Origin of the sequence: Myroides albus, assembly GCF_024722315.1 — a bacterium.
GTDB classification, from domain to species: Bacteria; Bacteroidota; Bacteroidia; order Flavobacteriales; family Flavobacteriaceae; genus Flavobacterium; species Flavobacterium album_A.
This window is the reverse complement of the sequence record NZ_CP102754.1, coordinates 1324282-1439624: the sequence shown is the minus strand read 5'-3', so window position 1 is coordinate 1439624 and position 115343 is coordinate 1324282. Positions and strand designations below refer to the sequence as shown.

Here is a 115343-nt window from a genome sequence, read left to right as displayed (position 1 = left end):
TGGCTAAGTTCCCTGAATTTGATGCGAATGTAGTAGATGCAGGTTTAGAAAGTAGAATGCACAAAGCCCAGACTATTTCTTCGCTTGTGTTATCACTTCGTAAGAAGGAGATGATTAAAGTTCGTCAACCATTACAAAGAGTGATGATTCCTGTTTTAGATCAGAATCAAAGAAAAGAGATAGAAGCTGTAGCTGATTTGATTAAAGCTGAAGTAAATGTAAAGGAAATAGAGTTGTTAGATGATGCTTCAGGTATCTTAGTGAAACAGATCAAACCAAACTTTAAAGTATTGGGACCTCGTTTCGGAAAAGATATGGGATTGATTTCTAAGGAAATACAAAATTTTAATGCTGATCAAATCAATGAGATTGAAAAAAACGGAGAGATTTCATTAAAATTAACAGAAAAAAGTATTATCTTAACATTGGAAGACGTGGAAATCACTTCACAGGATATCGAAGGTTGGTTAGTTGCTAATGAAGGTGGTATAACAGTAGCATTAGATATTCAAATAAGTGATGATTTGCGCAAAGAAGGTATTGCACGTGAGATTGTAAATAGAATCCAGAATATTAGAAAAGATTCTGGTTTTGAAGTAACAGATAAGATTGCAATAACCTTAGAAGAACAAAAAGAAATAAAAGAGGCGGTTTTAGCAAATGAAGATTATATAAAATCGGAAACATTAACTTCGACATTAAGTTTTGTACCTGAATTGGCGGAAGGTGTAGAATTAGAATTTGATGGGCTAAGTACGCGAGTGTTGGTTATAAAATAAGTTTTAATTATGAAAGAAGCAGGTGAATTAGTACGCTACTCTGATGCAGATTTAGCGGAGTTCAAAGAGCTTATTCAGGCAAAGATTGTGAAAGCACAAGCTGATTTAGAATTGATCAAGAGCGCTTACATGAATGACTTAAACAACGGAACAGATGATACATCTCCTACGTTTAAAGCATTTGAGGAAGGTAGTGAAACGATGTCTAAGGAAGCAAATTCACAATTGGCAATTCGTCAGGAAAAGTTTATTCGTGATTTGAAGAATGCCTTAATACGCATTGAAAACAAGACGTATGGTGTTTGTAAAGTGACAGGGAAATTAATAGACAAAGAACGATTGAAATTGGTTCCTCATGCCACAATGAGTATTGAAGCAAAGAACATGCAACGTTAATCTTTAATAAATTTAAAACGCTCAGTATTGAGCGTTTTTTTTATATCCTAATTTAAATTACATTTGTCAGGATAAAAAAGAAAAAATGTCATTAAAGAAAGCAAGTCTACTTATATTGGTTGTATTGGTCTTGGATCAATGGTTAAAGATTTATATCAAAACTAATTTTCTATATGATGACTACTACCTCGTATTTGATTGGTTTAGAATTCATTTTATTGAGAATGAGGGAATGGCCTGGGGAGTAGCTTTACCCGGAATGTATGGAAAATTAGCCTTAACTACTTTTCGCATTGTCACTGTTTGTGGTATTTTTTGGTGGTTAAATGATTCAATAAAAAAGAGACAGTCAAATTATTTGATAGTGGCGATTGCTTTGATATTAGCTGGGGCTTTAGGAAATATAATTGATTCTGTTTTTTATGGTGTAATATTCAATGAGAGTACGCCTTCACAAATAGCGACATTGTTTTCGGATGATCCTTATGGTACTTGGTTTCACGGAAAGGTGGTAGATATGTTTTATTTCCCTATTTGGAGAGGTACATTGCCAGAGTGGTTACCTATATGGGGAGGTAAGTATTTTACCTTTTTTAATGCTATATTTAATTTAGCTGATGTGGCAATATCTGTCGGAGTAGGTATCCTAATCGTATTTAATAAAAAGATTTTTAAAAATTCATAAAAAAATGAGCTTCCATTTGGAAGCTCATTTTTGTTATAGGGCTATTTGATTTCTTTTAAAATTTCTTGTACAGCTCTTTCAAGTTGAGGATCATTGTTGTTTAATCTATCTACGAAAGTGTTTTTAACGTAAATATCTGGTGCAACACCTGTTTTTTCTAAGTTTTGCCCGTCTAAAGTATATGTACCCCACGAAGGTAGTCTATACGAAGAACCGTCAACTAAGCTCTTGCCAGAGGTAAAGATAATCCATCTATAAGTCTCTTGACCGATAATTTTACCAAGCTTTAACGCTTTAAATCCTGCAGCAGTCATCTCGGCATCACTCAGAGATGATTCATTGATAAGCAGTACTATTGGTTTGCCACTTGGAGTGAAGTTACTCTGTACTGTTAACTTCCCTTCTCTGTATTTCCATTGTAAATATGGTCTTTGAGATAAGAAGTTTAATACCTTGTCATGTACGTTGCCCCCAGTATTGTAACGCAAGTCTAAGATAACCCCTTCCTTGTTAGCTTCTTGTTCTACCATATCAAGTAAGAATCTGTCTAACTCAGTCGACGTCATATTTTTCATATACGAATAGGCAATGCGATTGTTGCTAAGGTCATTTACGCGTTGTTTGTTTGTATATATCCATTCGTCATACAGAAGTGATTTCATTTCTATGAAGGAAATAGGATGTAGTTTAGAGGTAATTTCTTTACCTGCTCTATTGAAAGTTAAGCTTATTTCTTCTTGTGTATTTGCGAAGGTAAAATAAGTATCTCTATTCACTTTGTCTGCTACGTCTTGGCCATTCACTTTGGTTAATACATCCCCTGGTTTAATGTTTATATCCGTGGCATAAGCTGGAGATTTACGCACAATGTGCTCTACTTCATATGGCTTGTCCGTACTAAATACAATACCTGTATCGTATGTTCTATAGTTCAGTTTGGTTTTCTCCTCCGTTCCCGTAGTATTGAATCCCAAGTGAGAAGATCCCAATTCTCCCAACATATCGTTCAGTAAGATACGGAGGTCACCTCTACTGTTCACATGAGGTAAATACTGAGCGAAATGGTCTTTCATTTTATTCCAATCTATGCCGTGAAACGTCTCATCGTAGAAGTTTTCCTCTACACCAGCCCATGTTTCATAATACATTTGGTTAAACTCATCTGCTAAGTTTTTTGTAAAGTTGTGCTTGATTTTAATCTGCTCAGGTTTTCCTTTACTTAACTCGAAGCTATAGATATTACCTCCGATTAAAGCGTACACATTCTTATTTCGTTTCAGCAATTGATCAGCGCGTTTGTCAAATACTTTTTCGCTTTTGTTATCTTCAAAGTCCTCGTAAACTGTCTTGTATAAATTGCTTTTTCCGTTTTCTTGATTTGTGTTATAGAATACCACTTCTTTCGTATCATCTGCAAATACGATCGGATTATATTGATTGCCAAAGCGATCACTTACTAATTCTATTCGGTCAAGTAATCCATCCGTATTTACTTTGATAGAAGTGACGATCTTGCCGTCTATCTTTGTTGAATTTGCCTTTTTATCTTGTGTTTTTTTATCCTTCTTTGTTATTTCACTTTTGATTTCCTCTTTCTTATTGACAAATAACTTGTCAAATTGATCAGATTTAAAGGCTTCTGTTTGCCAATCAACAGCGAAACGGTAGATACTCGGATTCTGCATTCCCAATGGATAAGAAGGATTAAGTCGATCACTCATAAAGTAGATATACTTGCCATTAGGAGACCAGTATGGCGCAGACTCGGCTACTCCAGTATTCGTTAAGTTTATTGTCTCGTTCTTTGTGATGTGGTGAATAAAGATGTCCTCTTCAAAATTGCGCTTAGCAGTGAATAGTACATATTCCCCATTAGGAGAGAAAGAAGGAGTTGAGTTTTGGAATGCCCATATTTCGTCTTTGACAATTACTTTAGAAGTATTGTCCTTTAGGTTTAATAGTCTCACTTCATCTCGTCCACTAAGATAGACCGCCTTAGTCATTTCTTTGTTTAAAGTAATATCTCTGTTGTTGCGATTATCATTAGTTATTTGAGTGGGATTTCCCTTGCCATTAGCGGATCTTTTAAACCAGTTTTGATATCCATTAAAAGTCTGACTATACAACAAAGTCTCGTTGTCTTTTAGCCACTTTACTTCCATAACGCGTTCTTTGCCATCCGTTACTGCTTGAATGAATTTTCCTTCGATGTCAGATACGAATAATATCCCACGACTAACGAATGCAATCTTCTTTGTATCGGGTGAAACATCGAAGTAGCTGATATTATCTTCAACTACATAGGACTGTTCCTTTTCAATAGCCTTATTTGTATTTACAGTAGTAGTTAACGGAGTGACAGATTTCGTAGCTGTGTCAAATACGTAAATCATATAGTCTTTTTCAAAGACAACTTTGCTACCATCAGCAGATACATAAGGCTTTTTGATAGAAGTATCGAAATTAGTCAAGGCTACTTTTTTCCCGTTGTCGAAGGTGTATAAGTTATAGTTACCATTGTTCTCATCTGAAATAAAGTATATTTTACCTTGCTTATCAACGGTAGGATTAAAATCCTTTCCTTCATAATCTGTGTAGGATTTGAATTCTTTCGTAGTTGGATTATAGCCAAGTATGTCTGGGTTGTTCTCTCCTTTATAGCGCTTACGAGTCGTCTGACTTGCGCTTTCCATAGAGCTTGTAAAAAGGTATTCACCAGATGGAGTAACGACTAATCCATTTGTGTTGTTAAAGTAGTTGGTAAATAAGGGTTTTGGAGTACCGCCATTTAGGTCAATCACATAGGAGCCAAAGTTGTTATTGGCATTTGAGGTAATGTATATTTGTTTGCTGTCCCAGCTCCAGCTTTCTACTTCGTCAGAGGCCTGGTGGTAAGTTAGCTGTGTGATTTGTCCGCCAGTTAGGGGCATCAAGAAAACATCTTTATTGCCGTATTGCCCTGAGGTGAATGCTAACCACTTGCCATCAGGTGACACGCGGGGATTAGTTTCATTGCCTTCTAATGCTGTTATTCTTAAGGCTTCTCCTCCAGCAGTTGGAGCTTGCCATATATCGCCGTTATAGCTAAAGTAAGTAGTTTTGCCATCGGGACTTAGCGATGGAGTTGAAGCAAATTTTGGCGAATGCTGTCCCCATGCTACACTTAGAAGAGAAAGTGTTAGTAAAGTGATTGTATTTTTAATCATTGGTTAATATTTTTATTAAACATAAAAATATTTTCGGTAATGGACTAATATAGAATGCCTTTTATGTAATCATATTATGCTAAGTGTAACGTTGTCTGATGAAATGAACTTAAAAAAAGAACGAGACAATAATTTAATAATGTCCCGTTTTATAATGATTTAAAATCGATATACTTCTGTTGGTGTGATGCAATAGTCAAGGGGGATATCTCCTTCTCTTACATCGATGACAAGGTCTTCTGGAGGGAAGAAACTTAATCCTACTTTAATTACATCAGGCTTGCATTTTGCTAAGAATCTATCATAGAACCCCTTGCCATAACCGATTCTATTTCCCTTCTTGTCATAGGCTAATAGAGGAACGAAGATTACATCAAGTTGTTGTTCGCTTACTTGGATGCCGTCTATAGGTTCTGGAATCCCATAACTATTGACTTTTATTGTAGTGTTATCCGTCAAGAGGTAGTGTGATAATGTTCCCTCTTTAAAATTAGATTTAGATAAGACTACATTCTTATCCTTGCCCGCTAATATCTGCAGTAGGTATTCTGTATCTATTTCTTTCTTGTTGCGAATACTTAGAAATAGATGGTAGTTCACTTTATCCCAAATGGGTAATTGTAATACTTGATTGGCAATCTCTAAACTGAGGTCATCTATTCTATTGAGTTCTAAGTTATCGCGTAAGGTTTTATATTTTAATCTTAATTCTTCTTTATTCATTTTTTTAATGTTTTTGAGATGTGAAATACAGCATCTCCTTGATAGACAATAGGGGCATCATTAACATTGATGATATAGCCTGCATTAGGTGCTTTAATTGCAGTATTTTCCTTTCCATAAGGATCTGAAATTTCAGCTAATACAGCTCCTTTTTCTACATACGAACCTATTTTAACCTGATCGTGTAGTAAGCCTGATCGCTTTGCTCTAACCCAAATAGAGTTGGTGATAATAGTCATTTTCTCTTTAGGCAGACAGGTACTAAATTCGTCTTTCAACATATCAAAAGAATGCAAGAATCGCTTAGTTCCTTCAACTCCCATTTCTGATACCTCAGAATTGATATCCAAGGACTTTCCTCCTTCGAATAACAACATCTTGATTCCTTTCTTGGCACAAGCATTTCTAAAAGATCCCGCAATCTGTGCTGAGTACAATAAGAAGGGAGGGTGGAAGATGGTTGCTAATTCCTCTAACTCCAAGTTTTCTGGAGCGATTCTAATCTGCGGAGCATTAAATCTGCTCGCACCTCCAGCGTGAAAGTCAATTGCGTAATCCACATGTGGTAAGATATAGTTCACGAGATAATGAGCAAAACGCCCTGCAAGTGACCCCGTTTTACTACCAGGGAACACCCTATTCATGTCTCTACCGTCAGGAAATTCTCTTGACTGGTTGATGAATCCGAATATATTAATAACTGGGATACAGATAATAGTTCCTCTTTTAGGAACATTCATTCCGCGATGTACAATCTGACGTACGATATCTACTCCATTTAATTCATCTCCATGTAGTCCAGCAGAGAGCAATACTGTAGGGCCTTCTATTCTTGCCCTTGATACTATAACAGGTATTTTAAGTTTCGTCGCTGTATGTAGTCGTGCGATTTCGAGGTTCAGTGTTTTAGTTTCTCCCGGTTGTATCGTTTCTTCAAGTATCTTCATAGTACTCTTGCTTTTCAAAATGTGAAGATATTAAAAGTTTCGGATTTGCGTTTTAATCGACCCAGACAAATCATGAATAATGGTGTTTTTAGCTTTTATTTAAAGGGTGGTCGGCTTGTGGTCGGCTATTGATAGGCTTGTGGTCGGCTAAAAAGTACCATAATAAGCCTATCACTATGCTATCATCTGCCGAACATATAGGGATGATAGGGAGTAGAGTATCATGGATTTTAAATCTGTGATATCGGGAACTCGACAGTAGAGATATAATATATTGCGTCTAACAGTTCTCGTAGATTTGTAATCCGTATGGAGTATAAATAGTTTTAGTATTTTTGTGAGTATAATATTTACTTATGCAAGTTTCCCCTTCTTTAGCGATTCAGATACAGACATTACCTGATCAACCAGGCGTTTATCAATACTATGATAAGGACGATAAGATATTGTATGTCGGTAAGGCAAAGAATCTAAAAAAGAGAGTTAGTTCTTATTTTAACAAGGTTCACGATAACGCGAAGACGAACGTATTAGTGAAGAAAATTGTGACCATAAAGCATATCGTCGTACCCACAGAGACGGATGCCTTATTGTTGGAGAATAATTTGATTAAAAGACTTCAACCGCGCTATAATGTATTGCTTAAAGATGACAAGAGTTATCCTTGGATTTGCATAAAAAGAGAGCCCTTTCCCCGTGTTTTTATGACCAGGAGAATGGTTAAGGATGGATCTGAGTATTTTGGACCATATACAAATATTAAGACCGTACACACTTTGATTGATTTAATCAAAGAGTTGTATCCTTTGCGTACTTGTACTTTAGATTTGACATCGAGTAATATTCGTTCTGGTAAGTTTAAAGTTTGTTTAGAATATCATATTGGAAATTGTATGGGACCCTGTGAGGGCTATGAAACGGAGCAACAGTATGAAAAGAAAATTTTAGAAATCCGCGATATTTTAAAGGGTAATTTCAAAGAGAGTTTAAAAGGGTTCAAATCCTATATGCTTGAATTAGCTTCGGATTTAAGGTTCGAGGAAGCTCAAAAGGTGAAAGATAAAATAGACTTGTTGGAAAATTATCAATCCAAATCGACTATTGTCAATCCTAAAATTAGCAATGTTGATGTTTTTAGCATCATTTCTGACGAATCTGCAGCCTATGTCAATTTTTTGCAAGTGTCTTATGGGGCTATTATTCGATCACATACTATGGAGTTGAAGAAGAAGTTAGACGAGACCGATGTAGAGTTGCTTGAACTGGCTATTACGGAGATGAGAACGCGTTTTAATTTGAATTCAAAAGAGATTATCGTTCCGTTTGAGGTTGAGGTGGCAGATAGTATAAAAGTGACTGTACCCAAATTAGGTGATAAGAAACAGCTGTTAGATTTGTCTGAACGCAATGCTAAATATTACCGTGTTGACTTGATGAAGCAGATTAAAATTGTCGATCCAGAACGCCATGTAAATCGAATAATGCAACAAATGCAAAAGGATTTGCGCTTGAATCGCGAACCAAGGCATATTGAATGTTTTGATAACTCGAATATTCAAGGGACAAATCCCGTTTCTGCTTGTGTTGTATTTAAAGATGGAAAGCCAAGCAAAAAGGATTACAGACACTTTAATGTGAAGACTGTAGTTGGGCCAAATGACTATGACACAATGGAGGAAATCGTTTATCGCCGTTATAAAAGGGTGATTGAAGAAGGCGAGGCATTACCGGATTTGATTGTCATAGATGGAGGTAAGGGACAATTAGGTGTCGCATTAAAAAGTCTTGAGAAGCTCGGAATTAGAGGAAAAGTTCCTATTATTAGTTTGGCAGAGCGATTAGAGGAGATTTTTTATCCTGGAGACAGCATTCCGATGTATTTAGACAAGCGTTCTGAAACGATGAAAGTAATAATTCACCTTCGAGATGAAGCGCATCGATTTGGGCTTACCTTTCACCGCAATCAACGCAGTAAAAATGCGATCACGAGTATATTGGATAATATACCAGGAATAGGTGAAAAGACAAAAGTAACATTGATGAATCATTTTAAATCTACCAAAAAGATTAAAGAAGCTTCAGAAGAAGAGTTAGAAAAGGTGGTAGGAAAATCAAAAACTAAACTATTAATTGAATATTTTAAAGTAAATTAGCGCTCAAAATGAGCAATATATGAAAAAAATATACCTATTTGTTTTACTTTTTCTGTTGGGTTCCGCAGGAGTTAAAGCCCAGAATGATACGTTGACAAATCACAAGCCTAAAATAGGACTTGTTTTAAGTGGAGGAGGTGCGAAAGGGTTAGCACATATTGGGGTGTTGAAAGTTTTGGAAAGAGAAGGGATAAAGGTAGACTATGTTGCAGGTACGAGTATGGGTGCAATTGTTGGAGGACTTTATGCTGCAGGGTATACTTCTTCGGAGCTGGATTCCATTTTTAACTCAATTGATGTGTCGGCTCTTATAAAGGATTATATTCCTCGTATTTCCAAGTCATTCTATGAAAAGAAGAATGACGAAATATACGCTTTGACGCTGCCATTTAACAATTTTAAAATAGGTTTTCCAAAAGCTTTATCACGTGGGATGTACAATTATAACTTGATGAATAAGTTGTTGGCACATGTCCGTCATATAAGAGATTTTAGCGAATTAAAGACCCCGTTTTTATGTATTGCTACAGATGCTGAGACAGGGGAGGCGGTTGTATTAGATAAAGGGTATCTGCCCCAAGCTATTTTGGCCAGTGGTGCTTTTCCTTCATTATTTGCGCCAGTAGAGATCGACGGTCGATTTTTAATTGACGGAGGAGTTGTTAATAACTACCCACTTCACGAGCTTAAGAAGATGGGGGCTGAGGTTATTATCGGGGTTGATGTGCAAGATGGTTTGAAAACGAGTGAAGAGATGGAAGGCGCTCCAGATTTGTTATTGCAGATTTCAAATTTCTCGACAATCAACCAAATGAACGCTAAAAAGCCTTTTACGAATATTTATATTAAACCTGATATTGTAGGGTATTCTGTGGTATCTTTTGACTCCGGTGAGGTGATTATTAAAAGAGGAGAGGAAGCGACAGAAAAGGTGATAGATGAACTTAGAGCGATAGGTGGTACTCCAAAAGTAAAGGAGAATCACTATGTTGAGAAATACACTGACTCTCTGAATATAAAAGATATTAATATTGATGGTTTAAGCAAGTACACTCAGCGTTATGTTCACGGTAAGCTTGGTTTTAAGCCATTTAGCAAAGTTTCTTTTGATCAGTTAGACAAGGGGATTACACAATTGAACGGAACAGAAAACTTCAGTAGCATTTCCTATAAGTTTAATCGCAGTACTACTGGAGAAGGAGATGACTTAGATATGGATCTTGTAGAGAATCCGGTGAATCGCTATTTAAAATTAGGGGTGCATTATGACGCTTTGTATAAAGCAGCTGCATTAGTAAATGTTACACAGAAGAAGCTATTCTTGAAAAGTGACGTTGCCTCGATTGATTTAGCTCTTGGCGATAATGTGCGATATAATTTTAATTATTTTGTCGATAACGGTTTTTATTGGAGTGTTGGAATCAATTCAAAGTACAATAAGTTTAGTCGAGATTTACCTTATAGCATGATGGTAGAAGCAACAGGCGGGGATCTTGATATAGATGGTGCTCCAAGTAAGTTCAATGTCGATTATGCAGATCTTGAAAACAGGTTGTACTTTCAGACTTTTTATCAACAAAAGTATTTGTTAAGCGTTGGATTTGAGCATAGATATTTAGATATAAAGAGTAAGACCTTAAGGCAAGAAGATGCGCGTTTTGACGCGAGTCATTATTTGGGAGGTTTTGTAAATGTCTTAGTTGATACCTATGACAATATGTATTTTCCTCGCAGCGGTTTTCTGTTGAAGGGAGAGTATAGGAATTTCTTCCTTTCCAGTGATTTTAGAGATAATTTTAAGAACTTTTCTACTATAACTGGTCAAGTAGGGTATGCAACGCGCATAACGGACAAATTAGCGATTGATTTAAAATCAAGATTAGGTGCAGTAATCGGAAATCTACCGAGCTTTGGATTTGGATATGCTTTGGGAGGCTATGGTTTTGCAGATCGCGATAATTTGATTCCATTCTATGGATATGATTTGTTGGGGATTGGAGGAGATTCATTTATTGCTGGTACCATACAGTTAGATTATGAAATTTTTAAAAAGCACCACATCAATTTCTCAGCAAACTACGCTAATGCAGGAGAAGATATTTTTTCAACTTCGAATTGGTTTTCGAAGATTAAATACTCTGGATATGCTGTAGGATATGGTATGCAAACCGTTTTGGGACCAATCGAAGCAAAATTTACGTATTCGCCTGATACGGGTCGAACTTACACAGTATTTGCCGTTGGTTTTTGGTTTTAGAAGAAGATTCAATGATGAAATTATAATTTTCGGGGCATTTGGTTTTACCAAGTGCCCCTTTTTTGTGATATAGTTAATGTTGAGGTATTAAAATTGTGGTATGTGAAATAATATTTGGATAAAAATTTGCATAAGATAAAATTATTTCGATATTTGTGATATTATGAAAATACAATGGGACGGTTTATTGGCTTATTTAAAGTTCCTCATCAAGAGAAATCCTGAATGAGGTAACATTACTTTTATATTATCTATTACCAACCAAAAAATATAAATAAGTATGCCTTTATATCATCAATTAGGGAAAGTTCCCCCTAAACGTCACACCATTTTCCGAAAAGAGAATGGGGACTTGTACTACGAACAATTATTCGGTACCATTGGATTTGACGGAATGTCTACCAATATGTACCATGTACACCGACCTACACAGGTAAAGAAGATTTTGGGGCAGTATAGTGTTGCGCCAAAAGTAGCCAAATCAAATAATATTCAATCTTATCGTTTTAGAGGGTTTGAAGTTCGACCGGAGGATGATTTTTTAGAAAGCCGTAAAGCTGTCTTGACCAATAGCGACTGTACCATTGTTTTGGCTGCTCCTAAGAAATCAACTGAGGATTACTTTTATAAAAATACGGATTCAGATGAGTTAATCTTTGTTCATCGTGGCACGGGAACGTTGCGCACCATGTTGGGTAACTTAAAATTTGAATACGGAGATTACCTATTAATTCCCCGTGGAATAATTTATAAAATGGACTTTGATACGCAGGACAATAGATTGTTTATTGTCGAGTCGCGTAGGCCTATTTACACACCGAAAAGATACCGCAATTGGTTTGGACAACTACTTGAACATTCACCTTTTTGTGAACGCGATATTCGCAGACCAGATAAACTTGAAACACACGATGAAAAAGGTGATTTCTTGATTAAGGTACGCAAACAAGATGAGATATTTGATATGATCTATGCTACACATCCATTTGATGTCGTGGGATATGATGGTTATAATTATCCATATGCTTTTTCTATTCACGATTTTGAACCTATTACAGGGAGGATTCACCAACCACCTCCTGTGCATCAAACATTCGAAACCGATGCCTTTGTAATTTGTTCATTTGTGCCAAGACTATATGACTATCATCCAGAAGCGATACCTGCACCATATAATCATTCAAACATAGATAGTGATGAAGTTCTCTATTATGTAGATGGTGATTTTATGAGTAGAAATGATATTGCTGCGGGACATATTTCACTTCATCCTGCCGGAATCCCTCATGGACCACACCCTGGTGCGGCAGAGCGATCTATTGGTAAAGTTAGCACGGAAGAGTTAGCCGTGATGGTTGATACATTTAAGCCATTGATGGTAACAGAAGAAGCGATGAAGATTGCTGATGAGCAATATTACCAGTCTTGGTTAGATCCAGAAAATTAAGAAAAACAACAACTTAAAAAACTATAAATTATGAGTAAAGAAGTCAAGTCTGTAGAATTTGGCTTGGAAAAAATATTTGAGGGAGCTCAAGATTTTTTGCCATTGTTAGGAACAGATTACGTTGAATTTATTGTTGGGAATGCGAAACAAGCAGCCCATTTTTATAAAACCGCTTTTGGTTTTCAGTCTTTAGCTTATGCAGGATTGGAAACGGGAGTGAGAGATAGAGCATCTTATGTATTAGTACAGGATAAAATACGCATTGTTTTGACTACTCCGTTGACTGCAGAATCTGAATTGAATAATCATATTGTACAACATGGAGATGGTGTAAAAGTCGTGGCTTTGTGGGTTGAAGATGCGCGTAAAGCTTATGAGGAAACAACAAGCCGTGGTGCGAAATCTTATTTGGAGCCAATCGTAGAGAAGGATGAATTTGGTGAAACCGTTAGAGCGGGTATATATACATACGGAGAAACGGTTCATATGTTTGTAGAACGCAAGAACTACAATGGTGTATTTTTGCCTGGTTTTGTAAAGTGGGAAACAGATTATAACCCTGAACCAGTAGGATTAAAATATGTCGATCACATGGTGGGAAATGTTGGTTGGAACCAAATGAATACTTGGGTAAAGTGGTATGAGGATGTCATGGGGTTTGTAAACTTCTTGTCTTTTGATGACAAACAAATTAATACTGAGTACTCTGCACTGATGAGTAAAGTAATGTCGAATGGAAATGGAAGGATTAAGTTTCCAATTAATGAACCTGCAGAGGGAATGAAAAAATCTCAAGTCGAGGAGTATCTTGACTTCTATAATGGGGCGGGGGTACAACATATTGCTGTAGCTACAGATGATATTATCAAGACAGTTGCTGCTATGAAGCGTAGAGGTGTTGAATTTTTATCAGCTCCACCGCAATCTTACTACGATATGATTCCCAATCGCTTAGGTGTTCACATGGACATGATGAAAGAAGATATTAAAGAATTGCAGAAGTTAGGCATAATGATTGATGCTGATGAGGAAGGTTATCTATTGCAAATATTTACAAAACCTGTAGAAGATAGACCGACATTGTTTTTTGAAATAATCCAAAGAATGGGTGCCCGCGGTTTTGGTGCTGGTAACTTTAAGGCGTTATTTGAATCAATTGAAAGGGAGCAAGAAAAGCGAGGAACCCTTTAAAATTCAGTTAATTAAAACTTAAAAAACCAACATTTGAGAACTATTAAGTTAAATGTAAGTTAAAGCTAATTATGAGTTGACTTGCTAATGAAAAAGTTATACATTTGCACTCGCAAAAATAAGGTCGTCATAAGCTTTATTTGAGTGTAATAAATTTTTCATAATTTATAGTTTTTTGGTTGGTTAATAGCATAAAAACTCAGTCATTTATTTGGCTGGGTTTTTTTGTTTGCTATTTTTGAATAAAATTAGAATCAACTATGAAAAAACTATTTCTTCTTCTTGTAATCTTCTTCCAAATTGGAAGTGTTGCAGCTCAGAAAAATGTAAAGGCATTTGACGCCGGTGAGTTTTTGAAGTTTCGTATCAGCTATGGAATTTTGAATGCGGGTATTGCAACATTGAAATTAACAGAGACCGTTCAGAATGGTGTTCCTGTATTTCATGCACAAGGAATTGGCTATACTACTGGAGTGCCAAAGATGTTTTTTAAAGTATATGATGATTATCAAAGTTATTTTGAACGCGATAAAGTGATCCCACATCGCTTTGTTCGAAAAATTGACGAAGGAGGATATACGAAGGATCAAGAAGGTTTTTTTGATTACAAATCCAATAAAGTTTTAGTGAAAGACTACGAAAAGTCTAAGGAGAATACTTATCCTATCGTGAAAAACGTACAGGATATTGTTTCTGCATTTTACTATTTGAGAAAATATCCCAAGTTGAATGAACTGAAAAAGAATGAATCAGTAGAAATTGATATGTTCTTTGATGGGGAGGTATTTCGATTTAAGTTGAAATATTTAGGAGAGGAGACTTTAAAGACTAATTTTGGAAAAATAAAAACACTAAAGTTTAGACCTTACGTTATGGCAGGTCGCGTTTTTAAGGAAAAGGAAAGTTTGACAGTATGGGTTTCGGCTGACAATAATAAAGTGCCTTTGCGAATTAAAGCCAGTTTAGCAGTAGGGTCTTTGAAAGCAGATTTGGAAGAGTTTAGTGGTTTAGTGTCGAAGTTGGAAGTTATAGGTAAATAGTTTATGGAACACGATAAAATGTTAGATGCGCTAAAGGATAAGTTTGGTGCTATTAATCAGAATTTAGATACGCATTTAGAAGGTCTGGTATATGCTAAGCCGCTTACCTATTGGGACTATATTCAAGTTGATTCTCTGTTGTCCCTGCAAACACAACGAACTACTGTGAAAGACGAAATGGTCTTTATCCTGTATCATCAAATAAATGAACTTTTGTTCAAAATGATTTTATGGGAGATTGATCAAGTGGGGAGTCAAGAAAACATAACAGCTGATTTTTTTGTCGAGCGTTTACAGCGTATCACACGTTATTTTGATATGCTTACTTCCTCTTTTGATATCATGGGGGATGGTATGGATCGAAATCAGTATATGCAATTTCGAACGACACTAACTCCAGCAAGTGGATTTCAGAGTGCTCAGTACCGTTTAATAGAGTTTGGCTCTACGGATTGGAGAAATTTGATTGATTTTCGCTTTAAAAGTACACTAAGTCAAAATATTTCAGAGGAGGATGCGTTAGAATTGATGTATTGGCAGGCAGCCGGTAAAGACTATAAGACAGGTAAAAAGTCATATTTGTTAGCTGAGTTTGAAAATAAGTACAAAAAAGTTTTCATTAATGCCATGAAAGATTATGAAAAAACAAATTTATGGCAGAAATTTGTTGAATTGCCTCAAGAAGTAAGAGATACCCCTTCTTTGATTGAGGCGATGAGGTATTATGATAGGACAGTTAATATTACTTGGGTAATGGGTCATTATAATGCTGCTTTAAAGTATTTGGAAGGACCAGAAGGTACCTCTGAAGCAACGGGAGGAAGCGATTGGAAGAAGTATATGTTGCCTCAATACCAAAAGCGAATTTTCTTTCCAGAACTTTGGTCTTCTGAGGAAATTGAGAATTGGGGAAAGTAAGTAAAAGTTAAGTTGAAAAAAAGATAGGGTTTGAAGCGAGTTTTTTGTGGTTTTTTGATGGTTTTATCTCTTTATGCTTGTAAAGAGAATAATAATAATGATGTTATAATTGAGGAGAGTGATAATTCGGAACATATTGATGAAGTAGTCGCTGAATTATATGGATTTAGTTTAAAGGATTTTGAAGTTGTCGATGATACGATTCGCAGTGGAGATAACCTTGGAAAGATATTTGGAGAGAATAATATTGGAGCTACTGAAGTTCACAATATCGTAACTAAAGTAAAAGATACGATTAATGTGCGTGGTATGCGTGTAGGACAGCCTTATTCTTTAGTGAAGTATAAAAATGATCCAGAGAAGTTAGCTGCATTTATATACCATCCGAGTATTGCTGGATATCAAGTGATAGATTTGCGCGATTCTATTACTGCATATACAATCACTTATCCTGTTACGATAAAACGAAGAACTATAGCGTCAACTATTGAAGGGTCTCTATCAATGAGTCTTCAGAAGGAGGGTGTGGATCAATCTTTGGCAACGCGAATGTCGCAGATTTTTGCATGGTCGATTGACTTTTTTAAGTTGCAACCAGATGATCGATTTGCTGTTACGATTGAGGAAAAGTATATCAATGATACTGTGTATGTTGGTATTTCAAAAATTGATGCTGCGTACTTTAATTACAGAGGTAAGGATTTATATTCATTCCCATATAAACGATCTGGTGCTAAGAGTACTGATTATTACGATGAAGAAGGTCGTCCAATGAAGAGTATGTTCTTGAAAGCTCCTTTGAAATTCTTTAGAATAACATCGCGATATACTAAGAATCGTTTTCACCCCGTACAAAAAAGATGGAAATCTCACAATGGTACTGATTATGCGGCTCCTACAGGAACACCTATTATGTCAACTGCTTCAGGAGTAGTTGAAAGAGCTGGTTATACTGCTGGGAATGGAAATTATGTAAAAGTTAGACATAACGGAACATATTCAACACAGTATCTACACATGTCAAAGATTTTAGTGAAAGTTGGTCAGTATGTTGACCAAGGGCAAACAATTGGTTTAGTTGGTAGTACTGGTTTAGCAACAGGCCCTCACGTTTGTTATAGATTTTGGAAAAATGGCGTGCAAGTAGATCCACTTTCACAAGTTTTACCTAATTCTGAACCAATGGATAAAAAAGATATACCGTCATTTAAAGAACATATCGTACCTTTGAAAGCAGAATTAGATAAGGTTATACAAACAAAATTTTTACAAGAGTAGTTACATGTTGAAAAGTGTTAATCCATCAAGAACAGATGCTTGGAAGAAGTTAAGTGAGCATTTTAAATCGATGGAATTTGTACAGATGCAGCATTTGTTTGCTGAAAATGCTGATAGAGTTAATGACTTTCATGTAAAATGGAATTCATTGTTGTTAGATTATTCAAAGAATAAGGTGACTGCAGAAACAATGAAGTTGCTGCTGGATTTAGCTAATGAAGTAGATTTAAAACAGTCTATAGAGGCTCTGTTTACGGGTGATAAGATTAATGTAACTGAAGATAGGGCGGTTCTTCATACTGTATCAAGAGATTTTTCTCAGCAACCTATTTTTGTCGACGGAGAGGATGTTTCAAAAGAGGTTTACAAGACAAGAGAAAAGATAAAGTTATTTTCGAATGATGTCATTTCAGGCAGGTATCTTGGAGCTACAGGTAAGGCAATAACAGATGTTATAAATATCGGTATAGGTGGATCTGATTTGGGGCCAAAGATGGTTGTCGAGGCATTGGATAATTATAGTAATCAGCTCAACGTTCACTTTGTATCGAATATAGATGATGATTATTTGTTTCCTCTATTGGCAAAACTAAATGCTGAAACTACTTTGGTTTTGGTTGTATCTAAAACATTTACTACGCAAGAAACAATTGAAAATGCTAAGCATGTCAAAGCTTGGTTAGATTCAAATATTATAGGGAGTGTTGAACAGCACTTTGTTGCTGTAACTTCTGCCAATCAAGAAGCGATTGCTTTTGGTATTAAAGAAACTAATATTTTCCCTATGTGGGATTTTATTGGGGGAAGATTTTCTTTATGGAGCTCAGTAGGTATTTCTATTTCTTTGGCTTTAGGGTATGACAATTATGAGCGATTGTTGAAGGGGGCTTATCAAATGGATACGCACTTTAGACAGTCTGATTTTGATCAAAATATTCCTGTTATTCTGGCATTGCTTAGTGTATGGTATAATAATTTCTATCAATACGAGACTGAAGCTATTGTGCCTTATAGCAGTTTACTACGCAGTCTGCCTGCTCACTTACAGCAGATGATCATGGAGAGCAATGGCAAGGATAAAACCAGAGAAGGTCAGCCTGTAAATTATCAAACAGGTACTTTGATATGGGGAGAAGTTGGAGCTACAGCCCAACACGCATTTTTCCAATTATTTCATCAGGGTACGAAGGTTGTTCCTATTGACTTTATTGGATTTATAAAACCATTTCACGACAAGGACAAGACAAACCACGATATATTGATGTCTAATTTTTTTGGACAAACTGAAGCTTTGTTAAAAGGGAAGCGCGGTCGAAAAAGGCAAGAAGGCGAATTAGAAATGTTGAGGAATTTCAGAGATTTTGAAGGAAATAAGCCAACAAATACCTTTTTGTTTGAACAGTTGACCCCTGAAACTTTAGGTCAGATTATTGCAATGTATGAACACAAGACTTTTGTTCAGGGAATTATTTGGAACATTTTTAGCTTTGATCAATTTGGCGTGGAGTATGGAAAAGTTTTAGCAAAGAATATTCAGGAGGAGATAAAGTCAAAAAAAGTCAGTGAGCACGACTGTTCTACAAGCTTCTTAATCAACTATTATTTATCGAATTAGGATTTAGAATTTTTCTAAATAGAAGTAAAAAGTTAAAATTAATGTCTACATAACATTAAGGTTATATGTTTTTGTACATTTGTTGCGAAAAAAATAATTTATCACTTACACTTTTACAATGAAAAATTTGAAGAACTGGATGCTATCTTGCGTAGTTGTACTCGCATCAGCATCTGCACTTTCACAAAACAAAGTAACAGGTATTGTAGTAGACCATGAGTTTAAACAAGGTTTACCAGGTTCTACAGTATTAGTTAAAGGTAGTCAAAATGGTACATCGACAGGAATGGATGGAGATTTTGAACTAAATGTTTCAAAAGACAGTGGTGAGATTACGATCTCTTTCATTGGATTTAAAACAAAAACAGTACCTTTTAAAGTTGGGGCTGACAATAAAATTAACTTGGGAACAATTGTTCTAAACGCAGATGAAAATATGCTTGAGGACATTGTTATTATGGGAGTTGCTGACGTAGCAAAAGACCGTAAGACACCAGTAGCTGTTTCTACAATTAAAGCTTCTGTTATTCAAGAAAAACTTGGTTCTCAAGAGTTTCCTGAAATTTTAAACACTACTCCATCAGTGTATGCTTCTCAAGGAGGAGGAGGATTTGGAGATTCTAAAATTAATATCCGTGGATTTGACCAAAAGAACGTTGCTGTATTAGTTAATGGTATGCCTGTTAACGATATGGAAGGTGGTTCTGTGTATTGGTCTAACTGGGCTGGTGCTCAAGATGTGGCTTCAGCAGTACAAGTACAACGTGGATTAGGATCTTCTAAAATTGCTATTTCTTCTGTAGGAGGTACAATGAATATCTTGACAAAAACGTCTGATATGAAAGAAGGAGGTTCATTATCTGCTGGTATCGGTAATGATAACTATTTCAAAGGATCAGCTTCGTATAATACAGGAATTTTAGATAACGGATTGTCTGCTTCTATCTTGATGTCTTATACAAGAGGTGATGGTTATGTTCAAGGGACAGATTTCGAAAGTGTTGCTTATTTCTTAGGTTTAGGGTATAGATCAAAAGATAGTAAACACAATGTACAGTTTACTTTTACAGGTGCAAATCAATGGCACAATCAAAGAAGTACTAACCCAACAATTGAAGATTACTTAAAGTATAGTGGAGACGGTAAGCCAAATAGAAGATATAATCCTGATTATGGAACGTATAATGGAGAAGGTTATTCTTGGGCTCGTAACTTCTATAACAAACCAGTAGCTTCATTAAACTGGGATTATAAAATTAATGATATTTTTACTTTGAATACTGTTGCTTATGGTTCTTGGGGCCGTGGAGGAGGAAATGGTTCAATTGGTAAAATCAACGGTAAAAGCCAAAGAGATGCAATGTTTAAGGACATGTACGGTAATATTCGTTTCGATGATATCGCTGCTTGGAACTCAGGAAAGCATGTAGCAGATTTTGGAGCTGATAAAAAGCGTATCAACGGAGAGTATTATTCTGATAAAAACAATGGTTTTGTTCGTCGTACAAGTGTAAATTCACATGACTGGTATGGAACTGTGATGAACTTAAACGCTAAAGTTAACGAGAATTGGAATTTTGATATTGGAGTTGATGCTCGTACTTATGTTGGATACCACTTCCAAGTTTTAGATGATTTATTAGGTGCACAAGGGTATGTGGATGTTGAACACAAAACTGATGGACAAAGAGTTATTTCTTCTACTTATAACAGTAAAGCTCCTGCTAATCCTTGGGTTGATTGGAGTAAAAGAGATAAAGTTGCTTATGACAATGACGGTAACGTTAAATGGTTAGGTGGATTTGGTCAAGTAGAGTACAGCAAAGACAATTTAACTGTGTTTGTTCAAGGGTCTATCTCAAATCAGTGGTTCAGAAGAATTGACTATATGAGATATAATAGAAATGAAGCTGAAGGTGCTGATACATATAAAACTTCTTGGAAAAGTCTTTCAGGAGGTAGTGTAAAAGGAGGTTTTAACTACAATATTAACGAGAACCACAATGTGTTCGTTAACTCTGGGTACTTCTCTCGTCAGCCATTTATGAACAATGGTGTTTATATCAATAATAGCAATGATATTAACCCAAGTTTGAAAAATGAAAAGATTTTTGGATTAGAGTTAGGGTATGGTTTGCGTCTTGATAACTTCAGAGCTAACCTTAACTTATACCGCACATCTTGGAAAGATAGAATTCAACGTGTATTTGAAAGAGATATCTTTGGTGTAGGAAAAGATGGTGTACAGACTCCAGGTTATGCTAACCTTTATGGAATTGAACAAGTACACGTGGGAATGGAACTTGACTTTATTTATAATCCAATTGATCGTTTAGATATTACAGGATCTTTATCTTGGGGAGATTGGCAATATAAAGGTAATGTTTCTGCAGATTTCTTAGATGAGGGAACTAATCAACCAATTCTTGATCCAAATACAAATGCTCCAATGAACAAGACTTTATACTTAGATGGTGTTAAAGTTGGTGATGCACCACAGTTTATCTTCAATTTAGGAGCAGCTTATGAAATTTTACCAGGATTAAAAGTAGATGGTAACTTCCGTTACAATGATAAATTCTATGCAGCTATTAATCCAAATGACTTTGGTACTTCAAAACATAAAGGATCTATTAAGTTACCTGCATTCAATTTATTTGATGCTGGATTATCTTATAAAATGGAAGTAGGAAAAGAAAAACAAAATAGCGTTACTATGCGTGTAAACGTAAACAACGTATTTGATACTACTTATATTTCTTATTCAAGAACTAATATTCACGAAGGTGATTCAAAAGCAACAGGTAACAACTGGAAAGGTGTTGACACTGCTAACGAAGTTTTCTTCGGAAACGGTAGAGCTTGGAACTTTACATTGCGTTATAACTTCTAAGAGTTATACAAAATATATCATAAAAAAGGAGGTCAGTAATGATCTCCTTTTTTTATTGTGTAATTTAGAGAGGTAAATGATAAGTAAATTATGAGTAAATATAGATTAGGTAAATCGGACTTAATGGTTCCAAGGTTGTCGTTTGGGGGCAATGTATTTGGTTGGACATTAGATGAAAGGGAATCATTTCGGATGTTAGATCAGCTTTTTGATAATGACTTGGTATTCATAGATACGGCAAATAATTATTCTCATTGGGTAACAGGAAATTCAGGAGGCGAATCAGAAACTATAATAGGTAAGTGGTTAAAGCAAAATAAATGTCGTCACGACATTGTGCTATCTACTAAAGTAGGAGGAAGTATGAAAGGCGTTGAACGTGGTTTATCAACAAAACAGATCATAGAGGGTGTTGATGCTTCCCTAAAGAGATTAAACACAGACTATATCGATTTGTATTTCTCTCATCACGATGATTTGGGTACAAGTGTTGAAGAGACGATGAATGCTTTTAATGACTTAGTAAGAGCAGGTAAAGTTAGATATCTTGGTGCATCTAACTTGGAGGTTGACCGCATACAAAGTAGTAACTCTATTGCCAGAGATAAAGGCTGGTCTGAGTATATTGCGCTCCAGCCATTGTATAACCTTTATGACCGCCAGAAGTATGAGCAAGAGTATATTGACTTTGTTACACAAGATAAGCTGGCTGTAATGCCTTATTTTGCCTTAGCGAGTGGCTTCTTAAGTGGGAAGTACCAATCATTAAAAGATATTGAAGGTAGTTCGAGAGGAGAAATGGTTAAGGGATATATCAATGAAAGGGGACTTCGCATAATCGCTCAATGCGAGGATGTAGCAAAGCAGCATAATGCAACAATTGCAGAAATAGCGATTGCGTGGCAATTACATCAACCAACAATAAGTACTCCCATAGTGAGTGCTACTTCTGATAAACAATTGAACAGTTTGTTTAAGGCATTAGAAATTGCGCTAACAAGTGATGAATTAGTGTTGTTAGATAAAGCAAGTGAATATTAGGTGATTTCGAATAATACCATATTGGATAGCAAAATAATAAAGGGATGCGTACTGTGTCCCTTTGTTGTTTATTATTCTCTTAAAAACTAATATTCTACTGAAGTGAATTAATTATTCTTTTATTTTTAGTTTTCGTATAGTAGTACAAAAGTATGATCATATCATATAAATAGATTATCAAAGCGATACCAGATAAGATATGTATAACGATACTCAAGGGATAATCTATGGATTCTTCAGTTACAGACTGATAAAGGGTTATATTAGTATAGATGATAAGTGCAGCTAAAGGAGTGTAAAATAGTGGTTTAAATAAGTAGATATACAATAGATAAATAAACTTAAACTTCGTACTTAATAGCTTTCTGAGTTTAGACATTAAGAAAAAAACAACTAACAATCCAAAACCTATCTGAATTATCAGGTATATTTGGGTTTCCAAATCAAAGACATAAGTTTCTTGACTGAAAGGATTTTGGTAATAAGTTATCTGTTTGCCTGTTTTGTAGAAATCGTATTCGTTAGAATCTACTTTGTGTTTTATGTATTCCCCTTTCTCATTGAGTAGACCTATATGTTTCTCAATCTCTCTCCTATTTTGTTTTATATCTTGTACTGTTCCTTTTAATTTGTCATAAGAGGTAATTGCTATGATATGCTTACCTAATGGCATTTCTGAAGAAGAAATCATATTGACAAATGCCATCGGAAAGTGACGATAGGGATATAGTACAAAGATTAAGAATAAAACTAACGCAATAAGTGGAATCTTCTTGATAATATATTTTTTCATATTTAGGAAATGAGCTTATTTGTCTTTTTTAGCTTCTGAGATATAGAGATAAAGCTTAATAATAAAGACTATGTATAGGATACTTCCAAAGAATGTAACTAAATATATTGGTATCCTATCTCCATTTTCTACCCTATTGGCCAGATCGATATTGAGATATATTAACAAAAGCATTAGACAAGTAAATGTAGGAAGTCTAAGTATATATTGAACACCTACAATTATAAGACTTCCATAGCGTCCTTTTAACGAGGTGGACATTTTACCAATAGAGTAAAGAACTAATTGAATAACTGCGAGTTGTATTAGTATGTCAGTTTGCTGATCATAATCGAATATATATTGCTTACTTGTTTTGGTATCGCGATATAAGTTTACTTGATCTCCTAATTGATAGTAATTTATACCGTCTCTAACTGTTACATATTCGAAAACCTCTTGATCAGCTGTTTGCAGTTTTAAAGTAACCTGTTCTGGTTGATACGAAAATACAGTTATATCAGATTCTATTCTCCCTTTTGCAATAATTGTCGTTTCATACTTTTTGTAAGTAACCATTTTCTTTATAGCTGTTGGTATAGCTGATTCTGTTGAAAAGAACTCCTTGTATACTTTATACATAAAAGGTGCAGTATCCTTTAATAAATAGTAAAGAAATACACCTACAGCAAGAAGGAAAATATATTTAAAAAACTTCAATGTTAAATTTGTATATATAGTTTATTTAATTGAAGTTAAAAGTAGTTATTATAATTTAATTTATAAAAAAAAACGAACAACTTAAATTGTTGTTCGTTTTATATTTAGAAATAAATTCTTTTAATTGATTGTTGCTCCGTTTTGAACCTTGTCTTCGTCAGGATTAACGAATACTAATTTACCATCTTGGTCTTCTGTCATTAGTATCATACCTTCACTTTCAACGCCTCTTAAAGCTCGTGGAGCAAGGTTTGCTAATACAGTGACTCTTTTGCCAATGATATCTTCAGGTTTAAAGTGTTCTGCAATTCCTGATACGATTGTACGAACATCCATACCAGTATCTACTTTTAATACTAAAAGCTTATTTGCTTTAGGCATTTTTTCTGCTTCTACAATGGTACCAACTCTCAAGTCTAATTTAGCAAAGTCTTCATAGACAGCTATGTCTTTTTGAGGCTCTACTGTTTTTGCAGCAGCGGCATTTGCTTTTTTAGAAGCTTCTAATCGGTCTAACTGTTTTTGTACTTCTTCATCTTCTATCTTAGCGAACAGTAATTCTGCCTGTCCAATAGTATGTCCTGCAGGAATTAATACCTTGTCTTCAGTAATAGTCTCCCATTTAATAGGAGTATCTATTTTTAGAATAGATTTCAGTTTATTAGCAGTGAATGGTAAGAACGGTTCAGCTAAAGTACTTAGTGCAGCAGCTATTTGTAAAGCTACATACATTTGAGTTTTTACTCTTTCTGGGTTCTCTTTGATTAGTTTCCATGGTTCTTCATCTGCTAAGTACTTATTACCAAGACGAGCTACATTCATCATCTCTGACAATGCCTCTCTGAATCTATAGCGTTCTACAGAACTTTCGATAACATTTGGATAAGCTCTTAATTCTGTCAATGTAGCAATATCTACATCAGAGAACTCATTCGGTTGAGGAATTACTCCTTCATAGTACTTGTTTGTTAATACTACCACACGGTTAATAAAGTTACCGAAGATAGCTACTAACTCATTGTTATTTCTTGCTTGGAAGTCTTTCCAAGTAAAGTCGTTGTCTTTTGTCTCAGGAGCATTAGATGTCAAGGCATAACGCAATACATCTTGTTTACCTGGGAAGTCTTCTAAGTACTCGTGTAGCCATACTGCCCAGTTTTTAGACGTAGATAGTTTGTTTCCTTCTAAGTTTAAGAACTCATTTGCAGGTACGTTATCTGGTAAGATATAGCTTCCTTCTGCTTTCAACATCGCAGGGAATATCACACAGTGGAATACAATATTATCTTTACCGATGAAGTGTACTAACTTCGTATCTTCAGATTTCCAATACGGTTCCCAATCTTTGCCTTCTCTTGCAGCCCATTCTTTAGTCGAAGAGATGTATCCGATAGGAGCGTCAAACCACACATAAAGAACTTTTCCTTCCGCACCTTCTACAGGTACAGGGATACCCCAATCCAAATCACGAGTTACAGCACGAGGCTTTAATCCATCTTCTAACCATGATTTTACTTGTCCGTATACATTAGGTTTCCAGTCATTTTTATGACCTTCTAATATCCACTCACGTAAGAATGTATCGTATTGGTCTAATGGTAAGAACCAGTGTTTTGTTGACTTTAAGACTGGTTTGGTTCCTGTGATTGTCGATTTAGGATTGATTAAATCTGTCGCATTTAATGAAGTACCACATTTTTCACATTGATCTCCATAAGCCTCTTCATTAGCACATTTAGGACAAGTACCTGTTACGAAACGGTCAGCTAAGAACTGATCAGCTTTCTCATCATATAATTGTTCTGTAACTTCTTCTATGAATTTACCTTCATTGTATAACTTCTTGAAGAACTCAGAAGCTGTTTGATGGTGGATCGAAGATGAAGTACGAGAGTAATTGTCTAATGAAATACCAAAATCGATAAAAGACTGCTTGATAATACCATTGTATTTATCAATTACTTGTTGAGGAGTAATTCCTTCTTTTTTCGCTTTCATAGAAATAGCTACTCCATGTTCATCACTTCCACATATAAAAGCGACATCTTTTCCTTGCAGTCGCAAAAATCTCGCATAAATATCAGCAGGTACATATACACCAGCTAAGTGCCCAATATGGATAGGACCATTTGTATAGGGTAATGCTGCTGTAATCGTATATCTTTTAGGATCTTGTATCATATATCATTACTGTTAATCTCAAACGAATTAAATAAGAATGCAAAAATAAGCATTCAGAATGGAATTAATGAATTTTATTTAGCTTTAAACACGTCATTTGCAAATAAAAAAGATCTTCTGTAAGGAAGATCTTTTGTGTTATTTATTCTTTTCTTGCTGGATCATTTGTTTCATATCATTGCTTACTTCAAATCGTTTATTTGACGAAGAAGAGCTGTTTTCATTTGTTCCATGCATTGGTATTTCAACTTTTTTATCATCTTGCTTAACAGAATGCTCTTTAGTTTGAGTTGTATCTCCACTCTCTTGTTTTTTGTCATTGCACGAAAGAGTCACAAGAGATACTGAGGCAATAAAAAGTAATTTTTTGTATGACATCATGTATTGTAATTTGAGTTTGTTGCAATATAGCTAAATTAGTTAGTAGGATTTTCTTCTTGTTCTTCTTTTCGCTCTTCGTTAACAATATCGAGCTGATGCAAAGGCAGTTTCTTTTTGCGTAAAAACATGAAGAATAAACATGTTATCGTCCAACTACCCCAAAATAAATAACTCCCAATGCGAAACATTGTCCCCATTGTTTTGTGAGATGTTGTTGTAAGATCTAAGAATGTATAATAAGCCCCAGCAAAACCAGCTAATAAAGCAAAGACTATAACAGTGATACTAATATATCTCGCCGTGAAAAACTTAAACATGGCAAGAATCAGAATCAATATTAATTGAATAGAAAAAATAATTAAAGCGGTTTTCCAAGGAGTTTTAAGTACGGTATATTGGGTATAAACAAAGTTAATGCCTTGCCTGCCAATGAACGACATCCTACCCATGAGTTCAGCTGAAACATAGGACAGTATGAGTTGTACCAAAGCGAGAATTGTAATATTCTTTCCCATTTTATATTAGTTTACAGACCAACCAGTAGTCTCGCTATAGCGTAGTTTAAATTTTTTGGTAATGAATTTAGTGTTAGGATTCTTATCTTTAGCTAAGGCTATAAATGGCGTATACTCCTTATTCAACATAACAGAAGCTGTTGCAGATTTTTTACTGTTATTGTTTAATTGTAAGTTACTGCTATCCCCAAGTGTGTAAAGTATTGTCTTTACTGTTACCTTATCATTTTTTTGATCAATGACATAAGGATGAGCTTTTTCTGCCAATTTTATGGTTACATTCCAAATACTATCTTTAGATAACCATTTCTTTTTTGAGTTCTCATCTTCGAATTCTAAATACCCACCTTTTTCAAGCGTTTTATATTGTTCGATTTGAAGGCTGTCTTTTCTCATTCTTAGTTTTTTTTTGCCAAGCGTTAATGTAGTGCTTTCAAATTCTGGCTTTTCATTTAGGTAGGCCCCGATAGTATCAAAGGCTCTCGATGAGCTAATGTCTTTATTGTTACATGCAGTAAGCGTAAATAGCGTAACTAAGGTAAATACAGTTAGTAAAGATTTTATTTTCATATCTTAAATTTTAATCAAAATTACAAAAAAACTAATATGAGTGTTAAAAACTTTGTGTTATTTAAGTTCTTGGTTCTTTTAGCTTTAGGTGTTGAAGAATGACTGTATCCAACTTTATTACTGCTATTCTTAGGAGTGTATACGTTTGAGGTTAATTGCTAACGGAACGGATGATCCACACCGTTTAAGTATCTGATCTTTTCTGTCTATTTGTAGCTTGTATTTCCGCCTTAGGTTATCCGTTATTGAAAAAGCTTGTGTAATTGAAATTGTGTTTCACTTTTTCCATCTTTATCGGGGAATTGTTAAACTTGTTTAACCCAAAAAGAAAAGAGCACTGAATGAAATAGTCATTCAGTGCTCTCATTATGATACTTTAGCAAGATTTAAATTATTCTCTAACCCAAACCTCAATGTCTTTTTTAGCAACTTTACCATTCGAAAGGGCTTCTAAGGTAAAATGTGCTTTTCCTATCTTAGTATTAGTTGTGAAAACCAAGCTTTCTTTGGTAACTGTTTTGCCATTTTCCGTAAATTCTCTGTTTTCAATACGCACTGTTCCCAAGTCATTACTTAGGTTACTCGCTGTTTTCTCGATTAGTTCCCAAGGAGAATCTTGATCAATTAGGAACTGATCCAAGGCGATAGCAAATTCTTTGTTGGATTTTAAAATCACTTGATTTGTAAAAATCTGAGGAGCATTGTTATCTTCAAATAAAACTTGTGAAGGAAACCAAAAATAGCCACCATCCGGATTGTAAGAAGATGATTCCTCAGTACCTCCTCTTAGGAAGATGTCTTGTATGATACCTCCCTGTTGATTTATGATACGCACCCAGTTATACGATCCTGCTGAGCCGAATTTCTCTCTTTTGATTGTCAAAACAAGGTTGTCAGTATGTGGGTCAATTCGCATTGAAGAGCCATAAAAAGCTAATTTTACTTCCGTTGAATCATGGCCTAAGTCATAGAACTCTGGGTTAACTACTCCCGTAGAAGTGTTTAATTGCGCTATCTTATTTCCACCATTCCACGAGCCACCGTTTGAATTCCAATAAACAAATTCACCGTCATTTGAAACAGTCATAGAACCAGCATTCCACGCACCCCACTGTCCCTTAATGGAAGAAATGCCTAAGTCATAACTTGTCATGTTTATATTACCCAAGTCATTCTTATCAATGGTTTTTGTGTCTAATCTTTTGATTTCTTTATCGTGTCCTAACCACAGTATTCCGTTGTTATCCAGTGTTAGTTGAGTATAATTATCTTGTAGGGAAATTAATAGTTTGTCTGTTTCTACATCAATGATATGTAATTCTTTTTTGTTAGTTACGGCAAAAAGTAATCCATTAGCAACAGCCATATTTCCAGTTTCTGTTGCTATCCCAGCAATTGATCCTTCGACTTCAAGGGTATTGATGTTAAAAATACTTATTCCGCCTGAAGTTGAGATATAGCCTTTACTGGCAGTAGCTCCTACAAAGGCTCTACCATCGCCTCCTATATCTGTTAAGGATTTTACTTCTTTGAGATCTTTGTCAGTTACTACAAGTCTATTGCCCTGTTTAGACACAAAGTAGTAGTAGTCTCCATAAGTAGTGGCAGATTGTGTTGTCACTCCAAATCTTTTACCAGGATTCGCCTCTCTAAAAACGCGATAGAAAGGTTTGTAATTCTTGTCAATGAAGTTTAATGTTCCGTTACTACCGTCATGCCCAAACCAATCTTCGTTAGCAATATAAAATCCTGAAGGTTGTATTAATGGCACAATTTCGTCTTGAGGAATTAGTTTAAAGCCGTCTTCATTTTTCGTTGCTGTGTCATCACTTGAACAAGCAAAAGAAAGGGTTAATAAACCCAACGAAAAAGCTTTTAAATAGGGGATTTTAATCATTTGGTGTGGTTTTAGTTATTTAGTTTTGGTGACAAATGTAGCTTCAACAAGTAAGAATTGCAAAAAAAAAGGAGAAAACACTCATTGTACTGTTCAATCCTATAAATATGTGTATTTTTAAGCAACATTAAACAACTATACTATAATGAAATATATTGGATTGATTGGTCTTGTATGTCTTGGATTGATTGGCTGTGATTCAAAGGAAGGGAAACAGAAAAAAGTGGAAATAACTGATATCAAGTCAACGAAGTTAGGGGTAGAAGAAGCACAGAAAATAATAGAATTGCCTTTGCACTGTATTGAGTTAGAATACCCTAACAGATTGGGGCAGACTTTGGGTAGTGATAGCGATTTAAAAACTCCTAAAACGTTAAGACCTATCTTCTATGGTTGTTACGACTGGCACTCCTCTGTACATGGATTTTGGTCTATTGTTGTTCTGATGCAAAAGTTTCCCGAATTGGATAAGGATGGGGAAATTCGAAATAGACTGAATCGATTAATTACCAAAGAAAACTTAGCTGTAGAGCTTGCTTTTTTCGATGATGTAAACAATAAGAGCTTTGAGCGTACTTACGGGTGGGCTTGGTTTTTCGAACTTCACTCTGCACTCCTACAGTGGGAAGATGAAGATGCACAAAGATGGGCAAGAGTACTACAACCTTTGGCGGATAAATTAGTAGATCGCTATGAAGAATACTTACCTAAATTGTTGTATCCAATTCGTACAGGGACACATAATAATTCTGCCTTTGGACTTTCATTAGCTTTAGAGTACGCGAGGAATACAAACAACTCTACGTTTGAACAAGTCATCATAGAGAGCTCAAAGCGTCTCTATGAAAAAGATATAGACTGTAGCCTTAGTTATGAGCCAAGTGGCAGTGATTTTTTATCTCCTTGTTTTGAAGAAGCAAGACTGATGAGTAAAGTGTTGACTATTTCAGAGTTTGAGCATTGGTTAAAAGCATTTTTGCCCTCAATCTTCGAAAGTAATTTTTCTTTAGATGTGGCTCAAGTATCAGACCGTACAGATGGACAACTGGTACACTTAGATGGTCTAAATTTTAGTAGAGCTACTTGTTTGTACGATATAGCTAAACAGGTACCCTCTCTGACAGAAGTGTTATTGCCTATAGCTGATAAACACTTTGACTCAGCATTTAAAAATATATCAGGTGACGATTATATGGGGAGCCATTGGTTAGGGTCCTTTGCACTGTATACTTTGTTGCACAAATAAGATTGAATGATGGTACTAAAGGATTTGTTTGGCAATCAAAGAGAAGAAAGCTTATTATCAGTACAAACACTGTTGGAAATCTACAATCTGCCAATAGTGGCTGATATTTACCATAATCAACTTTTAGATTTAAAAAGTGATGATCGCGTGGCAGATATTACAAATTCATTTAGTGAATTGTATGACAATGAGCTGGATAGTTTAGAGTTACAAAACTTTTTGTTTTACTTTCATCAAGAAGGTTCTATCTTGAATCTCACTATTTCTTATTGTCATTTATTAGCTGTGAACGAAGCAGTATTTGAGCAGATTCACTTTTACTTTGATGTGTCTTCCAAAGCTTTTGATGAGGTCCTTGTCGGTTATCAAGAAAATAGCAATATTAACAAGGCGCCTGATTATCTCGATAAGAAATCCCAGATCTATCAAGAAAAAGCATTCCCTTGGTTTGTATTTATGTATGACTATCTTTTGTTGCTCAATGACTATGTCAACTTTGACGATAGCGTGTCTGCTTTAGTCAATAACAATAGGGAAGAAGCTTCGCTTGATCTCGATAGGGAATATCATATAAAAAGTGTTTTTCATCAGGGAATATGGTTTAAAGTTGTCAGTCCAAGAGAGGGACTTGCTTTGTTGAAAGAGATAAACAGTGTTAAGATAGGCGATGGCCTCTTGTTTGATGAAGATAGTTTTAATTTTGAAAATGAAGATGGATTTTTCTTAGTAGCTGAAGACGATGTTACTGTTGATTACTTAGACATACAATATGCTGTCGAAGGTTTTAATATAATAGCACTCGGGTATATTTTCTTGGGTAATTTAAGAGTTAAAACGTCTCTATTCAGTCGAGAGGTAGATGCTGCTCCAAGTTTGATCGTGATGAAGGAGCTATATGCCCAAAATACTTTTCTATGTGGTAATACACATTATATTGGCGGAGATGTACGAGGAGAGATGTTATATGCCAAAGGCAAATATGGAAGTTTGTATGTTAAAGGAACACTATTGGTTACTTGTATTGTAACTAATGATATGGCTTGTTATATCAATAAGGTTAATGCAGGGGTTATTATTAGTGATAATAATGTGTATGGTATTGATTTATTGAGAGATGAACATGGTTTTCCTTTGTTTCATTTGAATTTGTATCCTACTACGCATCGCGCTAAAGAGGTTTTTATTGATGAAATTCAAATTGAAGAACGCTGTGGGCAAGGCTTTCCCAATGAAGAAAACTTGATTGACTGTTTTATCGAAGGAAGAAGTGTACTAAAAAGCCCTGTACATAACAATTATGATACTTTTGAAGGCTCTATTGACAAGAGGTTTGACGATATATTTAATCTCATAAGAACCGACAGTTTAAAGATTGATGATGGTCATTTCAATGAGTATTTTTATACTATTTTTGAGTATGGTGATAAACACTATCGAGAGGTCGGAAGACTGGATAAACTGGGACACTATCAGGTCCGGATTCTCCATTGTTTAGAGGATTACGCTTATGAGGCGATGGTAGAATTTTATCAAGATGACAATAAGACTTTTATCAGTGCCTTCAAATCAAGAATGTCTGATAACTTTACGTCAACAAATACAGCCAAGTGTACATTTAATATTGCCGAAGAACTTATTTTTAAAAAGTTTAAGGGATAAGATAATAAAAGAATAAGTATCACTTTTTCTTTTATTATCTCGTTTGATGTAGGGGATATATCCTGTATGGAAATTATCCATCTATCCTATTCTCAGTCCATTCTTTGTAGGCTTATCCATTGTCATTAAAGTAACTTCTTTGCCTTCTACTGCTCCCATAACTAAACATTCACTCATTAAGTTAGCAATTTGTTTTGGTGGAAAGTTAACTACTGCTACGACTTGTTTGCCAATTAGTTCTTCAGTTGTATAAAGCTTGGTAATTTGTGCAGATGATTTGCGTTTACCTATTTCTTCCCCAAAGTCTACAATTAGCTTATAGGCAGGGTTTCTCACTTCAGTGAATACTTCTGCTTCTACAATAGTTCCCACTCTCATCTCTACTTTCGAAAACTCGTCCCAAGTCAATGTATTGTTGTTATTCTCCATTTTTTTTGATTGTGATTAAATTCAAAAGTAATGAAATAATTGTTTTTTTGCTATCCAGTTGCATGATAATTCAAGGTGAGTAAGTACTTACTTATACGCTTTTTCGGAATGTTTTCAGGGGTGTTTTTGTTTGTAAAACAATGACATTTAGCGCTTTGTGTTATTCGCTAATAATGGATAAGAATGCGATTATCTGATCTATTTGAAAAATTAAAATAGGGATAACTGCTCTGGTTCACTTGATGGTAAGTTCAAGAAAGGGAAGATACTGATGATATCGTACTGTCCACGTTCAGGGTTGAATTGACGAAGGGCAACTTGTTCACATATGAAAGAAATGGCTGGTTGGTCAAAAGTAGATTGAGCGATAGATAGCTTTTCAGTGTTTAATTTCCGAGCGATTGACAAGTGAGGTTCACTATTTTTGTAGGAATTAGGGACTGTTATTCTTGCTTGAATATTTTTGGCATAGTCCTGTAATATTGGTTTCGAAAAGGGATCTACTCCCAAGAAGAAAGCGCCATTGGGATATTGACCAAAGTGATCTAAGGTAACTTTTACTGGTTGGTAAGTAGCACATAATTGTTCGACTAAGGCAGCCATCTTATTGATTCCCGTACTATCGGATTTGAATTCAACAATAGTTATGTGAGCTAAAGCATTTTTACTATTGTACCATCCTATTGCCTCAGCGAGTTTTAACTTCATTTGTTTGACTACGTCAATAGTTGTTTCGTCAGGTTGAAAACAGAGGGAATACTTATTAATCATACGTCGCTTATTCGATACTTAGAAAGACAAAAATAGATAAATTGTCCAGGCATTGCTAAATTGTCTGCAATTATACACTAGTCAGATGGCTTTTTATAAGGATTCGAAATTGTGGATAGGTTGGTATTGACTCAACAGCAGTAACAGGTTCTACTGTATTACTGCTGTTGAGTAATCTTAGTGGGTTTTACACTATTTATATTTTTTCGGTTTTGTTCTATAAGATAACCATTCGCCCATGGAAAGGTTCTTTAACGGAAATATTAATATTGTGGGCTTTGGAAATGTATATTTTACAAGGCTCTACCTGGTAAACGAATTCATCTATTAGGCGTGATACCTGCACAATTGGATTTTCAATTTGGTGATTTTTAAAATCAATATTTAATGCATTACTGTCAAAGTCTAAGGCAGAAAATTCTACAACGTATTTCATAATTAATGGGTTTTTAGATTTAACAGTAAGATACGAAATTTTAGTTGGAGAACTTAGTCATTTAGATTATTTAACGTGAATTCGATTCAAATCTGCAGTTTATGACTTCCTCCTATCTATTCCCAACCAGCCTATAAGTTTATACCGATATGCTTCGGTGTTGCGTGATATTTTCTTGCACCTTTCTTGCACCTTTCTTCGACAAAAGTGCCCTCTGGGCAAGAAAACCCCTAGAAAAGTGCAAGGAATCCCTAAGGAAGTGCAAGAAAACGCCCCTAATAAAGCATGCTAATCTACTTTGCAAACTACGTTTGACTTATCTTTAACTTCGGTTATTCTGTTACTATATAAGATAGGATTAATCTTTTAAGAAAGATAAGTTCCTATAAATCATTGTTTTAAATAATATTGGCTTTTTTAATCTCTTATATTAAACTCACGTTATTTATATTTTTTCGGAGTTTTATTCGACAAGAGAATGCTTTTTGAAAGTTTCACGTTTGTGCTGATACTGTTTGTTCTTGAGATTATACCATTTCTGTTTGAGGTTAGTATTTAAAAATGGATTTACAAAGGGATTATCTTTAAGGTAAGTAAGGCTATTTTATTGCAATATATTTGGTGGTGGGTTTAAAATATTTATTAATGAAATAGGTGTTTTGTTGTTTATTCATTTGATTTATTGCTTGTTAATAAATAATAATTTCGTTAATTTGTGTGAAATAGTTTTTTACATTTTTGTTTTTTGAAAAATCACGAAATCAAGGATGTGAAATAGAAATGTTATCAGAAAAAATCATGCAACTAAAAGAACAACATCTTAAGAAGGGTGTAAATACAGTACAAATCGTTGTGGCTGTTATTGTTTTGTATTTTATATTCCCATGGCTTATTTCTTTTGGAGAATCGCCGTACAAAGGTTTTATTGCGTTAAGTAAGGGTGTGGAGTATACAGGAGTTCTTGAAACAAGACCCAGTGATTTTGGAAGTGATTTAACGGGAATTGAAGTGACTTATCCAAATGGGAAAACTGATTTTATTATGTCTGATTTAATAACGGACCTTTCTCAAGAGGTATTTTTGGGTAAAGAACACACTGTTTTTATAGATGAAAACGGCAATCAGTTTTGGTTTATATATGAAAGTTTAGTGATTATTTTCTTTAGTCTTTTTGTGTTCTTCTTTTTCCTGAGAATAGTTTTGTCATTGCTTGCTGTTATTATAAGTAAATTGAAAGTAGGGCAAGATAATAGGATAATTGAGAGAACGAATCAAATTACTTTGCTTTTTAAACCATTAACACTCTTATTCTTTGGATTTTTTCTGTATGCATTCTCTCAGTATCGCATTTTTGGTTTTGAAGATGAGAAAGAGTTCTTTTTTATCGCCTTGTATATATATGCTGCTTTCACAGTATTCGTATTCATACGTCGACTAATGCGTTTGAAAAATGACGTTGTTGTCAAAAAAGAGCAAGGTAGTTATGCTAGTTCAAGGAGTACTGAAGAAGTAGACGTAATTACTCCTATCAATAACGATTTGATCAAAAGAGACAAGGTAAAGTACAAACATCAAACATCTCGTTTTGATAGATAAAACGACTGTATGAGCTATTTACCATTAATATTCACTTTATATAGTGGGGCAAGGATATTGACTCTTTTGTTTAGCTTGTGGTTGACTTTTAAGATGACTACTGTCATTGGTAAAAGAAATGTCATCGAAGGTAGAGGTAGGATAAATCGCTTCAGGGTTGTCTATGTTTTTATTGTTGTATATTTTTTATTAGAATTAGCTTTAGGATTAATTCTGGCTTTGAGTTCGAAGATATACGCTGATGCGACTTTTTTTGTTCAAGGGGATTACTACGATGCAAAGATTGTGTCTTTTGATTCTCATAGAAGTAGGGGCTCTGGTTCAAGTCAGACGATGTATACGCCAATAGTAGAATTTCAAACTCGGGCGGGTGAAAATGTACTACACAAGTTATCTTATTCTACCAGTACTAAGCCTCAATTAGGAGATCGTATTTCTCTTTTTTACAAAGAAAAGACCAATGAAGCAGTTAGTTTTGGATTTATAACCACCTTACTTTTTTTGGGTTCATGTTTACTATTGTTTTTTCTTTTGTATTTGCTATGGGGGGCTCTGTTGTATGCTACCGATGCCGAAATGCAGAGATACAATCGTGTTATCAAATTTGTAGGGCTTTGCATCATCATTCCTGCTATAATGATATTTTTTGAAGGGCTTTTAATTATGGCATTATTTTATGGAAACAAAGTGCCTTGGTATGTATCACTTATATTGGTCTTGTTTATTTTGATATTAATGTTTGGTATTTGGGGATACATCAAAATGATACAGTCCAACGATATTAAATGGGTAAGAACAGGGGGCGGAAGTTGGTCTGGAGTGGCAGTTCCTAAGGAGAGTAATGCAAAGAGAAAAGAAAACCCCCTAATTAAGAGAAAGTAAATAGTGGAGATCACTACAAATTGAAAGTCAAATGGCAGTGTGGTAAGACTATCTTCTTATAGCGTTTTTTCAAAACAAATACTACTTTCAATTTCTTGGTATTGACCATAGTTCGGAATTAGTGTATAATTGTTTTTTCGGTAGAGTATTTCAGCTTGTGTTTGACGTTTACCCATTTCGAGAATACAACGCGAATAGCCCAGCGCTTTACTCCATTTTTCTAATTCGGTTAGTATAGTAGAGGCAACACCTTTTCCTCGTGCGTTTGGTTTGGTATACATTCTTTTTATTTCTATAGTATGCTGGTCATAGGGCTTTATAGCTCCACAACCTATTGCAATATTGTCGAAATAGATAATAATGACATGATTAATCTGATCCAATTTGTTGTATTGATCAAAGAAGTCGTGTTCATCTCCATCAGTTGTCTTTAAGTAGTCGTCTAACTCTTTGGTTAGATTGATGAAATCTTCGTTTGTTGCATCTGTTCGGATAATATTTAGCATAGTTGTAGCGATAAATTTATTGGTGTAAAGTTACAGGTTTTTGAAAGTAAGGTAGAGCGCCTGCTGATTGTGTTGCAGTAGATGATGTAAACTACAGTTGACGATAACTTTGATTGTAGAATGATTTTATTGTAATTGTTTGATTATCTTATTGTTGTTGTTTTTTTGTTGAGGTAATTTTATCAGAATAACTTTAAAAACAATTGCGATGAAGTATGTAGTTTACACACTGATTACCTCAATGGTATTTTACGGTTTTTATAAGTTCTATTTCCTAAGTAGTACTGTTTGCATTAGAGATTATGCATGTTATCTTAAAGACCCTATATTTTATGGCGCGTTATGTATCACTGTATTAGTTGATATTCTAATTCTTCACCTTATCACTAAGACACATCAAGAGTTTTAAATTGTTTAATTGATATATTGAGGGAGCCCCATAGAGCTCCCTTATTTTTATTCTTTAGTGACAATCTGCATTGTTTCTCTATTTACTTGTTTGAGTAATAGTGTTTTTCCTGTTAGGATTCGCTCGGCAGAGTTATTGTCAAAGTGTCTTACGGTATACAAAGATACATTCTCGTTATAGCTTACTTTGTAATCATTGACTAATCGAAGTCTTAAATCCTCAAAGTGATTAAACTTATCCTCTACGCATACCGAGAAGCTAATTGCGGAGTTTTGAATTACATTCACCTTGATATTGTATTCACAAAAGAGTTTGAATATATCACTGATATTCTGTTCCATGATGAAAGAGAAGTCCTTAGATGAAAGCGAGATTAACAATTGATTTTTCTTGACAATAAAACAAGGAACTTGCGGAGTTAAAGGTGCCCCTTTCGAGACATTAGTTCCCGCCAAAGTCGGGTTCAGAAAAGACTTGACATATAATGGAATCTCTTTTTGTCGAAGAGGTTGTAACGTTTTTGGATGAATCACTGATGCACCATAGAAGGCTAACTCTATAGCTTCTTGGTAAGAAATATGCTGTAATAATGTGGTATCTTCAAAATAGCGAGGATCAGCATTTAATACACCAGGAACATCTTTCCAAATGGTCACACTTTGCGCTTCTAACGCATAAGCAAAAATAGCTGCAGAATAATCAGATCCTTCTCGACCAAGAGTAGTCGAGAATCCATTGTAATCCGATCCTATAAAACCTTGTGTGATACACAAGTCATCAGTGTTTATTTCTCGTTTAATATTTTCTACTGTTATGTCCCAATTCACATTGGCATCTCGATAAACAGTGTCCGTTTTTAGTGCGTTACGGGCATCAATCCACTTGTTTGTTATGCCGCATTCTTGTAGATAAAAGTGGAGTATTGTGGTGGAGATTATTTCACCGTAGCTTACAATTTGATCGTAAACGAAATTGTAGTTTGGTGATTTGTTGTTTAACAAGAAATAAGTAATCGAATCGAAAAGCTCTTTCAATCGCACAAATACTTGGTGTTCTTTGTCCGTAAATAGTTCGTTTACTATGTCGAAGTGATATTTTTTTACTACTTCTACTGATTCAGCTAAGTCAAAGCGATTTTGGAAATAATTGTGAACCACTACTTCCAGTGCATTTGTTGTTTTCCCCATTGCTGAGGCAACGATAAGGCTATCTTTGTAGCCTACTGTCTGTAATACACGACAAACGTTTTTTACATTTTCTGCATCGCGTACTGAGGCTCCCCCAAATTTGAATACCCTCATGGATTACTGTTTGATAATATTATTTATTCCGTTCTCATTCATTTGTACAGTGTACCAATCTTCTAATACGGTAGCACCTGATTTTTCATAAAATTCAATAGCAGGTGTATTCCAATTTAGAACGACCCATTCCACTCTTCTTACCCCTTGCACTTTAGCGATTTTCATTACCTCATTATAAAGTGCTTTGCCTGCACCAGTTCCCCTGTGGTCTTTGCTGACAATTAAATCCTCTAAGTGGATTGTCTTTCCCTTCCACGTGGAATATCGATTATAATAAAGTGCTATGCCGATTATTTCGTCATTCACTTCAGCGACAATAGCTTCGAAAAGCGGACGTTCACCAAAACCATCTCTGACTAAATCATCCACTGTCAATACTACTGCTTCAGGTTCTTTCTCATAAAAGGCAAGTTCTTGTATTAGTTCTAATACACGAGGCATATCTGTAGCGATAGCTTTTCTAATGTTCATGGTTTTATTTGATTTTAGTTTGGTTATTAGTTCTGTAGAATAACAAAATTAACGATATTTGCAGAATTAAAGACACAACTAAGAATCATTTTTAAAATGACAACAGAAAGAAACCAGACTTTAGGAGAGTTCATTATTGATAAACAAGAAGATTTTAAATATTCTTCGGGTGAGTTTACAAGATTAATTAATTCTCTACGATTAGCTGCCAAGGTCGTAAGTCACCAAGTAAATCAAGCAGGTTTAGTTGACATCGTAGGTGCTTTTGGAAAACAAAATGTACAAGGTGAGCAACAACAGAAATTAGATGTTTATGCAAACGAGGTTTTTATTAAAACTTTGATAAACAGAGAAATTGTATGTGGAATTGCCTCGGAAGAAGAAGATGATTTCATTGCAATTAAAGGGAAAAATGGAGGAAACGACAATAAGTATGTTGTACTTATGGATCCTCTTGACGGTTCTTCAAATATTGATGTAAACGTTTCTGTGGGTACAATATTTTCAATTTATAGACGTGTTACACCAATTGGTACGCCTGTTACGCAAGAAGATTTCTTACAAAAAGGATCAAATCAAGTTGCTGCAGGTTATATTGTTTACGGTTCATCTACTATGTTAGTGTATACAACAGGAAACGGGGTAAATGGCTTTACACTGAACCCTGCAATCGGTACATTCTATTTGTCACATCCTAATATGAGCATCAGTCAAGATGGTCACATTTATTCTATTAACGAAGGAAACTACGTACACTTCCCTCAAGGAGTAAAGGATTATATTAAGTACTGCCAAGCAGAAGAAAACGATAGACCTTATACATCTCGTTATATCGGTAGTTTAGTATCAGATATTCACCGTAACATTCTCAAAGGAGGTATTTATATTTACCCAACAAGTACAAAAGCGCCGAAAGGAAAGTTGAGATTGTTGTACGAGTGTAATCCAATTGCATATATCGTTGAGCAAGCTGGAGGTAAAGCTTCTGATGGATATAATCGCATCATGGATATTGAACCTACTGAACTTCATCAGCGTGTTCCTTTCTTTTGTGGAAGTAAGAACATGGTCGAGAAGGCAGAAGAATTTATGGCACAGTATCCTCAAATATAAGGAGGAGTTTTATAAAGATAATAACAACAAAGGCGATTCACTTTTAGTGAATCGCCTTTGTTGTCATTATCTCTTTAAGCTTTTAATTTCGTAGATAAAAGTTTCTAAATCAACGTCTAATACTAAAAGCGATAAAGCTTTGTCAACAAGGTAATCTACTTCAGTAGTAAAGCCTAAAGCCACTGCGAATTTCTTCAAAATATCCTTTTGCTTCTTACCGAGTACATGGTCAACGTAAACCATTCTTGCCAAATCGTATAATCGCTCAATCCTGTGAATTTCTAAATAGGGAGGATTGACAGGAAACTTTTCAGGGTTTTCCAAGATTTTGATATAATCGTCCTCGGAGATCTCTAAGCGATCAGCTAATTGATCTATAAACTTCTTTTCTTCAATACTAAAGTTTCCATTGGCAAATGCCACTCTTACTATCGAGGCAAAATGGCCTCTGTTGCGGTCTTTAAATCCCGTATCAAACAAATCTGAGTATGCCATCTTATTGAATTATTTGGTTGTTAATATTCTTTGTATAGTAAATTAGTGAAATTATTTTTATTAATTGTTAATTTAAAATAAAAATATAGTCGATGGTTTATCAATAATGTAATGCCTCTAATTTGAAAATAGAATACTAAAGTAAATAGCAAACTTATATGTATTTTTGTTTAACTTGTTTAAAACTCAGAAACACAATTAAAAAACGATATGAGCAATCCTAAGATTACAAAATATGACAAGGCCTACCTAAAAATGGCTAAGGAATGGGGACAACTATCTTATTGTAAACGAAAAAAGGTAGGAGCTATCATTGTAAAAGATCGCATGATAATTTCCGATGGATATAACGGTACGCCAAGTGGTTTTGATAATTGTTGTGAAGATGGAAACGACGCTACCTTTTGGTATGTATTACATGCTGAAGCCAATGCAATATTAAAAGTTGCTCGATCTACTCAAAGTTGTCAAGATGCGACACTTTATATCACGATGTCTCCTTGTCGTGACTGTAGTAAATTGATTCATCAAGCAGGTATTAAAAGAGTTGTTTACCTTGAAGGGTATAAGGATTTAGAAGGAGTTCACTTTTTAGAGAAAGCAGGTGTAGAAGTCCTCCAGATTGCTGAACTTGATTAATGTATTAAATGAAAAAGTTTTTTTGGCCTCTTATCATTACTATTTCACTGTCCTTAGGTATTCTCTTGGGAGGATTCATTACGTCTGCTTCTTATCGTGCCAAAGGCGTTTATTTTACTAATCACAATAAGCTGAAATTAAATAGACTCATTGACTTTATTGAACAAGAATATGTTGATAAAGTCGATACAGATTCTATTGTTGATAAAACGGTTACCAATATTTTAGAACAGCTTGACCCACACTCTGTTTACATTGCGAATGAACAAATGAAAAGTGTTTCTGAATCTATGCAGGGAAGTTTTGTAGGAATTGGTATAAACTATTATTTCTATCGCGATTCAATTGCTGTTATTAAAAGTGTTGCAGATGGACCTGCTCTAAAAGCAGGTATTATGGCTGGAGATAGAATATTAGCTGTGGATGGTTATAAATTGTTTGGCAAACAAGTTACAAATGACACTATTACTGATCGATTAAGGGGAGAGGAAAATACGAAAGCGGTATTGTCTGTTTATAGAAAGAAAACCAATGAAGAATTAGCTATTTCTTTAGCTCGCAATGTCATTCCATTGAAGAGTGTGGATGTTGCTCTTAAACTCGATAATAATTATGGTTACATCAAGTTAAATCGCTTTTCCAGTACTACGTATACGGAGTTTAATACTAAGCTAAAAGAGTTGTTGAACAAGAACATCGAAGGGCTTATTCTCGACGTTAGGAATAATGGTGGTGGCTATTTAGACCAGTCTATCAAGATATTAGATGATTTATTAGATGAGGGACAAGTTATTGTCAAGACGGTAAATAAAGGAGGAGTTGAAAAAGTAACGTATGCAAAAGGCAAAGGACTTTTTAGAGATAAACCCATTTATGTTTTAGTTAATGAAAGTAGTGCTTCTGCCAGTGAGATTATTGCCGGAGCTATACAAGATAATGACAGAGGTGTTGTGGTTGGGCGTAGAACCTTTGGAAAGGGATTAGTGCAAAGAGAGTTAATGTTAGGGGATGGTTCGGCAATTAGATTAACAACAGCAAGGTATTATACACCTTCTGGGCGGTCAATTCAAAAACCATATAAGAATGGCATAGAGGAATACAATAATGATTTAAGGGCAAGGTACACACACGGAGAGTTGTATGCCTCTGATAGTATTAAGGTTGCTGATAGTTTACAGTTTAAAACCCTTAAAGGTCGAATTGTATATGGAGGTGGAGGAATTGTACCAGATGTATTTATTCCCATTAAAGGGAAGCATGGTGAAGATACAACCATTATGTTGATGAGGTCTGGAATCACGAGTTATTTTGTCTTCGAGCAAATAGATAAAGATCGATTAGCTTATGAGCAAATGAGTTCGGAATCATTAATAGATTTTGTTATGAATGACAATCGACTTTACAATCGCTTTATAAAACACCTCGAACAAAATAAACTATACTTTAAATTAGATAGGAGAAAAGAGTTAGTAAAACACTATATCACAGCTGAATTTTTGAATCAACTATTCGACGAAGAAAACTATTATAGATGGTTGATTAAAAGCGATGATATGTTAGAGAAAGTCGATAAGCTTATTAGGAATAACGTAGAGTAAGAATACAAAAAAAGGAGGACATTAAGTCCTCCTTTTCTTTATGATCACATTTTGGGATTACCAAATTTTTACTCTTTCTTCAGGTTTGATGTAAAGTTTGTCTCCTTCTTTGATATCGAATGCTTGGTAAAAAGCATCAACATTTTGTAGAGGAACATAAGCTCTATAATGTCCTGGAGCATGTGGGTCAGTTTTTACTTGGTTTTTGATCGCTTCATCACGAGCTTTCGTTCTCCAAATAGTTCCCCATGAAATAAAGAAACGTTGTTCTGGTGTGAATCCGTCAATATTTCCAGGATGATTACCTTCTTCTTTAAGATAGATTTGTAAACCGTCATAAGCAGCATTTACACCACCTAAGTCTCCGATGTTTTCTCCTAATGTAAATTTACCATCAACAAATACTCCTGGTAATGGCTCTAATGCACTGTATTGTGCCGCAAGTTTGTTTCCTAATGTTGTGAATTGCTCTAAATCAGCATCAGTCCACCAGTTGTTTAAGTTACCATCTTTGTCATATCGAGCACCAGAATCGTCGAAACTATGAGAAATCTCATGCCCGATTACAGCACCAATACCACCGTAGTTGATAGCTTCGTCTGCTTTGTAGTCATAGAATGGAGGTTGAAGAATAGCTGCAGGGAATACAATCTCATTATAGATTGGATTGAAATATGCATTCACTGTTTGAGGAGACATCCCCCAACGTGATTTATCAACTGGTTGTCCATAATCAGCATTGTTTTTCATTACTTCCCATCTCTCTGCATTTTTCATATTGTCGAAGTGATTTCCTCCTTCAGCAGGTGATTTGATTACCATTGCAGAATAGTCTTCCCATTTGTCAGGATAACCAATTTTTACAGTCGTTGTAGCTAATTTTTCTAATGCCCCTTTTTTAGTTTCTTCTGCCATCCAAGGTAAAGCCTTGATGCGCTCACCAAAAGCTGTCAGTACATTTTTAATCATTGCTTGTGCTTTAGCTTTAGCTTCAGCAGGGAACTTTTTCTCTACGTACAATTGCCCTAATGCTTCTCCAACAGTACCGTTAACAACTGCTAATGCTCTTTCCTCTACAGGTCTTTGTTCTTTTGCACCTTCAAGTGTTTTTGAATAGAACTCCCAGTTAGCTTTTTCTATCTCAGTAGAAAGGTAAGATGCATTGCTGTTAATTAAAGTCCATTTTAAATAAGCTTTAATGCTGCTGATATTCTTGTCAGCAAGAATATTGTTTAGCGCTTTCATGTATTTTGGTTGTGAAACCACAACTTTATCAATATTCTTTAATCCTTTAGCTTCAAAGTAAGCTGTCCAATCTACGATAGGCAATACTTTTTGAAGTTCTGCAATCGTCATTGGGTTGTAAGTAAGACGGCTATCTCTTCTTTCAACTCTTGTCAAACGAGGTTCTGCCATTTTTGTTTCTAAAGCTAAAACAAGTTTTGCTTCTTCTTCAGCTTGTTTACTATCAGCTGTGATCATTGATAACATACGAGTAACGTGAGCAACATATTGTTCGCGTTTCGTCTTCATATCTTCGCTATCCTCTAAGTAATAGTCACGGTCAGGTAGGCCTAAACTACCAAGGCTAACGTAAATTGTATTTGCTTTTGAGTCTTTGGCATCAGCGTATACATATGAAGAATAGAATCCTAAACCACCCTCATCAGCAAGGTCGTTGATAAATTTTGTAACGTCTTTTGCTGTAGCAATTGCGTTAATTTTATCTAAGTAAGGTTTTAATGGATCTACTCCTAATTTGTTTCTTGTCGCTTCATCTAAGTATGTTTCGTAAACTGCAACAGCCTTCGCTTGATCAGATTTTGAATCAAGGTTGTGATTTTTAGCAGCTTCGTCTAAGATTGCCAAAGCGTCTTTGTCTGTGTTTTTTCTCAATTCGTCAAAGCTTCCCCATCTTGTTCTATCACTTGGAATTTCAGTTTGGTCATACCAAGTACCGTTTACATAACGAAAGAAGTCATCACCAGGTTTTACTAATGTATCCATATACTCTAATGTGATACCGTGATTCTCTTGGTTTTTTGACTCGTCAGCTTTTTTGCCGTCTTTGCAAGCTACTAAGGTTGCTATAGCAAACGCAGAAGTCAACAATACTTTTTTGTTCATAGTATAAAATAGTTTTCGTTTTTAAAGATATTGTAACAAAAATAGAAAATATCTTTGGTTTATATTTTTTTTGTCAAATTTATTTGTAACTAATGTATTTATAAAGACTTTAACCAATTTATACCTTTGAATTTGTAAGTTTGTACAAACTCAAATGATATGTTCGATTTCTTTAAAAAATACAGATTGTTCTTCCTTTTCTTCTTCCTTTTATGCGCAGGAATAATGGTCATGTTTTATTCTGCATTGAAAACAAGAAAGTCACTTCCAGTGTACACCCCTTCAATGGTAAATCCTGAGATGGTAGATAGTTTGATTCAACATCAAGCTAATAAGAGAACGCATCGTATTGCTCCTTTCAAATTCGTTAATCAGAATGGAGATACTATTACAAATAAAGATTATTTGGGCCATATTTATGTCGCCGATTTCTTTTTTACTACTTGTCCTACTATTTGCCCTATTATGGGGGATAATATGGTCTGGTTACAAGATAAAATTAAAGATTTACCGGGCGTTAAGTTATTGTCGCATACGGTTACTCCAGATATTGACTCTGTTCCTGTATTGAAGCAATATGCACTGGATAAAGGTGTGAATGACGATATATGGAATCTGGTTACTGGAGATAAAAGAGATATTTACTTTATTGCCCGAAATTCTTATTTAGCTGTAAAAACTGGGTCAACAGAAGAATTGTATGATATGGTTCACACAGAGAATTTTATTTTAGTTGATAGTGAGGGCAGTATACGAGGTTTTTATGACGGAACTAATTTTGATACCAAAGACCCTGAGAGTAAGAATATGCAAGAGCTATGGGAAGATATTCAGTGGCTATATGAAAATGAGAAAAAAGAGAAAAAGTAGAGAATACAGTTTAGTTACTTTATTTGTTAGTATAGTAAGAGGAGCTCCATCGAGCTCCTCTTTTTTTGTATAATAGCCAATAGAAGGGTATAATAATGGTCAAAAACGATACTTCTTGCCTACTTTACTGCTTGGTCAGCTGTGTTTTGTAGTAAATCGTGTGGTAGAATAATTGAAAAGTGTATTTTTCTATTTTCTTTGAAATCCTTTACTATTACTTAAACTGAGGTATAGATGTTTGATTTAGTATCAATTCTAATAATAAAACTTTTATAACTAATGGGATAAGTTTTGATATTTGTTTATTTTTGCAATATAAACTAAATCTAAATAAAGTGAGTACGACTTTAGACTTATTGCAAAAAAACACAAAAGGTATCATTGCTGACTACGATATGCAAAATGTTCCTTTGAAGTTATTAGAAATGGGATGCCTACCTGGAAATGAGGTGGTATTGTTGGAAGTTGCTCCTTTAGGAGATCCAATCTACTTGTGTGTAAATGATACACATCTATCGATTAGAAAAGAGTTAGCAAAGGAAATTCTGATTGATATTGAATAAAGAGTAGCCTCTTTTTCTTATTGTTTTTATAACGAAGAGTATTTGATGAAAAATAATGTAAATGTTGCCCTAATTGGTAATCCAAACGTAGGGAAAACTTCTGTGTTTAATGCCTTGACAGGATTGAATCACAAGATTGGGAATTATCCAGGTATAACAGTTGATAAAATTAGCGGTGTAGCTAAGTTAACAGATGACGTTAATGCTAAGATTATCGATTTGCCAGGTACTTATAGTATCAATGCAAGCTCATTAGATGAACGCATTGTATTAGATTTACTCTTTAACCCACAACACGAAGACTTTCCTGATGTAGCTGTTGTTGTCGCAGATATTGAAAACCTCAAGCGAAACCTACTTCTATTTACGCAAGTAAAGGAATTAGGTATCCCTACAGTCTTAGCTATTAATATGGCAGATCGTATGTCTGAAAAGGGAATTACATTAGATATCCAGAAATTAGAAGAAAAATTAAAAACGAAAGTTGTTTTAATCAGTGCGAAGAAAAAACAAGGTATTGATGATTTAAAGACAGCTATTGGCAACTATAGGGAATACTCTATTGAACCTTCAGTGAATGCTACTGCTGCTGATTCTGACTTCTTCGGTAAGTTAGCTTTGACCTATCCAGCAGAACCTATTTACAAATTGTGGATGGTGTATTCTCAAGATTTAAAGATTGGTAAGTTAACTAAGGCGTCTTTGGAAGAAAAGGGGATTCACCTAAGTGAATCTGAGGTAAAAAGACTTCAACAAAAGAAAACAATTAAACGCTATCAGTTTATCAATGACTTACTGAAAGAAGTTTATAAGAAAGATATTAAACAAGCTACTGATTTGTTGAGTAAGGCGGATAGGGTATTAACGCATAAAGTTTGGGGATATGTAATCTTCTTTGCTATTATGCTTTTAGTATTCCAAGCGATTTTTACTTGGTCAAGTTATCCAATGGACTGGATCGATAATCAGTTTGCCAATTTATCTACTTGGGTACACGAAGTGATGGAGCCGGGGAAACTTACTGACTTAATTGCGGACGGTATCGTACCTGGTATTGGTGGGATAATGCCTTTCATTCCTCAAATTGCCATTTTATTTATGTTTATTTCGATTTTAGAAGAAACGGGATACATGAGTAGAGTTGTATTTCTAATGGACAGACTAATGCGTCCTTTTGGATTGAGTGGTAAGTCTGTTGTGCCATTAATTTCAGGAAATGCTTGTGCGATTCCTGCAATTATGTCTGCTCGTAATATCGAGAACCCAAAAGAGCGTTTGCTAACTATTTTAGTAACGCCATTGACAACTTGTTCTGCGAGAATACCAGTATACATTATATTGATTGCGTTAGTGATTCCAGATACACATTTGTTTGGTTTCCTTAGTTTACAAGCGTTGACTTTGACGTTGTTTTATCTGTTGGGATTCCTTTCGGCCTTGTTCTTAGCTTGGGTGTTGAAGTTCTTTATTCGCTCTTCGGCTAAATCGTATTTTGTGATTGAAATGCCTGAGTATAGAGTTCCTATTTTTCAGAATGTAGTTAGTACCATGTATGAGAAAACAAAGGCATTCGTATTGGGAGCAGGAAAGATTATTTTCTTTTTATCTATCATTATTTGGTTTTTAGGGGCTCATGGACCTGGTGAACGTTTTGAGAACGCTGAGGAAATTGTAACTGAACAGTACAAAGGGCAAGAGGTTTCTGAAACTGACTTAGAAGATCATATCGAGGGATATAAATTAGAAAATTCGTATATTGGTATTATTGGTAAATCAATTGAACCAGTTATTAAACCTTTAGGTTATGATTGGAAAATTGGTATAGCGGTGATTACATCCTTTGTCGCAAGAGAGGTGTTTGTGGGAACACTTGCTACAATATACAATGTAGGCTCAAGTGGCGAAGAAGATGAAGATGGTACTATTAAGCAACGAATGAGTGCAGAAGTATGGCCAGATACAGGAAAGCCAGTGTTCACTTTAGCCAGTGGTCTGTCTTTGATGGTATTCTATGCCTTTGCAATGCAATGTGCCTCTACGGTTGCTATCACAAGAAGAGAAACGAAGTCATGGAAGTGGACAATATTTCAATTAGTTTTCCTGACAGCGTTTGCTTATTTTGCAGCAATGTTAACATTCCAACTATTAAAGTAAAATCACGATGGGATATCAAGAAATTATAGCTTATGCTTTTTTAATTATTGCGGTAGGCTATTTGATCAAAAAGAGTTTTTGGAAGAATAACTCTAAGAAAAAAGGTTCTTGTGGTGGGGGTAGCTGCGGTTGTTCCTAATTCACAAACGAGAGATAATCAAAAGGCAGTCTATGTTGACTGCCTTTTTCTTTTTGTCATAACTCAAGGATTTCTTAGAAGTGTTGTATAAATTATATAATACAGTCTTAAACCCTTCTTATAGACATTATAGGGAAATCGTGTTTTGCATTTAGTTGTTGTTTTTAATTTGATTAGTAAAATTATTGATACTATTTTGAGCGATACCATTTGCTGTTATATGCTTGACAAAAGCAGATCCAATGATTGCTCCTGAACTATATTGACAACTGAGTTTATAAGTATCGTTATTGTGTATATTGAATCCGATTAAAGTTGGATTGTTTAGTTTGTTTTGTTGAATTCGACTGTAGTAATCCGTTTGAGTATTCAGGTCTTTGTTTGCACCTGTGATACTATTCGATGATACCATATAGATAAAACCCGTTGTACATTGGTCGATTTGTCTGATGCGTTCTTGTGAAGTTTCATTGCTAATCAGCATAATATTACTGATATTAAGCGTATGGCATGCTTCTTCAAAATGTTGTTTGTAGTATTCCATAGGTAAGTCTGGAACTATAATACCGTCTACTCCAAGGACGGCACACTGTTGCAAAAAATTGTTTACTCCATATTGTAGAATGGGATTGAGATACCCCATGAGTACAATTGGAATTTGAACTGTTTCGCGAATGTTTTTAAGTTGTTCAAAGAGTATTTGAAGTGTCATTCCATTGTCTAAAGCTATTTGTCCACTTTTCTGTATAGTTGGCCCATCTGCTAAAGGGTCGGAATACGGAATACCTATTTCTACCAGATCTACTCCTGCTTGTTCCAAGTGAGTTAATATAGTCGTGGTATTATCTAAGTTAGGGTATCCTGCGGTAAAGTAGATAGATAAGATCTCTTTGTCTTTTCGTTTGAATAATTGTGTGATTCTATTTTTCATGAGTAAAGTATTTTGAATAAGTGAGCATGTCTTTGTCTCCTCGCCCTGATACATTGACAACAACAATATCAGATGGGTTGAATTTTACCTTTTCTAAAATAGCAAGTGCATGTGCCGATTCAAGGGCAGGGATTATGCCATCTGTCTTTGTCAAGTGAAAGGCGGCTTGTATAGCTTCCTCATCGGTCACCGCTTCTACTGTTACTTTGCCTATATCGCTTAAGTAAGCATGCGCAGGACCTATTCCAGGATAGTCTAATCCTGCCGAGATAGAGTAGGGTTCGATAATCTGACCGTCTGCGGTCTGCATTAAGTAAGTCATGCTACCGTGTATAATACCCTTTTGCCCCAAGGTGATACTGGCTGCGGTTTCTTCTGTATCTACTCCTTTTCCTGCGGCTTCAACAGCAATTAGTTTAGTATGGCCGTTATCTATAAAGTGGTAGAAAGCCCCCATAGCATTACTACCTCCTCCAACGCATGCAATGACATAGTCAGGTTTGTCAGTATTTTCTTTTTCCATTAATTGTTTGGCAATTTCTTCGCTGATTATAGATTGAAATTTAGCCACCATATCGGGATAGGGATGAGGTCCTACAACAGAACCTATGACATAGTGTGTATCTTTTGGGTTGTTTATCCATTCTCGTATAGCTTCATTTGTTGCATCTTTAAGTGTTTGACTACCACTTAGTGCTGGTACAACTTCAGCACCGAGCATTTTCATGCGTTCTACGTTCGGCTTTTGTCTTTCTATGTCTACGGCCCCCATAAATACAGTACATTCTAAACCCAATAAGGCACATGTTGTCGCTGTTGCCACTCCATGTTGCCCCGCTCCAGTTTCCGCGATGATACGTTTTTTGTTTAGTCTTTTGGCTAAGAGTATTTGACCGATGGTGTTGTTTATTTTATGTGCTCCAGTATGGTTGAGGTCTTCTCTCTTGAGATATATTTTGGCATTGTACTGTTTTGACAAGTTATTAGAGTAAAACAAAGGGGTAGGTCTACCTACATAATCTTTTAGCAATTGTTGATATTCTACTATGAAGGACTCGTCTTTTATGATAGTTAGGTAGTGTTCTTGTAACTCTATGATATTAGCTTGTAGCATTTCTGGAATAAAGGCACCACCGTATTGACCATAGTATCCTTTTTCATCTGGATTAAAGTGTTTCATGTTTTATGATATTCGTTATTGTTTGTATCTGTTTGCAATCTTTGAGAGCAATTTCGGTTTCCAGTTGACTATTTAGGTCAAAACCGATTAGTTGCTTATGTGTTATTTTTAGTGCTTCTTTGATATTCTGCAATCCCAACCCTCCGCTAAGAAGGAAAGGTGTCTTTCCGTTATAGGATTGAAGTATAGTCCAGTCGAAACTTTTTCCACTTCCTCCGTATTGTTTACAAGCGGTATCGAATACAAATAGGGAACAGTATTTTTCGTAAGGTGCTGTTTGCTTGAAATCAAAAGTGTCTGTTATTGCAAAGGCTTTGATTATAGGTATATTTTGTTGATAAAAGTAATTGCAATCTTCTACTGTTTCTGCTCCGTGTAACTGTATATAGTCCAGGCAGTACAACGTCACTATGTCTTGTATCTCGCTGAGCTTTGCATTGACGAACACTCCAACCTTTTTTATAGTCGATGGTATGTCGCTTAGTAGGGTTGTATCGAGATTACCTGCATATCTCTTGGATGAAGGATAAAAGATAAACCCCATATAGTCAATTGGCAAAGAAGTTAGTTCTTGTATGTTTTCTTTGTACTTCAGACCGCAAACTTTTACTTGATTCATAGTGCTAATGCTTGTTTGGTTTCTCTTAGTTTTATTGCTGGTTCAGGAGCTCTCATAAAGTATTCTCCAATTAGAAAGGCCGAAAAACCTTGTTGGTATAACTTGCTAATTGTGCTGGCATTATCTATACCACTTTCAGCTATTTTAATTGCTTTGTTGGGAAGCAATTGACTTAGGGCAACGCTATTGTCAATGTCTACCGAGAAAGTGTTTAAGTCCCTATTGTTGATTCCAATCAGATCAAACTCTGTGGAGAGATGTTCTCTTATTTCTGTTTCACTGTGAGTTTCTAACAAGACTTCTAATCCGAGTTGATGTGCATAATCTGTTAGCTGTTTTATGACCTCTGGTGGAAGTAATTTAGCTATTAGGAGTATCACATCAGCCCCTAAAGATTTCGCCTCTGTAATTTGATATTTATCGACGATAAAGTCTTTTTGAAGCAGTGGTACGTTTAATGTTACTCTTGCTGTACTAAAGTCATCTGATTGTGCACCGAAGAATTGTGAATCGTTTAAAACAGAGATAGCAGAAGCTCCTTCTCTCTGATATCCCGTCGTGATGTTTAGCAAATCGGCATTTGGTCTAATGATACCCTTGGAAGGGGATTGTCTCTTAAATTCAGCTATAATGTGAGGAGTATGTTCCCTTTTTATTTTATCTACCAAGGATATTCCTTCTCTGTGAAAGAGCGGTCTGTTTTGTAATTCTAACTCAGTTATTAATGCTTTTCGGTGTTCGACTTCTCGTATTTTTTGTGCTTTGATTGTATCAAGTATATTTTTCATAGTTGTCTCAGTATTTCAAAAGATTGTTTTGCTTTACCTGTGAACAGGGAGTCTTTTGCTCGTTCCATTGCTTCTGTTATAGTCAATTTAGGGTAGTAGGTCTGTATGGCCAATGCTGCATTAGCTAAGACGACATTGCTTTGTTGTGTTGTTCCTTTTCCTTTTAAGATTGTCCAAAAGATGAGTGCAGATTCTTCTACTGTATTTCCTCCTTTGATGTCATGCTGTTTTATTGCGCTTAGATCAAAATGCGAAGCATCAATGATTCGCTCTCCTGTGTTGGTAGCTATCTTGCACTGAGAGGTTAAGCTACATTCGTCGTAGCCATCAAGAGAGTGTACAATACTGTATTGTGTTTGTTCTTGTTGTAAAAAGTATTGATACATACGCAGTAGCTCAAGGTTGAATAATCCAATAAGTTGTACTTTGGGTTGAGCAGGGTTCGTTAAGGGGCCTAACATATTGAAGAAAGTTTTGACCCCTAAGGCTTTGCGTATTGGAGCAATTTCTTTCATGGCAGGATGAAATAAAGGGGCGTGAAGAAAGCAAATGTTCGCTTCTTTTAGCTGTTTTTTTAAATCTTCTTCAGATGATTTAAAGTGTATACCTAAATTCTCCATTACACTTGAAGAACCTGAGATGGAAGAAACTCCATAATTTCCGTGTTTTGCTACTGGTATTCCCGCACCTGCAACAACAAAAGAGGCAAGGGTAGAGATATTAAAAGTGTCTTTGCCATCTCCTCCTGTGCCACACATATCCATAGGGTTGAATTCACTTAAATTAACTTTGATTGCCAATTCGACCATAGCTTCTCTGAATCCTTTTAACTCCTCTAATGTTATTGGACGCATTAAGAACGTTGTCAATAAAGCCGCTAATTGCATGTCTGAATAAGCTCGGTTAACCATGTTATATAGTACCTCTTTGGCTTGAGCCTTGCTCAAGGTTTTATGGTGTGTCAATTGATTGAGTATTTCTTTCATCCTTTTATTTTTTTAACCAGTTGTTTATAATTTGCTTTCCTGTTATAGTCAGTATTGATTCTGGGTGAAATTGCAATCCTCTGATGGGATAATCTCTATGTCTAAATGCTGTGATGTTTCCTTGGCCATCGTAGGCTAATACTTCTATATCTTCTGTCGGAGTATCTACAACCCACGAATGATAATGTGCAATAGGAAACGCATTGGTTAGTCCGTCAAATAGTTTGTCCTCTGCTACAATATTGATCGTACTGGAGATTCCATGCAGTGGTGTAGGTAGTTGTGTTAGTTGCATACCAAAGTATTGTCCTAAAGCTTGGTGGCCGAGACATATTCCCAATATATCTTTTGTGTGTGCATATTTAGTTATTACCTCCATGAGTTGACCTGCTTCTTCAGGGATACCTGGTCCAGGTGAAAGCAGTATTTTGTCATATTGTTGGATTGCACTTATATCTAATTCGTCGTTTCGCTTGATGTCTATTTGGTGTTCGCCAAATTCTTTGATTAAGTAGATTAGGTTGTAGACGAAGGAGTCATAATTATCTATTACAAGTATTTTCATGATTATAGTTCTTGTGCTTTTATAATAGCGGTTCGTATTGCTCTAAGTTTGTTGTTTATTTCTTCTAATTCGGATTGTGTATTTGACTTTGTTACTATGCCACATCCCGCTTGAAATTGTAATTCATTGTCTTGACTGAGAATGGATCGAATGTAGATAGCTTGATTCATCTCTCCATTTAGTTTAATTACTCCAACAGCTCCTCCATACAGTCCTCTGTTGGTGTTTTCATATTGATCTATGAGTTCCATCGCTTTATATTTAGGAGCTCCAGACAGAGTACCAGCAGGGAATGTGTCTTTGAATATTTCTATAGGATTAAAATCGGACTGTAGTTCACCACTGACCTTTGAAACTAAATGTATTACGTGGGAATAGTATTCTACGTGTTTTAATTTTTCAATATTTACTTTTTGACTGTGTTTGCTCAGGTCATTTCTGGCTAAATCTACAAGCATGATGTGTTCAGCATTTTCTTTTGGATCAAGGGATAGTGCTTTTGCTAATTCTTGGTCTTTTGCTAAATCTCCAGTTCGCTTAAAGGTGCCTGCTATAGGGTGTATGTAAGCTTTGTTGTTTCGTATAACCAATTGTGCCTCTGGAGATGAACCAAATATTTTGAAATTACCATAGTCAAAGTAGAATAGGTAAGGAGATGGATTTATGGATCTCAATGCGCGATACACATTGAATTCATCTCCACTGAATTTCTGTTTAAACTGACGAGAAAGTACTAATTGAAATACATCTCCTCTGAAACAGTGTTGTTTTCCTTTTTCAATTAATTCTAAAAATTCTTCCTCTGTGTTCGTTGTTGATTCTGTTTGGGTTGCAGAGAATGGAAACGAAGTCGGCTTCTGTCCATTGATTAGTTCAAATAGGTTGGACAGTTGTGACGATTCACCTTCGCTGAGGTGTTCTACCAAGTACAGTTCTGTATTGTAGTGATTAAAAACAAGGACATACTTAAAGAAATGATATTGAATTAACGGTGTGTTTTTGACTGTTGGTTTGAATGAAATGGACTCAAACAAGGGAATGCTATCATAAGACGTATAACCAAACAGTCCTGTGTTTAGAAATTCGACTTTAGCTTTATTAGTTATTTCAATACTTTGTCTGAAGTGATTCAGTTCGGTAGTTACTTCACTTTCTCTCGTGTTGAATGATCTTGTACTTCCGTCAATATAAGTTATACTTGTTTTATCTTCATCAGCTATGTATGAAGCAATAGGAGCTAAACCTATGTAGGAAAAACTATTCTCATTTGAGCTGTAATCAGAGCTTTCCAGTAGAAAACTGTGAGGGTATTTATCTCTTAGTTTAAGATAAAGTTCAACTGGTGTATAAGTATCACCAATAAGTTTTTGATAGTTAATTGTAAGTTTCATCTGTTGCAGTTATTGTGAATTAAACAAAAAAGGCCTACTGGATTCCCAGTAGGCCTTTTCTAATAGTGTAAGTTTTTTATTTGTCTTTATTTACCTTTCTACACTGTACTATATAGCCAACCGAATCCCACTTTGGAATTAGTTAACCACCACCAGTTTGTATTGATAAATAAATGAATCATGATTCTTAAGTTTAATAAGTATTTGTTCTTCTGTTTTTTGTTGAAAGGGTGTTAAATAAAAAAAGCCTACTGGGGTTACCAGTAGGCTATATATTAATGTAATATTATTTTTAGTATAAGATAATTACTTTAATACAAGGTATAACCAACTGAACCCATTATCGGATTTCATTTGCCACCACCAATTTGTATTAAATAATTTCATGTTCATTTTTATTGAATGTGTATGCTAATGTATTAAAAAAATAATATACTGTACCCTTTTTTATAAAAAATTATTAGGAAGGGTCTTCTTCTTTTAGTGGAGAAACTTTTATTTCTTCATCTAAATAGATATTTTCATCATAGAATGTAGTGAAGTCATCTATTTCATATTCTGGGCATGCTCCAGTGTGAGAGGTTATGAATGCACCTAATGTTGCCCCTTTCTTTAAAAACGTAATAGGGGTATTTGATTTTAATTTCTCTGCTAATAATCCTGCTAAGAATGCATCTCCACTGCCTACGGTGTCGCGGATGACTATTTCAATTGCTGGAAATCTATAAAGTGATTTTGTATCGCTGTAAATTCCACCTTTGGCACCTTTAGAAATAATAATTTCTTCACATTTAAAATATTCGTGGATAAAAGTGATGCTTTCTTCTTCTGTCGTGAATGTTTTATCTAGCTCGTTTAGGATAATTTCCAACTCCGCATTATTCATCTTGATGAGGTTGGCTTTTTTCATCATTTCCATTACAAATTTCAAGTCATAATGGGGAGGTCTTAGGTTGATATCAAAAACTTTGTAGTTCGCAACCTCTATTAATTGAGTCAGTGTGTTTCGACTTTTAGCTGATCTACTTGCTATAGACCCAAAGATGAATACATCTGAACGCTTAACAAGGTTGATTGTTTTTTCTTCTAAATCAATATAGTCCCAAGCACTATTTTCTAAAAAGTCGTAGTTAGCCTCATTGTGATCATCAAAAGTAGCAAAGACTGTTCCTGTTCTATACGTTGAATCTCGTTGAACATTGTCAGAGGAAATTTGGTTATCCTGTATGTGTTTTAATATTTTGTTACCTAAATCATCATCGCCGATTTTAGTTATAATATGGGTTTCTATACCAAATTTTCTTAAGTGATATACCACATTTAAAGGAGCTCCTCCAATTCTTTTGTATGTGGGAAATATATCCCATAAGACTTCACCGAAACTTACTGCAATAGGAGAGGAATTCTTTTGGATCATAGTATTGATTATTTTTATTTTATAAGGTCTAATATACGACTTTGGCGCTATTTCTATAATATGGAAACTTTAATTCTAAGTAATTATTTTAACTCTTATTATTGTTGATTTCTTACTGTCAATATCTTAGCTTCTTGTAAAGCTCTTAGTTAGGAGTGTAGTTGTGTTACCATTATAGAAAGGAATGTTTTTGAGAAATGGAGGGTAAAAAGATTGATAAAAGTGCATAGATTCCCGATTAAACTATTATAGTAATCTGTCATCTATATACCTTGTGATAGTGGAATTTTATAAGGTTGACATAGTTTGAGTTCTCAAGTGAGCATATTATATAAAGAAGGCTGTTCAAGTTTTACGTGAACAGCCTGTTTTTTTATTCGTGATAATACATTTTCTTGATCTTGTTTTTCAAGTCTTTCTTTTTGTAAAATCTAAATTGAAATTTTATGGTTTCTAACCATAGGCGAAGAAATACATCAAAGGAGTTTTTTCCAATTAAATGGGCATAGTGAGAAGCCATTTTTTCTATATCATCAATATTGGTCGTCAAATGAGATAGGTTTTTCATGCGCTTAGTAAAGTTCATTTCTTTATTGAACTTCATCCTATTTACGTCTACTAAGTAGAAGCTAAAAGTACCGTCTTCATTTTGCTTGATTAACGTGTTACCAGGTGAGTGGTCAAGGAATTTCACTTTTTTTTCATGAAGTTGGTACGTAAAGTCTATAAATTCTTTTAGGATTTTTTCTCTATTGGGATTTTCTGACTGCAGTAACAAATCTCTATACGTTAATTCTGCATCAACGTATTCTGATACATAAAAAGAGTTTCTCAAAGTTAGATTTGTAGTGTATTCAAAATAGGCAATTGCTTGAGGGCTATTTATTCCCAATTCATTTAATCTTTCAGAGTGTTCATAAGACCTTAAACCTTTTGGTTTTCGTATGAGTTTATAAACATATCTATTGATTATGTTTGGGATTTTAAATGATTTGATTGCTATTTTTTGTCCGTTCGAGAGTGTCGCAAGTTTGATGGAATTTCTTGATCCATTATAGATGTATGTATTTATTTCGTCATAGGCGTTGATAATTTTTGTTATTTCTTCTTTTAGATTTTGATATTGGGGATGTATTATCGCACTTACTCTTAAATGTTTCATAGTAAAAGTAGTTACAATTGTAGAGTAAAGTTAAATAGATTTTGAGAAACTCTATTTTAATATGGTTTTCCTTATGTTGTTTGTTATCAATGGTTTGTGTTTGTTTGAATGTTTGATTAATTATATTCTGAGTTTGTTGTTTTATCTTTAATTTATAAGATTAGGGGTTGTTTAAATTTGTTTGTTGAGTTGTTTTTACTTTTATTTCTGCTATTTAACTAATATTAAGTTATTTAGTTTTATGAGTATTTGTGGTTAATGTAATTTTGTAGTTTCTTGAAGATTTCAATTAAACTTAATTTTGCGAATTTATAATTAGAAAAAGGAGGGAATTGTATTAATTTATTTATAATTATGTCAAGATTTGTTGGGTTGGAAACTGCTTTTCGATCACTTTTACAAGTTTGTTTGCGTTGGAATTGGATTGAATTTAAATGTTAATAATATGTAAAAAAAGAGGGTGTCTGCCCAAACAGATACCCTCTTTAATGCGGTTTATAACTTGTTAATGACTATCTATTGAAAGATATTTAACAAAATTGAAGGACATAGTCCTATTATGATATTAATTGCTACAGCCAGTACACCTACTATTTTATAAGATAGAGGTATGCTTAGTGCTGTTTCTTCTGCTGTTTCATCGTTATTAGTAAACATAACTATAATTACTTTTAGGTAGTAATAGATACTTATAAAAGAGTTAATAACACCGAATATAACTAATGTGATGAAACCTTTAGATATAGCTTCAGAGAATAGAAAGAATTTACCAAAGAAACCTGCAAAGATTGGAATCCCACCCATTGATAATAAAGCAATAGATAAAACTATAGCCATTAATGGATTGCGTTTACCTAATCCACTGAAGCTTTGAATTAATTGGTTTTCTTTTCCTTTAGTTACTGCCATCAATACAGTAAATGCTGCAATACCTGCAATAGCATAAGCTGTCGCGTAATAGAATAGGTTAGCTGCTGAGGTATTTAATGCAGTTAAAGCCATCATCATGAAACCAGCGTGTGATATACCAGAGTAAGCAAGTAATCGCTTCATGTTTTCTTGGCGTAGCGCCATAATATTTCCTACAGTCATTGTAAGAATTGCAATTACGACAATCGCTGTTATATAGCCTTCAGGCATTTGTCTTAACAGATGGAAACTAAGTTTGAACAAAGTTGCAACAGCAGTTACTTTTACTAAAGTACTCATCATAGCTGTTGTCAAAGTTGGTGCTCCTTGATACACATCTGGTGCCCAGAAGTGGAAAGGTACAGCTGCTATTTTGAATAACATCCCTATGATGATCATTACTACACCTAACGAGTACCATATAGGTAGAGTTCCCTGTGATGTAATAGTAATGATTTCTGAAATGTCGAAAGACGCAGTAGCACCATATACTAATGCTATCCCAAACAAAACAATTCCTGAAGCAAATGAACCTAACAAGAAATATTTCATTGCTGCTTCATTACTTTTGATATTTGCTCGATCTGAACCACAAAGTATATAAAGTGTAATCGATAAGATTTCAAGTCCTAAAAAGAACATGGCCATATTTCCAAAACTCACCATACAGATGGCTCCCATAAGAAGAAATAGTTTTAGTGAAATATAGTCTGAAATCTTAGAAAATTCTTTTTGATAAAAATCTTTACTTAACGCTACTAAGAAAATTGTTAATGCGATAAATAAAGAGCTAAAAGCGTTTGAGAATTTCTTAGTAATAAACATATTGTTATAATATGAAACCTCTACGTCAATATTACAAACTGTGTAACCTAATATACCCACTAATCCTATTATAGTCATAGGGATAACAAGCTTACGCAGATTGATAATCTCTGCTATAAGTACTAAAACTGCTAATACTCCAATTGCTATTAATGTGTTCATTTGTGATAATTTGGAATTATGATAGTACCTCAAAAGAAGCACTACCTATATTTTATTACTTAATGTACGAAACGATTTCTACCAATGAAGGTGTGATTAAATCCGCCAATGGTTTAGGATAGATACCTAAGAATATGATGACAATTGCCAAGACACCTAAAATTATGCTTTCTTTTGTATTAAGATCAGCAAAAGGTTTAGCATTTGTCTCTCCTAACATTGCTTTCTGGAACATTCTAAGCATGTAAAATGCACCGAATATCAATGTTGTACCACCTATTACAGCATACCATAAATTAATTTGTGATAGACCATATAGTATATTGAATTCCCCTATAAAACTGAATGTTCCAGGTAAACCAATAGAAGCAAACATTAAAATCATAAAGATAGAAGCAAATTTAGGAGCTTGTTGACGTATACCTCCCATTTCTCCAATCATTCTCGTTTGATATCTTCTGTAGATTATCTCTCCTACGAAGAATAATCCTACAATTACAAATCCGTGAGCGATCATCTGTAATACTGCTCCTTTCATACCATCTAATGTTAGCGTGTATGCACCTGCAGCTATTAATCCTACGTGAGCTAAAGACGAGTAAGCAAAGAATCGCTTGATATTAGCTTGTTTTAATGCCACTATAGAGCCATATACTACACCAATAATTGATAGAACTAAAATAGTTGGCATTACTTCTTTAGCAGCGATTGGCGTAATTGGAATTTGCCAACGAATTACGGAATATAACCCCATTTTTAGCATGATCCCTGCCAAAAGCATTGTTCCTACTGTTGGTGCTTTTTCATAAGTACTTGCTTGCCAAGTATGGAATGGGAATACAGGTATCTTAATTGCATAAGCTAAGAAGAAGGCAAGAAACACCCAATATTGTTCTGTACCTGTTAATCTTGCATTATATAAATCTTGTAATAAAAAGCTTCCTGTTTTACTGTATAAGTAAATGAAACCTACTAACATAAATAGGGATCCAGCAAACGTATAAATAAAGAATTTTAAGATTGCCTTTTTTCTTACTTCAAAAGTATCATTACCCCATAATAAGGCTATGAAATAGATTGGCAATAGCGATAATTCCCAAAATACATAATATAATAAACCATCAGCAGCTAAGAATGTACCAGTCATAGCAAATGACATAAACATCACTAAGCTGTAGAATATGTTTGATTTTTCAATATGATCACCGAAAGATGAAAATATAATAATTGGTGTTAGCGCTGTTGTTAACAGAGTAAGTGCTAATGCTAAACCGTCAGCTTTTAGAGCTATATGAATATTTGGATTACTTATCCATTGCGTCATATATCCAGCATCTGTTCCCGCGTTATGTTGGCAGATTAAAACAATAGTTTCTACAAAAGCAACTAATCCAAATAATAGAGCTACTTTGGCTGCTGGTTTTTTACCTGAAATATAGGTAGCTATTGCACCAACTAATAACGTTAATAATAGTATAGTTACGTTCATCTCTCTTAATTATCTTGCAATGAATAAATAGTATAACAATAAACAGATTCCGAATACAAATGCAAATAAGTACAGACCAATGTTTCCATTCTGTGCTTTTTTACCTTGTAACGATAATTCATCTGCAATTTTTCCAAGTCCAAATACAGCACCTGACAAGGCTACTTCGACAACATCTCTAAAGAAAGTAGCAATGATGTAGATTGGTTTCACAAATAATTTATCATAGATTTCATCGATATAGTATTTGTTGTACAATACTTTATGGAATCCAGTGATTTTATCATCCTCTTGTGGTACTTGTGCTTTTTGGATGTATTTTCTAAATGCCCAAATTAATCCGATAAGGAATCCAACTGTCGCTACTCCCATCAACATATACGCTTCAAATCCTAAGGCATGTGGGTGGTTTGCAGCACTCTTCACAATTACGGGCTGTAAATATTGATTCAACCAACTACTACCTGGCCAACTGATCAATCCTCCAAAAATGGATAACACAGCTAAAACAATTAGCGGTAAAGTCATTGAGATTGGACTTTCATGCAAGTGATTTTTCTGCTCTTGTGTTCCTCTAAAGCCTTTTTTGAAAGTTAAGAATACAAGTCTAAACATATAGAAAGCAGTCATAATCGAAGCAATAGAGCCTATGATATATAGGGCTTTATTATGCTCAAATGCAACCATTAATATTTCATCTTTTGAAAAGAATCCTGAAAGGAATGGAAATCCTGATATTGCTGCAGTTGCTATTAAAAACGTGATATATGTTACCTTCATGTATTTGTCAAGTCCTCCCATGCGTCTCATATCTTGTTCTCCTCCCATAGCGTGGATAACTGAACCAGAACCTAAGAATAAACATGCTTTAAAGAATGCATGCGTAATTACATGGAATACAGCAACTTCATAAGCACCAAATCCTATAGCCATAAACATTAATCCAAGTTGAGATACCGTAGAGTAGGCTAAGACCTTCTTGATGTCATTTTGTACTAATCCAATTGATGCAGCGAATAAGGCTGTAAATGCCCCAACTATCGCTATTGTATCTTGTACTAATGGAGCTAAATCAAATACAAAATTTAATCTCGTGATTAAGAAGATACCTGCAGTTACCATTGTAGCTGCGTGGATAAGTGCTGAAACAGGTGTCGGTCCTGCCATTGCATCAGGTAACCATGTATACAGTGGTATTTGAGCACTTTTACCAATTGCACCTATAAAGATTGCCAAAGCAGCACAACCAATCCAAGTGTTGATTTGGTGGTTAGTCCCTGACATTAATGCAGTTTTGATAGTCATATAATCTAATGAATGGAATAAGAATGCTAAAATAAATACTCCAATCAAGAAACCTAAATCACCAATACGGTTCATAATGAAAGCTTTTTTGGCTGCATCATTATAATCTTGGTTTTTATGCCAAAATCCAATAAGTAGATATGAACACAGTCCTACACCTTCCCATCCAATAAAAGTGATTAATAAGTTGCTTCCTGCTACTAAAATGATCATGAAAAAGATAAATAGGTTTAAGTAACCAAAGTATTTACCATAATTCTCATCTCCTTTCATATAGCTTGTTGAGTATAGGTGAATTAAAGTACCAATACCCGTGACAAACAATAGCCATAGAAGTGAAAGTTGATCTAATAGGAATCCAAATGAAATAGAGAACTTTTCAACAGCTATCCATTCAAATAGATTTCCTTGAATAGGAGTCTTTGTACCATTTACTTGTACAAAGGCTACTACTGTAACGATAAATGAAATTAAAACTGCTAAAGTTGCAATAATTCCAGAACCATTACCTAATTTTTTTCCGAAGAAAATATTAACTAAAGACCCTAAAAGCGGGACTAATAATAAAAGTAAAATTACGTTTGTATCCATGCGGAATTACCCTTTTAAGTTTTTTAATTTATCTATATCAATTGATCCAATGTTTCGATATATAGTTACCAAAATAGCTAATCCTACTGCTACCTCTGCAGCGGCTACAGCCATGGTAAAGAATACGAAAACTTGTCCTTCAGCATCTTGGTGAAACGTTGAAAAGGCAACTAACAACATATTAGCTGAGTTCAACATAATCTCGATACACATGAACATGACAATTGCGTTACGTCTATAAAGTATACCAAATACCCCGATACAAAATAAGATGATCGATAAGTATATGTATTTGTCAATACCGATGATTTCAATTACATTTTCCATAATTATGCTCCTTTTTCGGTTTTATCTTTTTTAGAAATTAGTACAGCTCCAATCATTGCCAATAGTAATAAAACTGCTACCATTTCGAAAGGCATTACGTATTCGTTTAGTAATATTTTACCCAATACATGTGCTGATTGAAAATCTTGACCTGAAGTAGCATATTGTAAATCGTAGGTTTGTGCACCACGCATTACGATAGACAGCATTAAAATTCCTATTAAGCAAAAAGCTACAGTCGCAACAAGCTTAGTGATGAATGGTTTTGATACCTCATGGCTGATATTAAGGTTCATCAACATAATCGTAAATAACATTAATATCATGATGGCACCAGAGTAAACCATGATGTGAACCATACCTAAAAACTGAGAGTTTAATAAGATGTAGTGTCCTGCTAAAGAGAAGAAACTTACAACCAACCATAATGCACTATGGATAGGGTTTTTGCTCAGTACTGTTAGAGCTGCACTTCCGAGTGTAATTGTCGAAAGTATGTAAAATAAAATTTCTATCATGATTAAGCTTGATTCTGTTGTTTAGTATTGTGTATTGCCATCTCTAAAGGCATCACTAATTTATCTTTTCCAAATATGAAGTTTTCACGAGTAACATCAGCTTTAGCTATCTGTTTTGATGTGGTTAAGTAGATTGCCTGTTTTGGACAAGCTTCTTCACATAGACCACAAAAGATACATCTAAGCATGTTAATCTCATATATTTCAGCATATTTTTCTTCTCTATACAAGTGTTTTTCATCTGCTTTACGTTCAGCAGCTTTCATTGTGATAGCTTCTGCTGGACATGATAAAGCACAAAGACCACAAGCTGTACAACGCTCTCTTCCTTCATCGTCTCTCATCAACATATGACGTCCACGATAAACAGGACTAAAAGGGCGTGTTTGTTCTGGATATGCAATCGTTACCTTCTTCTTAAACATGTGTTTCAAGGTAACCATCATACCCTTGAAGATAGCTACTAAGTAGATTCGCTCTGTCCAAGTCAGTTTCTTATCTGAAACTGTCTTTTTTCTTCCTGATAATGAATAAGTATTTGATGACATGTTTAAATTATTTTATAAGTAAAATTACAATAGCAGTAACAACTAAATTTAAAAGGGCTAACGGAATTAACGTTTTCCATCCTAAATTCATTAATTGGTCATAACGGAAACGCGGCAATGTCCAACGCACCCACATATAAACAAAGATAAAGAAACAGATCTTAACGAATAAGGCAAAGATACCGATGACGTTACCAATGTTAACTCCCCAGTTTTCTACAACCCACGACATTCCTGGGTAATTATATGCTCCAAAGAACAGTACAGCGATTATTGTAGAAGAAATGAATAAGTTTGCGTATTCAGCAAAGAGGTAGAACCCCATTTTCATCGATGAGTACTCAGTGTGAAAACCACCTATTAATTCTTGCTCACATTCTGCTAAGTCAAATGGTGCTCTATTGGTTTCTGCAAAAGAACAGATAAGAAAGATTAAAAATCCAATTGGTTGATAAAACACATTCCAATTCATTCCGCTTTGTTGTAGCGCAATCTCTCTCATACTTAGAGTCTGTGTCATTAGCAACAGCGCAATCAATGACAACCCCATTGCGATTTCGTATGATATCATTTGTGAAGCGGCACGAATACCACTCATCAATGAGTATTTATTATTAGATGCCCAAGCTCCAATCATTATTCCATATACTCCCACTGATAGTACAGCTAAGATATATAAAACACCTACATTCAAGTCTGCTGCCTGTAAGATAATATCACGTCCAAAAAGGTGAAACTTATCCCCCCATGGAATAACAGCACTTGTCATTAGTGCAAGGGTCATTGCTAAGAATGGTCCAAATTTGAATAAGAACTTGTTTGGTGTATTCGGTTCGTATTCTTCTTTAGCGAATAATTTTAAACCGTCTGCAAGAGGTTGTAATATACCTCCTTTTCCGGCGCGGTTTGGACCTAATCGGTCTTGTATCCAAGCTGCAATCTTTCGTTCTGCAAGTGTTGCATACATGGCCATTAGCATTGTTACAGCAAATACAACAATTATAATAACCGCTTTGTCTATAATAATAGTTTTATCCATTCTAAGCTGCTTTATTCTTTAGATTCATGTTCTGTGTAAGGGATATCTTTCATGCTTATCTTTTTGCGGTCTTGTTCACGACCAGCTAAGATATGCTCTTCAGTATTCAATACAACTTTATCAAGTTTTTTCGTGTAGTTATTTTGGTTGATAACTGAGAATTTTTCAAATTTTCGAGGACCTTCAATAACCCAGTCTTTAGGATCTTTATGATCAAAACGACAGTCATTACAGATAAATTCTTCTACTTCATGAAATTCATCTTTACGCGCTGTTACCCTTTGTATTTCTTCTCCAAACATCCACAAAGTTACTTTACCAGAGCAAGTTGGACAATTTCTATGAGCATTGTACGGTTTGTTAAACCATACACGAGATTTGAAACGGAAAGTTTTATCTGTTAATGCCCCTACTGGACACACATCAATCATATTTCCAGAAAACTCATTGTCTATCGCTGCTGATATATAAGTAGAGATTTGAGCGTGTTCACCTCTACCACACACACCGTGTACGCGTTTATCTGTTAGTTGTTCCGCCGTTTTTACGCAGCGGTAACACAAGATACAACGGTTCATGTGTAATTGAATATTGGGTCCAATATCTTCTGGTTCAAATGTTCTCTTTTCCTCTTTATAACGCTTTTGAGATTTTCCGTGTTGGAATGCTAAGTTTTGTAAATCACATTCACCTGCTTGATCACAAATTGGGCAATCAAGTGGGTGGTTGATTAATAAAAACTCAGTTACTGATTTACGAGCTTCTAAAACACGAGGTGAAGATATACTCTTAACTTCCATACCATCCATAACTCCTGTTTTACAAGAAGCCATTAACTTAGGCATTGGACGTGGGTCAGCTTCGCTACCTTTTGAAACTTCAACTAGACAAGCGCGACATTTTCCACCTGTTCCTTCTAGTTTTGAATAATAGCACATTGCTGGTGGCACTGATTCTCCACCAATCATTCTTGCTGCTTGTAGAATGGTTGTTCCTGGTTCTACTTCTATTTCATGTCCGTCTATAGTAACTTTCATAAACTGTGCTTGTTTTGACTAAACAATAACTTGTTTAGTATATATTATTTATTAATCAAGTGTTTTACATTTTCAAAAGGTTCTTTTACAAAGTGATTTCTGTCTTTAACCTTTTCTGGATATAAAACGTGATATTCGAATTCTTCTCTAAAATGTCTTAGAGCTGCTGCTACTGGCCATGCAGCTGCGTCACCTAATGGACAGATGGTATTACCTTCGATATTACTTTGTATGTTCCATAATAAGTCGATATCGTCCATTGTACCTTGTCCAGTTTCAATGCGGTATAACACTTTTTCTAACCATCCAGTTCCCTCTCTACAAGGTGAACATTGGCCACAACTTTCGTGAGCATAAAATCTCGCAAAGTTCCAAGTATTTCTAACGATACAAGCTGTATCATTATACACGATGAACCCACCTGATCCAAGCATAGATCCTGTCTCAAAACCACCATCTGATAGAGATTCGTACGTCATTAAACGATCTTCACCATTAGCTGTTTTATAGATTAAATGTGCCGGTAAGATTGGCACCGAAGATCCTCCAGGTACTAAGGCTTTTAACGGACGATCATCCATCATACCTCCACAGTACTCATCCGAATTGATAAATTCATCGACTGTGATACCCATTTCGATCTCATATACTCCTGGTTTTCTGATATGACCCGAAGCTGATATTAACTTCGTTCCCGCAGAACGACCTAATCCTAATTTTGAATAGTCTTCACCTGAATTCATTACAATCCAAGGAACGTTAGAAATTGATTCAACGTTATTAACTACTGTAGGGTTTCCCCATAGTCCACTAACTGCTGGGAAAGGAGGTTTGATACGAGGATTACCTCTTTTTCCTTCTAGTGATTCAATTAAAGCCGTTTCCTCACCACAGATATATGCTCCTGCACCACAGTGTACGTGTAAGTCTAAATCAAAGCCAGAACCTAAGATGTTCTTACCTAACCAACCAGCTGCATATGCTTCTTTAATTGCTCTTTCCAGTGTCTTGAAAACCCACATATACTCACCGCGGATATAGATGTAAGATAAGTTAGCCCCTAAAGCATAACTCGCCGTAATCATCCCTTCAATTAATAAGTGAGGGATGTGTTCCATCAAATATCTATCTTTGAATGTACCTGGTTCAGACTCATCCGCATTACATACAAGGTGTCTTGGTTTACCTGACTTTTTATCGATGAAACTCCATTTTAATCCAACAGGGAATCCCGCACCTCCACGACCTCTTAATCCAGAAGCTTTAACTTGCTCAGTTACATCATCTGGAGTCATTGTTTTTAATGCTTTCTCAACTGATGCATACCCTCCGTTTTGGCGATATACCTCATATGATTTGATTCCAGGGATATCTATTTTGTCTAATAATATTTTTGTTGCCATATTACTATTTGTCGTGAAGAATTACTTTTCCTGATTTACAATCGTCAATGATTTGATCGATTTTTTCTTTTGTTAAGTGTTCTTTGTAGAAATCTCCTAACTGCATCATTGGAGCGTAACCACATGCACCTAAGCATTGTACTCCAACAACCGAAAACATGCCATCTTCTGTTGTTCCTCCTGGTTGTATGCCCAATTTTTCACAGGCATATTCCATCATATCGTCCGCTCCTCTAATTCCACAACATGAAGTTAGACAGAACTCAAACATGTATTTTCCCATTGGTTTTTGATTGTACATGGTATAAAATGTAACAACTTCGTAAACTTCAATAGGCGTGATTTCCAATATCTCTGCAACTTTATCCATTAGTTCCGCACTCAGCCAGTTATCATGAGCATCTTGTACTTCATGTAATACTGGTAGTAATGCTGATTTCTTTTTATCAGCAGGGTAGTGGCTTAGAAGTTCGTTAATACGCTCTTGTAAAGCTGGAGTGATATCTATATTTTGTTTATATTTCTTAGTTTCCATAGTATTATGCGTCTAATTCTCCTGCAATGATGTTTAAACTTGATAAAGTGATGATTGCATCTGATAACATACCATCTTTTACAATGCTATTATAAGCTTGATAGATGATAAAGCATGGTCTTCTAAAATGTAATCGATATGGCGTTCTACTTCCGTCAGTAATTAAGAAAAATCCTAATTCACCATTGGCAGCTTCTACTGGGTGGTACAATTCTGTAACAGGTACAGGAACTTCACCCATAATTATTTTGAAGTGATAGATTAGTGCTTCCATGTTTGTATACACATCTTCTTTTGGAGGAAGATAGTAGTCAGGAACATCTGCATGGTAAGGCCCTTCAGGTAGTTTGTCTATGGCTTGTCTAATGATTTTTAAACTTTCCCATACTTCTGCATTTCTAACACAAAAACGGTCATAACAGTCACCGCTTGTTCCTACTGGGATTTCAAAATCAAAATCTTCATATGAGCAGTAAGGTGTTGCTACACGCACATCATAATCTACTCCAGCAGCTCTTAAGTTAGGTCCTGTAAAACCATAATTGATTGCTTCTTCTGCTGAAATACCTCCAATACCAATGGTTCTGTCCATGAAAATTCTATTTCTTGTCAATAGACTTTCAAATTCAGCCCATATTGCAGGGAATTCTGAAAGAAACTCTTCGATTAATTGCCAAGCTTTAGGACTCCATTCTCTCTCGAATCCTCCGATTCTACCCATATTAGTAGTTAATCGCGCTCCGCAAATCTCTTCGTATATTTCGTATATTTTTTCTCTATATTGGAATACATAAAGGAATCCTGTTAACGCACCAGTATCCACACCCATAACTGAGCTACAGATAATGTGATCAGCTATACGCGCTAACTCCATTATGATAACACGCATGTATTGTACGCGTTTAGGAATTTCAATACCCAATGCTTTCTCAACAGTCATCCACCAAGCTGTATTGTTGATAGGTGATGAACAGTAGTTCAATCGATCTGTTAAAACATTGATTTGATAAAAAGGTCTGTTTTCAGCGATTTTCTCAAATGCTCTATGTATATAACCTATAGTTCCTTCACCATCTATCACTTTCTCACCATCTAACAAGATAATGTTTTGAAAAATACCGTGAGTAGCTGGGTGCGTGGGACCAAGGTTTAATATTTGTAATTCTGTACCATCTTGCTTAAACTTTTCTTCTATAAGTTTAGCATATCGCTCTTCAGGAGGTAATAATAAGTCTGACATAATACTTTCTTTACCAGTTTAATTAACAATTATGAACAGTTCGTCCAAAGAATCTGTCATCTTTGTCTGTTCTACCTGCATCTTCCATTGGATGTTCTTTTCTCAATGGGAATGATTCCATTGTATCTACATTTAGAATACGCTTTAATTGAGGATGTCCTTTAAAAGTAATTCCGTAGAAATCATACGTTTCTCTTTCTTGCCAATTAGCACTTTTGTACAAGTCAGAAACTGTATCAACAACTGGGTTTTTAATGCTTAGGTAGGTTTTGATACGCACTCTTACATTTTCAAACCAGTTATGCAAATGATATACAACTGCTAATTGTCTGCTCTCTACTTCTTCTGCATAGTTTACTCCGCAAACATCAGTTAGAAAGTTAAAGCCCATTTCTTCATCTTCTTTTAAGAATTGGATGATATCATGTGCTTTTTCGTGTGAAACTTCGAACACTAGCATACCGTGCTGTTCGTGAAAGTCTACTACAGCTTCACCAAAGGTAGCTTGTAACTTTTTTTGAATTGTGATATTATCTAGTGCCATTTTATTTATTGATATTATATGAATTTAATAAGTCGTCGTATTCTTTTGTACCTCTTCGATTTACTGATTCAGATTTGATGATTTCTTGTAAGCGAAGTACACCGTCTAATATTTGTTCTGGTCTTGGAGGACATCCTGGTACGTATACATCTACTGGGATTACTTTATCGATTCCTTGTAGTACTGAATATGTGTCAAAAATTCCACCCGAACAAGCACAAGCTCCAACAGCAATAACCCATTTAGGTTCAGCCATTTGTTCGTATACTTGACGTAAAATAGGTGCCATTTTCTTTGAAATGGTTCCCATTACCATTAGCATATCAGCCTGTCTTGGAGAGAAACTCATACGTTCAGAACCAAAACGAGCAACATCGTATGTTGCTGCCATTGTTGCCATAAATTCGATACCACAACAAGATGTTGCGAATGGAAGTGGCCACATTGAGTTTGCTCTTGCTAAACCAACAACTGAGCTAAGCTTTGTTGCAAAAAAGCCTTCTCCCACATAGCCCTCAGGGGCATCTACCATATTGTAATTTTTTTCACTCATCTCTTTTGAAGTTTTAGTCCCACTCTAGTCCTTTTTTCTTGAACTCGTATAGTAATCCGATTAAAAGAATAAATAAGAATATTCCCATTTTAGCTAAACCGTCCCAGCCTAATTCTTGGAAATTTATAGCCCATGGATATAAGAAGATTACTTCAACGTCGAATAAAACAAAAAGGATTGCAACTAAGAAGTATTTAACATTAAAAGGAATTCGGGCACTACCTAAAGACTCCAAACCACATTCCCAATTACTGTCTTTTATTTTTGAATGTTTTTTAGGTCCCAATTTTCCAGATACCCAAATTGTCAAGGATACAAACCCAGCTGCTAAAGCGATTTGCATCAATACGGGTATAAAATCGAGTTGACTTATTTGCATATAATATAGTATTTATGTTAATACAATATACAAATATAGTGCCTCGGTCGCGTTTTACAAAGCTTTGGGTTTGTTGGTGTTGGCTCAATTAAGAGGAAAGGTGAAATACGTATTTAGATTAATTTAAAATAGTATATTTAAGTATATAAAAAGCCATCTTAAGACTAAGATGGCTTCTGTAACAGTGATTAATTATATAATGATTCTTAACCTTCTATAATTGTAACTTCTGTAGCGATAAGGCCTTTTTTTCCTTTTTCTTCAATGTAAGAAACCTTATTGCCTTGTTCGATATTTTTGCTTGTTAATCCTGTGATGTGAACAAAAATGTCTTGTTTAGTTTGGTCGTTAGTGATGAAACCAAAACCTTTTTCTTCGTTGAAGAACTTAATTACGCCCGTTTGCATTTGTAAATAATATAAATTAATAATAACCAAATATAAGGTTTGTTTTAAGATTATCAGATTTATATTTTATTTTTTTACAAAAAAATAGCTATTTACTCGAAATCTTAATTCTATACCGTGTTAAGTGTAGTTTTTTGTGTTTAATGCTTGGTATAAAGTGATTTGCTGTGCGAAATCATTAATGTAGGCAGATAAAAAAAGAGCGTATTTTATATAAATACGCTCTTGCTTTTTATTATTCTTCTTCTACAGGTTTCATTTTGAATGTGTCCATAAATGCTGTAGTGTAATTTCCTGCAACATAATTTGGATCATCCATTAATTGTCTGTGGAATGGGATTGTCGTTTTGATTCCTTCAATTACGAATTCATCTAAAGCTCTTTTCATTTTGTTGATTGCTTCTTCTCTTGTTTGAGCAGTTGTAATCAACTTAGCTATCATTGAATCGTAGTTTGGTGGAATTGTATATCCAGAGTACACGTGAGTATCAAGTCTTACTCCATGCCCACCAGGAGCATGTAAGGTAGTAATTCTACCTGGAGAAGGTCTGAAGTCATTGTATGGATCTTCAGCGTTGATACGACATTCTATTGAGTGTAATTTTGGAGTATAATTCTTACCTGAGATAGGTGTACCAGCTGCAACTAAAATTTGCTCTCTGATTAAATCATAATCAATTACTTGCTCAGTGATAGGGTGTTCTACCTGGATACGAGTATTCATTTCCATGAAGTAGAAGTTTCTGTCTCTGTCTACTAAAAATTCGATTGTACCAGCACCTTCATATTTAATATATTCAGCTGCTCGCACTGCTGCTTCACCCATTTTTTCTCTTAATTCATCAGTCATGAATGGAGAAGGTGTTTCTTCAGTTAATTTTTGGTGACGTCTTTGTACAGAACAATCTCTTTCAGATAAGTGACATGCTTTTCCGTATTGATCTCCTACAATTTGAATTTCGATGTGACGTGGGTCTAAAATTAATTTCTCCATGTACATTCCATCATTACCAAATGCAGCAGCAGCTTCTTGTCTTGCGCTCTCCCAAGCTTTTCCAAGATCTTCTTCTTTGAAAAGTTCACGCATTCCTTTACCTCCACCACCTGCTGTAGCTTTCATCATAACTGGGTAACCAATTTCTTTAGCTGTTTTTTTAGCATGCTCTAATGAAGTAAGTAATCCTTCAGAGCCTGGTACTGTAGGTACTCCTGCTTTTTTCATTGTTTCTTTAGCAGTAGCTTTGTCTCCCATTTTTTCGATTTGTTCTGGAGAAGCACCAATAAATTTGATACCGTGCTCTTGACAAATTTTTGAGAACTTAGCATTTTCAGATAAGAAACCATATCCAGGGTGGATAGCGTCAGCATTTGTGATTTCTGCAGCAGCAATAATGTTAGACATCTTTAAGTAAGATTGGCTACTTGGTGCAGGTCCTATACATACTGCTTCGTCAGCAAAGCGTACGTGTAAGCTATCTGCATCAGCAGTTGAATAAACAGCTACTGTTTTAATCCCCATTTCTTTACATGTTCTAATAACGCGTAAAGCAATCTCACCTCTGTTTGCAATTAATATTTTTTTAAACATCTCTTGAAATTTTAATTTTACTTTTGTTGTTCACTTTTCTTGAAAGTGAAATAGAAATTGTATTTATAAAAATTCCTTAAGATGGATCAACTAAGAATAATGGTTGATCAAACTCTACTGGAGAAGCGTCGTCTACTAGTACTTTTACAATTTTACCAGAAATTTCAGATTCAATTTCATTGAATAATTTCATTGCTTCAATAACACATACTACATCACCAGATTTAATAGTTTTTCCAACTTCAGCAAAAGGATCTTTGTCTGGAGCAGGTTTTCTATAAAATGTACCAATGATAGGAGATTTAATAGTGATATATTTAGAATCTTCATCAGCAGCTTTTACTTCTGTTGCTGGTGCAGCTACAGGAGCGTTTCCTTGCGTAGGCACAGCTGTTTGTTGTAAAGATGAAGCAACTGGTACTTGTTGAATGTAAGTAGTCTCAGTGTTTCCAGTTTCAGTCGTTTTGATAGTGATTTTAAAATCATCCATCTCTAATTTTACTTCTGTAGCACCTGATTTTGCTACGAACTTAATTAAGTTTTGAATTTCTTTAATGTCCATACCCAATGAATTGGTTAGTTGTTTTTTATTGTTTTGTATAAGCCCACTTTAGATAAATTGAACCCCAAGTGAAACCACCTCCAAAAGTAGCAAAAATAATATTGTCTCCTTTTTTTAGTTTATCCTCGTAGTCGCAAAGTAATAACGGTAAAGTGGCAGATGTTGTATTTCCGTATTTTTCGATGTTCATAAGAACTTTAGCCTCGTCTAAGCCCATGCGGTGCGCAGTGGCGTCAATGATGCGTTTGTTAGCTTGATGAGCTGCTAACCAAGTTACGTCTTCATGGCTAAGATTGTTGCGTTTCATGATTTTTTCACTTACGTCAGCCATGTTAGATACAGCGTATTTGAATACAGATTTACCATCTTGGAACACATAGTGTTGTTTGTTGGCAACTGTTTCAGCGCTTGCAGGTAAGATAGAACCTCCTGCGTCAATTTTTAGATATTGTCTTCCAATTCCATCACTTCTTAAGTATTCGTCTTGGAATCCATAGCCTTCTGTATTAGGTTCAAAAAGTACAGCTCCTGCAGCATCTCCAAAGATGATACATGTAGCGCGATCAGTATAGTCAATGATAGATGACATTTTATCTGATCCTATAAGTAGTACTTTTTTGTATCTACCAGATTCTATGTAAGCTGATGCTACTGACATTCCATAAAGGAAGCTTGAACATGCGGCTTGTAAATCAAATGCAAAGGCGTTTGTAGCTCCAATCTGTGTTGCTACATAAACTCCTGTGGTTGCTACTGGCATATCAGGGGTAGCAGATGCAAGAATGACTAAATCAATATCTTTTGGATCTAGATTAGCTTTTTGCATTAGGTTCTCAGCGGCTTTAATAGCCATATAAGAAGCACCTTCTCCTGGTTTCTTAAGAATTCTACGTTCTTTTATACCTGTTCGTGTAGTTATCCACTCATCGTTAGTGTCAACCATTTTTTCTAAATCTGCATTCGTCAGTTTATCTTCTGGTAAGAAGCATCCAACTGCAGTAATGGCTGCGTGTATTTTTGTCATATGGTGTTGCTTTACTTTATAAAAACATTCCAAAAAGAAGCGAAAATTACAAAAAAAAAACGAATCTAAGCTCTTTCGGAGCTATAAAGTGATTTTTTTGGTCTGTTTCAAACAAAAAAAAACTCTCACACATTGTGAGAGTTCTTAAAATACTTTTCTCAAGGTTACGCTTCTACTTCAGTAGTTTTGTCGATAACAACTTGTCCTCTGTAGTACATTTTTCCTTCGTGCCAGTAAGCTCTGTGGAATAAGTGAGCTTCTCCTGTTACTGGGCAAGTAGCGATAGTTGGAGCTACTGCTTTGTAGTGAGTTCTTCTTTTATCTCTTCTTGTTTTCGAGGTTTTTCTCTTAGGATGTGCCATTTTACTATATTATTTATCCGTTAATAGTTTCTTTAATTCTGCCCATCTAGGGTCTATTTCTTCATTGTTATTTTCTTGATCATCGATGTCTTCATCTTCTTGATCGTCGAAATCATCTTCTAGTTCTAAAAAGTCTAGTTCGTCATCAAAATCTAAATCCAAATCATCTTCGTTATAGTATCCTAAGATATCTAAAGCTTCAGATTCTAATGTTCCATCTAATACACCTGGGTGTACTCGCTTTTGCGGAATAGATAGTACTATCATCTCATAAACATATTGAGCTATGTCGATTTGATGTTCTGTAAATGGTACTATAAGTAACTCATCGTGATCGTTGTTGAACTCGTCTCCAAATTTAACGACAAGGTTTAACTCGTTGTTTATTGGTAAATCAAAGTCTTGATTTGTAACGTCACAAGGTACATTTGCTATTCCGTTGCTTTCAAAATGTAATTCTAAAAGCGTGGTTTTCTTGTTTAAAAGAACGGTTATTTGAGCGTCAATTGTATTGAAGTCATTGTAATCATAGTTGTCAAAAAAACTATTATCTACTTGAATTTCAAATTTGTGCTCTCCATTTTTTAATCCTGTAAAAGGAATTAAAAATTTATTTTCAACTTTCATGAAATACATGATTTGAGCGTGCAAAGATAAAAAAATATTATTATTACAAGCTAGTTATCAATTTTTTTTTGTACCAAAATCTTTTTCTTGTGGTTCTAAGGGATTTGCTGAAGCCTCCGCATTATAGGCTCTATTGTTATAGATGTCAATAGCCAAATAGATTGCTTCTCTAAAAGAAGTAGCATCAGCGAGCCCTTTCCCTGCTATCTCGTATGCTGTTCCATGGTCAGGGGAAGTTCTGATTTTGTTCAAACCAGCAGTATAGTTGACTCCCTTTCCAAATGAAAGCGCTTTAAATGCTGCTAAACCTTGGTCGTGGTAACAAGCAAGTACAGCATCAAACTTTTTGTGTGTTTCTGAGCCGAAGAATCCATCAGCCGGGAATGGTCCTGAAACTAAAATACCTTCATCACTTAGTTTTTTAATAGTTGGAATTATGGTTTCTTGTTCTTCCGTACCTATAATGCCATTGTCGCTTGCATGTGGGTTTAATCCTAATACTGCGATACGTGGCTTAAAGATATTGAAGTCATTGATCAAAGAGTGATTGATAGTTTTCACTTTTTTCTCTATGAGTTCTGGTGTTATAGCTGCCGAAACATCTTTTAAAGGGATATGGTCTGTTAATAAACCTACCCTTAAATCTTCAGCTACCAAAAGCATTAATGCATCTCCTTCTAATTCACTGTTTAAATAGTCTGTGTGACCAGGGTATGAAAATTCCTCATCGTTGCTATTGTATTTGTTGATTGGAGCTGTGACTAATATGTCAATTTCACCTTCTTTTAGCGCTTTTGTAGCTTCTGTGAATGACTTTATAGCGTATTTACCTACTACTGGATCATTTTGTCCGAAAGAAATATTTACATTTTCTTTCCATAGGTTATAAACGTTTAGCTTGTGGGGAATAACCTGTGTTAAGTCGTCAATTCCCTGTATGGCTGTATTGTTGTTTATCGTCTTTTTTACGTATGATAAAGGTTTTGAATTTGCAAAAATAATTGGTGTACAGATTTCAAGCATTCTATTGTCTTCAAAAGACTTAAGTATTACTTCACATCCAATTCCATTTAAATCACCTATCGAAATCCCTACTTTTATATTTTCTTTTTTTTGGGTCATAGTATCGCGTAATTATTGCTACTTTTGAAGCAAATTTAATAAAAATAAATTGAGTTATGTTTACAGGTATTGTTGAAAGCATTGGAAAGATAGAAAAAATTAAAGGTGATCGCTCAAATCTTCACATAACAGTTAGTTGTGATTTTACAAGTGAACTGAAAGTTGATCAAAGTGTTTTGCACAATGGTATTTGCTTGACTGTAGTGTCAATTGAAGGAAATGCCTATACTGTGACAGCAATAAAAGAAACAATAGATGTAACTACTGTTGGAAGTTGGACAGAGGGAATGAAACTGAACCTTGAGAGAGCAATGCTGTTTAACGGTCGATTGGATGGACATATAGTACAAGGGCACGTAGATCACATAGGGGAATGTGTTTCTATTGAAGATGTGTCTGGTAGTACATACTATGGCTTTAAATTTAGTGAGAATTCTATTCATACTACAATTGAAAAGGGGTCCATTACGGTAGATGGTACTAGTTTGACTGTTGTGGATTCGGGGGTAAATACGTTTAAGGTGGCTATTATACCTTATACGAAGGAGCACACTATTTTTCAGTACTATAAATTGGGAACAACCGTCAATCTCGAATTTGATGTAATAGGTAAGTATGTTTCTAAATTAATGCAAATAGGTAGGTTGTAATAACCTTTCGATTATAAAATATAAAAGGCTTTTTTGATAAAGTCTAATAAAGTGGTATGAAGGTTAATCTACAGAATAATAACTTTACTACTATGACAGATGAGGACTTAGTCCAGATGATTGTGCATAGTGGTAATACAAGTTTGTTTGGGATTCTCTATGATCGGTATGCTCAGAAAGTGTATTCAAAGTGTTTAGGTTTTGCGGAGTCGAGAGATGTCGCAGAAGATTTGACACAAGATGTTTTTGTAAAGCTATATCTGAATCTTAAAAAGTTTAGGGGGGAATCAAAGTTTTCTACTTGGCTGTATTCTTTTACTTATAATCATTGTGTGAATTATTCCAAATTGGTTTTGAAAAAAAGAAGACGAGAAGAGGATTTGAATGAGGAATATCAGGACTTGATGGCTGATGAAGAAATAACAGACGAAGAAATCTTTGCTTTAAGTGTTGGTAAGTTACAAGAGGCCTTAGGGCAAATTGATGCAGAAGATAAGATTATCTTATTGATGAAATATCAAGATGATAAATCTATTAAGGAAATTGCTCAAATGCTTGAAATGGGGGAGAGTGCTATTAAAATGCGATTGCATAGAGCAAAGAAAAAAATTGTTGAAATTTATAACTCATTATAATTATGGATAATCCTTTTAAAAAAATACTGCAGGACGAAAAGTTGCCTGTCTATATAAAGGATAGAGTAATTGATAATCTAAACTTTATCAAGCTGTCCTTAGATGTGTCTGAGTTATATACTGTCAAAGTACCTCAGGCACTGGGTAGTGTCATAGGTGAAAGTGACAAAAAGAAAGAACAAGAATTGATTGAAAAAATTATAAACGCAAAAAAGAACGAAAATAATGATGAATAGACTGTTTAATTTTGAGTATCCAACAGAAATGTTGAACTCAGTATTTGATTCGTTAATACGTGGTGTGATAGGCTTTGCATTAATTTTAGGTTATGTGTTGCTGTGTTGGTTGTTAGTTAAGTTTTTTGCTTACTTATTGAAAAAAATATTTCAATTTATCCGCTTGGATAGTGTTCAAAAACTGATTGATGAGAATGACTTTCTTGCTAAAACAAATATTGCAATCAAAGTTGATGCAATCGTTATTTTCTTTATGAAAATCTTCATTATCTTCTTGATGATTGTTATTGGAGCCGAAATGTTTGGTCTAAGTATAGTGTCTAAGGAGATAGGAAATCTAATGTTGTATATTCCACAGGTATTTGTTGCTTTGTTGATTTTTGTAGGAGGACTATATTTGGCAACTTGGATTAAGAAAACTGTGGTAGGTGTGCTCAAGGCTGTTGACTTCAGTGGTGCGAGAATGATAGGGAATATATTGTTTTACTTTATTCTTGTATTTGTTGTCATTACGACTTTGAATCAAATGGGAATTAATACTTCTATTATTACGAATAATATTTCGATCATCGTCGGTGCTATTCTGTTGACTGTAGCTCTGTCTTTAGGGTTAGGTGCAAAGGATGTGGTGACAAGGCTGCTGTTTTCTTTTTATACAAGAAAGAATTTGGAATTAGGTCAGTTAGTTCGAATTGATGGTTTAGAAGGGTATGTGATTTCTATTGACAATATTTATTTGTGTCTTTTGGTAGAAGGGAAAAAGCATTTCTTGCCAATTGCAAAGGTGTCTGAAAGTCATATTGAAATTGTAAAATAAGCAATTTTTAGTAATAGGTAGGTTATGATGACGAATAGTTGGTATTTGATTAAAATGACTGCCGCTACTCTTTTTATAATTTATGGTTTGTATCGATTTTCTCTTGCAAATACCCGAATATTTGTATGTTGATGATTTGGTTGAAGGGTATTTGTCCTGTTTTAGAAATGAATAATAATATGCAGAAAGGCAGTCGAAAGACTGCCTTTTGCGTTATGTTATGTGAATAAGTTTGAGTTAGTTGGGCTTAGTTATATGTATGATGCAGATGGTGTCAATACGAATGAATATAATGTCATAAAGGTAAATGTCAATGATTTTAGTGGTTTTGATGTTGAGGCGGAAAGCAAAGTGGTACCATTACTGACAGATGGTCTTTCATTGCACGATGCAGTTGGTTTTGGTATGGATAAGTTAGGCAATTACTACTGTGCATTCAATCATAGTGAGAATGGAGAATATGGTAGTAAAGTTTTTTTAATTGATAAAAGCAATGGAACTTTAAAAGAAGAATTTACTACGGGTGAAATCTATTCTTTAGAATATGATGATAAGTCAAATTCTCTTTTCTGTGTAGTCTATGATGAAGATAGTGGAGATGTAAGGTTTGTTCAATATGATCTGTCATCGCGAACTAAGGTTCGCAATGAAGTTTTAAATCATGCAGCGGGTATTATAGGAATGAGAGTGATGAAATAAAAAAGGTAAATAGTAGATTACTTGGCAATAAAGGTAAATAGATAGCATTATAGGAAGTCGTTTTTTTATGGAGAATTATGTCTGTTGAGAAAAAGTTGACAAGTGTATAAATATTGTATCCAGAGGTTTTTTCTCTCTGGATATTTTTTTGTTTATCAAGTGGTGTAGTGTGTAAGGTTTGGTCAGAAAAGTATAGGGTGTAATCACTGTGATAGACATGGTAGTGTCTGAGTACTGTAGTTTGGGTAGGGTTGGTTCAAGAGGTAGAAACGTGATGTGAGGGCTGTACTTTAGAGATGTTGACGCATTTCTATTTAATTCCAGATACACCAATGTTTGTTATTGGTGTAATCACGGAGGTTGATACTAATGTCGAGAAGTTTTTAGAAGTCAATCCGGTTATCTTATAAAAGGGGTTGGCTTGCACTTTCTTGGGGATTGCTTGGGGTTTTCTTGGAGTTTCCTAGCCTAAAGGGTGGTTTTGTCGAAGAAAGGTGCAAGAAAGGTGCAAGAAAAGTACAAGATAGTCGCAGGCGACCTTCTGGTAGATTAGTGCAAAATGTTTGGTGATTGGTGTGTGAATACAGTAAAACAGTAGATTTTCTCTGTATTTATTTTCGAAAAGATGTTTTAGTATTGCTTTATAGACTGTTAATTCAAATACATGAGGGAGGTATTTGTTACGCTATGAGCGGTATTGGTTGGGTTGTTGTTGGGTTGTTGTTGGGTCTTTTGAAAGGGATGTTGTCATTGCACTTAAATATAATGTATAAAAAAAATCCAGAGAGATTACCCCTCTGGATCTGATATGTGTTGACTTGTCAACTTGTTTAGTAAGTAGACAATATACTATAGGTAGTATTAATCTATTTTGAAAGTAATAACAGATTTACTTGAGTGATTTACTAAATCTTCACTTATACTGCCATTGAAGAAGTGAGCTAAACCTGTACGACCATGTGTTGCTATACCGATTAGATCAGCATCTATTTTCTTAGAAAAGTTGATTATTCCTTTTTCGATATTCATATCGTTATAAGTACATAGGTCGAACTCTTTGTCTGTTAAAGTATCTAAGAACTTTTCTACAATTTCTTCTGCTACGTGAGTAGGTTTAAAATTGTTAGGTGTGTTTACCATTAACAGGTGGAATTTACTTCCTAATATTTTATTGAAATTTAGTGCTTTTTTAAAAGGCTCAGTCATCCCTTCTGAGAAATCAGATGCAAAAACAAAATCTTTAATCTCAAAATCTTCTACCTCACCTTTAATTACCAAAACAGGAATATTTGATGTTCTGACAACTTTTTCGGTATTAGATCCTACGAAATACTCTTTTACTCCACTTACCCCATGAGATCCCATGACGATAAGGTTCACTTTGTTGTTCTCTGCAGATTTAGTCACACCTAAAGAAGTGCGATCTAAGATAAGGCTTGATGATATTGTAATTCCGTTAAATATAGGGTCGTGCGCTAATTCTTCAAGCTTTGCATCAGCAGCTTTTTTAAAGAACATAACTTCAGTAGCAGGAGTTCCTTTGTTGATACTGTCACTACCTTGTTGTGGCAAATCAAGAATGTGTAGTAAAATGATTTCTGCGTTCATTTTTCTGGCAATAATAGCAGCGGCTTTAGTTGCATTATAGGCTTGATTAGAGAAATCTGTTGGAACTAGAATCTTTTTCATGATGTAATTAATTTGAATATGAATTATGTTGTTTTATTGATTAAATAAAGTTAAGAATATAATTATCAATAGACAAAAGTTTTATTTGTAATAAAAAAATTGTACATTTGTGTCGTTATTTATTAAAAAAGTTAAATAATGAGGGGACATAGTAGTCCCCTCTTTTTATAGCATATGACGTTAAAAGTAAAAGTACAAGGATTAATTGATCAGGCATTTGAAGAGTACACAGACTTGTTTTTGATAGACTTTACAATATCGGCTGATAATAAGATTGTTGTAATTATAGATGGAGATCAAGGTGTGACGTTGCAGAATTGTATTGATGTGAGTCGTGCTATTGAACATAACTTAGATAGAGAGGAGGAGGACTTCGCTCTTGAAGTTGCATCTGCAGGAGCAGCAGCACCTTTAAAATTATTGAGACAATATCCTAAAAATATTGGACGTAAATTAAAGGTAATAACTACAGAACAAGAAAAAATAGAAGCTACACTTGAAAGTGTAGGTGATGATAGTATTGTTCTGAAATGGAAAGCAAGAGAGCCTAAACCGATAGGAAAGGGAAAGGTTACTGTTGAAAAGGAAGCTATAATTCCTTTTGATAAGATTAAAGAAGCGAGTGTTATAATTTCATTTTAAAAAAATAGAATATCCGATGGAGAATAGAGATTTAGTAGATTCATTCTCAGAATTTAAAGACGAAAAAGATATTGAGCGTGTAGCGCTTATGGCAATTCTTGAAGATGTATTGAAAAATGCCTTGAAGAAGAAGTATGGATCAGACGATAATTTTGATATTATCGTTAACCCAGACAAAGGAGATTGTCAGGTGTTTAGAAACAGAATTGTTGTAGCAGATGGAGAGGTAGAAGATGATAATGCAGAAATTTCTTTGTCAGAAGCAAGAAAAATTGAAGCAGATTTTGAAGTAGGAGAAGAGGTGTCAGAGGAAGTGAAGTTGGAAGGACTTGATCGAAGAGCTATCTTGGCGTTACGTCAAAACTTGTATTCTAAGGTAACTGAACATGACAATACTTCTTTATACAAACAATTTAAAGATTTAGTTGGAGAAATTTATTCAGCTGAAGTGCATCATGCTCGTCCAAAAATCATAATTTTGATGGACGAAGGAAAGAATGAAATTGTTTTGCCAAAAGAGAAACAAATTCCATCTGATTTCTTTAGAAAAGGAGATACAGTACGCGGTATTATTGAGGCGGTTGAACTAAAAGGTTCAAAACCTCAAATTGTTATGTCAAGAACTTCATCTAAGTTTTTAGAGAAATTATTTGAACAAGAGATTCCAGAAATCGAATCAGGGGAAATTACAATTAAGAGAGTAGTTCGTATCCCAGGTGAGAAAGCAAAAGTGGCAGTAGATACTTATGATGATAGAATTGACCCAGTTGGAGCATGTGTCGGAGTAAAAGGATCTAGAATTCACGGAATCGTTCGCGAATTAGGAAATGAGAACATTGATGTAATCAATTATACAGAGAATACAGAATTGTTTATTAAGCGTGCATTAGCACCAGCGCGTATCAATAAAGTAGTGATAGATGAAAATGCTAAAAAAGCAAACGTTTATCTTGATTTAGAAGAAGTATCACGAGCAATCGGTAGAGGAGGTCAAAACATTAAATTGGCTGGAATGTTGACAGGGTACGATATCGATGTGATGCGTGAATTAGACCCAGAAGACGATGACGTTGAATTAAGAGAATTCAAAGACGAAATCGAAGCGTGGGTGATTGAAGAATTTAGTAAAATAGGTTTAGATACTGCGAAAAGCGTGTTGAACCTAGGTGTTGAGGAATTAGTAAAGAGAACTGACCTTGAGGAAGAAACGGTATTAGATGTAATCCGTATCCTAAAAGAAGAGTTTGAAGACTAATTGAAGCACCAAAACAACACAACACATTAATACACTAAAAAGATAATATGTCTGAAGAAAGAGCAATAAGAATTAATAAAGTTTTAAGGGAATTAAATATTTCTCTCGATAGAGCCGTAGACTTTTTGAAAGGCAAAGGATATGAAATCGATGCAACACCAAATGCTAAAATTTCTAAAGAAGAATACAGTGTTTTGTGTAAACAATTTTCTGCTGATAAAGGCAAGAAAGAAGCTTCTATTGAGGTAAGTGAAGAGAAAAAGAAAGAAAAAGAAGCATTAAAATTGGAGCGCGATAAAGAGCTTGAAGAGAAAAGAAAACAAGAGGAAGCACGTATTAAACGCGAGCAAGAAATTATCAGAGCTAAAGCAGAGGAAATTACTGCTGTAAAGACTGTTGGTAAAATTGATCTTGAACCTAAGAAAACTAAAGTTGCTTCAGGCGAGTCTAAAAAGGTGGAAAATGTTGTGAAAGATGCAACAGTGGCTGAAAAAGTAGACAAAAAAGTAGAAAAAGCTACTAATGCTGATACTAAGAAGAAAACAGTTAAAGCTGAAGAAAAACAGGTAGCTCCAAAAGTTGATGCAAACGAAGCAACTAAAATAACGAATACGGAAAAGCAAGTGGAAGCTAAGAAAGAAGTAAATAAATCACAACAGAAAAATACTGTAGAGGAGAAAGATTCTTCAAACCAAAAGCAGAATTTCAAGAAAGAGGCAAATGATGCGCAAGCTGAGCCTACGGCAGGGGATGAAGTAATCAAAACAAATTATCAGAAACTTTCAGGTACTACTTTTACAGGTAAAACAATTGATTTATCTCAATTTGATAAACCTAAAAAGAAAAAAGAAGATCCTAAAAAAGGAAATTCAAAAGATGGTAACAACCCTGGAAGCGGAAAGAATAAGAGAAAACGCATTGCTAAGCCAGCTAATGGAAATGCTGAAGGAGCAAATAACAACGAGAATAATAACAATAACCGACCAAACAATAACAACAATAATAATAAGGGCGGTAACAATAATAGTGGTAATAACAACAATCGCGGAGGTAACAACAACAACCGTGGAGGAGGAAAATTTGGTAACAAAAACCAAAATAACAGAAGAAATACTCCACCTGTTGTAAAAGCTGAACCTACTGAGGAAGAAGTTAAAAACCAAATTAAGGAGACACTTGAGCGTCTTCAAGGTAAGGGTAACAAATCTAAAGCTGCTAAATATCGTCGTGATAAACGAGATGTTCATAGAAAAAAATCTGATGAAGAGCAAAAAGCATTAGAGGCTGGAAGCAAAACATTAAAAGTAACCGAGTTCGTTACTGTTGGTGAAATTGCTACTATGATGGATGTGCCTATTACTAAAGTTATTGGTACTTGTATGTCTCTTGGTATCATGGTTACCATGAATCAGCGTTTGGATGCTGAAACATTAACTATTGTTGCTGATGAGTTTGGATTCGAAGTTGATTTTACTACTGCAGATTTAGATGAGTCTATTGAGGAAACTCCAGATAGACCAGAAGATTTACAACCAAGAGCGCCAATTGTGACAGTGATGGGTCACGTTGACCATGGTAAAACATCTTTGTTAGACTATATTCGTAAAGCAAACGTTATTGCAGGAGAATCAGGAGGTATTACACAGCATATTGGTGCTTACGGAGTAACACTTGAAGGAGGACAAAAAATTACATTTTTAGATACTCCTGGTCACGAGGCGTTTACCGCTATGCGTGCGCGTGGTGCTCAAGTTACCGATATCGTAATTATTGTGATTGCTGCGGATGATGATATTATGCCACAAACAAAAGAGGCTATAAGTCACGCACAAGCTGCTGGTGTACCGATTATCTTTGCTATTAATAAGATAGATAAGCCTACGGCTAATCCAGATAAAATTAAAGAAAAACTTGCTTCAATGAACTTGTTAGTTGAGGAATGGGGTGGTACTTACCAATCTCAAGATATCTCTGCTAAGCAAGGTCTTAATATGAAGGAATTACTTGAAAAAGTATTGCTTGAGGCAGAAATGCTTGATTTAAAAGCAAACCCTTCTAAGCTTGCAGTTGGTACAGTAGTAGAAGCGTACTTAGATAAAGGACGTGGATATGTATCTACTGTATTAGTACAAGCTGGTACATTAAGAGTGGGAGACTACTTGTTGGCAGGACGTAGCCACGGAAAAGTTCGTGCAATGCACGATGAACGTGGAAACTCTGTAAAAGAAGCAGGTCCTTCTCGTCCAATTTCTGTACTGGGATTAGATGGAGCACCAACTGCTGGTGATAAGTTTAATGTATTTGAGGAAGAGAAAGAAGCAAAACAAATTGCTGCTAAACGTACTCAATTGATTCGCGAGCAATCTGTACGTGCACAACGTCATATTACTTTAGCAGAGATTGGTCGTCGTATTGCATTAGGTGATTTCAAAGAGTTAAATATTATTCTTAAAGGGGACGTGGATGGTTCTGTGGAAGCATTATCTGATTCATTCTCTAAATTATCTACTGAGGAAATTCAAATCAATATTATTCATAAAGGAGTTGGAGCTATTACAGAATCTGACGTATTGTTAGCTTCTGCTTCGGATGCTATTATTATCGGATTTAACGTTCGTCCAATGGCTTCTGCTAAACAATTAGCTGATAAAGAGGAAATCGATATCCGTAACTACTCAATTATCTATGACGCTATTGATGACTTGAAAGATGCGATGGAAGGTATGTTATCTCCAGAATTGAAAGAGGAAGTTACTGGTACTGCTGAGATTCGTGAGTTATTCAAAATTTCTAAAGTTGGTACGATTGCTGGATGTATGGTTACTGACGGTAAGATTTTCCGTAGTTCAAGAATCCGCCTTATCCGCGAGGGTGTGGTTATCTACACTGGTGAGTTGACTGCTTTAAAGCGTTTCAAAGACGATGTTAAAGAAGTGGCGAAAGGATATGACTGTGGTATTCAGATTAAAAACTACAACGATATTAAGGAATATGACACTATAGAGGCGTTCCAAGAAGTTGAAGTTAAAAAGAAATTGAAATAATCAATTATACATAGGAAAGGGAGTTGCGAAAGCAACTCCCTTTTTTGTTTTACATCATGACAATCTGACGAAATGACATATTTTATTTTTGGCTTGTGATTTGCTATATTTATAGTAGTAAATATTAATGATATGATGTGGATTCTTTTGATAGCTGTAATGATTGCAAGCTATTACATTCAATACAAGTTGAAATCAAAGTTTGAAAAGTATTCTAAAGTACAATTGCAGAATGGAATGAGTGGTGCAGAAGTTGCACAAAAGATGCTGTTGGATCACGGTATTAGGGATGTGCGCGTGATATCTACTCCAGGTAGATTGACTGATCACTATAATCCAAGTGATAAGACTGTGAACCTTAGTGAAGCTGTCTATAATGAACGCAATGCTGCTGCAGCTGCTGTAGCTGCACATGAGGTTGGTCACGCTGTTCAGCATGCAACTGCTTATCATTGGTTGACTATGCGCTCAAAGATGGTTCCTGTAGTAAGCTTTTCTTCTAATATTGTAACTTGGGTGTTGTTAGGTGGAATCTTATTGATTAACACTTTCCCTCAATTGCTATTATTCGGTATTGGGCTTTTTGCTTTGACAACGATCTTTTCGTTTGTTACCTTACCTGTTGAGTACGACGCAAGCGCAAGAGCCTTGAAGTGGTTGGAAGCCAAAAACATCGTTACCCAGCAAGAATATGCAGGTGCTAAAGATGCATTGTCTTGGGCAGCCAGAACGTATGTGGTCGCTGCAATATCATCATTGGGTACACTTTTGTATTACGTGATGATCTATATGAACAGACGTTAGTTATTAAATTTTATATAAGTAAAGTGGAGGACACCTTTAATAAGGTGTCCTTTTTTTGTTTTTTTACAGTCTTTAGTTAGGAGTTACTCTTACTGCTATCGGTATGTGATCAGATATTTTTCTTGCTTCTTTTATGTCATTGAAGTCCTCGTAGAATAGAATTGTATCTTGACTCTCAATGGTGAAATCTTTTTTAGATAAGAAGATATTATCATATTCAGAAGCTAAGCAGTCATTGTTAATACACTTTTGTCTTAGACTTGTTTTTTGGTCAGTAAAAACGGGTTGGTAAGTCATTTTCTTTAGGGGATTAAAAACACTGTGACTTTGGGGAGTATTGAAATCTCCTAAAAAGATCAATCTTTGATCAGTATATTGTGTGGGAAAGAATTTGAAGTATTTAATCTCCTTTTCGGGTTGATGTTTTTTGGGTAAGGCATGAAAGTTGAATATCATAAACTCTTTTCTTTTGTATTCAAAAGTAGCTATGTAAGGTTCTCTTTCGATTTGATCTTTGTAAGTCTGTTCTAAAGTAGGTCTGTTTTTTAGCTTTACTTTACTTGTTTTCCAAAGGTAAGCATATCGTTCTGAGCGATAAGGGCTACTATCTGTCGGTGGGCTAATAGCGTAATCCCATTTGGTACCTGTCGAATTAGTTAATTCAAGATGTAGTGCGGCCAGTGTTTTTGCCCCTGAGGGATTGGTGACTATTTCTTGTATAGCGACGATATCAGCAGATTTAATTGTTTTAGCAATGAATTCAATTTCATCAGTAGTTTTACTTGAACCGAAGTTATTTAAATTCCATGTCATGATTGTTACTTGTGCATATAATGGTAAAAGGAATAATAAAAAAAATAGTGTAACAGTTGTTTTAAAAGATTTTTGAGGCATATATGATATTTAATATGTTAAACCTAATTGTAGATAGGTAGATTAAAGAAATTTTGTAAATACAATTTGTAAAAATGCCGTATTTTTACATTTCTTTACGAGCTATTAGGCGCGCTCAAAAGTAAACATCTAATCTAAATTTTTAAATTAAAGTGAGAACATTTTCTTCGATAAACGAGTTTCATGCAGAAAAGAAAGTTGTAGCAACATTGGGAACATTTGACGGTGTACACAAAGGTCATCAGAAGATTATTCACCGATTAGTTGAAGCGGCGAAGAAGGATAATGGAGAAAGTTTAGTTCTAACATTCTTTCCACATCCTCGTATGGTTTTGAAACAAGACAATAGCATTAGGTTGTTGAATACGTTAGAGGAGAAAAAGCTATTATTAGAAGGTTTAGGTTTAGACAATTTAGTAGTTCAGAAGTTTGATTACGAATTTTCACAATTAACTGCAGAGGAGTTCGTAGAGCAAGTATTGGTAAATAAGTTTAATATTTCTAAGATAATTATTGGATACGACCATCGTTTTGGCAAGAATAGAACTGCAGATATTAACGATTTAAAGCTATTCGGTGAGAAATATGGTTTCGAGGTCGAAGAAATATCAGCAGAAGAAATAGATCACGTTTCTGTTAGTTCTACTAAGATTCGCCATGCATTAGAGATTGGTGATATGGCAATGGCTAACGAGTTCTTAGATTACGAGTATTTCTTTTCTGGAGTCGTTGTTCACGGTAAGAAGTTAGGGAGAAAATTAGGTTTTCCGACGGCTAATATTGAGATTGACGAGGATTATAAACTGATACCTCAGAATGGAGTTTATGTAGTGGAATCTGAAATAAATGGTGAACGCGTAAAGGGGATGATGAGTGTAGGTGTGAACCCAACCTTTGAAGGACACCCTTATACGATAGAAGTAAATTACCTAGATTGGGATGGAGATTTATATGATAAAATTTTAAAAGTTCGTATCTTAGACAGAATAAGAGATGAATTAAAGTTTAACAATCTAGACGAGTTAATTGCTAAGTTACACAACGATGAACAGGTAACTCGTGAATTTTTTGAGAAGTATGTGGAAAAAAGCACTTCAACCAATTGATAACTCCCCACTAGTTATATTTAGAATTTTCTTTGGATTTTTATTTGCATGTGAGTCTTTTGGTGCTATAGCTACTGGATGGGTGCGTACAAATTTAGTTGATGTCCAGATGACTTTCTCCCATATTTATATGGATTTTTTACAGGTCTTAGTTGGTCCTCAAATGTATGTTTATTTTGCATTGATGGGATTTGTATCTATTGCTGTTATGTTAGGGTGGCGCTACCGCTTGAATATTGTACTATTGACAATTTTATGGGCTGGTGCTTATTTTATTCAGAAGACTTCGTATAACAATCACTATTATATGTTGTTGCTGATTTGTTTTTATATGTGCTTTTTACCAGCACATCAATATGCCTCTATGGATGTAAAAGCAGGTCGGGTTGATAAAAAGTTATATATGCCGCGTTACTTTTCGTGGTTTTTTATCTTTCAGGTAACTATTTTATATGTTTTTGGTACAGTTGCAAAGTTTTATCCCGATTGGCTTGATGGAACTTTTACTCGTTTAATGTACCAAAGTGCTAATATTCCGGAAGTATTTAAGGAAGTGTTTACTCAGAAGTGGTTTTACATTACGATTGCTTATTTGGGTATTATTTTCGATGGATTAATTGTTCCGATGTTGTTGTGGAAGAAGACACGTACATTAGGAGTTATAGCAGCTTTGACTTTTCACCTTTTTAACTCTGCAACTTTACATATTGGAATTTTTCCATATTTTGCTTTGAGTTTTTCGGTGTTTTTTTATGAACCAGAACAAGTACGTCGTTTGTTTTTCAAGAAGAAACCTGTTTTTGAAGTGACTGATGATTTGACTAGTTACGGTACACAGAACTTTTTAAGCAAAGGGCAATTGTATGTTTTAAGTGCGTTTATGGTTGTGCAAGTTTTATTGCCTTTGAGAATACACTTTATAAAGGGAGATACACTTTGGACAGATGAAGGTCATCGTCTAAGTTGGCGAATGATGTTGCGTTCTCGTGGAGGTTATACTGATTTTATTGTAGAGAATAAAGATACGAAAACAAGAAGTTATTATCCATTAGCAGAAGTTTTATCTACTAAGCAAGCGGCGCGTTTAACTTCACCTGATATGATATGGCAAATGGCTCAGGTAATCAAAAAAGAATATGCTGCTAAGGGAGAAGATGTAGCTGTATACGCAGATAGTTTTGTCTCTATAAATGGACGTCCTTATAGTAGATTTGTTGATAATACGGTTGATTTAGGTAATGTAGGATGGAATTATTTCACACACTGTCCTTGGATCTTAGAGAAACCATTTTAATAAAACAAAAAGCCTTGATTACAATCAAGGCTTTTTGTTTTCTATTTCTTTCTTATATTCTACTAATTCTAGATTACTATTAAAAACGGCATACGTAAAGTAATTAATCCAATCTCCTAAATTGACATATTTAGAATTTGGGTTTAAATCCAATACCATAGGTAAATGCCTATGACCAAATACGAAGTAGTCGTAGTGTTGCGTTTCTAATTTGCGCTTGGCATAAAGAATTAACCATTCCTTATCTTCCCCTAAATAGGTGATATCTTCCTCTCCTGAGATAAGTTTATTCTTTACTGATAAGTACGAACCTAATCTCACGCCAATATCTGGATGTAACCATCTAAATAGCCATTTTGAGAATTTATTGGTAAATACTTTTTTCATTCTCTTGTAACCAAGATCTCCAGGTCCTAAGCCATCTCCATGACCAATAAAGAACTTTTTGCCATTGATATTAAATATTTTTGGCTCGTGAAATACAGGAATACCCAATTCTTTTTGGAAGTAATCATCCATCCATAGGTCGTGATTACCGACAAAGAAGTAAACGGGTACACCACGATCCTTTATTTCAGCAAGTTTTCCGAGAATTCGAACAAACCCTTTTGGTACAACTGTCTTATACTCAAACCAAAAGTCAAAGAGATCACCGAGTATAATTAATGCTCCCATATCGTGTTCTTTATCGCGAAGCCACTGCAAAAATAGTTGTTCACGAGGAATACTTTTTTCACGAGTCGGTGCTCCAAAGTGTTGATCGGATGCAAAATATACTTTCTTATTTGTTTGAATATTTATTTCCAAATTCTAAAGATTATCTGATTGGTGCCATTCAGCATAAGAAGATTCTGTTTCCTGAAGTCTTAATGAATATAGTTCAATTCCATCAGGAAGTCGGTCTTTTATTTTATTAGCAAAATCGATGACCATGTTTTCACTTGTAGGTTGATACTCTACCAGAATAACATGGTGTCCACGTTGTTCTAATTCCTTAGCAAGTTCAATGTGTGGAGTGTTTTTATTAAAAACAGTTGCATGGTCAAAATTGTCAACTATTTCTTCCTTCACTATTTTTTTTAGATCTCCAAAATCTATAACCATTCCATATTTTACATTATTTGTATCCTCAATAGGGCTACCAATAACAGTTACTGCTAATTTGTAACTATGTCCATGAACATTTTTACACTTGCCATCATATCCAAATAAGGCATGTCCAGTTTCAAATGTAAATTGTTTTGTAATTCTAATCTTAGGCATAACTAAAAATTTTGACAAAGGTAAGGAAAAAAAAGCCCTTACATTCATATATAACCCTGCCTTTTTACGGACTATTACTCTTAGAAGATGCGGTATTTTAATTGAAAGGAAACTTTAGGCCACCATTTGATACGATTAAGCCACTTTTCAGCTTCTTCATCATATTCGACATTTTCATCAAGTTCAAACGCTACTTTGCTCCCTCCTTGTTTGATTGTATAATCACCTTGGTACATCATACCAAGTTCAAAAGTGAAACCCAATCTACTTTTAGATATCGCTCTTCCTATTCCAAATCCTAAATAGGGTTTAATTACATTACCAACAGTGGCTTGTGCATCGATATTCCCATTATTGATGTCTATAACATTCCCTTGAAAATCTAAAGTAGGCCATTCTTCACCTTCTAGTGGATTAGCTCTTTCACCATCTTTATCAATCAAGTAACCGTGTAAGTCCACTTTGTTATTTCCCATGTATAAGCCGCCTGATACAAAAAACAACCCTCCTTTTACTGGGTAAAAGTCAACTAAAGCATGTCCATGAAACATATTTAGTTTTCCTTTCATTGTCAGATCAGGTCTGTAGCCAAAAGTTTTGCTTAATTCATTTCGTGGGTCATCGGGAGTACCATCATAGTATTTAGAGTTATACTTGAAAAAATTGATACCAGCTCTTAATTGAAGATTAGGTGTTAAGGGTGAACTCGCTTCTGCTGTAATCCCCATACTTGTTATTCCAATACCAACTGATAATTCACTAAAAGCAATGTCTGAGTAGTGTTTTGCAACTGGTTCTGGTTGGAAAGTAAAACCATCAGCAGATTGAGCATTAACAGAAAGTATACTTAGGAGAATACAAACCAATAGGTATAGTGCATTAGTTTTCATAAATTAAATGATTATTAAAAAATACGATAATTGATTTTCAGTTCAGCTTTTGGCCACCACCTGAGCCATTCGTTATATTTTTGTGTATCCTCTACTCTTGCGTCAGCCTCCTTACCTGTAGTTACTTTTTGTCCATTTTGTTTTAAAGTATAGTCGCCTTGATATAGCATACCGACTTCGAGCTTGATGCCTATTCTTCGCATACTGACAGATCTTCCTACTCCTATACCTAAGTATGGTTTTACGACATTTCCTAAACGCATTTCTGCATCTAATCGCCCTTTATTTAAGTCTAAGATATTTCCATCATATTCTAAAGTGGGCCATTCGTGCCCTACGAGTATATCTGCTGGATTTCCTTTGTCATCGATGAAGCCACCTTTGACGGAAACGGTATTTCTACCGAAGTAAAAACCTCCAGAGATGAAAAACACTCCTTCTTTATTGGGATAGAAGTCTACTAATGCGTGGGCGTGAAATAGCTTGATTCGGCCTTCGACTTCCAATCTTGGCGAGTATCCAAAGGAATTGAGAAAATATCCTTGGGGATCTTCTATGTTTAGTTTCTGTGCGCTTGAGTTGTAATTTAGATAGTTGAGCCCTGCGCGTATCTTCAAATGTGGTGCTAATGGTGTAGCAGCTTCTATAGTTAATCCTAAAGTCGAGATACCAGCAGAAATATTTAAGTGGTCTAAGAATCTCGTGGCTAAGTGGGCATCACCAGATTTATCCACTAGGTGTCCAACCAAATCTTGTGGAGGGATGGTGTTGTTATCAGTAGATGCTTTGAGATTGTAAGACCCCAAAACGAAACTTAACAAGATTAAAGTAAGTAATCTTTTCATAGCAATTATAGTACCTTTATTTTTAGATTGTTAAAATTATATAAAAAATAGGAGGTAGGCTATTATATTTTTTTGGATTTTTAATTGTTTTACATAAAACACTGTGTTGTACAAAGGGGCTTTCAGTGTAATTAGTTTCTGTATGTAGTAGTGTTAATGACGTAGAACTCTTACATGTATGTGTGACTATTGATAGTATTTGATTTGAGCTGTTCGTTTGGTGCTTGTCGTTTGATGGTGAAGTGATAGACTTAGAATGGTACTTTATAGCCGATCATTCTCCTTTAAATACCTTGGATTGGTTTGTAATGTTTTTTTATAGTGTTTTTTTTTACAGCAAGGTTTTGATTACGAGTATTTTATGAATGGCTCACAATTTGGAATTGTAAGACAAAGTTTCTTTAGCTTAGATTAAATAGGAAGAACTTGAAAAGGAATAATAGGATAATTGGTATATAATAAAAAGCGAAAAAGCATATAAGATAACTTATATGCTTTTTCGCTTATGCTATATTCAATAACTATTATTATTTCTTTTTAAATTGATTAAGTGCATTGATTGTAAACTCAGATAGAACCAGTCTACCCGAAACTTCAGCTCTTTGATGGAGAAGTTCACTCCAATGCTCTGTTCCTTCCCAGAATATTTTCTTCATCGCGATGAGAGCCTGTGGGTTGTACTCACTAACACGCTTAGCAAAATCACCAAGTTCTAAGTCCATACGGGTATCATCTTCATATAATTCTGCATATAGCCCATGAGTTTTTGCCCATGTGGCAGTTTTCCACTCATGTGCCGCGAGTGACATTTCTGTGAATGCAGTCTTTCCAATCTTTCTTGATACAGCTGGTTCGATGACGAACGGACCTATACCGATGGCTAATTCTGATAACTTGATAGCCGCTTTATCCGTTGCATAACAATAGTCGCAAGCAGCAGCTAATCCTACACCACCGCCTACAGTCTTGCCGTGAATACGTCCAATAAATATTTGTGGACTTCGGCGCATAGCATCTATTACTGAGGCAAACCCTGAAAAGAATTTCTTCCCAGTCACTTGGTCTTTGATGGATAATAATTCATCAAATGATGCTCCTGCACAGAAAGCACCTGTGCCTGCACTTTTTAGGATAACTACTGTAATTGCTTTGTTTTTGCTTAGCTCTTCTATCTTGTCTGTAAGTTCTCTTAGCTGATAACTTGGAAAAGAATTGCTGGCAGGATTATAGAAAGTTAGGGTTGCTATTTTGTCTTGTATTTCTGAGGTAATAAAGGGCTTATTTGATTTTTCCATAGTTTAATTGATTGTTTTCTCAAATGTAGGAAAATAATTAGATTTTTCATTTTTACTAATAGAATAGAAATTGAATGAAAAAGTGATGTTTATGCCTTAAGTTTTATAACTTAAACTACTTATATTGGCGTAACTTTGATTTGATTAATTGTATTTGGATGAGGGAGGTATATTGTTTTGGTGAGAATTGGATGGTAATGTCCCATCTTATTTTATTGTACTTCAATATACTTTTGTTTTTAATGTATCGTTTAATATATTGAGGTTCGACAGCAAGAATTGTCAGCTATGAGTTGTAAGAATAAGTCTTGAATAGGTAAAAAAAAATAGCTATAAAAAGCTATTAGAAAAAAGAATAAAGAACTCTATGCAATTGGAGGAGGATCGATTGCTGTTATATATGGTGTCGAATGGATGCGATGTTTGAAAAAGAAAGGGGCAAATAAGTAATGTATGGTTGATCCCTTAATTTCTGGAATAACTATATTATTAATAAAAAAAGTTTCACAAATAATGTTAGTTAATTTTTCTGAAGTAGGCTCATTGTCTGAGTTTACTTTACTACTACTAATATTATAAACATAGAGGCTGGCAGTAGGACAATAGGTGAGTTTTTTACTACAACTATTTTCTACAGCAAAGTTTATCTTTTCAGCACCAAAAAGTGCGAAGACTAAACATAGTAACCACGCTATATATTTATTGTATTTGTTCATAGAGTGACAAATATATTTAAATAAATGAAAGAGAATATTAAACAATCACATTACAATTAAACTTTAACAGTAGTTAACGGTATGAAAGAAGATGATTTTCAATTTACAGTAATGGAACAAGAAGAAGCTGAAGAAATAGCTTTTAATTGGAAGTATCCTGGTATTTTGAGCTTTTATGATATGACAAAAGACGAAGAAGAATTAGAAGATTTCTTAGATCCACAAATACGTGGACAAAATACTTTTACAGTTAGAAAGCCAGGATTAACTGAGATTTTAGCCTTTTTCAATTATGATCTCATCGATAATAATACAGCAGAATATTGGTTTGGTCTTAACCCTCTTTATATGGGAAAGGGATATGGAAAGGAATTAATTGACTATATAGAATGGGCATTTATCACTAAAAAAGCAGTGTGTAAGTTTGTGTTAGCTATAGCTAAATTGAATCAAATGGGGATAAAAGTTTTTGAAAAAGCGGGTTATGAGGTAGTAGGACATTTTTACAATAAGACCAATGGAGGTGAATATGACTTCTTAAAACTCGAAAAGAGAGTTGGAAAATGTTAATTTACATATCACCGTGTTCCATTGTTATATTGATTATCCTATCATTTTTTTGACAGAGTAATTTAAACCTATTGATGCAATAACGATTAGGATGGCAGTACTCACCCATAAGGTTTCATAACCAAGGTGAGAGGCAATCTTTGTAGAAAGAATGGGAGATACTATAAATCCAACTGCAAAAGTCAACCCATTTACCCCCATATAAGCCCCTTTGTTATTTGCTCCTGCTCTCATAGCTGTTACAGTTGACGTAAAAGGCATTGCGAGCATTTCTGAAACACATAACACAGATATAGATAAATATATTGTAAAAATACTGTGATCAAAAGCTAATAGTAAAAAGGATAATGCACTGATTAGAACCCCATAGTAAATGGTCTTTCGTATGGTAAGATATTTTTCTGCAAGGTGAACAAGTAACATTTCCGTTAGAAAGATTAACAGACCACTATAACCAAGTACCAAACCAATTTGTGATTCATTTAGCCCTCCTACTTTTTCATAGTATAAAGGCATTGTACTGAATAACTGTAGAAAAGCAATAGAATATAGTGTACAGAATACACTATAAATAATGAACATTTTGTCTTTATAAGGAGATTTGTTATTATCGCCTACTAACTCTGTTCTATCCTCTAAAATACCCTCTTCGTTGTATTTTTCTTTATTTGTTTTTCTACCTCTAAAAAAGTTTATAAAAACGATTGCTGCAATGAAAGCTGCAGCTGCATTAATATTGAATAATAAACTATAGGAAATTGCCGCTAGTAATCCTCCCATTGCTGGGCCAATTGAGAAACCGAGATTTACAGCCATTCTGTTTAAAGAGAAAGCTCGTGTGATATTCTGTGGTTTAGCATACATTGTAATGGCAACGGAGTTTGCAGGGCGAAACATTTCACTTACTGTACTCTGAAGTAAAATCATGAGGGCTAAACTAGTAACTGTTGTAAAGTGTGGAAGTAGAATAAATACAGGAATACTTCCTAATAAACTAAGATATTGTACTTTGTAGTTTCCGATTTTGTCAGTAATCCATCCACCTAATGTTGAACCTATAATTGACCCTACACCGTAGCACGCTAAAACATATCCTGTTTGTTCTTCAGTAAACAGGAGTTTTTTGGTCATGTAAACACCTAAAAAGGGGAATACCATAGAGCCAGCTCGGTTAATTAACATCACGATAGCTAGCATCCACGATGCAGACGATAGTCCACTATACGAATCTACGTAGATCTTATATATTTTTTTCATAAAGCTTTTTAGGTGGTGGTTATTCGAGTGTCAAATCAATAGAATTACTTCTTTGATAGATTCTTTATTCTTTCGGCTTCTTTCATAGCGTTGTAATAAGCAGCTCTACTCAATGGTTCATATTCTTGCGTTTCACCAAGCATGACTAAATCTTCACTTGCCGCTTTTCTAAAACTATAATTTGCCAAGTTACCAGTTCTCGTACAAATGGCATGAACTTTTGTTACATATTCAGCAGTAGCCATAAGTGCAGGCATTGGTCCAAAAGGCTTCCCTTTAAAGTCCATATCTAAACCTGCAACAATTACTCGGACGCCTGAATTTGCCAAATCATTACAGACATTTACAATTTCATCGTCGAAAAACTGTGCTTCGTCAATACCTACAACGTCGCAACTATCACCTAACAAACGGATATGTGCAGCCGAAGGGACAGGTGTTGACCTTATCTCATTAGCATCATGTGATACAACAAATTCTTCATCGTAGCGCGTATCAATGGCAGGCTTAAAAATTTCAACTTTCTGTTTGGCAAATTGAGCTCTTTTGAGTCTACGAATTAATTCTTCGGTTTTACCAGAGAACATAGAACCGCAAATTACTTCTATCCAACCAAATTGTTCTTTGTGATTAACAGGATTTTCGAGAAACATTTTGTAAATTTCAGGCTGAAATCAGCGTTTATTTTTGTTATTTTGTAAAGTACAAATTTATCAAAAAAAGCTCGGGAAATTACTAATCCAAATTAAAAGTTATGAAGAAAGTCTTAGAAGGAGAATTACTCAGTATTGCTCATCGCATTTTACAGATGAAAGATAAGGATGTAACTAATCTCTTAACTGAAGCTAAGAATTTATATGAAAAGCTATTAATCTTGCAGTTCTATCAAGATTGCCATGATAAAGGTTTAGAAGGAAATACTACAAATGAAACATTTGAAGCTGATTTAACCGCATATTATGCCAACAAGTCTTTTGATCAAAAAGATGAGAGTGATCGCCATCAAATGCCTATTGACTTGGTAGAAGAAGATTACCCAATCGTAATAGAGTCTGAGAAAGAAGGTTATTTGTCTAATGCGGATGAAGTGATTTCTGATATTGTACAAAAGATAGCTCCTGAGATTCTTCACGATGATATTCCTACAACTTTTCCGATAGAGTACTCTACTGATCTATCTATGGGACCTGCAATAGTCGAATCGGAGAATGAAGATAAAGCCGAACTTCATCGTTTTTTGGATGAGCAAGAGGAGACTTTAGATGAAGTTGTCAGTAGTGATGTAACTGTAGATCAACCACAATTGGTTGTAAATAAAGAAGAAGTTGCAAACACTAAGACTGAAGATAACAATACTATTATTACAGGTGATGACTTAAAGGTGGAAGAAGATGTAGTACAAGTAATCAGTACTAAAGATGAAATTCATCATTTAATTCATTCTCAAGTCGAGATAGATAAGGCTCAAGTCGAGGTTGATTTGCCAAAAGTGGTGAAAGAAGAAGCTATTGTTGCAGATCGAATAGTTCCTGTTGATGATTCGATTTCTCCTTTGAAGAGAGAAGAGGATCCTTTCTCTGGTTTTAATTTTATGGATTTAGACTTTAAGAGAGTTGATGATACTTCTTTAAAGGCAGAAGAAGCTATTACACAAGTAAATGATGAAGATAGTTCATTAACGACCGAATCTGAGAAAGAAGAAGCAAAAGAGGACCAAAGTCAAAATACGTTATTTAACCTTGAGTCGATGTCTGTTAAAGAGCCGCGTATTTCAAAATCAAAGTCAATCAATGACATCTATAACTCGTCTATATCTGTAGGATTAAATGATAGGATTGCATTTGAGAAACATTTGTTTGGAGGTAGTGCAGAAGATTTCAACCGAGTACTTTCACAGTTGAATACAGTTAGTAATTTTGATGAAGCAATGAGCTTGATTGAACATTTAGTGAAACCTGAATACAATAACTGGGAAGGAAAAGAAGAGTATGAAGAGCGCTTTGTCGCAATTGTAGAGAAACGATTTATATAGTATGAGTAAATTATATTTGGTACCAACACCAATTGGGAATCTTGATGATATGACGTTTCGTGCCATTAAAGTTTTGCAAGAAGTAGATTATATTTTAGCAGAAGATACCCGTAATAGTGGAAAACTTTTAAAGCATTTTGAGATTACAACTCCTATGTTTAGTCATCATATGCACAACGAGCATAAGACAGTAGAGGGATTGGTTAAAAGAATGCAGTCTGGAGAAATATTTGCGTTGATCTCTGATGCAGGTACTCCTGCTATTTCAGATCCGGGGTTTTTATTAACCAGAGCATGTATTGAAGCGGGAGTTGAAGTGGAGTGCTTACCTGGAGCAACTGCATTTGTTCCAGCATTAGTGAATAGTGGTTTGCCAAATGACAAATTTGTTTTTGAGGGTTTTTTACCTGATAAGAAAGGAAGACAGACACGTTATCTAATTTTAGCAGAAGAAGATCGTACTATGATTATCTATGTTTCACCACATAAGCTTAATAAGACGTTAGCTGAGTTTAAGGAATATTTTGGAGAAGACCGTTTAATCTCAGTCTCTCGCGAATTGTCTAAGCTACATGAAGAAACGGTTAGAGGAACAGTTGTCGAGGTATTAAATCATTTTGAAGCCAAACCAGCTAAAGGAGAAATAGTAGTGATTGTTTCTGGTAAAAAGAAATAATAACTGAATTAAAATATGTTAAGGTCAATGTCTGATGTTACAAGTAGCATCAGACATTGGCTTTTTTTTGATACATTTGATAAAAACGATAATAAATTATGTCACATAAAGTAACAACAACGTGGATTGAGAATATGCAATTCGAATCTACAAACCCAAGTGGAGATACTATTCGAATTGATGCCGGACCTGAGAATGGTGGAGATAATAAAGGGCTTAGACCCAAAGCATTAATGTTATCTGCTTTAGCAGGCTGTAGTGGGTTAGATATAGCACATTTAATCAAGAAAATGCGTTTGGAAGTAGATGAGTTTAAAATGGAAACAGAGGGGAAGTTAACTGATAGTGATCCATCAACTTATCATACTGTTGTATTAGATTATCACTTTTACGGAAGTAAACTTGATGAAGCAAAATTAAAAAGAGCCGTTGACATGTCAATTGAGAAATATTGTGGCGTAATGAATATGTTTAAAGAATTTGCTAAAGTAGAAACGAATATTCATTATCATAATAAATAGTAAATGCGTTGGAAGCTTAAAACGGATGTTATCGCCGAAGCAGTTGTGCATTTACAAGAAGTATTAAAAGTTGATAAAATTATAGCTCAGTTACTCGTTCAAAGAGGTATCAGTACTTATAACGAAGCAAAAGACTTTTTTCGCCCTTCTTTAGACGCTTTACACGATCCATTTTTGATGAAAGATATGGACAAATCAATTGTGCGTATTAAGGAAGCAGTTCAAAATAATGAGAAGATTTTAATCTATGGTGATTATGATGTAGATGGAACAACTTCGGTTGCAATGTTAGCTTCTTTTTTTAAAGGTTTTTATCCTAATGTCGATACATATATCCCTGATAGATATAGTGAAGGGTATGGTGTTTCTTATCAGGGAATTGATTATGCTTCTCAAAATGATGTAAAACTAATTATTTCAATAGACTGTGGAATAAAATCTGTTGATGAAATTGCTTATGCTCAGGAGTTAGATATTGATTTTATTGTCTGTGATCATCATTTGCCTGGAGAAATTTTGCCTCAAGCTAAGGCGGTATTGGATCCCAAACGCTCTGATTGTAATTATCCATTTAAAGAGCTATGTGGTTGTGGTGTTGGTTTTAAGTTGATCCAAGCTTATAGTATCAGTCAACAAAGAGATATAAAAGGTTTAGTTCAGTATTTAGACTTGGTTGCAACTGCAATAGTAGCAGATGTCGTCCCGATGACTGGAGAGAATAGAATAATGGCTTATTATGGTTTAGAGGTTATTAATAAAACGCCGAGACCAGGTTTGCGCGCATTGCTATCTTCTTATGATCAATCCTCCTTTACAATTAGCGATATTGTCTTCAAGATTGCACCGAAGATTAATGCTGCAGGTAGATTAGAGCATGGAAAGTTTGCGGTAGAATTATTGTCAACTTCTGATTATACTGAAGCTATTAAGCTTGCAAAGTATATCATGGATATTAATAGTGAGCGCAAACACATAGATCAACAGATTACAGAACAAGCTTTGCAAATGATTGTCGATAATAAAGAGGTTTTTAATAAATCGACAGTAATTTATAATCCGACATGGCACAAAGGAGTTATTGGAATTGTGGCATCGCGATTAATAGAGACCTACTATAGACCAACCATTGTATTTACTGAAAGTGGAGAGTATTTAGCAGCTTCGGCTCGCTCTGTCAAGAATTTTGACGTTTATGAAGCAATCAAAGAGTGTTCGGAGTATTTAATTCAGTTTGGAGGTCACAAGTATGCTGCTGGCTTGACATTGTATAAGGAAAATTACACTGCCTTTAAAGAGAAATTTGAAGAAGTAGTCTCTCGCACTTTAGATGAAAGAGATATGATTCCTGAATTGGTCATCGATGCGGAAGTTGATTTTTCTGATCTCACGCCAAAGGTAATTCGCATTTTAAGACAGTTCGAACCCTTTGGCCCAGATAATGAAATGCCTTTGTTTATTTCAAATAATATTTATGATACGGGAGGGAAGCGTTTAATTGGAAAGAATAAAGAGCATATGTACCTTTATGTTAAGCAAAGGGGAAATGAAGAACAATCTTTTCCTGTGGTTGCTTTTCGTTTTGGTAAGTACTTTGAAGAACTCAACAATAGGCGTTTTTTTAACTTCGTTTATAGTATCGAAGATAGTGAGTGGAAGGGAAAAGTTAAGACTCAGCTTGTTATGAAAGATATGCAACTAGTTTAATTTAGTGAAATGCTTTTAAAATACGGATGAAACTGTATAAATTTGTGAAAATCAATTAAACATATAAAAATGAAAATAGCTGTAGTAGGGGCTACCGGAATGGTAGGAGAGATTATGCTAAAAGTTTTAGCAGAGCGCAATTTTCCTGTAACGGAATTAATACCAGTAGCATCAGAGAAATCTGTTGGAAAGGAAGTTGAGTTCAAAGGGAAAAAGTTTGTAATTAAGTCTATGGAAGATGCAATTGCTATGAAGCCTGAAATAGCTATATTTTCTGCTGGTGGTACTACATCTTTAGAATGGGCACCTAAGTTTGCTGAAAACGGAACGACTGTAATAGACAATTCCTCTGCTTGGAGAATGGACCCTACAAAGAAACTTATTGTACCAGAGATTAATGCAGATGTTTTAACGAAAGAAGATAAGATCATTGCTAATCCAAATTGTTCGACTATTCAACTTGTAATGGCTTTAGCGCCACTACATAAAAAATATGCAATTAAGCGCGTTGTAGTGTCTACCTATCAGTCAATTACTGGAACAGGAGTTAAAGCTGTTAAACAGTTAGAGAATGAGTATAAGGATATTAAAGGAGAAATGGCTTATAATTATCCAATTCACAGAAATGCGATTCCTCATTGTGATGTTTTCGAAGATAACGGCTACACGAAAGAGGAAATGAAGTTAGTAAAAGAGACTAAGAAAATACTAAGAGATGATACAGTTCTTGTAACAGCTACAGCGGTTAGAATCCCTGTGGTTGGAGGACATAGTGAATCTGTAAATATTCAGTTCGAGAATAGTTTTGATTTAGCTGAGGTTCGCCGAATATTGCATGAAACACCAGGAATCATTGTTCAAGATAACACAGATACAAATACGTATCCAATGCCTTTGTATGCAGAGGGAAAAGACGAGGTGTTTGTGGGGCGAATTAGACGAGATGAAACTCAAGATAACACGCTTAATATGTGGATAGTTGCTGATAATTTAAGAAAAGGTGCTGCTACTAATACAGTTCAGATTGCTGAGTACCTTGTTCAAAATAAAATAGTATAGTGTTTATAGAAAAAGGAGCTAATTCATAAGCTCCTTTTTCTATTGATATATATCCAAATCTAATAAGATAGTAACTCCTTCATTCGGCTTACTGGTAATCTTCAGATTGGCACCTAACTCTTTAGCTCTTTCTTTCATATTTTTTAAGCCTGTACCTTTACTTAAGATTCTATTATCTTTTGAATTAAACCCAATGCCATTGTCCTTTATGATTAATTGGAATCGGCCATCCCTTAGTTTTATGGTAGAAACTATTACTTCTGTTGCTTTCGAATGCTTATTTATGTTTTGAAATACTTCTTGAAGTATTCGATAGACGTTTAACTTCTGTTCACTATTGAGTCTATCCCAATTAATACTTGCGTCTGGATTGTAGTGAAATTGACTGTTAAAAGCATTTTGCTGATTTGAAATTAAGTCTTCAATGAGTTGATCAAAAGGATTTTGATCCGACAATTTTTCCTGACTTAAAATAGTTGATATTGTTCTTATTTCTTCTTCTGCTACATGTAATTCATTTATCAAAAGCTTTCTTTGTTCTTCATTTGAGTTTCCATCTAACTGCATTAGATGGAATCTGGTGGTGAATATTCTATTAATAATGCCATCGTGTAGTTCCTTTGCTATTCTTTTTCTTTCTTCAAACTTTGCATTATCTGAGAGGTCTTTTTGTTCTAATATTAATTTGTAAATCTTCTCATCAGCTAATTGACTTCTATGTTGATACCTTAAGCTTTTGTTTTTGATATACAGTATGAGCATGATAATTGTTCCAATAAAAACAATTAATATCAAGCTACTGATGAGAATGATATTTTTTTTATCAGCTATTAACTGTTGATTTTGCAGTGACAATTGTTCTGCTTCAAATTCAATTCGCGCAAATTTGTTCTTGCTTTGTCGTTCAATCTTAAATAATTTATCATTTAGTTCAAGAAACTTACTGATGTGTTCTTGTGCATTTGTGGTATCGTATTTCGACATAAAGGCCAAGGCTTCTTTCGCAATCTGATATCGTTTTTCATAGTTTGCCCTATCATAAGCTTTCTTACAATATTCGAGAGCTTTAGGTAGATTATTTTGATGAATATAGTACTTAGCTTTTACTAAGTAAGTGCTTGGAAGTCCTCCACTATAAGTACCTTTACTGTTGTATTTTGTTTCAAGAGCTACAATTTCGTCTATATAATCTAATAAGTTTTCAAACTCGCCCAAATCTATTTTAGCCTTGATGAGGTTCGTTAATAAGATGCTGTATAGGCGTGATTCTTTGGGAATATTAGGATATTCATAAAGTCCTTTTAAAGCGTACTTTTTGGCTTTCTGTAAATCTCCTTCATAGTAGTATAAGTGAGAAAGATTGTTGTTTATATGTGAAGTATAATGTTCTGCTTCTTGTTGTGTAATTGCGTTACTGTCTTTTAATTCATTGACAATTGTCTTTGTAATGGCGAAGTACTTTTTAGCTTCAGAGTAATCAAAGAGTTCGATTAAGTTAATGGCTAAAAGGTGATTTGCTTTGTAAAGTATGGTTTTATCTTTAGTGTTTTTTAGCAAGCGCAATCCTTTGAGTATTTCCTTTTCACTTTCCGTATATATACCGTGCTCGAATACTATCTGAGCTTTTGCAATTGAAATTCTACCTAATTCAATGCTGTCCTGTAATTGATTGTAACTTTGTTCTGCTTTGACAAGAAATTGATAAGTACTATCTAACTGATTTTCGAAATAGTGTTTTTGAGCCTTTAGTTTAAAAACTTGTCCTTGTATTTCAAAGTCGCTTTTATTCTCGGAATATAATATTAACTGATTACTTAGTGAATCAAAGGCAGTTAGACTTTGAAAATTATCAAGGTTTCTTACCTTTTTGAGTAATTCTAAGGAGTAATTTCTGTTTTCTTCGTTATTTCTTAGCCGTAAGGCCTTGTGAAGGAGGCTATCCATCTCTTGATTGGCAAGACTGTCATTAGATTTTTTTTGAGGTAATTGTTCTACTGACTGTTGATGTGTGATGCTGTTTGCTTCTCTTTTGCAGTTAATGAAAAGAGCTATAATTAATATGTAGGTTATACCTTGTATGTAGGAGAATCTCATTATAGTTGTTAAAGGGACTTTGTTGCTTTATAAAAATAATTAAATTTTTTCATAGAAAGATAAAAAGCTTGAAGTGTCTTTGTTGTTTTTAATATGTTAAAAACGAGTTGTTTATGCCTTGTTTTGCTAATTTAGGTGTTAACAGAGATATGTTTATGGGGTCAATAAAGTTAATTAAATGCTTAATTTTATAAATTGTTATGTTTTATTTATCTTTATAGTGAATTAAAAATTGTCATAATGTATAATATCTTCTTAGTCGATGATCACCCCTTAATTGTGGAGGGCTATATTCTTGCCTTATGTAAGGAAGGAAGCCCATTTGTATCATCTAAATTTACTAAAGCTTTCGATTGTTTGTCAGCAAAATCTATGATAGATACTGCTGTAGAAAAAGGAGAAAGCTTTGATATTGCAATTGTAGACTTCTCAGTTCCAGGTAATGTTGACTTTAAGTGGAATGATGGGGGAGATATTATTCTTTATCTTAATAAGGTAATGCCAAGCTGTAAAACAGTGATGATTACAGGGCATACTGAAGTAATTACCATTTACGAGATTGTCAAGAATATTCGACCTAATGGTTTGGCAAGTAAGCATGAAATTTCACCAGGAAGTTTAATAGACATTGTTCAAGATGTTTTAAAAGGTGAACGTTATCAAAGTGATATTGTTAAACATTGTTTGAGTGAGATTGTGCGAAAAGAGATGATGTATGATGATTATAATCGATCAATTTTAGTTCTTTTGTCAAAGGGATATAAGTTACAAGAATTGGAAAATCACATTCCATTGTCTAATCCTACTATTAAAAAGCGATTGGCAAAAATGAAGCAAGTATTCGAAGTTGCTGATACGCAAACATTGATTCAGAAAGCAATTAAATTGGGATTTGTATAAAAAAAGGCTCTTTCATATTGAAAGAGCCTTTTGCTTTGTATTACTTTTTGAGATAATCTCTCAAAACGTATTGTAGAATACCATCATTTCGGTAATACTCAATTTCTATTAGTGAATCGAATCGAGCTTTTACTTGGAATTGAATTGATTTTCCATTCTCTAATGTAGCTGTGACATCTATTATTTTGTGTGGTTTGATATCATCTTCTAATCCTGTTATAGTGAACGTTTCTTTACCAGTTAATCCCAATGTTTCTGCATTTTGATTTTCTAAAAACTGCAACGGTACTATTCCCATACCGATTAGATTACTTCTGTGAATACGCTCAAAGCTTTCTGCAATAACAGCTTTTACTCCTAATAAGTAAGTTCCTTTTGCTGCCCAATCTCTTGATGAACCACTTCCGTATTCTTTTCCAGCAATGACAATTAGAGGAGTGTTATCTTCTTTGTACTTCATTGCCGTATCAAAAACAGTCAGAGATTCATTAGTTGGTAAATAGGTACTGTACCCACCTTCTCTTTGAGCAATTTTGTTCTTAATGCGAACGTTTGCAAAAGTTCCTCTCATCATGACTTCGTGATTTCCACGACGCGAGCCATAAGAGTTAAAGTCTTTAGGTGAAACTCCCTGACTTAGCAAGTATTTACCTGCTGCTGACTCTTCGTTAAAGGCTCCTGCAGGAGAGATGTGGTCAGTAGTCACTGAGTCACCAAGGTAAAGTAATACTTTGGCTTTGTGAATATCGCTAATAGGCTTTAATTCTGAAGGAAGGTTTTCAAAGAATGGAGCTTGTCTAATATAAGTGGAGTCTTTGTCCCAATCAAATTTTTGTCCTGTCGGAGCTTGTAGTTCTTGCCAATCTTTTTCCCCGTCAAAAATGACACTATATACTTGATCAAAATCTTCGCGTTTTAGCGATTGATTAATTACCTCTCTAATTTCTTCATGTGTTGGCCAAATATCTTTTAAGTAAACAGGTTCTCCATTAGGATCATAATCTAAAGGCTCATTGATTAAATCAATATCAACTCGTCCCACTAATGCATAAGCAACTACAAGCATTGGTGACATTAAGAAATTCATCTTCACTTGAGGGTGAACTCTGGCTTCGAAGTTTCTGTTTCCTGATAACACAGATGCAACAATAAGGTCTCCTTTTTTGACTGCTTCAGCAACAGGTAATGGCAAAGGTCCACTGTTACCTATACAAGAAGTACACCCATAACCCACAGTGTGGAATCTCAGTGCTTCTAAGTCTTCCAATAATCCAGAGCGTTGAAGGTATTGGGTCACCACTTTTGATCCTGGCGCCAAACTTGTTTTTACCCAAGATTTGGTTCTTAGCCCTCTTTGTATGGCTTTACGCGCTACAAGACCTGCCCCAATCATTACTTCTGGATTTGATGTATTCGTACAACTCGTGATAGCTGCTATAACGATACTTCCATCACTGAGAACATATTCTTTGTTTTTTTGTTTGATGCGTACAGAGCGAAGGCTGTCTTGTACTACTTCAACTTGCTGGTTACTTTCTTTTCTTTCTTCATATTGAAATTCTGTACCTGATCCTCCTTCAGATAACCAAGCGTGTTCTCTTCTCTCTTTTGTCGTTACATAAGTACGTTTATATTCATCTTGTAATAGAGTAGAGAATGATTTGCCTAAGTCTTTTGCCAATATTTTATCTTGAGGACGTTTCGGGCCTGATACCGTTGGCTCCAGTGTATTTAGATCTAATTCTAAGACAGTAGTGTATTCAATGTTTTCTTTTCCTGTTCTCCAAAGCATATTGTTTTTACAATATTCTTCTACTAATTGTACTTGTTTTTCTTCTCTGTTGGTTGCGCGCATATAGTCAAGCGTACGATCATCAATTGGGAAATAGGTTACAGTACATCCAAACTCTGGAGACATATTTGAAATAGTAGCTCTATCCGTTACAGAAAGATTGTCTAGTCCATCGCCAAATACCTCTACGAATTTTCCTACAACGCCATGTTGACGCAATAACTTTGTAATGGATAACACCATATCTGTTGCAGTTGCTCCTTGTGGTATTTTTCCTGTTAGTTTTAACCCAATAACTTCTGGACAAGTAAAGTAGATAGGTTGTCCTAACATTGCTGCTTCAGCCTCTATACCTCCAACTCCCCAGGCAATCACACCAATACCGTTAACCATCGGAGTATGTGAATCAGTACCTACTAATGTGTCAGGGAAGGCCCATCCATCGCGCTCGATGATTCCTTTTGCTAAGTATTCTAAGTTCACTTGGTGACAAATACCCATACCTGGAGGTACTACAGTAAAGTTGTTTAGTTCTTTTTGAGCCCACTTTAGCAATTCATATCGCTCTGAATTGCGTTCGTACTCTTTTTCAACGTTATTTTGGTAGGCGTAGTCAGTTCCGTAATAATCTACTTGTACAGAGTGGTCTATAACTAAATCAACGGGTATCGCTGGGTTGATTTTGTTTCCGTCCTTACCTTGTCTGATGAACTCATCTCTTAACGATGCAATATCTACTACTGCAGGAACCCCTGTAAAGTCTTGCATTAAAACTCTCGCAGGTTTAAAGGGAATGTCTTTATCTGTCCCCTTAGGATCCCAGTTTATTAATGTGTCTAAATGTTCGTCTGTAATCACATATCCATCGTGATTACGCAAAACATTCTCTAATAGAATACGAATAGAGAAAGGCAATCTGTGAATGTTGTGGCCTTTTTCTTGTAATTCTTGAAGTGATGCGAATTTATACTTTGTCATAATTGTTAGTTTATGCGTTAAATTATGAAATATTATTCTCTTTCTCTCATTTTTAACGATATTTCACAGTGTATTTGGATTTTTTACAAAACGGGATTCTAAAATAATTTGTTGACTGATATATGTCATATTTATTTAACAATTACTGTGATAATTTTACTTGTGTAAATTTTGATTATATGAAAATAGAACAGATATATACTGGTTGTATTGCACACGCTGCATATTATTTAGAAAGTGAAGGAGAAGCGGCAATTTTTGATCCATTGAGAGATGTTCAACCATATATTGATAGAGCAGATGCAGACGGAGCTAAGATTAAATTTGTTTTTGAGACACATTTTCATGCAGATTTTGTTAGTGGTCATTTAGATTTAGTGAAGAAAACAGGAGCTAAAATTGTCTTTGGACCTACTGCACAGCCTGGGTATGATGCTATTGTTGCTGAGGATAATCAAGTATTTGAGATTGGAAAAATAAAAGTGCAGGTTTTACATACTCCAGGTCATACTATGGAGAGTAGTACGTATCTGGTTTATGATGAAAAAGGAGAGAAACACGCAATTATTACGGGGGATACACTGTTCATTGGCGATGTGGGAAGACCTGATTTAGTACAGTTAGTAAAATCTGAGATTACTGAGGAAATATTGGCTCGACATTTATTTCAGTCATTGCGCACCAAAATTATGCCTTTACCAGATAATTTAATTGTCTATCCTAATCACGGTGCGGGTTCTGCATGTGGGAAAAACATGAGTAAGGAGACGACTGATACATTGGGCAATCAAAAGAAAACGAATTATGCTTTGCGTGCTGATATGACAGAAGATGAGTTTGTCAAAGAATTATTAACGGGCTTAGCTACTCCGCCACAATATTTCCCAAATAATGTCTTGATGAATATTCAGGGTTATGAAAATTTGGATAACGTTTTAGATCGCGCCAATAAACCAATCAAATTAGAGGAGTTTAAAGGCCTATTGAACGACAAAGAAATATTAGTTCTCGATACAAGAGATGCTCAGACTTTCTCGGAAGGATTTATTCCAAATAGTTTGAATATAGGATTGAAAGGGCCATTTGCTGTCTGGGTAGGAGAGATGATCAAAGATATCAAACAAAAAATTGTACTCATCACAGAGAAAGGAAGTGAGGAGGAAAGTATGATTCGTTTGTCACGTGTAGGATACGACAATACAATTGGTTATTTAGAAGGTGGTTTTGATACGTGGAAGTCTGCTAATTTGCCTGTTGAAAAAATTAAGCGCATAGAAGCGAAGGAATTAGACGCACTAAAAGAAAAGAGTAAAGCTGTTTTATTTGATGTTAGGAAAATCAATGAGTATAATGCCGAACATCTTGAAAACTCTATAAACCTTCCTTTGAATCAACTGGAAGATAGAGTAAGTGAAGTTTCAAAGCAGGATTTGTTGATTGTCTATTGTGCAGGAGGATACAGAAGTATGATAGCAGCTTCATTGTTGTATAAGTACGGAATAAAAAATATTGTTGATGTAGTAGGTGGGTTTAATGTTATTCGAAATGAATCTTTATTGCCAAAAACAAAATTTGTTTGCCCTTCATCAATGTTGTAATTAAACTATTGATTGGTATAAACTTATTTATATAAGTTTGTGGGATAAAAAGAAAGTATGGCAAAAGTAATTGGATTAGTTGGTGTTGGATTGATTGGGGGATCCATGGTTTTAGATTTAAAGGAAAAAGGATTTGCATCTAAAATTATTGGTAGTGATTTATCAGATACTAACTTAAAAAAGGCATTAGAATTAAAGATTATTGACGAAGCAGTCGACTTAGATAATTTAATTTCACGTTCTGATATTATTGTATTAGCAACTCCTGTAAATGCAACAGTTGAATTGGTTCCTTATGTCCTGGATAGGATTTCAGAGGACAAGTTTGTGTTAGATGTTGGTTCGACAAAATCAATGTTGTCTGATGCGGTGGCCAATCATGCCAATCGCGGTAATTTTGTAGCAACACATCCAATGTCTGGAACTGAGTTTAGCGGACCTGAGGCAGCATTTAAGGGATTGTTTAAAGATAGAGTCGCAATTATCTGCGATCCAGAGAAATCAAATCCTAAAGCATTAAATGTAATTTCAGAGATGTATTATCATTTGGATATGCGTTTGATACTAATGGATGCTCATTCTCATGATGAACATGTGGGATATGTATCTCATTTGTCGCATGCTATCTCCTATGCACTTGCTGTAGCGGTGTTGGATAAAGAGAAAGATGACACGGCAATATTTAATCTTGCCGCAGGGGGATTTGCTTCTACCGTTCGACTTGCAAAGAGTTCCGTAGATATGTGGCTACCTATATTTGAACAGAATGCGGATCATATATTACCTATTTTAGATATTTATTTGGATAAGTTGAGTTCGTTTAGAAATTATTTAGAACAACGTGATACCGAACAACTGGGCAAGTTTATTAAAGAGGCCAATCGAATTAAAGATAAGCTAAAGAAGTAGAATATCGAAAAGGAGTTTTTATCTTTAGTACACGTAATTTTAAAAATGATATCATCATGGTGACACATATTGTAATGTGGAAATTGAAAGCAGAGAATAAGGAAGCTAATAAACTTGAGATGAGAGAACAGTTATTAGCACTTAAAGATAAGATAGTTCAGTTGAACGAAATTAGAGTAGAGTTTAATCTACCAGAAGCAGATGCAGGCAATTGCGATGTAATGCTTTTTACGAAGTTTGAAAACTTTGAAGATTTGGATATTTATGCGAAACATCCTGAACATTTGAAGGTTGTTTCTTTTATAAAATCTGTTGTAGAACAACGTGTAGCTATCGATTACTAACTAGGGTTGTTATAAAGTTATATTTAAGGTTAGTTATTATTACTTTGCTATAGAGTAACTGCTGTAGTAGAGAAAAAGTTAAAGTTAGTTATAAAGTAATCGATTTTTACTTTGGGTGGTTTCGTTTAGAGGCCACCCTTTTTTTGTGGATAAAAGTGATTGTATGTTTTGTTAGAAAGGGATAGTGTTATGCCTTGTTATGAAGAATATATCACAAGGCTATTGTCTGATAGTTGAGAGCTCCCAAGTGCTAAAGCTAACCAGGCCTATTTGTTTAGTATAGCATTTTATTATTGTTCAAATGGTAGGTTTAGAGGTCTATGGTGATTTCTACTTAAAAGAACTCTAAAGAAAGACTGCATCTATGATATCATTAAAGAGCATTAGTGGATACTTCGGTTTATAGCTATAAAACGATCAGTGCTTTATTGGTTGGTAAGGGAGAGGAGTTTTAATGCTGATAAAGGAAGGTAGTTTACGGTTGCAAACAAACGAACTTACTAAGGCAGAAGCAAAGGTACTTATGCTATCTCGAATATACGTTTGGTCAGTGCCCCATAGTTGAGGTATGGTTTTCAAAATCAGATCGATGTAAGGCACTTGTTTCAAAGTAAATTACATACAGTATAAATGGCAAAGTTACCATAGGATAACGTGAGTTCGACTTAAGCTATTAGTCTATTTTGATCAATAATGTCGTTAATATTATTAATAGAAGGCTTTTTCGGGAAGTATGAATATGTAATCAAAGCAGCTAACATATTTGCTATAAAATTATTAAAGGATCTGTGTCTTGTATGTTCTACTTGACACATATTCTTTAATTCATCATTTACAGTTTCAATAAGTGCTCTTTTCTTTAAATGTATTTTATCGGCAAGTAGCATCATTGAGTTCTTCATGTTTTTTTTGATTTTAGTAACTAAATGTACTCCATCAACGAACATTTGTTCAAAAAGATCTTTACTGATATATCCTTTATCTCCAAAGAGTTTACCAAAAATACGTTTATGAAAATTCAATTCTTTTAAAGGTTTTCTATCATCAACATTGGCTGGAGTTAATAAGAAATCAAGTATTTCACCTTTATCATTTATAATTAAATGAAGTTTAAACCCCATAAACCAACCAATAGAACACTGACCTTTTGTTGCTATATTCTTAAATGTTTTATGCTGCTTTTCTCTTTTAATGTGTGACACTCTTAAAGGAGTAGAATCTATAAATGAAACTCCTGTACATTTGCCTAATCTATTAGATTTTAAGAAGATTCCTAAAGGTACAATAACCGTTTTTTGTAGTTCTACAAAGCGATTATAAGAAACAGTTTTAGGAAATTCCTTTTGCATATGAACTTTTACATAATCAATATAATAATGTTTTAAACATCTAAAACCACTATCATGAAATAAAATCAAAATAGTCATTACTTCACTTGCATTAAGTGTTGACTTTCGATTACGTTTTTTCTTTGTACTATCTGATTCAATACTATGAGATTGCAAAACATTTGAATATGCTTTAAAAAATTCATCGACTTCATAATAAATTTCAGTAATTTTGTCTGTAGATAACATAGAGATAGTTTTAGTTAAATATTTGTGATTCAGAACCTTAAATATACTAATCCTATCTCTTTTTTTATAGCTTTTTTTTGCTTTTTCTTATATCGAACTCACGTTAGGATAGGGAGTTAAATAAGCCTTTCCCTTAAGGCTTATTTGTAAACTATGAAAGGAATGAAGGGAGTGAATTTGATTTAACCCATGAACCTTTGTTCTGTTCTATTAAATTTAGATAAGTGCAATTTTGTTGGTACTTTCTTAGGGGTTTCTTGCAGGTTGCTAGGGGTTTTCTTCGAGAAACACTGGTTTTTGCGTATAAAACCCCAAGGATACTCGAAGAAACCCCCAAGGAACTCCTAAGAAAGTACTGTTTTTTTCTGTTTTTAATACGGTCATAAACAGTCTATAAGTTTAAAAACGAATGTGTTTAGCATACATATTTTATAGATGACAAATAGCTTAAGAGGTTTGTTAGCTATCGTGAGGTTAGGCTTTCCTTTTAACTCTTTTAGTAAAAGAAGGTTGCTACCCAATTAGAGTAGTGTGTAATATATACTAAGATACAGCATAGAGCTGTAGGAGTCAACGAGATAAAGCTGAGTCTTGATTTGAATTATACCAGTGTATTCAATAAGTTAATGCCCAGGTAAATCACCTTCGACAGGTAGATAATCAAAGAATTGTTAGAGAAATAATAGGTGATTAACTAATGGGGAGGATTAGTGATATCGAAAGAACGACACTGATATACTTTAGTGTCTTTTTAAGTAGCTAAACTACCTATCAGGGTGGAATTTGTCATTACTTTATTCACAGTAGGGCAAAAACCTTTGATCAATCACATCATTCAAGCGTTAAACTCTTTTGTATTGTGTATAGAGGTGAAAAGAAAAGAGCATCTATTTCTTTTAGATTGGCATAAGTTTAGCTTCGTTTCCAACGCTTAATACTGATTCGATATAAAAATGATTTGCAGAAAGGAAGGGATTCGAACCCTCGATACATTGCTGTATACACACTTTCCAGGCGTGCGCCTTCGACCGCTCGGCCACCTTTCTGTTTATTTTAGTTGCGAATATAGCAATTAATCTTCCATTTCACCACAGATTGGTGTTTCAAAAGCTAATTTAAAATCGCTGATATCACTTTTTGCCAATAGGTACATTAGTTTGGTGATTGCCGCTTCTGTGGTAATATCTTTTCCTGAGATAACGCCAATTTCCTTTAATTCAGTACTGGTTTCATATTTGCCCATATGTACACTTCCACTAGAACACTGGGTTACATTGATAACCTTTAGCCCTTTTTTAATAGCCTGAGATAGTGTGTTTAAGAACCATGCTTCTGTTGGGGCATTTCCCGATCCGTATGTTTCTAATACTATTCCTTTTAGCTCTGGAATATTTAGAATGGCTTGTAATAC

108 protein-coding genes and 1 tRNA gene (2 of these 109 only partly in view) are annotated in these 115343 nt (G+C 34.8%); 46 read left to right on the top strand and 63 right to left on the bottom strand.

The features are described 5' to 3' along the window. From ileS to NWE55_RS06715, 3 genes are all read left to right on the top strand, one after another. Positions 1 to 779, top strand: partial view of an isoleucine--tRNA ligase gene (gene ileS, locus NWE55_RS06725; RefSeq protein ID WP_258204670.1) — the 3' portion only. It extends 2623 nt beyond the left edge of the window; 779 of the gene's 3402 nt are visible here — the last part of the coding sequence; its start codon lies off the left edge, out of view; its stop codon occupies positions 777 to 779. A 9-nt stretch (positions 780 to 788) separates the two neighbouring features. Beyond that, positions 789 to 1175, top strand: a complete 387-nt coding sequence (locus NWE55_RS06720) for a TraR/DksA family transcriptional regulator (protein WP_155090704.1) — start codon at positions 789 to 791, stop codon at positions 1173 to 1175. 85 nt (positions 1176 to 1260) lie between these two features. Next, positions 1261 to 1860 carry a lipoprotein signal peptidase gene (locus NWE55_RS06715; protein ID WP_155090705.1) on the top strand — a complete coding sequence of 200 codons (600 nt, stop codon included), beginning with the start codon at positions 1261 to 1263 and terminating at the stop codon, positions 1858 to 1860. Between the two features lie 41 nt (positions 1861 to 1901). On the opposite strand, the gene NWE55_RS06710 is transcribed toward NWE55_RS06715, so the two are convergent. The 3 genes from NWE55_RS06710 to NWE55_RS06700 form a co-directional block, all read right to left on the bottom strand. Next, entirely contained in the window at positions 1902 to 5066 is a 3165-nt protein-coding gene (locus NWE55_RS06710) for a S41 family peptidase (RefSeq protein WP_258204669.1), read from the bottom strand. A 159-nt stretch (positions 5067 to 5225) separates the two neighbouring features. After that, positions 5226 to 5789, bottom strand: coding sequence for a 5-formyltetrahydrofolate cyclo-ligase (locus NWE55_RS06705; protein WP_155090707.1), 564 nt, complete (start codon positions 5787 to 5789; stop codon positions 5226 to 5228). Beyond that, positions 5786 to 6736, bottom strand: coding sequence for a succinylglutamate desuccinylase/aspartoacylase family protein (locus tag NWE55_RS06700; protein ID WP_155090708.1), 951 nt, complete (start codon positions 6734 to 6736; stop codon positions 5786 to 5788). Before NWE55_RS06700 ends, NWE55_RS06705 begins: the two co-directional genes overlap by 4 nt. Before the next feature lie 356 nt (positions 6737 to 7092). Between NWE55_RS06700 and uvrC the strand changes: the two genes are divergently transcribed. From uvrC to NWE55_RS06650, 10 genes are all read left to right on the top strand, one after another. Continuing rightward, positions 7093 to 8889 (top strand): excinuclease ABC subunit UvrC, encoded by a 1797-nt coding sequence (uvrC, locus tag NWE55_RS06695; protein ID WP_155090709.1) that lies wholly within the window; start codon positions 7093 to 7095, stop codon positions 8887 to 8889. Positions 8890 to 8908: 19 nt separating this feature from the next. Beyond that, positions 8909 to 11146 (top strand): patatin-like phospholipase family protein, encoded by a 2238-nt coding sequence (locus tag NWE55_RS06690; protein WP_155090710.1) that lies wholly within the window; start codon positions 8909 to 8911, stop codon positions 11144 to 11146. A 280-nt stretch (positions 11147 to 11426) separates the two neighbouring features. Beyond that, positions 11427 to 12593: a homogentisate 1,2-dioxygenase gene (locus NWE55_RS06685; RefSeq protein WP_155090711.1), complete on the top strand. Its 1167-nt coding sequence runs from the start codon at positions 11427 to 11429 to the stop codon at positions 12591 to 12593. 30 nt (positions 12594 to 12623) lie between these two features. Then, positions 12624 to 13784 (top strand): 4-hydroxyphenylpyruvate dioxygenase, encoded by a 1161-nt coding sequence (hppD, locus tag NWE55_RS06680; RefSeq protein ID WP_155090712.1) that lies wholly within the window; start codon positions 12624 to 12626, stop codon positions 13782 to 13784. Between the two features lie 260 nt (positions 13785 to 14044). Further along, entirely contained in the window at positions 14045 to 14824 is a 780-nt protein-coding gene (locus NWE55_RS06675) for a DUF3108 domain-containing protein (protein ID WP_155090713.1), read from the top strand. A gap of 18 nt (positions 14825 to 14842) precedes the next feature. Beyond that, positions 14843 to 15742 carry a tryptophan 2,3-dioxygenase family protein gene (locus tag NWE55_RS06670; RefSeq protein ID WP_230381474.1) on the top strand — a complete coding sequence of 300 codons (900 nt, stop codon included), beginning with the start codon at positions 14843 to 14845 and terminating at the stop codon, positions 15740 to 15742. Positions 15743 to 15772: 30 nt separating this feature from the next. Then, positions 15773 to 17020, top strand: coding sequence for a M23 family metallopeptidase (locus NWE55_RS06665; protein WP_230381470.1), 1248 nt, complete (start codon positions 15773 to 15775; stop codon positions 17018 to 17020). Between the two features lie 4 nt (positions 17021 to 17024). Then, a complete protein-coding gene (pgi, locus tag NWE55_RS06660) occupies positions 17025 to 18635 on the top strand; it encodes a glucose-6-phosphate isomerase (RefSeq protein WP_155090715.1) in 1611 nt (536 codons plus the stop codon). A 118-nt stretch (positions 18636 to 18753) separates the two neighbouring features. After that, on the top strand, positions 18754 to 21528 hold the full coding sequence (locus tag NWE55_RS06655) for a TonB-dependent receptor (protein ID WP_155090716.1): 2775 nt from the start codon (positions 18754 to 18756) through the stop codon (positions 21526 to 21528). 90 nt (positions 21529 to 21618) lie between these two features. Continuing rightward, positions 21619 to 22569 carry an aldo/keto reductase gene (locus NWE55_RS06650; RefSeq protein ID WP_258204668.1) on the top strand — a complete coding sequence of 317 codons (951 nt, stop codon included), beginning with the start codon at positions 21619 to 21621 and terminating at the stop codon, positions 22567 to 22569. Between the two features lie 94 nt (positions 22570 to 22663). Here the strand turns inward: NWE55_RS06650 and NWE55_RS06645 are convergent, their stop codons facing one another. The 7 genes from NWE55_RS06645 to NWE55_RS06615 form a co-directional block, all read right to left on the bottom strand. Further along, positions 22664 to 23362 (bottom strand): hypothetical protein, encoded by a 699-nt coding sequence (locus tag NWE55_RS06645; RefSeq protein ID WP_155090718.1) that lies wholly within the window; start codon positions 23360 to 23362, stop codon positions 22664 to 22666. Positions 23363 to 23377: 15 nt separating this feature from the next. After that, positions 23378 to 23983: a hypothetical protein gene (locus NWE55_RS06640; RefSeq protein ID WP_155090719.1), complete on the bottom strand. Its 606-nt coding sequence runs from the start codon at positions 23981 to 23983 to the stop codon at positions 23378 to 23380. Positions 23984 to 24181: 198 nt separating this feature from the next. Next, positions 24182 to 26242, bottom strand: coding sequence for a methionine--tRNA ligase (gene metG, locus NWE55_RS06635; RefSeq protein WP_155090720.1), 2061 nt, complete (start codon positions 26240 to 26242; stop codon positions 24182 to 24184). Positions 26243 to 26380: 138 nt separating this feature from the next. Further along, positions 26381 to 26623 carry a hypothetical protein gene (locus NWE55_RS06630; protein WP_258204667.1) on the bottom strand — a complete coding sequence of 81 codons (243 nt, stop codon included), beginning with the start codon at positions 26621 to 26623 and terminating at the stop codon, positions 26381 to 26383. A gap of 35 nt (positions 26624 to 26658) precedes the next feature. Further along, positions 26659 to 27138, bottom strand: a complete 480-nt coding sequence (locus NWE55_RS06625; protein ID WP_160339033.1) for a cytochrome d ubiquinol oxidase subunit II — start codon at positions 27136 to 27138, stop codon at positions 26659 to 26661. A gap of 6 nt (positions 27139 to 27144) precedes the next feature. After that, positions 27145 to 27708: a hypothetical protein gene (locus tag NWE55_RS06620; RefSeq protein WP_155090723.1), complete on the bottom strand. Its 564-nt coding sequence runs from the start codon at positions 27706 to 27708 to the stop codon at positions 27145 to 27147. Positions 27709 to 28099: 391 nt separating this feature from the next. Next, complete coding sequence (locus tag NWE55_RS06615) at positions 28100 to 29605, bottom strand: DUF5074 domain-containing protein (protein ID WP_155090724.1); 1506 nt, start codon at positions 29603 to 29605, stop codon at positions 28100 to 28102. A gap of 145 nt (positions 29606 to 29750) precedes the next feature. On the opposite strand from NWE55_RS06615, the gene NWE55_RS06610 reads away from it, so the two are divergent. Both NWE55_RS06610 and NWE55_RS06605 read left to right on the top strand, forming a co-directional pair. Next, a complete protein-coding gene (locus NWE55_RS06610) occupies positions 29751 to 30851 on the top strand; it encodes a DUF2891 domain-containing protein (protein WP_155090725.1) in 1101 nt (366 codons plus the stop codon). A gap of 6 nt (positions 30852 to 30857) precedes the next feature. After that, positions 30858 to 32510 carry a hypothetical protein gene (locus NWE55_RS06605; RefSeq protein WP_155090726.1) on the top strand — a complete coding sequence of 551 codons (1653 nt, stop codon included), beginning with the start codon at positions 30858 to 30860 and terminating at the stop codon, positions 32508 to 32510. 81 nt (positions 32511 to 32591) lie between these two features. On the opposite strand, the gene NWE55_RS06600 is transcribed toward NWE55_RS06605, so the two are convergent. The 3 genes from NWE55_RS06600 to NWE55_RS06590 form a co-directional block, all read right to left on the bottom strand. Next, on the bottom strand, positions 32592 to 32939 hold the full coding sequence (locus NWE55_RS06600; protein ID WP_155090727.1) for a tRNA-binding protein: 348 nt from the start codon (positions 32937 to 32939) through the stop codon (positions 32592 to 32594). Positions 32940 to 33149: 210 nt separating this feature from the next. Then, a complete protein-coding gene (locus tag NWE55_RS06595; protein ID WP_155090728.1) occupies positions 33150 to 33710 on the bottom strand; it encodes a 2'-5' RNA ligase family protein in 561 nt (186 codons plus the stop codon). Between the two features lie 217 nt (positions 33711 to 33927). Next, positions 33928 to 34146 carry a hypothetical protein gene (locus NWE55_RS06590; protein ID WP_155090729.1) on the bottom strand — a complete coding sequence of 73 codons (219 nt, stop codon included), beginning with the start codon at positions 34144 to 34146 and terminating at the stop codon, positions 33928 to 33930. Between the two features lie 780 nt (positions 34147 to 34926). Between NWE55_RS06590 and NWE55_RS06585 the strand changes: the two genes are divergently transcribed. Both NWE55_RS06585 and NWE55_RS06580 read left to right on the top strand, forming a co-directional pair. Beyond that, positions 34927 to 35742, top strand: a complete 816-nt coding sequence (locus NWE55_RS06585) for a hypothetical protein (RefSeq protein WP_196216208.1) — start codon at positions 34927 to 34929, stop codon at positions 35740 to 35742. 9 nt (positions 35743 to 35751) lie between these two features. After that, positions 35752 to 36624 (top strand): DUF3592 domain-containing protein, encoded by an 873-nt coding sequence (locus tag NWE55_RS06580; protein WP_155090731.1) that lies wholly within the window; start codon positions 35752 to 35754, stop codon positions 36622 to 36624. A gap of 56 nt (positions 36625 to 36680) precedes the next feature. Here NWE55_RS06580 and NWE55_RS06575 read toward each other — a convergent pair whose 3' ends face one another. Continuing rightward, a complete protein-coding gene (locus NWE55_RS06575) occupies positions 36681 to 37130 on the bottom strand; it encodes a GNAT family N-acetyltransferase (RefSeq protein WP_155090732.1) in 450 nt (149 codons plus the stop codon). A 208-nt stretch (positions 37131 to 37338) separates the two neighbouring features. Here NWE55_RS06575 and NWE55_RS06570 point away from each other — a divergent pair, with 208 nt between their 5' ends. Continuing rightward, complete coding sequence (locus NWE55_RS06570; RefSeq protein ID WP_155090733.1) at positions 37339 to 37539, top strand: hypothetical protein; 201 nt, start codon at positions 37339 to 37341, stop codon at positions 37537 to 37539. A 47-nt stretch (positions 37540 to 37586) separates the two neighbouring features. Here the strand turns inward: NWE55_RS06570 and NWE55_RS06565 are convergent, their stop codons facing one another. Continuing rightward, entirely contained in the window at positions 37587 to 38840 is a 1254-nt protein-coding gene (locus tag NWE55_RS06565; RefSeq protein WP_155090734.1) for an aspartate kinase, read from the bottom strand. Positions 38841 to 38843: 3 nt separating this feature from the next. Continuing rightward, positions 38844 to 39314 carry a GNAT family N-acetyltransferase gene (locus NWE55_RS06560; RefSeq protein WP_155090735.1) on the bottom strand — a complete coding sequence of 157 codons (471 nt, stop codon included), beginning with the start codon at positions 39312 to 39314 and terminating at the stop codon, positions 38844 to 38846. Between the two features lie 96 nt (positions 39315 to 39410). Between NWE55_RS06560 and fbp the strand changes: the two genes are divergently transcribed. Next, positions 39411 to 40427, top strand: coding sequence for a class 1 fructose-bisphosphatase (gene fbp / locus NWE55_RS06555; protein WP_155090736.1), 1017 nt, complete (start codon positions 39411 to 39413; stop codon positions 40425 to 40427). A gap of 66 nt (positions 40428 to 40493) precedes the next feature. Here fbp and NWE55_RS06550 read toward each other — a convergent pair whose 3' ends face one another. Continuing rightward, a complete protein-coding gene (locus NWE55_RS06550) occupies positions 40494 to 40922 on the bottom strand; it encodes a tellurite resistance TerB family protein (protein ID WP_155090737.1) in 429 nt (142 codons plus the stop codon). Positions 40923 to 41132: 210 nt separating this feature from the next. Between NWE55_RS06550 and NWE55_RS06545 the strand changes: the two genes are divergently transcribed. Continuing rightward, on the top strand, positions 41133 to 41561 hold the full coding sequence (locus NWE55_RS06545; protein ID WP_155090738.1) for a deoxycytidylate deaminase: 429 nt from the start codon (positions 41133 to 41135) through the stop codon (positions 41559 to 41561). An 8-nt stretch (positions 41562 to 41569) separates the two neighbouring features. Continuing rightward, on the top strand, positions 41570 to 43159 hold the full coding sequence (locus NWE55_RS06540; protein WP_155090739.1) for a S41 family peptidase: 1590 nt from the start codon (positions 41570 to 41572) through the stop codon (positions 43157 to 43159). Between the two features lie 57 nt (positions 43160 to 43216). Here the strand turns inward: NWE55_RS06540 and NWE55_RS06535 are convergent, their stop codons facing one another. Further along, positions 43217 to 45286, bottom strand: a complete 2070-nt coding sequence (locus NWE55_RS06535; RefSeq protein ID WP_155090740.1) for a M13 family metallopeptidase — start codon at positions 45284 to 45286, stop codon at positions 43217 to 43219. A 159-nt stretch (positions 45287 to 45445) separates the two neighbouring features. Between NWE55_RS06535 and NWE55_RS06530 the strand changes: the two genes are divergently transcribed. The 4 genes from NWE55_RS06530 to NWE55_RS06515 all read left to right on the top strand — a co-directional run bounded on the left by NWE55_RS06530 (position 45446) and on the right by NWE55_RS06515 (position 49012). Then, positions 45446 to 46156 carry an SCO family protein gene (locus NWE55_RS06530; RefSeq protein WP_155090741.1) on the top strand — a complete coding sequence of 237 codons (711 nt, stop codon included), beginning with the start codon at positions 45446 to 45448 and terminating at the stop codon, positions 46154 to 46156. 335 nt (positions 46157 to 46491) lie between these two features. Further along, positions 46492 to 46719, top strand: coding sequence for a FeoA family protein (locus NWE55_RS06525; protein WP_160339034.1), 228 nt, complete (start codon positions 46492 to 46494; stop codon positions 46717 to 46719). A 45-nt stretch (positions 46720 to 46764) separates the two neighbouring features. After that, the gene (gene feoB / locus NWE55_RS06520) at positions 46765 to 48873 is read left to right on the top strand and encodes a ferrous iron transport protein B (RefSeq protein ID WP_155090743.1); all 2109 of its coding nucleotides are present in this window, start codon (positions 46765 to 46767) and stop codon (positions 48871 to 48873) included. A gap of 7 nt (positions 48874 to 48880) precedes the next feature. Beyond that, a complete protein-coding gene (locus tag NWE55_RS06515; RefSeq protein WP_155090744.1) occupies positions 48881 to 49012 on the top strand; it encodes a FeoB-associated Cys-rich membrane protein in 132 nt (43 codons plus the stop codon). A gap of 151 nt (positions 49013 to 49163) precedes the next feature. Here the strand turns inward: NWE55_RS06515 and trpA are convergent, their stop codons facing one another. From trpA to pdxA, 30 genes are all read right to left on the bottom strand, one after another. Continuing rightward, positions 49164 to 49943, bottom strand: coding sequence for a tryptophan synthase subunit alpha (gene trpA / locus NWE55_RS06510; protein ID WP_155090745.1), 780 nt, complete (start codon positions 49941 to 49943; stop codon positions 49164 to 49166). After that, the gene (gene trpB / locus NWE55_RS06505; protein ID WP_155090746.1) at positions 49933 to 51123 is read right to left on the bottom strand and encodes a tryptophan synthase subunit beta; all 1191 of its coding nucleotides are present in this window, start codon (positions 51121 to 51123) and stop codon (positions 49933 to 49935) included. The genes trpA and trpB overlap by 11 nt, the downstream gene beginning before the upstream one ends. Next, positions 51110 to 51742 carry a phosphoribosylanthranilate isomerase gene (locus tag NWE55_RS06500; RefSeq protein WP_155090747.1) on the bottom strand — a complete coding sequence of 211 codons (633 nt, stop codon included), beginning with the start codon at positions 51740 to 51742 and terminating at the stop codon, positions 51110 to 51112. The genes trpB and NWE55_RS06500 overlap by 14 nt, the downstream gene beginning before the upstream one ends. Next, a complete protein-coding gene (gene trpC / locus NWE55_RS06495; RefSeq protein ID WP_155090748.1) occupies positions 51739 to 52530 on the bottom strand; it encodes an indole-3-glycerol phosphate synthase TrpC in 792 nt (263 codons plus the stop codon). The genes NWE55_RS06500 and trpC overlap by 4 nt, the downstream gene beginning before the upstream one ends. After that, positions 52527 to 53516 (bottom strand): anthranilate phosphoribosyltransferase, encoded by a 990-nt coding sequence (gene trpD, locus NWE55_RS06490; protein ID WP_155090749.1) that lies wholly within the window; start codon positions 53514 to 53516, stop codon positions 52527 to 52529. The genes trpC and trpD overlap by 4 nt, the downstream gene beginning before the upstream one ends. A gap of 4 nt (positions 53517 to 53520) precedes the next feature. After that, positions 53521 to 54081: an anthranilate synthase component II gene (locus NWE55_RS06485; protein ID WP_155090750.1), complete on the bottom strand. Its 561-nt coding sequence runs from the start codon at positions 54079 to 54081 to the stop codon at positions 53521 to 53523. Between the two features lie 2 nt (positions 54082 to 54083). Beyond that, on the bottom strand, positions 54084 to 55472 hold the full coding sequence (locus NWE55_RS06480; RefSeq protein ID WP_155090751.1) for an anthranilate synthase component I family protein: 1389 nt from the start codon (positions 55470 to 55472) through the stop codon (positions 54084 to 54086). Between the two features lie 460 nt (positions 55473 to 55932). Beyond that, entirely contained in the window at positions 55933 to 56889 is a 957-nt protein-coding gene (locus NWE55_RS06475; RefSeq protein WP_155090752.1) for a carbohydrate kinase family protein, read from the bottom strand. Positions 56890 to 57262: 373 nt separating this feature from the next. After that, on the bottom strand, positions 57263 to 58051 hold the full coding sequence (locus NWE55_RS06470; RefSeq protein WP_258204666.1) for a lipopolysaccharide kinase InaA family protein: 789 nt from the start codon (positions 58049 to 58051) through the stop codon (positions 57263 to 57265). Positions 58052 to 58567: 516 nt separating this feature from the next. Next, positions 58568 to 59947 (bottom strand): NADH-quinone oxidoreductase subunit N, encoded by a 1380-nt coding sequence (locus tag NWE55_RS06465; protein WP_155090754.1) that lies wholly within the window; start codon positions 59945 to 59947, stop codon positions 58568 to 58570. 55 nt (positions 59948 to 60002) lie between these two features. Further along, on the bottom strand, positions 60003 to 61436 hold the full coding sequence (locus NWE55_RS06460) for a complex I subunit 4 family protein (RefSeq protein WP_155090755.1): 1434 nt from the start codon (positions 61434 to 61436) through the stop codon (positions 60003 to 60005). 9 nt (positions 61437 to 61445) lie between these two features. After that, positions 61446 to 63332 (bottom strand): NADH-quinone oxidoreductase subunit L, encoded by a 1887-nt coding sequence (gene nuoL, locus NWE55_RS06455; protein ID WP_155090756.1) that lies wholly within the window; start codon positions 63330 to 63332, stop codon positions 61446 to 61448. A gap of 6 nt (positions 63333 to 63338) precedes the next feature. Next, positions 63339 to 63659 carry an NADH-quinone oxidoreductase subunit NuoK gene (gene nuoK, locus NWE55_RS06450; RefSeq protein WP_155090757.1) on the bottom strand — a complete coding sequence of 107 codons (321 nt, stop codon included), beginning with the start codon at positions 63657 to 63659 and terminating at the stop codon, positions 63339 to 63341. A gap of 2 nt (positions 63660 to 63661) precedes the next feature. Further along, positions 63662 to 64177, bottom strand: a complete 516-nt coding sequence (locus NWE55_RS06445) for an NADH-quinone oxidoreductase subunit J family protein (RefSeq protein ID WP_155090758.1) — start codon at positions 64175 to 64177, stop codon at positions 63662 to 63664. A 2-nt stretch (positions 64178 to 64179) separates the two neighbouring features. Beyond that, the gene (locus tag NWE55_RS06440) at positions 64180 to 64725 is read right to left on the bottom strand and encodes a NuoI/complex I 23 kDa subunit family protein (RefSeq protein WP_155090759.1); all 546 of its coding nucleotides are present in this window, start codon (positions 64723 to 64725) and stop codon (positions 64180 to 64182) included. Between the two features lie 7 nt (positions 64726 to 64732). Beyond that, entirely contained in the window at positions 64733 to 65764 is a 1032-nt protein-coding gene (gene nuoH / locus NWE55_RS06435) for an NADH-quinone oxidoreductase subunit NuoH (RefSeq protein WP_155090760.1), read from the bottom strand. A gap of 11 nt (positions 65765 to 65775) precedes the next feature. After that, the gene (locus NWE55_RS06430; RefSeq protein WP_155090761.1) at positions 65776 to 66801 is read right to left on the bottom strand and encodes an NADH-quinone oxidoreductase subunit G; all 1026 of its coding nucleotides are present in this window, start codon (positions 66799 to 66801) and stop codon (positions 65776 to 65778) included. 44 nt (positions 66802 to 66845) lie between these two features. Continuing rightward, positions 66846 to 68204, bottom strand: coding sequence for an NADH-quinone oxidoreductase subunit NuoF (gene nuoF / locus NWE55_RS06425; RefSeq protein ID WP_155090762.1), 1359 nt, complete (start codon positions 68202 to 68204; stop codon positions 66846 to 66848). Between the two features lie 4 nt (positions 68205 to 68208). Further along, positions 68209 to 68739 carry an NADH-quinone oxidoreductase subunit NuoE family protein gene (locus NWE55_RS06420; protein ID WP_155090763.1) on the bottom strand — a complete coding sequence of 177 codons (531 nt, stop codon included), beginning with the start codon at positions 68737 to 68739 and terminating at the stop codon, positions 68209 to 68211. A gap of 4 nt (positions 68740 to 68743) precedes the next feature. Further along, entirely contained in the window at positions 68744 to 69979 is a 1236-nt protein-coding gene (locus tag NWE55_RS06415) for an NADH-quinone oxidoreductase subunit D (RefSeq protein WP_155090764.1), read from the bottom strand. A 22-nt stretch (positions 69980 to 70001) separates the two neighbouring features. Continuing rightward, on the bottom strand, positions 70002 to 70523 hold the full coding sequence (locus NWE55_RS06410; RefSeq protein WP_155090765.1) for an NADH-quinone oxidoreductase subunit C: 522 nt from the start codon (positions 70521 to 70523) through the stop codon (positions 70002 to 70004). Between the two features lies 1 nt (position 70524). Continuing rightward, positions 70525 to 71076: an NADH-quinone oxidoreductase subunit B gene (locus NWE55_RS06405; protein WP_155090766.1), complete on the bottom strand. Its 552-nt coding sequence runs from the start codon at positions 71074 to 71076 to the stop codon at positions 70525 to 70527. Between the two features lie 13 nt (positions 71077 to 71089). After that, complete coding sequence (locus NWE55_RS06400; protein WP_155090767.1) at positions 71090 to 71455, bottom strand: NADH-quinone oxidoreductase subunit A; 366 nt, start codon at positions 71453 to 71455, stop codon at positions 71090 to 71092. A gap of 206 nt (positions 71456 to 71661) precedes the next feature. Next, positions 71662 to 71862 (bottom strand): cold-shock protein, encoded by a 201-nt coding sequence (locus NWE55_RS06395; protein WP_155090768.1) that lies wholly within the window; start codon positions 71860 to 71862, stop codon positions 71662 to 71664. Between the two features lie 235 nt (positions 71863 to 72097). Further along, positions 72098 to 73450, bottom strand: coding sequence for an acetyl-CoA carboxylase biotin carboxylase subunit (accC, locus tag NWE55_RS06390; RefSeq protein WP_155090769.1), 1353 nt, complete (start codon positions 73448 to 73450; stop codon positions 72098 to 72100). Between the two features lie 76 nt (positions 73451 to 73526). After that, positions 73527 to 74012 (bottom strand): acetyl-CoA carboxylase biotin carboxyl carrier protein, encoded by a 486-nt coding sequence (gene accB, locus NWE55_RS06385; protein WP_155090770.1) that lies wholly within the window; start codon positions 74010 to 74012, stop codon positions 73527 to 73529. 25 nt (positions 74013 to 74037) lie between these two features. Further along, positions 74038 to 75036, bottom strand: coding sequence for a beta-ketoacyl-ACP synthase III (locus NWE55_RS06380; RefSeq protein WP_155090771.1), 999 nt, complete (start codon positions 75034 to 75036; stop codon positions 74038 to 74040). 164 nt (positions 75037 to 75200) lie between these two features. Beyond that, complete coding sequence (gene rpmF, locus NWE55_RS06375) at positions 75201 to 75398, bottom strand: 50S ribosomal protein L32 (RefSeq protein WP_155035003.1); 198 nt, start codon at positions 75396 to 75398, stop codon at positions 75201 to 75203. A gap of 9 nt (positions 75399 to 75407) precedes the next feature. Further along, positions 75408 to 76025, bottom strand: a complete 618-nt coding sequence (locus tag NWE55_RS06370; protein ID WP_155090772.1) for a YceD family protein — start codon at positions 76023 to 76025, stop codon at positions 75408 to 75410. Positions 76026 to 76082: 57 nt separating this feature from the next. After that, the gene (gene pdxA, locus NWE55_RS06365) at positions 76083 to 77147 is read right to left on the bottom strand and encodes a 4-hydroxythreonine-4-phosphate dehydrogenase PdxA (RefSeq protein WP_155090773.1); all 1065 of its coding nucleotides are present in this window, start codon (positions 77145 to 77147) and stop codon (positions 76083 to 76085) included. 56 nt (positions 77148 to 77203) lie between these two features. Here pdxA and NWE55_RS06360 point away from each other — a divergent pair, with 56 nt between their 5' ends. The 5 genes from NWE55_RS06360 (at position 77204) to NWE55_RS06340 (ending at position 80184) form a co-directional block, all read left to right on the top strand. Further along, positions 77204 to 77797, top strand: coding sequence for a riboflavin synthase (locus NWE55_RS06360; protein WP_155090774.1), 594 nt, complete (start codon positions 77204 to 77206; stop codon positions 77795 to 77797). Positions 77798 to 77853: 56 nt separating this feature from the next. Continuing rightward, positions 77854 to 78432, top strand: coding sequence for an RNA polymerase sigma factor (locus tag NWE55_RS06355; protein ID WP_155090775.1), 579 nt, complete (start codon positions 77854 to 77856; stop codon positions 78430 to 78432). Positions 78433 to 78434: 2 nt separating this feature from the next. Continuing rightward, positions 78435 to 78668, top strand: a complete 234-nt coding sequence (locus NWE55_RS06350) for a hypothetical protein (protein ID WP_155090776.1) — start codon at positions 78435 to 78437, stop codon at positions 78666 to 78668. Further along, on the top strand, positions 78658 to 79485 hold the full coding sequence (locus NWE55_RS06345) for a mechanosensitive ion channel family protein (RefSeq protein ID WP_230381471.1): 828 nt from the start codon (positions 78658 to 78660) through the stop codon (positions 79483 to 79485). Before NWE55_RS06350 ends, NWE55_RS06345 begins: the two co-directional genes overlap by 11 nt. Positions 79486 to 79707: 222 nt before the next feature. Next, positions 79708 to 80184 carry a hypothetical protein gene (locus tag NWE55_RS06340; protein WP_155090777.1) on the top strand — a complete coding sequence of 159 codons (477 nt, stop codon included), beginning with the start codon at positions 79708 to 79710 and terminating at the stop codon, positions 80182 to 80184. A gap of 861 nt (positions 80185 to 81045) precedes the next feature. On the opposite strand, the gene NWE55_RS06335 is transcribed toward NWE55_RS06340, so the two are convergent. Next, a complete protein-coding gene (locus NWE55_RS06335; protein WP_155090778.1) occupies positions 81046 to 81873 on the bottom strand; it encodes a universal stress protein in 828 nt (275 codons plus the stop codon). 174 nt (positions 81874 to 82047) lie between these two features. Here NWE55_RS06335 and rimP point away from each other — a divergent pair, with 174 nt between their 5' ends. From rimP to NWE55_RS06315, 4 genes are all read left to right on the top strand, one after another. Then, entirely contained in the window at positions 82048 to 82515 is a 468-nt protein-coding gene (rimP, locus tag NWE55_RS06330; protein ID WP_155090779.1) for a ribosome assembly cofactor RimP, read from the top strand. Between the two features lie 16 nt (positions 82516 to 82531). Then, positions 82532 to 83770, top strand: coding sequence for a transcription termination factor NusA (nusA, locus tag NWE55_RS06325; protein WP_155090780.1), 1239 nt, complete (start codon positions 82532 to 82534; stop codon positions 83768 to 83770). A gap of 47 nt (positions 83771 to 83817) precedes the next feature. After that, a complete protein-coding gene (infB, locus tag NWE55_RS06320; RefSeq protein ID WP_155090781.1) occupies positions 83818 to 86814 on the top strand; it encodes a translation initiation factor IF-2 in 2997 nt (998 codons plus the stop codon). A gap of 132 nt (positions 86815 to 86946) precedes the next feature. Further along, positions 86947 to 87618 carry a zinc metallopeptidase gene (locus NWE55_RS06315; protein WP_155090782.1) on the top strand — a complete coding sequence of 224 codons (672 nt, stop codon included), beginning with the start codon at positions 86947 to 86949 and terminating at the stop codon, positions 87616 to 87618. Between the two features lie 72 nt (positions 87619 to 87690). Here the strand turns inward: NWE55_RS06315 and NWE55_RS06310 are convergent, their stop codons facing one another. After that, entirely contained in the window at positions 87691 to 88512 is an 822-nt protein-coding gene (locus NWE55_RS06310) for an endonuclease/exonuclease/phosphatase family protein (protein WP_155090783.1), read from the bottom strand. A gap of 152 nt (positions 88513 to 88664) precedes the next feature. Between NWE55_RS06310 and NWE55_RS06305 the strand changes: the two genes are divergently transcribed. Both NWE55_RS06305 and NWE55_RS06300 read left to right on the top strand, forming a co-directional pair. After that, a complete protein-coding gene (locus NWE55_RS06305) occupies positions 88665 to 89618 on the top strand; it encodes a bifunctional riboflavin kinase/FAD synthetase (protein ID WP_160339394.1) in 954 nt (317 codons plus the stop codon). Then, positions 89590 to 90912 (top strand): HTTM domain-containing protein, encoded by a 1323-nt coding sequence (locus NWE55_RS06300; protein WP_258204665.1) that lies wholly within the window; start codon positions 89590 to 89592, stop codon positions 90910 to 90912. Before NWE55_RS06305 ends, NWE55_RS06300 begins: the two co-directional genes overlap by 29 nt. 24 nt (positions 90913 to 90936) lie before the next feature. Here the strand turns inward: NWE55_RS06300 and NWE55_RS06295 are convergent, their stop codons facing one another. The 6 genes from NWE55_RS06295 to NWE55_RS06270 form a co-directional block, all read right to left on the bottom strand. After that, complete coding sequence (locus tag NWE55_RS06295) at positions 90937 to 91713, bottom strand: UDP-2,3-diacylglucosamine diphosphatase (RefSeq protein WP_160339395.1); 777 nt, start codon at positions 91711 to 91713, stop codon at positions 90937 to 90939. 9 nt (positions 91714 to 91722) lie between these two features. Further along, positions 91723 to 92175 (bottom strand): 6-pyruvoyl trahydropterin synthase family protein, encoded by a 453-nt coding sequence (locus NWE55_RS06290; protein WP_155090786.1) that lies wholly within the window; start codon positions 92173 to 92175, stop codon positions 91723 to 91725. A gap of 80 nt (positions 92176 to 92255) precedes the next feature. After that, on the bottom strand, positions 92256 to 93065 hold the full coding sequence (locus NWE55_RS06285) for a hypothetical protein (RefSeq protein WP_155090787.1): 810 nt from the start codon (positions 93063 to 93065) through the stop codon (positions 92256 to 92258). Positions 93066 to 93079: 14 nt separating this feature from the next. Beyond that, on the bottom strand, positions 93080 to 93910 hold the full coding sequence (locus NWE55_RS06280; protein ID WP_155090788.1) for a hypothetical protein: 831 nt from the start codon (positions 93908 to 93910) through the stop codon (positions 93080 to 93082). A gap of 527 nt (positions 93911 to 94437) precedes the next feature. Then, positions 94438 to 95205: an enoyl-CoA hydratase/isomerase family protein gene (locus NWE55_RS06275; RefSeq protein ID WP_155090789.1), complete on the bottom strand. Its 768-nt coding sequence runs from the start codon at positions 95203 to 95205 to the stop codon at positions 94438 to 94440. 365 nt (positions 95206 to 95570) lie between these two features. Then, positions 95571 to 95921 (bottom strand): hypothetical protein, encoded by a 351-nt coding sequence (locus NWE55_RS06270; protein ID WP_155090790.1) that lies wholly within the window; start codon positions 95919 to 95921, stop codon positions 95571 to 95573. A gap of 81 nt (positions 95922 to 96002) precedes the next feature. Here NWE55_RS06270 and NWE55_RS06265 point away from each other — a divergent pair, with 81 nt between their 5' ends. Further along, positions 96003 to 96491 (top strand): GNAT family N-acetyltransferase, encoded by a 489-nt coding sequence (locus tag NWE55_RS06265; RefSeq protein ID WP_155090791.1) that lies wholly within the window; start codon positions 96003 to 96005, stop codon positions 96489 to 96491. A gap of 33 nt (positions 96492 to 96524) precedes the next feature. Here NWE55_RS06265 and NWE55_RS06260 read toward each other — a convergent pair whose 3' ends face one another. Together NWE55_RS06260 and NWE55_RS06255 are read right to left on the bottom strand one after the other, a co-directional pair. Then, positions 96525 to 97748, bottom strand: a complete 1224-nt coding sequence (locus tag NWE55_RS06260) for an MFS transporter (protein ID WP_155090792.1) — start codon at positions 97746 to 97748, stop codon at positions 96525 to 96527. Between the two features lie 44 nt (positions 97749 to 97792). Next, positions 97793 to 98401 (bottom strand): thymidine kinase, encoded by a 609-nt coding sequence (locus tag NWE55_RS06255; RefSeq protein WP_155090793.1) that lies wholly within the window; start codon positions 98399 to 98401, stop codon positions 97793 to 97795. A gap of 101 nt (positions 98402 to 98502) precedes the next feature. Between NWE55_RS06255 and NWE55_RS06250 the strand changes: the two genes are divergently transcribed. From NWE55_RS06250 to NWE55_RS06230, 5 genes are all read left to right on the top strand, one after another. Then, entirely contained in the window at positions 98503 to 99780 is a 1278-nt protein-coding gene (locus NWE55_RS06250; RefSeq protein ID WP_155090794.1) for a DUF8457 domain-containing protein, read from the top strand. Position 99781: 1 nt separating this feature from the next. Continuing rightward, positions 99782 to 100456: a 16S rRNA (cytidine(1402)-2'-O)-methyltransferase gene (gene rsmI, locus NWE55_RS06245; RefSeq protein WP_155090795.1), complete on the top strand. Its 675-nt coding sequence runs from the start codon at positions 99782 to 99784 to the stop codon at positions 100454 to 100456. Positions 100457 to 100554: 98 nt separating this feature from the next. Continuing rightward, on the top strand, positions 100555 to 100977 hold the full coding sequence (locus NWE55_RS06240) for an OsmC family protein (protein ID WP_155090796.1): 423 nt from the start codon (positions 100555 to 100557) through the stop codon (positions 100975 to 100977). Between the two features lie 3 nt (positions 100978 to 100980). Beyond that, positions 100981 to 102681: a single-stranded-DNA-specific exonuclease RecJ gene (recJ, locus tag NWE55_RS06235; protein WP_155090797.1), complete on the top strand. Its 1701-nt coding sequence runs from the start codon at positions 100981 to 100983 to the stop codon at positions 102679 to 102681. A gap of 69 nt (positions 102682 to 102750) precedes the next feature. After that, positions 102751 to 103740 (top strand): aspartate-semialdehyde dehydrogenase, encoded by a 990-nt coding sequence (locus NWE55_RS06230; RefSeq protein ID WP_155090798.1) that lies wholly within the window; start codon positions 102751 to 102753, stop codon positions 103738 to 103740. A gap of 39 nt (positions 103741 to 103779) precedes the next feature. On the opposite strand, the gene NWE55_RS06225 is transcribed toward NWE55_RS06230, so the two are convergent. Further along, positions 103780 to 105834 carry an ATP-binding protein gene (locus NWE55_RS06225; RefSeq protein ID WP_155090799.1) on the bottom strand — a complete coding sequence of 685 codons (2055 nt, stop codon included), beginning with the start codon at positions 105832 to 105834 and terminating at the stop codon, positions 103780 to 103782. A gap of 240 nt (positions 105835 to 106074) precedes the next feature. On the opposite strand from NWE55_RS06225, the gene NWE55_RS06220 reads away from it, so the two are divergent. After that, positions 106075 to 106734 (top strand): DNA-binding transcriptional response regulator, encoded by a 660-nt coding sequence (locus tag NWE55_RS06220; protein ID WP_155090800.1) that lies wholly within the window; start codon positions 106075 to 106077, stop codon positions 106732 to 106734. A gap of 40 nt (positions 106735 to 106774) precedes the next feature. Here the strand turns inward: NWE55_RS06220 and acnA are convergent, their stop codons facing one another. Then, positions 106775 to 109504, bottom strand: a complete 2730-nt coding sequence (gene acnA, locus NWE55_RS06215; protein WP_155090801.1) for an aconitate hydratase AcnA — start codon at positions 109502 to 109504, stop codon at positions 106775 to 106777. 179 nt (positions 109505 to 109683) lie between these two features. Here acnA and NWE55_RS06210 point away from each other — a divergent pair, with 179 nt between their 5' ends. From NWE55_RS06210 to NWE55_RS06200, 3 genes are read left to right on the top strand one after another with little or no spacing between them, the layout of a single operon-like run. Further along, positions 109684 to 111102, top strand: a complete 1419-nt coding sequence (locus tag NWE55_RS06210) for an MBL fold metallo-hydrolase (protein ID WP_155090802.1) — start codon at positions 109684 to 109686, stop codon at positions 111100 to 111102. Between the two features lie 57 nt (positions 111103 to 111159). Further along, a complete protein-coding gene (locus tag NWE55_RS06205) occupies positions 111160 to 112011 on the top strand; it encodes a prephenate dehydrogenase (protein ID WP_155090803.1) in 852 nt (283 codons plus the stop codon). 56 nt (positions 112012 to 112067) lie between these two features. After that, positions 112068 to 112355 carry a Dabb family protein gene (locus NWE55_RS06200; RefSeq protein WP_155090804.1) on the top strand — a complete coding sequence of 96 codons (288 nt, stop codon included), beginning with the start codon at positions 112068 to 112070 and terminating at the stop codon, positions 112353 to 112355. A 665-nt stretch (positions 112356 to 113020) separates the two neighbouring features. Here NWE55_RS06200 and NWE55_RS06195 read toward each other — a convergent pair. The 3 genes from NWE55_RS06195 to NWE55_RS06185 form a co-directional block, all read right to left on the bottom strand. Further along, complete coding sequence (locus NWE55_RS06195) at positions 113021 to 113932, bottom strand: IS982 family transposase (RefSeq protein WP_155093499.1); 912 nt, start codon at positions 113930 to 113932, stop codon at positions 113021 to 113023. Positions 113933 to 114893: 961 nt separating this feature from the next. Continuing rightward, positions 114894 to 114978, bottom strand: a tRNA-Ser gene (locus NWE55_RS06190). Between the two features lie 26 nt (positions 114979 to 115004). Next, positions 115005 to 115343: the final stretch of an asparaginase gene (locus NWE55_RS06185; RefSeq protein WP_155090805.1), read on the bottom strand. 687 nt of this gene lie beyond the right edge of the window; the window shows 339 of its 1026 coding nt (coding positions 688-1026); the start codon falls outside the window, past its right edge; the stop codon is at positions 115005 to 115007.

Coding starts and splice junctions, on each gene's coding strand:
- NWE55_RS06720 (WP_155090704.1), top strand. CDS start 789: ATGAAAGAAGCAGGTGAATTAGTACGCTACTCTGATGCAGATTTAGCG.
- NWE55_RS06715 (WP_155090705.1), top strand. CDS start 1,261: ATGTCATTAAAGAAAGCAAGTCTACTTATATTGGTTGTATTGGTCTTG.
- NWE55_RS06710 (WP_258204669.1), bottom strand. CDS start 5,066: ATGATTAAAAATACAATCACTTTACTAACACTTTCTCTTCTAAGTGTA.
- NWE55_RS06705 (WP_155090707.1), bottom strand. CDS start 5,789: ATGAATAAAGAAGAATTAAGATTAAAATATAAAACCTTACGCGATAAC.
- NWE55_RS06700 (WP_155090708.1), bottom strand. CDS start 6,736: ATGAAGATACTTGAAGAAACGATACAACCGGGAGAAACTAAAACACTG.
- uvrC (WP_155090709.1), top strand. CDS start 7,093: ATGCAAGTTTCCCCTTCTTTAGCGATTCAGATACAGACATTACCTGAT.
- NWE55_RS06690 (WP_155090710.1), top strand. CDS start 8,909: ATGAAAAAAATATACCTATTTGTTTTACTTTTTCTGTTGGGTTCCGCA.
- NWE55_RS06685 (WP_155090711.1), top strand. CDS start 11,427: ATGCCTTTATATCATCAATTAGGGAAAGTTCCCCCTAAACGTCACACC.
- hppD (WP_155090712.1), top strand. CDS start 12,624: ATGAGTAAAGAAGTCAAGTCTGTAGAATTTGGCTTGGAAAAAATATTT.
- NWE55_RS06675 (WP_155090713.1), top strand. CDS start 14,045: ATGAAAAAACTATTTCTTCTTCTTGTAATCTTCTTCCAAATTGGAAGT.
- NWE55_RS06670 (WP_230381474.1), top strand. CDS start 14,843: ATGTTAGATGCGCTAAAGGATAAGTTTGGTGCTATTAATCAGAATTTA.
- pgi (WP_155090715.1), top strand. CDS start 17,025: ATGTTGAAAAGTGTTAATCCATCAAGAACAGATGCTTGGAAGAAGTTA.
- NWE55_RS06655 (WP_155090716.1), top strand. CDS start 18,754: ATGAAAAATTTGAAGAACTGGATGCTATCTTGCGTAGTTGTACTCGCA.
- NWE55_RS06650 (WP_258204668.1), top strand. CDS start 21,619: ATGAGTAAATATAGATTAGGTAAATCGGACTTAATGGTTCCAAGGTTG.
- NWE55_RS06645 (WP_155090718.1), bottom strand. CDS start 23,362: ATGAAAAAATATATTATCAAGAAGATTCCACTTATTGCGTTAGTTTTA.
- NWE55_RS06640 (WP_155090719.1), bottom strand. CDS start 23,983: ATGTATAAAGTATACAAGGAGTTCTTTTCAACAGAATCAGCTATACCA.
- metG (WP_155090720.1), bottom strand. CDS start 26,242: ATGATACAAGATCCTAAAAGATATACGATTACAGCAGCATTACCCTAT.
- NWE55_RS06630 (WP_258204667.1), bottom strand. CDS start 26,623: ATGATGTCATACAAAAAATTACTTTTTATTGCCTCAGTATCTCTTGTG.
- NWE55_RS06625 (WP_160339033.1), bottom strand. CDS start 27,138: ATGGGAAAGAATATTACAATTCTCGCTTTGGTACAACTCATACTGTCC.
- NWE55_RS06620 (WP_155090723.1), bottom strand. CDS start 27,708: ATGAAAATAAAATCTTTACTAACTGTATTTACCTTAGTTACGCTATTT.
- NWE55_RS06615 (WP_155090724.1), bottom strand. CDS start 29,605: ATGATTAAAATCCCCTATTTAAAAGCTTTTTCGTTGGGTTTATTAACC.
- NWE55_RS06610 (WP_155090725.1), top strand. CDS start 29,751: ATGAAATATATTGGATTGATTGGTCTTGTATGTCTTGGATTGATTGGC.
- NWE55_RS06605 (WP_155090726.1), top strand. CDS start 30,858: ATGATGGTACTAAAGGATTTGTTTGGCAATCAAAGAGAAGAAAGCTTA.
- NWE55_RS06600 (WP_155090727.1), bottom strand. CDS start 32,939: ATGGAGAATAACAACAATACATTGACTTGGGACGAGTTTTCGAAAGTA.
- NWE55_RS06595 (WP_155090728.1), bottom strand. CDS start 33,710: ATGATTAATAAGTATTCCCTCTGTTTTCAACCTGACGAAACAACTATT.
- NWE55_RS06590 (WP_155090729.1), bottom strand. CDS start 34,146: ATGAAATACGTTGTAGAATTTTCTGCCTTAGACTTTGACAGTAATGCA.
- NWE55_RS06585 (WP_196216208.1), top strand. CDS start 34,927: ATGTTATCAGAAAAAATCATGCAACTAAAAGAACAACATCTTAAGAAG.
- NWE55_RS06580 (WP_155090731.1), top strand. CDS start 35,752: ATGAGCTATTTACCATTAATATTCACTTTATATAGTGGGGCAAGGATA.
- NWE55_RS06575 (WP_155090732.1), bottom strand. CDS start 37,130: ATGCTAAATATTATCCGAACAGATGCAACAAACGAAGATTTCATCAAT.
- NWE55_RS06570 (WP_155090733.1), top strand. CDS start 37,339: ATGAAGTATGTAGTTTACACACTGATTACCTCAATGGTATTTTACGGT.
- NWE55_RS06565 (WP_155090734.1), bottom strand. CDS start 38,840: ATGAGGGTATTCAAATTTGGGGGAGCCTCAGTACGCGATGCAGAAAAT.
- NWE55_RS06560 (WP_155090735.1), bottom strand. CDS start 39,314: ATGAACATTAGAAAAGCTATCGCTACAGATATGCCTCGTGTATTAGAA.
- fbp (WP_155090736.1), top strand. CDS start 39,411: ATGACAACAGAAAGAAACCAGACTTTAGGAGAGTTCATTATTGATAAA.
- NWE55_RS06550 (WP_155090737.1), bottom strand. CDS start 40,922: ATGGCATACTCAGATTTGTTTGATACGGGATTTAAAGACCGCAACAGA.
- NWE55_RS06545 (WP_155090738.1), top strand. CDS start 41,133: ATGAGCAATCCTAAGATTACAAAATATGACAAGGCCTACCTAAAAATG.
- NWE55_RS06540 (WP_155090739.1), top strand. CDS start 41,570: ATGAAAAAGTTTTTTTGGCCTCTTATCATTACTATTTCACTGTCCTTA.
- NWE55_RS06535 (WP_155090740.1), bottom strand. CDS start 45,286: ATGAACAAAAAAGTATTGTTGACTTCTGCGTTTGCTATAGCAACCTTA.
- NWE55_RS06530 (WP_155090741.1), top strand. CDS start 45,446: ATGTTCGATTTCTTTAAAAAATACAGATTGTTCTTCCTTTTCTTCTTC.
- feoB (WP_155090743.1), top strand. CDS start 46,765: ATGAAAAATAATGTAAATGTTGCCCTAATTGGTAATCCAAACGTAGGG.
- NWE55_RS06515 (WP_155090744.1), top strand. CDS start 48,881: ATGGGATATCAAGAAATTATAGCTTATGCTTTTTTAATTATTGCGGTA.
- trpA (WP_155090745.1), bottom strand. CDS start 49,943: ATGAAAAATAGAATCACACAATTATTCAAACGAAAAGACAAAGAGATC.
- trpB (WP_155090746.1), bottom strand. CDS start 51,123: ATGAAACACTTTAATCCAGATGAAAAAGGATACTATGGTCAATACGGT.
- NWE55_RS06500 (WP_155090747.1), bottom strand. CDS start 51,742: ATGAATCAAGTAAAAGTTTGCGGTCTGAAGTACAAAGAAAACATACAA.
- trpC (WP_155090748.1), bottom strand. CDS start 52,530: ATGAAAAATATACTTGATACAATCAAAGCACAAAAAATACGAGAAGTC.
- trpD (WP_155090749.1), bottom strand. CDS start 53,516: ATGAAAGAAATACTCAATCAATTGACACACCATAAAACCTTGAGCAAG.
- NWE55_RS06485 (WP_155090750.1), bottom strand. CDS start 54,081: ATGAAAATACTTGTAATAGATAATTATGACTCCTTCGTCTACAACCTA.
- NWE55_RS06480 (WP_155090751.1), bottom strand. CDS start 55,472: ATGAAACTTACAATTAACTATCAAAAACTTATTGGTGATACTTATACA.
- NWE55_RS06475 (WP_155090752.1), bottom strand. CDS start 56,889: ATGATCCAAAAGAATTCCTCTCCTATTGCAGTAAGTTTCGGTGAAGTC.
- NWE55_RS06470 (WP_258204666.1), bottom strand. CDS start 58,051: ATGAAACATTTAAGAGTAAGTGCGATAATACATCCCCAATATCAAAAT.
- NWE55_RS06465 (WP_155090754.1), bottom strand. CDS start 59,947: ATGAACACATTAATAGCAATTGGAGTATTAGCAGTTTTAGTACTTATA.
- NWE55_RS06460 (WP_155090755.1), bottom strand. CDS start 61,436: ATGAACGTAACTATACTATTATTAACGTTATTAGTTGGTGCAATAGCT.
- nuoL (WP_155090756.1), bottom strand. CDS start 63,332: ATGGATACAAACGTAATTTTACTTTTATTATTAGTCCCGCTTTTAGGG.
- nuoK (WP_155090757.1), bottom strand. CDS start 63,659: ATGGAAAATGTAATTGAAATCATCGGTATTGACAAATACATATACTTA.
- NWE55_RS06445 (WP_155090758.1), bottom strand. CDS start 64,177: ATGATAGAAATTTTATTTTACATACTTTCGACAATTACACTCGGAAGT.
- NWE55_RS06440 (WP_155090759.1), bottom strand. CDS start 64,725: ATGTCATCAAATACTTATTCATTATCAGGAAGAAAAAAGACAGTTTCA.
- nuoH (WP_155090760.1), bottom strand. CDS start 65,764: ATGGATAAAACTATTATTATAGACAAAGCGGTTATTATAATTGTTGTA.
- NWE55_RS06430 (WP_155090761.1), bottom strand. CDS start 66,801: ATGAAAGTTACTATAGACGGACATGAAATAGAAGTAGAACCAGGAACA.
- nuoF (WP_155090762.1), bottom strand. CDS start 68,204: ATGGCAACAAAAATATTATTAGACAAAATAGATATCCCTGGAATCAAA.
- NWE55_RS06420 (WP_155090763.1), bottom strand. CDS start 68,739: ATGGAAACTAAGAAATATAAACAAAATATAGATATCACTCCAGCTTTA.
- NWE55_RS06415 (WP_155090764.1), bottom strand. CDS start 69,979: ATGTCAGACTTATTATTACCTCCTGAAGAGCGATATGCTAAACTTATA.
- NWE55_RS06410 (WP_155090765.1), bottom strand. CDS start 70,523: ATGGCACTAGATAATATCACAATTCAAAAAAAGTTACAAGCTACCTTT.
- NWE55_RS06405 (WP_155090766.1), bottom strand. CDS start 71,076: ATGAGTGAAAAAAATTACAATATGGTAGATGCCCCTGAGGGCTATGTG.
- NWE55_RS06400 (WP_155090767.1), bottom strand. CDS start 71,455: ATGCAAATAAGTCAACTCGATTTTATACCCGTATTGATGCAAATCGCT.
- NWE55_RS06395 (WP_155090768.1), bottom strand. CDS start 71,862: ATGCAAACGGGCGTAATTAAGTTCTTCAACGAAGAAAAAGGTTTTGGT.
- accC (WP_155090769.1), bottom strand. CDS start 73,450: ATGTTTAAAAAAATATTAATTGCAAACAGAGGTGAGATTGCTTTACGC.
- accB (WP_155090770.1), bottom strand. CDS start 74,012: ATGGACATTAAAGAAATTCAAAACTTAATTAAGTTCGTAGCAAAATCA.
- NWE55_RS06380 (WP_155090771.1), bottom strand. CDS start 75,036: ATGACAAAAATACACGCAGCCATTACTGCAGTTGGATGCTTCTTACCA.
- rpmF (WP_155035003.1), bottom strand. CDS start 75,398: ATGGCACATCCTAAGAGAAAAACCTCGAAAACAAGAAGAGATAAAAGA.
- NWE55_RS06370 (WP_155090772.1), bottom strand. CDS start 76,025: ATGAAAGTTGAAAATAAATTTTTAATTCCTTTTACAGGATTAAAAAAT.
- pdxA (WP_155090773.1), bottom strand. CDS start 77,147: ATGACCCAAAAAAAAGAAAATATAAAAGTAGGGATTTCGATAGGTGAT.
- NWE55_RS06360 (WP_155090774.1), top strand. CDS start 77,204: ATGTTTACAGGTATTGTTGAAAGCATTGGAAAGATAGAAAAAATTAAA.
- NWE55_RS06355 (WP_155090775.1), top strand. CDS start 77,854: ATGAAGGTTAATCTACAGAATAATAACTTTACTACTATGACAGATGAG.
- NWE55_RS06350 (WP_155090776.1), top strand. CDS start 78,435: ATGGATAATCCTTTTAAAAAAATACTGCAGGACGAAAAGTTGCCTGTC.
- NWE55_RS06345 (WP_230381471.1), top strand. CDS start 78,658: ATGATGAATAGACTGTTTAATTTTGAGTATCCAACAGAAATGTTGAAC.
- NWE55_RS06335 (WP_155090778.1), bottom strand. CDS start 81,873: ATGAAAAAGATTCTAGTTCCAACAGATTTCTCTAATCAAGCCTATAAT.
- rimP (WP_155090779.1), top strand. CDS start 82,048: ATGACGTTAAAAGTAAAAGTACAAGGATTAATTGATCAGGCATTTGAA.
- nusA (WP_155090780.1), top strand. CDS start 82,532: ATGGAGAATAGAGATTTAGTAGATTCATTCTCAGAATTTAAAGACGAA.
- infB (WP_155090781.1), top strand. CDS start 83,818: ATGTCTGAAGAAAGAGCAATAAGAATTAATAAAGTTTTAAGGGAATTA.
- NWE55_RS06315 (WP_155090782.1), top strand. CDS start 86,947: ATGATGTGGATTCTTTTGATAGCTGTAATGATTGCAAGCTATTACATT.
- NWE55_RS06310 (WP_155090783.1), bottom strand. CDS start 88,512: ATGCCTCAAAAATCTTTTAAAACAACTGTTACACTATTTTTTTTATTA.
- NWE55_RS06300 (WP_258204665.1), top strand. CDS start 89,590: ATGTGGAAAAAAGCACTTCAACCAATTGATAACTCCCCACTAGTTATA.
- NWE55_RS06290 (WP_155090786.1), bottom strand. CDS start 92,175: ATGCCTAAGATTAGAATTACAAAACAATTTACATTTGAAACTGGACAT.
- NWE55_RS06285 (WP_155090787.1), bottom strand. CDS start 93,065: ATGAAAACTAATGCACTATACCTATTGGTTTGTATTCTCCTAAGTATA.
- NWE55_RS06280 (WP_155090788.1), bottom strand. CDS start 93,910: ATGAAAAGATTACTTACTTTAATCTTGTTAAGTTTCGTTTTGGGGTCT.
- NWE55_RS06275 (WP_155090789.1), bottom strand. CDS start 95,205: ATGGAAAAATCAAATAAGCCCTTTATTACCTCAGAAATACAAGACAAA.
- NWE55_RS06270 (WP_155090790.1), bottom strand. CDS start 95,921: ATGAACAAATACAATAAATATATAGCGTGGTTACTATGTTTAGTCTTC.
- NWE55_RS06265 (WP_155090791.1), top strand. CDS start 96,003: ATGAAAGAAGATGATTTTCAATTTACAGTAATGGAACAAGAAGAAGCT.
- NWE55_RS06260 (WP_155090792.1), bottom strand. CDS start 97,748: ATGAAAAAAATATATAAGATCTACGTAGATTCGTATAGTGGACTATCG.
- NWE55_RS06255 (WP_155090793.1), bottom strand. CDS start 98,401: ATGTTTCTCGAAAATCCTGTTAATCACAAAGAACAATTTGGTTGGATA.
- NWE55_RS06250 (WP_155090794.1), top strand. CDS start 98,503: ATGAAGAAAGTCTTAGAAGGAGAATTACTCAGTATTGCTCATCGCATT.
- rsmI (WP_155090795.1), top strand. CDS start 99,782: ATGAGTAAATTATATTTGGTACCAACACCAATTGGGAATCTTGATGAT.
- NWE55_RS06240 (WP_155090796.1), top strand. CDS start 100,555: ATGTCACATAAAGTAACAACAACGTGGATTGAGAATATGCAATTCGAA.
- recJ (WP_155090797.1), top strand. CDS start 100,981: ATGCGTTGGAAGCTTAAAACGGATGTTATCGCCGAAGCAGTTGTGCAT.
- NWE55_RS06230 (WP_155090798.1), top strand. CDS start 102,751: ATGAAAATAGCTGTAGTAGGGGCTACCGGAATGGTAGGAGAGATTATG.
- NWE55_RS06225 (WP_155090799.1), bottom strand. CDS start 105,834: ATGAGATTCTCCTACATACAAGGTATAACCTACATATTAATTATAGCT.
- NWE55_RS06220 (WP_155090800.1), top strand. CDS start 106,075: ATGTATAATATCTTCTTAGTCGATGATCACCCCTTAATTGTGGAGGGC.
- acnA (WP_155090801.1), bottom strand. CDS start 109,504: ATGACAAAGTATAAATTCGCATCACTTCAAGAATTACAAGAAAAAGGC.
- NWE55_RS06210 (WP_155090802.1), top strand. CDS start 109,684: ATGAAAATAGAACAGATATATACTGGTTGTATTGCACACGCTGCATAT.
- NWE55_RS06205 (WP_155090803.1), top strand. CDS start 111,160: ATGGCAAAAGTAATTGGATTAGTTGGTGTTGGATTGATTGGGGGATCC.
- NWE55_RS06200 (WP_155090804.1), top strand. CDS start 112,068: ATGGTGACACATATTGTAATGTGGAAATTGAAAGCAGAGAATAAGGAA.
- NWE55_RS06195 (WP_155093499.1), bottom strand. CDS start 113,932: ATGTTATCTACAGACAAAATTACTGAAATTTATTATGAAGTCGATGAA.